The sequence below is a fragment of the Xanthomonas sp. F14 genome (assembly GCF_014199865.1).
The window spans coordinates 170826-283233 of the sequence record NZ_JACHOM010000005.1; the positions used below are offsets into that span (position 1 = coordinate 170826).

General features: G+C 66.4%; 106 protein-coding genes, 2 other RNA genes and 1 pseudogene (2 of these 109 only partly in view). 64 read left to right on the top strand and 45 right to left on the bottom strand.

Annotated elements, in window-relative coordinates:
* Positions 1-347: pseudogene (locus GGR73_RS17400) on the bottom strand (hypothetical protein) (it extends 375 nt beyond the left edge of the window).
* A 457-nt stretch (positions 348-804) separates the two neighbouring features.
* Here GGR73_RS17400 and GGR73_RS17405 point away from each other — a divergent pair.
* Positions 805-1731: an oxygenase MpaB family protein gene (locus GGR73_RS17405; RefSeq protein WP_065032927.1), complete on the top strand. Its 927-nt coding sequence runs from the start codon at positions 805-807 to the stop codon at positions 1729-1731.
* A gap of 50 nt (positions 1732-1781) precedes the next feature.
* Here GGR73_RS17405 and GGR73_RS17410 read toward each other — a convergent pair whose 3' ends face one another.
* The 5 genes from GGR73_RS17410 to GGR73_RS17430 all read right to left on the bottom strand — a co-directional run bounded on the left by GGR73_RS17410 (position 1782) and on the right by GGR73_RS17430 (position 7646).
* Positions 1782-3851 (bottom strand): M13 family metallopeptidase, encoded by a 2070-nt coding sequence (locus GGR73_RS17410; RefSeq protein WP_080931480.1) that lies wholly within the window; start codon positions 3849-3851, stop codon positions 1782-1784.
* Positions 3852-4001: 150 nt separating this feature from the next.
* Positions 4002-4697, bottom strand: coding sequence for a glycosyltransferase (locus tag GGR73_RS17415; protein WP_039510084.1), 696 nt, complete (start codon positions 4695-4697; stop codon positions 4002-4004).
* A 117-nt stretch (positions 4698-4814) separates the two neighbouring features.
* Entirely contained in the window at positions 4815-5810 is a 996-nt protein-coding gene (locus GGR73_RS17420) for an aldo/keto reductase (RefSeq protein WP_024940767.1), read from the bottom strand.
* 277 nt (positions 5811-6087) lie between these two features.
* Entirely contained in the window at positions 6088-6657 is a 570-nt protein-coding gene (locus GGR73_RS17425) for a flavodoxin family protein (protein ID WP_039518741.1), read from the bottom strand.
* A gap of 95 nt (positions 6658-6752) precedes the next feature.
* Positions 6753-7646, bottom strand: a complete 894-nt coding sequence (locus GGR73_RS17430) for a LysR family transcriptional regulator (RefSeq protein ID WP_184458109.1) — start codon at positions 7644-7646, stop codon at positions 6753-6755.
* Between the two features lie 105 nt (positions 7647-7751).
* On the opposite strand from GGR73_RS17430, the gene GGR73_RS17435 reads away from it, so the two are divergent.
* From GGR73_RS17435 to GGR73_RS17450, 4 genes are all read left to right on the top strand, one after another.
* Positions 7752-8162 carry a DoxX family protein gene (locus GGR73_RS17435; RefSeq protein WP_104541716.1) on the top strand — a complete coding sequence of 137 codons (411 nt, stop codon included), beginning with the start codon at positions 7752-7754 and terminating at the stop codon, positions 8160-8162.
* A 31-nt stretch (positions 8163-8193) separates the two neighbouring features.
* Entirely contained in the window at positions 8194-9024 is an 831-nt protein-coding gene (locus GGR73_RS17440) for a DODA-type extradiol aromatic ring-opening family dioxygenase (RefSeq protein ID WP_184458111.1), read from the top strand.
* Positions 9025-9409: 385 nt separating this feature from the next.
* The gene (locus GGR73_RS17445) at positions 9410-10654 is read left to right on the top strand and encodes a putative DNA modification/repair radical SAM protein (RefSeq protein ID WP_184458113.1); all 1245 of its coding nucleotides are present in this window, start codon (positions 9410-9412) and stop codon (positions 10652-10654) included.
* Between the two features lie 219 nt (positions 10655-10873).
* The gene (locus tag GGR73_RS17450; RefSeq protein ID WP_184458115.1) at positions 10874-12313 is read left to right on the top strand and encodes a UdgX family uracil-DNA binding protein; all 1440 of its coding nucleotides are present in this window, start codon (positions 10874-10876) and stop codon (positions 12311-12313) included.
* A 475-nt stretch (positions 12314-12788) separates the two neighbouring features.
* Here GGR73_RS17450 and GGR73_RS17455 read toward each other — a convergent pair whose 3' ends face one another.
* Positions 12789-13346: a fasciclin domain-containing protein gene (locus GGR73_RS17455; RefSeq protein WP_016900899.1), complete on the bottom strand. Its 558-nt coding sequence runs from the start codon at positions 13344-13346 to the stop codon at positions 12789-12791.
* 81 nt (positions 13347-13427) lie between these two features.
* Entirely contained in the window at positions 13428-13622 is a 195-nt protein-coding gene (locus GGR73_RS17460; protein ID WP_115042717.1) for a hypothetical protein, read from the bottom strand.
* A gap of 346 nt (positions 13623-13968) precedes the next feature.
* Between GGR73_RS17460 and GGR73_RS20385 the strand changes: the two genes are divergently transcribed.
* The 4 genes from GGR73_RS20385 (at position 13969) to GGR73_RS17480 (ending at position 18507) form a co-directional block, all read left to right on the top strand.
* Positions 13969-14610, top strand: coding sequence for a hypothetical protein (locus GGR73_RS20385; protein WP_435013154.1), 642 nt, complete (start codon positions 13969-13971; stop codon positions 14608-14610).
* 278 nt (positions 14611-14888) lie between these two features.
* Positions 14889-16526, top strand: a complete 1638-nt coding sequence (locus GGR73_RS17470; protein ID WP_016900897.1) for a Na+/H+ antiporter — start codon at positions 14889-14891, stop codon at positions 16524-16526.
* A 278-nt stretch (positions 16527-16804) separates the two neighbouring features.
* On the top strand, positions 16805-17749 hold the full coding sequence (locus GGR73_RS17475) for an ABC transporter ATP-binding protein (RefSeq protein WP_054593062.1): 945 nt from the start codon (positions 16805-16807) through the stop codon (positions 17747-17749).
* Positions 17746-18507: an ABC transporter permease gene (locus tag GGR73_RS17480; RefSeq protein WP_016900895.1), complete on the top strand. Its 762-nt coding sequence runs from the start codon at positions 17746-17748 to the stop codon at positions 18505-18507. The genes GGR73_RS17475 and GGR73_RS17480 overlap by 4 nt, the downstream gene beginning before the upstream one ends.
* A gap of 421 nt (positions 18508-18928) precedes the next feature.
* Here the strand turns inward: GGR73_RS17480 and GGR73_RS17485 are convergent, their stop codons facing one another.
* Positions 18929-19195, bottom strand: a complete 267-nt coding sequence (locus tag GGR73_RS17485) for a DUF3297 family protein (RefSeq protein WP_016900894.1) — start codon at positions 19193-19195, stop codon at positions 18929-18931.
* Between the two features lie 163 nt (positions 19196-19358).
* Here GGR73_RS17485 and GGR73_RS17490 point away from each other — a divergent pair, with 163 nt between their 5' ends.
* Positions 19359-19910 (top strand): DUF6630 family protein, encoded by a 552-nt coding sequence (locus GGR73_RS17490; RefSeq protein ID WP_024940705.1) that lies wholly within the window; start codon positions 19359-19361, stop codon positions 19908-19910.
* 647 nt (positions 19911-20557) lie between these two features.
* Here GGR73_RS17490 and GGR73_RS17495 read toward each other — a convergent pair.
* Together GGR73_RS17495 and GGR73_RS17500 are read right to left on the bottom strand one after the other, a co-directional pair.
* Complete coding sequence (locus tag GGR73_RS17495; RefSeq protein WP_024940290.1) at positions 20558-20842, bottom strand: DUF4031 domain-containing protein; 285 nt, start codon at positions 20840-20842, stop codon at positions 20558-20560.
* Between the two features lie 9 nt (positions 20843-20851).
* Positions 20852-21433, bottom strand: coding sequence for a hypothetical protein (locus GGR73_RS17500; RefSeq protein WP_184458117.1), 582 nt, complete (start codon positions 21431-21433; stop codon positions 20852-20854).
* Positions 21434-21714: 281 nt separating this feature from the next.
* Between GGR73_RS17500 and GGR73_RS17505 the strand changes: the two genes are divergently transcribed.
* Entirely contained in the window at positions 21715-21939 is a 225-nt protein-coding gene (locus tag GGR73_RS17505) for a hypothetical protein (RefSeq protein WP_184458119.1), read from the top strand.
* Here GGR73_RS17505 and motB read toward each other — a convergent pair.
* The 3 genes from motB to msrB form a co-directional block, all read right to left on the bottom strand.
* Positions 21914-23110 carry a flagellar motor protein MotB gene (gene motB, locus GGR73_RS17510; RefSeq protein ID WP_184458121.1) on the bottom strand — a complete coding sequence of 399 codons (1197 nt, stop codon included), beginning with the start codon at positions 23108-23110 and terminating at the stop codon, positions 21914-21916. The genes GGR73_RS17505 and motB overlap by 26 nt on opposite strands.
* 10 nt (positions 23111-23120) lie before the next feature.
* Positions 23121-23975: a flagellar motor stator protein MotA gene (motA, locus tag GGR73_RS17515; protein ID WP_024940287.1), complete on the bottom strand. Its 855-nt coding sequence runs from the start codon at positions 23973-23975 to the stop codon at positions 23121-23123.
* Between the two features lie 403 nt (positions 23976-24378).
* On the bottom strand, positions 24379-24843 hold the full coding sequence (msrB, locus tag GGR73_RS17520; RefSeq protein ID WP_039525207.1) for a peptide-methionine (R)-S-oxide reductase MsrB: 465 nt from the start codon (positions 24841-24843) through the stop codon (positions 24379-24381).
* Positions 24844-25265: 422 nt separating this feature from the next.
* Here msrB and GGR73_RS17525 point away from each other — a divergent pair, with 422 nt between their 5' ends.
* Positions 25266-25697, top strand: coding sequence for a hypothetical protein (locus tag GGR73_RS17525; RefSeq protein WP_102580606.1), 432 nt, complete (start codon positions 25266-25268; stop codon positions 25695-25697).
* Between the two features lie 39 nt (positions 25698-25736).
* Here the strand turns inward: GGR73_RS17525 and GGR73_RS17530 are convergent, their stop codons facing one another.
* The gene (locus GGR73_RS17530; protein ID WP_024940284.1) at positions 25737-26216 is read right to left on the bottom strand and encodes an Lrp/AsnC ligand binding domain-containing protein; all 480 of its coding nucleotides are present in this window, start codon (positions 26214-26216) and stop codon (positions 25737-25739) included.
* Positions 26217-26364: 148 nt separating this feature from the next.
* Here GGR73_RS17530 and GGR73_RS17535 point away from each other — a divergent pair, with 148 nt between their 5' ends.
* Both GGR73_RS17535 and alr read left to right on the top strand, forming a co-directional pair.
* Positions 26365-27654 carry a D-amino acid dehydrogenase gene (locus tag GGR73_RS17535; RefSeq protein WP_184458123.1) on the top strand — a complete coding sequence of 430 codons (1290 nt, stop codon included), beginning with the start codon at positions 26365-26367 and terminating at the stop codon, positions 27652-27654.
* Positions 27654-28754 (top strand): alanine racemase, encoded by a 1101-nt coding sequence (gene alr, locus GGR73_RS17540; protein ID WP_184458125.1) that lies wholly within the window; start codon positions 27654-27656, stop codon positions 28752-28754. The genes GGR73_RS17535 and alr overlap by 1 nt, the downstream gene beginning before the upstream one ends.
* Positions 28755-28902: 148 nt before the next feature.
* On the opposite strand, the gene GGR73_RS17545 is transcribed toward alr, so the two are convergent.
* On the bottom strand, positions 28903-29478 hold the full coding sequence (locus GGR73_RS17545) for a DUF3016 domain-containing protein (protein WP_024940281.1): 576 nt from the start codon (positions 29476-29478) through the stop codon (positions 28903-28905).
* 249 nt (positions 29479-29727) lie between these two features.
* On the opposite strand from GGR73_RS17545, the gene GGR73_RS17550 reads away from it, so the two are divergent.
* The 5 genes from GGR73_RS17550 (at position 29728) to GGR73_RS17570 (ending at position 34448) form a co-directional block, all read left to right on the top strand.
* Positions 29728-30174, top strand: coding sequence for a hypothetical protein (locus tag GGR73_RS17550; RefSeq protein WP_180970435.1), 447 nt, complete (start codon positions 29728-29730; stop codon positions 30172-30174).
* Positions 30161-30451, top strand: a complete 291-nt coding sequence (locus tag GGR73_RS17555; protein ID WP_016903448.1) for a hypothetical protein — start codon at positions 30161-30163, stop codon at positions 30449-30451. Before GGR73_RS17550 ends, GGR73_RS17555 begins: the two co-directional genes overlap by 14 nt.
* A gap of 107 nt (positions 30452-30558) precedes the next feature.
* Positions 30559-32592 (top strand): hybrid sensor histidine kinase/response regulator, encoded by a 2034-nt coding sequence (locus GGR73_RS17560; protein WP_104568920.1) that lies wholly within the window; start codon positions 30559-30561, stop codon positions 32590-32592.
* Between the two features lie 125 nt (positions 32593-32717).
* Positions 32718-33026, top strand: coding sequence for a DUF3247 family protein (locus GGR73_RS17565; RefSeq protein WP_016903450.1), 309 nt, complete (start codon positions 32718-32720; stop codon positions 33024-33026).
* An 87-nt stretch (positions 33027-33113) separates the two neighbouring features.
* Entirely contained in the window at positions 33114-34448 is a 1335-nt protein-coding gene (locus GGR73_RS17570) for a PQQ-dependent sugar dehydrogenase (protein ID WP_024940276.1), read from the top strand.
* Positions 34449-34557: 109 nt separating this feature from the next.
* Here the strand turns inward: GGR73_RS17570 and GGR73_RS17575 are convergent, their stop codons facing one another.
* A complete protein-coding gene (locus GGR73_RS17575; protein ID WP_087962350.1) occupies positions 34558-34818 on the bottom strand; it encodes a hypothetical protein in 261 nt (86 codons plus the stop codon).
* Between the two features lie 192 nt (positions 34819-35010).
* On the opposite strand from GGR73_RS17575, the gene GGR73_RS17580 reads away from it, so the two are divergent.
* Positions 35011-36078 carry a class I SAM-dependent methyltransferase gene (locus GGR73_RS17580; protein ID WP_184458127.1) on the top strand — a complete coding sequence of 356 codons (1068 nt, stop codon included), beginning with the start codon at positions 35011-35013 and terminating at the stop codon, positions 36076-36078.
* On the top strand, positions 36075-36788 hold the full coding sequence (locus GGR73_RS17585) for a pseudouridine synthase (RefSeq protein WP_184458129.1): 714 nt from the start codon (positions 36075-36077) through the stop codon (positions 36786-36788). The genes GGR73_RS17580 and GGR73_RS17585 overlap by 4 nt, the downstream gene beginning before the upstream one ends.
* A 76-nt stretch (positions 36789-36864) precedes the next feature.
* On the opposite strand, the gene GGR73_RS17590 is transcribed toward GGR73_RS17585, so the two are convergent.
* The 6 genes from GGR73_RS17590 to GGR73_RS17615 all read right to left on the bottom strand — a co-directional run bounded on the left by GGR73_RS17590 (position 36865) and on the right by GGR73_RS17615 (position 42184).
* On the bottom strand, positions 36865-37671 hold the full coding sequence (locus GGR73_RS17590; protein WP_184458131.1) for an SDR family oxidoreductase: 807 nt from the start codon (positions 37669-37671) through the stop codon (positions 36865-36867).
* A 187-nt stretch (positions 37672-37858) separates the two neighbouring features.
* Entirely contained in the window at positions 37859-38419 is a 561-nt protein-coding gene (locus GGR73_RS17595; protein ID WP_184458132.1) for a DUF1415 domain-containing protein, read from the bottom strand.
* 135 nt (positions 38420-38554) lie between these two features.
* Entirely contained in the window at positions 38555-39382 is an 828-nt protein-coding gene (locus GGR73_RS17600) for an alpha/beta fold hydrolase (RefSeq protein ID WP_184458134.1), read from the bottom strand.
* Positions 39369-41108, bottom strand: coding sequence for an ATP-binding protein (locus GGR73_RS17605; RefSeq protein ID WP_184458136.1), 1740 nt, complete (start codon positions 41106-41108; stop codon positions 39369-39371). Before GGR73_RS17605 ends, GGR73_RS17600 begins: the two co-directional genes overlap by 14 nt.
* Positions 41101-41565, bottom strand: coding sequence for a hypothetical protein (locus GGR73_RS17610; protein ID WP_184458138.1), 465 nt, complete (start codon positions 41563-41565; stop codon positions 41101-41103). The genes GGR73_RS17605 and GGR73_RS17610 overlap by 8 nt, the downstream gene beginning before the upstream one ends.
* 133 nt (positions 41566-41698) lie before the next feature.
* Positions 41699-42184: a YajQ family cyclic di-GMP-binding protein gene (locus tag GGR73_RS17615; protein ID WP_016903460.1), complete on the bottom strand. Its 486-nt coding sequence runs from the start codon at positions 42182-42184 to the stop codon at positions 41699-41701.
* A 106-nt stretch (positions 42185-42290) separates the two neighbouring features.
* Here GGR73_RS17615 and GGR73_RS17620 point away from each other — a divergent pair, with 106 nt between their 5' ends.
* From GGR73_RS17620 to GGR73_RS17645, 6 genes are all read left to right on the top strand, one after another.
* Positions 42291-43187 carry a DMT family transporter gene (locus tag GGR73_RS17620; RefSeq protein ID WP_054592383.1) on the top strand — a complete coding sequence of 299 codons (897 nt, stop codon included), beginning with the start codon at positions 42291-42293 and terminating at the stop codon, positions 43185-43187.
* 161 nt (positions 43188-43348) lie between these two features.
* Positions 43349-44356, top strand: coding sequence for a methionine ABC transporter ATP-binding protein (locus GGR73_RS17625; protein ID WP_154832686.1), 1008 nt, complete (start codon positions 43349-43351; stop codon positions 44354-44356).
* Positions 44353-45045: a methionine ABC transporter permease gene (locus GGR73_RS17630; protein ID WP_024940266.1), complete on the top strand. Its 693-nt coding sequence runs from the start codon at positions 44353-44355 to the stop codon at positions 45043-45045. The genes GGR73_RS17625 and GGR73_RS17630 overlap by 4 nt, the downstream gene beginning before the upstream one ends.
* A 136-nt stretch (positions 45046-45181) precedes the next feature.
* Positions 45182-45985, top strand: a complete 804-nt coding sequence (locus GGR73_RS17635; protein ID WP_054592382.1) for a MetQ/NlpA family ABC transporter substrate-binding protein — start codon at positions 45182-45184, stop codon at positions 45983-45985.
* 62 nt (positions 45986-46047) lie between these two features.
* A non-coding RNA gene (locus GGR73_RS17640) (sX9 sRNA) lies at positions 46048-46123 on the top strand.
* A gap of 25 nt (positions 46124-46148) precedes the next feature.
* Positions 46149-46706, top strand: a complete 558-nt coding sequence (locus GGR73_RS17645) for a DUF1453 family protein (RefSeq protein ID WP_024940264.1) — start codon at positions 46149-46151, stop codon at positions 46704-46706.
* Between the two features lie 84 nt (positions 46707-46790).
* On the opposite strand, the gene GGR73_RS17650 is transcribed toward GGR73_RS17645, so the two are convergent.
* A complete protein-coding gene (locus tag GGR73_RS17650) occupies positions 46791-47462 on the bottom strand; it encodes an OmpW/AlkL family protein (protein WP_016901022.1) in 672 nt (223 codons plus the stop codon).
* Positions 47463-47637: 175 nt separating this feature from the next.
* On the opposite strand from GGR73_RS17650, the gene GGR73_RS17655 reads away from it, so the two are divergent.
* The 5 genes from GGR73_RS17655 to lpdA all read left to right on the top strand — a co-directional run bounded on the left by GGR73_RS17655 (position 47638) and on the right by lpdA (position 53552).
* Positions 47638-48165, top strand: a complete 528-nt coding sequence (locus GGR73_RS17655; protein WP_425511588.1) for a DNA-deoxyinosine glycosylase — start codon at positions 47638-47640, stop codon at positions 48163-48165.
* A gap of 234 nt (positions 48166-48399) precedes the next feature.
* Positions 48400-49158, top strand: a complete 759-nt coding sequence (locus GGR73_RS17660) for a DUF2884 family protein (protein ID WP_184458140.1) — start codon at positions 48400-48402, stop codon at positions 49156-49158.
* A 128-nt stretch (positions 49159-49286) separates the two neighbouring features.
* Complete coding sequence (locus GGR73_RS17665; protein ID WP_126966608.1) at positions 49287-51059, top strand: dihydrolipoyllysine-residue acetyltransferase; 1773 nt, start codon at positions 49287-49289, stop codon at positions 51057-51059.
* Positions 51056-51703: a hypothetical protein gene (locus tag GGR73_RS17670; protein WP_054592378.1), complete on the top strand. Its 648-nt coding sequence runs from the start codon at positions 51056-51058 to the stop codon at positions 51701-51703. Before GGR73_RS17665 ends, GGR73_RS17670 begins: the two co-directional genes overlap by 4 nt.
* A gap of 16 nt (positions 51704-51719) precedes the next feature.
* Positions 51720-53552, top strand: coding sequence for a dihydrolipoyl dehydrogenase (gene lpdA / locus GGR73_RS17675; RefSeq protein ID WP_039518769.1), 1833 nt, complete (start codon positions 51720-51722; stop codon positions 53550-53552).
* Positions 53553-53908: 356 nt separating this feature from the next.
* Here the strand turns inward: lpdA and GGR73_RS20390 are convergent, their stop codons facing one another.
* The gene (locus tag GGR73_RS20390; RefSeq protein WP_456362999.1) at positions 53909-54184 is read right to left on the bottom strand and encodes a hypothetical protein; all 276 of its coding nucleotides are present in this window, start codon (positions 54182-54184) and stop codon (positions 53909-53911) included.
* 71 nt (positions 54185-54255) lie between these two features.
* Here GGR73_RS20390 and GGR73_RS17680 point away from each other — a divergent pair, with 71 nt between their 5' ends.
* Complete coding sequence (locus GGR73_RS17680; protein WP_456363000.1) at positions 54256-55203, top strand: Xaa-Pro dipeptidase; 948 nt, start codon at positions 54256-54258, stop codon at positions 55201-55203.
* 208 nt (positions 55204-55411) lie between these two features.
* Here the strand turns inward: GGR73_RS17680 and GGR73_RS17685 are convergent, their stop codons facing one another.
* Entirely contained in the window at positions 55412-56224 is an 813-nt protein-coding gene (locus GGR73_RS17685; protein ID WP_026064024.1) for a hypothetical protein, read from the bottom strand.
* Between the two features lie 528 nt (positions 56225-56752).
* Here GGR73_RS17685 and GGR73_RS17690 point away from each other — a divergent pair.
* From GGR73_RS17690 to GGR73_RS17735, 10 genes are all read left to right on the top strand, one after another.
* Positions 56753-57118 carry a hypothetical protein gene (locus GGR73_RS17690; protein ID WP_016901016.1) on the top strand — a complete coding sequence of 122 codons (366 nt, stop codon included), beginning with the start codon at positions 56753-56755 and terminating at the stop codon, positions 57116-57118.
* 25 nt (positions 57119-57143) lie between these two features.
* A complete protein-coding gene (gene atpB, locus GGR73_RS17695; protein ID WP_016901015.1) occupies positions 57144-57944 on the top strand; it encodes a F0F1 ATP synthase subunit A in 801 nt (266 codons plus the stop codon).
* A gap of 73 nt (positions 57945-58017) precedes the next feature.
* The gene (gene atpE / locus GGR73_RS17700; protein WP_002814105.1) at positions 58018-58320 is read left to right on the top strand and encodes a F0F1 ATP synthase subunit C; all 303 of its coding nucleotides are present in this window, start codon (positions 58018-58020) and stop codon (positions 58318-58320) included.
* Positions 58321-58433: 113 nt separating this feature from the next.
* Entirely contained in the window at positions 58434-58904 is a 471-nt protein-coding gene (locus tag GGR73_RS17705) for a F0F1 ATP synthase subunit B (RefSeq protein WP_016901014.1), read from the top strand.
* Between the two features lie 3 nt (positions 58905-58907).
* Positions 58908-59435 (top strand): F0F1 ATP synthase subunit delta, encoded by a 528-nt coding sequence (locus tag GGR73_RS17710; protein WP_016901013.1) that lies wholly within the window; start codon positions 58908-58910, stop codon positions 59433-59435.
* Positions 59436-59482: 47 nt separating this feature from the next.
* Positions 59483-61030: a F0F1 ATP synthase subunit alpha gene (atpA, locus tag GGR73_RS17715; RefSeq protein WP_039525261.1), complete on the top strand. Its 1548-nt coding sequence runs from the start codon at positions 59483-59485 to the stop codon at positions 61028-61030.
* A 186-nt stretch (positions 61031-61216) separates the two neighbouring features.
* Positions 61217-62080, top strand: a complete 864-nt coding sequence (atpG, locus tag GGR73_RS17720; RefSeq protein WP_047129381.1) for a F0F1 ATP synthase subunit gamma — start codon at positions 61217-61219, stop codon at positions 62078-62080.
* 144 nt (positions 62081-62224) lie between these two features.
* Positions 62225-63631 (top strand): F0F1 ATP synthase subunit beta, encoded by a 1407-nt coding sequence (atpD, locus tag GGR73_RS17725; protein ID WP_016901010.1) that lies wholly within the window; start codon positions 62225-62227, stop codon positions 63629-63631.
* A 142-nt stretch (positions 63632-63773) separates the two neighbouring features.
* Positions 63774-64196 carry a F0F1 ATP synthase subunit epsilon gene (locus tag GGR73_RS17730; protein WP_024938404.1) on the top strand — a complete coding sequence of 141 codons (423 nt, stop codon included), beginning with the start codon at positions 63774-63776 and terminating at the stop codon, positions 64194-64196.
* A 233-nt stretch (positions 64197-64429) separates the two neighbouring features.
* The gene (locus GGR73_RS17735; protein WP_184458142.1) at positions 64430-64999 is read left to right on the top strand and encodes a chorismate mutase; all 570 of its coding nucleotides are present in this window, start codon (positions 64430-64432) and stop codon (positions 64997-64999) included.
* Positions 65000-65041: 42 nt separating this feature from the next.
* Here GGR73_RS17735 and GGR73_RS17740 read toward each other — a convergent pair whose 3' ends face one another.
* Positions 65042-65425: a GtrA family protein gene (locus GGR73_RS17740; RefSeq protein WP_016901007.1), complete on the bottom strand. Its 384-nt coding sequence runs from the start codon at positions 65423-65425 to the stop codon at positions 65042-65044.
* A gap of 145 nt (positions 65426-65570) precedes the next feature.
* Here GGR73_RS17740 and glmU point away from each other — a divergent pair, with 145 nt between their 5' ends.
* Complete coding sequence (gene glmU, locus GGR73_RS17745) at positions 65571-66935, top strand: bifunctional UDP-N-acetylglucosamine diphosphorylase/glucosamine-1-phosphate N-acetyltransferase GlmU (protein ID WP_184433383.1); 1365 nt, start codon at positions 65571-65573, stop codon at positions 66933-66935.
* A gap of 106 nt (positions 66936-67041) precedes the next feature.
* The gene (locus tag GGR73_RS17750) at positions 67042-68016 is read left to right on the top strand and encodes a right-handed parallel beta-helix repeat-containing protein (RefSeq protein WP_046344463.1); all 975 of its coding nucleotides are present in this window, start codon (positions 67042-67044) and stop codon (positions 68014-68016) included.
* Here GGR73_RS17750 and GGR73_RS17755 read toward each other — a convergent pair.
* From GGR73_RS17755 to GGR73_RS17780, 6 genes are all read right to left on the bottom strand, one after another.
* Positions 68013-69365, bottom strand: coding sequence for a sensor histidine kinase (locus GGR73_RS17755; protein WP_184458145.1), 1353 nt, complete (start codon positions 69363-69365; stop codon positions 68013-68015). The two genes, GGR73_RS17750 and GGR73_RS17755, sit on opposite strands and share 4 nt — an antisense overlap.
* Before the next feature lie 8 nt (positions 69366-69373).
* Positions 69374-70717 (bottom strand): sigma-54-dependent transcriptional regulator, encoded by a 1344-nt coding sequence (locus GGR73_RS17760; protein ID WP_053054038.1) that lies wholly within the window; start codon positions 70715-70717, stop codon positions 69374-69376.
* Positions 70718-71154: 437 nt separating this feature from the next.
* On the bottom strand, positions 71155-72363 hold the full coding sequence (locus GGR73_RS17765) for an FtsX-like permease family protein (RefSeq protein ID WP_184458147.1): 1209 nt from the start codon (positions 72361-72363) through the stop codon (positions 71155-71157).
* Between the two features lie 62 nt (positions 72364-72425).
* A complete protein-coding gene (locus tag GGR73_RS17770; RefSeq protein WP_184379344.1) occupies positions 72426-73718 on the bottom strand; it encodes an ABC transporter permease in 1293 nt (430 codons plus the stop codon).
* An 11-nt stretch (positions 73719-73729) separates the two neighbouring features.
* On the bottom strand, positions 73730-74449 hold the full coding sequence (locus GGR73_RS17775) for an ABC transporter ATP-binding protein (protein ID WP_184458149.1): 720 nt from the start codon (positions 74447-74449) through the stop codon (positions 73730-73732).
* Positions 74450-74550: 101 nt separating this feature from the next.
* Positions 74551-75822 carry an efflux RND transporter periplasmic adaptor subunit gene (locus GGR73_RS17780; protein WP_184458151.1) on the bottom strand — a complete coding sequence of 424 codons (1272 nt, stop codon included), beginning with the start codon at positions 75820-75822 and terminating at the stop codon, positions 74551-74553.
* A 204-nt stretch (positions 75823-76026) separates the two neighbouring features.
* Between GGR73_RS17780 and glmS the strand changes: the two genes are divergently transcribed.
* The 4 genes from glmS (at position 76027) to GGR73_RS17800 (ending at position 80219) form a co-directional block, all read left to right on the top strand.
* Entirely contained in the window at positions 76027-77856 is a 1830-nt protein-coding gene (gene glmS, locus GGR73_RS17785) for a glutamine--fructose-6-phosphate transaminase (isomerizing) (RefSeq protein WP_102580587.1), read from the top strand.
* A gap of 336 nt (positions 77857-78192) precedes the next feature.
* On the top strand, positions 78193-78666 hold the full coding sequence (locus GGR73_RS17790; RefSeq protein ID WP_024938393.1) for a hypothetical protein: 474 nt from the start codon (positions 78193-78195) through the stop codon (positions 78664-78666).
* A gap of 228 nt (positions 78667-78894) precedes the next feature.
* Positions 78895-80043 carry a hypothetical protein gene (locus GGR73_RS17795; RefSeq protein ID WP_184458153.1) on the top strand — a complete coding sequence of 383 codons (1149 nt, stop codon included), beginning with the start codon at positions 78895-78897 and terminating at the stop codon, positions 80041-80043.
* Between the two features lie 99 nt (positions 80044-80142).
* Positions 80143-80219: non-coding RNA, sX9 sRNA (locus GGR73_RS17800), on the top strand.
* Between the two features lie 131 nt (positions 80220-80350).
* Here GGR73_RS17800 and gloA read toward each other — a convergent pair.
* The 4 genes from gloA to GGR73_RS17820 all read right to left on the bottom strand — a co-directional run bounded on the left by gloA (position 80351) and on the right by GGR73_RS17820 (position 84719).
* Complete coding sequence (gloA, locus tag GGR73_RS17805; protein ID WP_104595032.1) at positions 80351-80875, bottom strand: lactoylglutathione lyase; 525 nt, start codon at positions 80873-80875, stop codon at positions 80351-80353.
* A gap of 220 nt (positions 80876-81095) precedes the next feature.
* Complete coding sequence (locus tag GGR73_RS17810) at positions 81096-82166, bottom strand: copper resistance protein B (protein ID WP_456363001.1); 1071 nt, start codon at positions 82164-82166, stop codon at positions 81096-81098.
* Between the two features lie 233 nt (positions 82167-82399).
* Positions 82400-84235, bottom strand: coding sequence for a copper resistance system multicopper oxidase (locus tag GGR73_RS17815; RefSeq protein WP_184458244.1), 1836 nt, complete (start codon positions 84233-84235; stop codon positions 82400-82402).
* Positions 84236-84317: 82 nt separating this feature from the next.
* Positions 84318-84719: a CopL family metal-binding regulatory protein gene (locus GGR73_RS17820; RefSeq protein ID WP_184458155.1), complete on the bottom strand. Its 402-nt coding sequence runs from the start codon at positions 84717-84719 to the stop codon at positions 84318-84320.
* A gap of 133 nt (positions 84720-84852) precedes the next feature.
* Here GGR73_RS17820 and GGR73_RS17825 point away from each other — a divergent pair, with 133 nt between their 5' ends.
* Both GGR73_RS17825 and GGR73_RS17830 read left to right on the top strand, forming a co-directional pair.
* The gene (locus GGR73_RS17825; protein ID WP_104595036.1) at positions 84853-85956 is read left to right on the top strand and encodes a PLP-dependent cysteine synthase family protein; all 1104 of its coding nucleotides are present in this window, start codon (positions 84853-84855) and stop codon (positions 85954-85956) included.
* 99 nt (positions 85957-86055) lie between these two features.
* Positions 86056-88080, top strand: a complete 2025-nt coding sequence (locus GGR73_RS17830) for a M3 family metallopeptidase (RefSeq protein ID WP_184458157.1) — start codon at positions 86056-86058, stop codon at positions 88078-88080.
* Positions 88081-88176: 96 nt separating this feature from the next.
* Here the strand turns inward: GGR73_RS17830 and fabB are convergent, their stop codons facing one another.
* Both fabB and fabA read right to left on the bottom strand, forming a co-directional pair.
* Positions 88177-89385, bottom strand: a complete 1209-nt coding sequence (gene fabB / locus GGR73_RS17835) for a beta-ketoacyl-ACP synthase I (protein WP_054592362.1) — start codon at positions 89383-89385, stop codon at positions 88177-88179.
* Positions 89385-89900, bottom strand: a complete 516-nt coding sequence (gene fabA / locus GGR73_RS17840) for a 3-hydroxyacyl-[acyl-carrier-protein] dehydratase FabA (protein WP_039522501.1) — start codon at positions 89898-89900, stop codon at positions 89385-89387. The genes fabB and fabA overlap by 1 nt, the downstream gene beginning before the upstream one ends.
* Before the next feature lie 340 nt (positions 89901-90240).
* Between fabA and dinB the strand changes: the two genes are divergently transcribed.
* From dinB to GGR73_RS17860, 4 genes are all read left to right on the top strand, one after another.
* Entirely contained in the window at positions 90241-91320 is a 1080-nt protein-coding gene (gene dinB, locus GGR73_RS17845) for a DNA polymerase IV (RefSeq protein ID WP_039525307.1), read from the top strand.
* Between the two features lie 173 nt (positions 91321-91493).
* A complete protein-coding gene (gene gph, locus GGR73_RS17850; protein WP_184458159.1) occupies positions 91494-92144 on the top strand; it encodes a phosphoglycolate phosphatase in 651 nt (216 codons plus the stop codon).
* 407 nt (positions 92145-92551) lie between these two features.
* A complete protein-coding gene (locus GGR73_RS17855; RefSeq protein ID WP_184458160.1) occupies positions 92552-94792 on the top strand; it encodes a TonB-dependent siderophore receptor in 2241 nt (746 codons plus the stop codon).
* Positions 94793-94887: 95 nt separating this feature from the next.
* Positions 94888-95799: an alpha/beta hydrolase-fold protein gene (locus tag GGR73_RS17860; protein WP_184458246.1), complete on the top strand. Its 912-nt coding sequence runs from the start codon at positions 94888-94890 to the stop codon at positions 95797-95799.
* 107 nt (positions 95800-95906) lie between these two features.
* On the opposite strand, the gene GGR73_RS17865 is transcribed toward GGR73_RS17860, so the two are convergent.
* Together GGR73_RS17865 and GGR73_RS17870 are read right to left on the bottom strand one after the other, a co-directional pair.
* Complete coding sequence (locus GGR73_RS17865; RefSeq protein WP_024938378.1) at positions 95907-96299, bottom strand: TfoX/Sxy family protein; 393 nt, start codon at positions 96297-96299, stop codon at positions 95907-95909.
* On the bottom strand, positions 96296-96778 hold the full coding sequence (locus tag GGR73_RS17870; RefSeq protein WP_104593589.1) for a GAF domain-containing protein: 483 nt from the start codon (positions 96776-96778) through the stop codon (positions 96296-96298). Before GGR73_RS17870 ends, GGR73_RS17865 begins: the two co-directional genes overlap by 4 nt.
* A gap of 118 nt (positions 96779-96896) precedes the next feature.
* On the opposite strand from GGR73_RS17870, the gene bioD reads away from it, so the two are divergent.
* Positions 96897-97571, top strand: coding sequence for a dethiobiotin synthase (gene bioD / locus GGR73_RS17875; protein WP_184458162.1), 675 nt, complete (start codon positions 96897-96899; stop codon positions 97569-97571).
* Positions 97572-97829: 258 nt separating this feature from the next.
* On the opposite strand, the gene GGR73_RS17880 is transcribed toward bioD, so the two are convergent.
* The gene (locus GGR73_RS17880; RefSeq protein ID WP_039518815.1) at positions 97830-98192 is read right to left on the bottom strand and encodes a phasin family protein; all 363 of its coding nucleotides are present in this window, start codon (positions 98190-98192) and stop codon (positions 97830-97832) included.
* Between the two features lie 192 nt (positions 98193-98384).
* Entirely contained in the window at positions 98385-98738 is a 354-nt protein-coding gene (queD, locus tag GGR73_RS17885; protein ID WP_054592396.1) for a 6-carboxytetrahydropterin synthase QueD, read from the bottom strand.
* Between the two features lie 282 nt (positions 98739-99020).
* Here queD and GGR73_RS17890 point away from each other — a divergent pair, with 282 nt between their 5' ends.
* Together GGR73_RS17890 and GGR73_RS17895 are read left to right on the top strand one after the other, a co-directional pair.
* Entirely contained in the window at positions 99021-101642 is a 2622-nt protein-coding gene (locus GGR73_RS17890) for a TonB-dependent receptor (RefSeq protein ID WP_184458164.1), read from the top strand.
* 108 nt (positions 101643-101750) lie between these two features.
* Positions 101751-104036 carry a transferrin receptor-like dimerization domain-containing protein gene (locus GGR73_RS17895; RefSeq protein WP_184458166.1) on the top strand — a complete coding sequence of 762 codons (2286 nt, stop codon included), beginning with the start codon at positions 101751-101753 and terminating at the stop codon, positions 104034-104036.
* A gap of 224 nt (positions 104037-104260) precedes the next feature.
* On the opposite strand, the gene GGR73_RS17900 is transcribed toward GGR73_RS17895, so the two are convergent.
* Entirely contained in the window at positions 104261-105649 is a 1389-nt protein-coding gene (locus tag GGR73_RS17900; protein WP_039525325.1) for a DEAD/DEAH box helicase, read from the bottom strand.
* 308 nt (positions 105650-105957) lie between these two features.
* Between GGR73_RS17900 and GGR73_RS17905 the strand changes: the two genes are divergently transcribed.
* Positions 105958-107016 (top strand): fumarylacetoacetate hydrolase family protein, encoded by a 1059-nt coding sequence (locus tag GGR73_RS17905; RefSeq protein WP_184458248.1) that lies wholly within the window; start codon positions 105958-105960, stop codon positions 107014-107016.
* 43 nt (positions 107017-107059) lie between these two features.
* Positions 107060-107725, top strand: coding sequence for a maleylacetoacetate isomerase (gene maiA / locus GGR73_RS17910; protein WP_184458168.1), 666 nt, complete (start codon positions 107060-107062; stop codon positions 107723-107725).
* A 257-nt stretch (positions 107726-107982) separates the two neighbouring features.
* Here maiA and GGR73_RS17915 read toward each other — a convergent pair whose 3' ends face one another.
* Positions 107983-109116 carry a PilT/PilU family type 4a pilus ATPase gene (locus tag GGR73_RS17915; protein ID WP_016900968.1) on the bottom strand — a complete coding sequence of 378 codons (1134 nt, stop codon included), beginning with the start codon at positions 109114-109116 and terminating at the stop codon, positions 107983-107985.
* Positions 109117-109214: 98 nt separating this feature from the next.
* Between GGR73_RS17915 and GGR73_RS17920 the strand changes: the two genes are divergently transcribed.
* From GGR73_RS17920 to GGR73_RS17935, 4 genes are all read left to right on the top strand, one after another.
* The gene (locus GGR73_RS17920) at positions 109215-109598 is read left to right on the top strand and encodes a DUF4398 domain-containing protein (protein ID WP_039525328.1); all 384 of its coding nucleotides are present in this window, start codon (positions 109215-109217) and stop codon (positions 109596-109598) included.
* Positions 109595-110485: a hypothetical protein gene (locus tag GGR73_RS17925; RefSeq protein WP_184458170.1), complete on the top strand. Its 891-nt coding sequence runs from the start codon at positions 109595-109597 to the stop codon at positions 110483-110485. Before GGR73_RS17920 ends, GGR73_RS17925 begins: the two co-directional genes overlap by 4 nt.
* 345 nt (positions 110486-110830) lie before the next feature.
* Positions 110831-111049 (top strand): YdcH family protein, encoded by a 219-nt coding sequence (locus GGR73_RS17930; RefSeq protein WP_002814034.1) that lies wholly within the window; start codon positions 110831-110833, stop codon positions 111047-111049.
* Between the two features lie 262 nt (positions 111050-111311).
* Positions 111312-112408: the 5' portion of a pyridoxal-phosphate dependent enzyme gene (locus GGR73_RS17935; RefSeq protein WP_046344410.1), read on the top strand. It continues 274 nt past the right edge of the window; 1097 of the gene's 1371 nt are visible here — the first part of the coding sequence; its start codon is at positions 111312-111314; its stop codon lies off the right edge, out of view.

Genomic DNA, 112408 nt, shown 5'->3' on the forward strand with positions numbered 1-112408 from the left:
CACGCGGCTGAAGGTCAGGTGGTAGTCGTTCTGCCAGAGCTGGTGGGTGATCACGCCCAGCAGTACCAGCGAGATCGCCTGCCAGCCGATGATCGAGGCGATCACCCACTGTTTCTTGGCCACCTTGAGCAGATTGAGCTCCTGGTCGAGCTGTTCGTCGGTCTTTTCGCGCCAGTGCGCGACCTGCTCGTCGAAGGAGAGCCGATGGAGTGCGTTGTCCTGCAATAGCAGGCCCAAACCCTGGAACAAAGCGATCATGACAAGCTCCTGACGGATGGCTGGTACGAACGACTTGCTGCACCCGGCAACGCGCCGGTGCCCTGGAGCGACCGGGCAGCGGCTGGCAGTGATGCTGGCCGGTACACGGACGGCCCTAGTTCTAGCACTTTCGCCGTGCTTGGCAATGCCTGCTGCGCGCCGAAGGCCAGCCAATCCTGCGTACCGGCGCACAAATCGCGGTATTCAGGCGATTTGCAGCGTTTGCCGGGCGATCGCAGCTGCGGTGCGCCGTGATTCTTGTTGCACTGCACACTCCCACCTGCGTGATTGCATCCGCAGCGGTTGCGACCGGCGCGACCCAGTCCGGCGTACAGATCGCGTGAGCGCCGCGCAAGCATGCATGCCGCGCAAGGTCCCACGGGCGGGCAAGCACCCGCCGAGAATGTCGGCACGCATGGAGACGAGCAGCGCACACGCCGCCGCCTTTCACCAATCCCGAATCCCCAATCCCCAATCCCCAATCCCCAATCCCAGCCCCTCAGCACCACGACGCGGTCTTGCAACCGCCTAGGTATCCTTGCGCGCATGTCAGCCGTCCTGCGTACCCTCACTGCTCCCGCCGCCAGGCAGATCCATCGCTGGGTGCTGGGCGCGTTTCCGCGTGGCCAGAGCACCATCGATTACGACCAGCCACTCGGGGATCCCGGCATCTTCGGGCCCGACAGCGTCACCTGGCGCGTGCATTCCGAATTCCCCGGCATGTTGTCCGGCGGACTGTGCGCATTGATGCTGCAGCTGCTGCACCCACGCGCGCTGGCCGGGGTCTACGACCATTCCAACTTCCGCGCCGACCTGATCGGGCGGTTGCGGCGCACCACCAACTTCGTCGCCGGCACCACCTATGCCCCGCGCGCCGAGGCCGAGCAACTGATCGCCCGCGTGCGCAGCATCCATTCGCATATCCACGGCCACACCGCCGACGGCGTGCCGTACGACGCCAACGACCCGCAGTTGCTGACCTGGGTGCACGTCACCGAAGCCTACGGTTTTCTGCAGGGCTGCCGACGTTATTGCCGCGACGTGCCGGCGCACATTGCCGATCGTTACTACGACGAAGCGCGCCGCGTTGCCGAAGCGCTGGGCGCCGCCGATGTGCCCGCCAGCGAAGCGCAGGTCGATGCGTATTTCGCCACCGTGCGCGGGCAGTTGCGCATGGACACGCGCTCGCGCGAGGTGCTCGACATCCTCACCAGCATCCAGTTGCCGGTGCCGGCGGCCGGTCTGTCGCGCGGGGTATTCCTCGGTGCCGGTACCGCCCTGTTGCCGGGCTGGGCCAGCGACATGCTCGGCCGCACCACCACGCAGCGTGCACAGGCACACGCGTCGGCGCGGCTGTTGCGCAGCCTGTCGCCCCTGTTCCGCACCGCGCTACGCGACGGGCTGTCCGCACGCGCCTGCCGCCGCATGCAGCTGCCGCAGACGATGTTGCTGGAGTGGCCCGGGGCGCAGTGAGTGCGGGTGCTTGCCTGGTATGCAGGGCGGTGGTGTGACGCGGGGGCTGGCTACCAGATCCGCACCCGCTGCTCGGGCGGCAGGTACAACTGCTCGCCCTGCTGCACATTGAACGCCGGATACCAGGCATCGAGGTTGCGCACGGTCTGCGCGCGGAAACGTCCGGGTGCGTGCACGTCGGTGAGCACGGCATTGCGTAGCGCCGCGTCGCGGTACTTGCCGCGCCAGGCCTGGGCAAAGCCCAGGAAAAAGCGCTGGTCCGGGCTGAAACCGTCGATGGTCTGCGGCTGCTTGCCCTGCAGCGACAGCTGATAGGCGTCGTAGGCAGTGGCCAGGCCGGCGACATCGGCGATGTTCTCGCCCAGCGTCAGCTTGCCGTTGACGCTCAGGTCGTCGAACGGCTTGTACGCGCTGAACTGCGCGGCGAGCGCATTGCCGGCGGCCTCGAATTTTTTCAGATCCTGCGGCGTCCACCAGTTGTGCAGCTCGCCATGTTCGTCGAACTGCGCGCCCATGTTGTCGAAGCTGTGGCTGATCTCGTGGCCGATCACCGCGCCGATGGCGCCGTAGTTCACCGCGTCGTCGGCGGCCGGGTCGAAGAACGGCGGCTGCAGGATCGCGGCCGGAAACAGCAGGCGGTTTTCCAGCGGTACGTTCAGCGCGTTGACCTCCTGCGGCAGCATGTACCACTCGCGGTGATCCACGGCCTTGCCCAGCTTGGCCAGATTGCGCCGGTACTCGAACAGCTCGGCGCGCTGCACATTTCCCAGCGCGTCGTCGCGGCGCACATCCAGCGCGCTGTAGTCGCGCCAGGTGTCCGGATAGCCCACCGCCACCGTCAGCCCGGAAATCTTGGCCTTGGCATGCTGCTTGGTCTGCGGGCTCATCCACTCCAGCGCGTCGATGCGTTTGCCGAAGGCGGTGACGATGTTCCTGACCATCTCCTCGGCACGCGTCTTGGTCTGGGCGCTGACGTACTTCTGCACATAGCGCTCGCCCACCGCTTCGCCCAGGGCCGCGTTGGTGGCGTCGATACCGCGCTTCCAGCGCTGCCGTTGTTGCGGTGTGCCTTCCAGCGTGGTGCCGTAGAACGCAAAGCGCTCATCGGCAAAGGCCTTGGACAGATACGGCGAGGCGCGGTCCAGGGCGCGAAAGCTCAGGTAATCCTTCCAGGTCTGCAGCGACTCGGAGCGCACCAGCGCCGACAACCCGGTCACCGCGCCGGGCTGCCAGACGATGAAGTCCTGCTGCGCCTTCAGGCCGGCCGCTTCGAAGAACGGCGCCCAGTCCAGGCCGGGCGCGTTACGCGCAAAATCGGCCTGTTTCCAGGGGTTGGCGCCGGCCTGCACGTTGTTGGTCTGTTCGGCGGTGGCGTGCACGCGCGCCATCGCGGTTTCCAGGGCCAGGATCCGCTCGGCCCTGGCCGCCGCGTCATCGATGCCGGCCAGTTCCAGCAGCTTGACGATGTGCGCGCGGTAGGCGTCGCGCATCTGCGTCATGCGCCCGTCGTCCAGATAGAAGCTACGGTCCGGCATGCCCAGGCCGCCCTGCACCAGATACGGCACGTAGCGGCCCGGGTGATGCAGATCCTGCGAGATCCACAGACCGAACAGCCGGTCGGTGTGGAAGTTGGTGGAGTTGAGCAGATCCACATCGGCGCGCAGCTGGCCGCCCAGGGTGCGCGCCAGCGCCTGCTTGTCATCCAGCTGCGCAATCGCGTCCAGTTCCGGTTGCACCGGGCGCACGCCCTTGGCCTCGATGCCGGCTTCGTCCATGTAGGCCGCGTAGTAATCGCCAATCTGCTTGTCTTCGCCGGTGACACGGTCGTTGGCGGCGGCGCCCTCGATGATGTCGCGGCTGTGCTGCTCGGTCTCGATCGCGATGCTGACGAAGCTGTTGAAGCTGGAGCGGTCGTCCGGGATCTGGGTGGTCCTGACCCAGTTGCCGCTGGCGTAGCTGAAGAAGTCGTCGCCTGGTGCCACGCTGCGGTCCATGCCTGCCGCATCGAAACCGAAATCGCCCAGCTTGGGCGTGGTGGGCGCGGGCTTGGCGTGCGCCGTCGTTGCCGGTGAAGTGCCATCCCGGTGGCACGCGGCGGTGCTCAGCAGGGCAGCCGACAGCGCAGCGATCAGGACGGGGCGGTGCAGAAGAGCCATGCGAGTGCAACTCGGAAACGAAAAACAGACATACCAGTGTAAATTGCCGCCGTCGCCACGTCCCGACGCGATGGCAGCGCGCGGCCGGCATGGCGGCCTGCGGACACGCGCGGTTCAGCGCCGGCGCTGGTACCAGAAACCCAGCGCATCGCGGGTCTGCAGCATGCCGCGCCCGCGCCATAGAAAGCGCAGCAGCAGGCTCAGGTGCTCGCGCTTGGAAAAGCTGCGCAGCTTGCGGTCGGAGGTGTGCACGGTCTGGCGCAGGATCACGAACCGCCCGCAGCGTGCCAGCGCGCGGCTCAATGCCACGTCTTCGCCGGCGTAATAACGCGTATCGAAGCCGCCGGCGCTGACGAATGCCGCGCGCGTGCAGAACAGGAAGCAGCCCGGGGCAATGCCGCTGAGACGGAACAGCCAGCCGAACGTCGCCTGCGCCATGCGTTCGAACCACGCGCGCCTGCCCTGCAGATGTACCTGCGCGCCACCGCCGACCGCGCCGGCATCCAGCGCCGCCAGCGCCGCGCCGACCACCTGCGGATTGATCAGCGTATCGGCGTCCAGAAACAGCAGGCGATCGCCCTGCGCCTGCTGCACGCCGGCATTGCGGGTGGCGGCGATATGGCGCAATTGCACCTCCAGCACCTGCGCACCGGCCGCGCGCGCGATGGCGGCGGTGTCGTCCTCGCAGGCATCGGCCACCACGATGACCTCGTAGTCCAGCTGCATGGCCTGCGCACAGGCGTGCAGGCATTGCAGCGTCTGGCCGATCAATACGGCCTCGTCATGGGCGGGGATCACGAAGGACAGCATGGCGGGACGTGGCACTCGGACGGTGGTGATGCCAAGTGTGCGAGCCATACCGGTGCGATGGCGTGAGCGCATGCAATCGCCGCACAGCTGCGACTGCGTGCACTCACGTGAGCACGCTCAGCGGCTGAGCGCGCCCATCATCGCTTCCGGATACCGCGTACCGGACGCGGCCTGCAACGGGAAGATCGCATCGATGCGTGCGAGCTCGTCCGGCATCAGCGCTACATCGAGCGCGCCGAGGTTTTCTTCCAGGTAGGCCAGCCGCTTGGTGCCCGGGATCGGCACCAGGTCCTGGCCCTGCGCCAGCACCCAGGCCAGCGCCAGCTGACCCGGCGTGATGCCCTTGTCGGCGGCGATCGCCTTGACCTGTTCCACCAGTTGCAGGTTGCGGGTGAAGTTCTCGCCCTGGAAACGCGGCGAATGGCGACGGTAATCGTCGGCCTCGAAGTCGTCCGGCGAGGCGAATGCGCCGGTCAGGAACCCGCGGCCCAGCGGCGAATACGGAACGAAGCCGATCCCGAGCTCGCGCACGGTGGCAAAGACGCCGTTGTCCTCGGGCTCGCGCGACCACAGCGAGTATTCGGTCTGCACCGCGGTGATGGGATGCACCGCATGCGCACGGCGGATGGTGGCTGCAGCGGCCTCCGACAGCCCCAGGAAGCGCACCTTGCCCTGTTCGACCAGACGCGACATTGCACCAACGGTGTCTTCGATCGGCACGTTGGGGTCCACACGGTGCTGGTAGTACAAGTCGATGTGCTCCACGCCCAGGCGGCGCAGGCTGGCTTCGCAGGCCGCCTGCACATAGTCCGGGCTGCCGTCGATGCCGCGCACCGACGGGTCGTTGGGGTCGAGCTTGATGCCGAACTTGGTGGCCAGAAACACCTCGTGCCGGCGCGCGGCAATGGCCTTGCCGACGAGGATTTCATTGGTGTGCGGGCCGTACATGTCGGCGGTGTCGAGCAGGCTGACGCCGTGGTCGAGGGCGCGATGGATCACCGCGATCGAGCCGGCCTCGTCGCTGCGATCGCCGTAGAACGCGCTCATGCCCATACAGCCGAGGCCGAGCGCAGAGACGGTGGGGCCGGAACGGCCAAGCGTGCGGGTTTGCATGGTGGAGGAAACTCCGTGCGGCGAACAAGTCAGGGGAGGATGCGGCGGCGCGCGTTAGCACGATGTGGCCCGTGCGATGACGGCGCTGTGGGCGGCTGGCGGGCTGCCGTGGCGTCCGCTGGGCGCACAGGCAAACGGTGCACAGCCAAGCAGTCGGCAGCACAGTGCAAAAAATCCGGGCGCTCGACGCGACTCCACGCAAAACCCGCGCATGGCGGCAGGCCAGGGCCCACCGCCATACGCGGGTGTTCTTACGTAGGCGCTACCACTGGCCGCTTCAGCCCTTGAGCTTGCCGGCGAATTCGGCCACGCGCTTGCCGAGCAGCTTGGCGGTTTCCAGATCGCCGCTGCGCGGCGCCTCTTCCGGCGAGGCATCGGAGGGCGAGATCGCCAGCGCGCCTGCCGAGCCGGCGGTCCAGTTGATGTCCTGCGGACCGTGCGCCTTGGTGTTGGACGGCAGCAGGCCGGTACCCACCCAGACCTGGCCGTGCTGCTGCGACAGCGTCCAGAAATACTGGATGGTGGCGTACTTGTCGCCGTTCACCGAGGCCGAGTTGGTGAAGCCGGCGGCGATCTTGTCCTTCCAGGCCTGCGCAAACCACGGCTTGGAGCTGGCGTCGGCAAACTTCTTGAACTGCCACGCCGGCCCGCCCATGTAGGTGGGGCTGCCGTAGATGATGGCGTCGGCTGCGCCGATCGCCTCCCAGGCGTCATCGGGCAGGTTGCCGTCCTGATCGATGCGGTACAGCGTGGCCTCGCCGACGCTGGCAGCGCCGGCATGCACGGCTTCGGCCAGTTTGACGGTGTGGCCGTAGCCGCTGAAGTAGATGATGGCGATCTTGCTCATGCGCAATCCTGTTGATCCGGGTGGGGGCCCGATTGTGACCACACATGCCGTGTCAGGTTAATGACCATCGACGGGACGTACTGTTGCCGGGCTCATCAGCGCCCGGGATCGCCCATGCTGTTGACCAGGTAGTCGATGAAGCTGCGCACCTTCGGGGCCAGGTGGCTGCGGCTGGTATAGACGGCAAAGATGCCGATCTCCCCCAGTGCGTACTGCGGAAGGATGCGCACCAGCCGGCCGGCGGCCAGATGCTCGTCGGCCAGGAAGTCCGGCTGCATCGCGATGCCCAGGCCGGCCACCGCCGCTGCGCTCAGCACATGCCCGTTGTTGGCGCGCAGGCTGCCGTGGATGCGCACATCGCTATCGCCATCGGGCCCATGGAAGCGCACCTCGTCGCCGTTGGGCGAGTAGTGGTACAGCAGGCATTCGTGGCCGGCCAGGTCGGACGGATGCATCGGGGTGCCGGCACGGGCCAGGTAGGCCGGCGCCGCGCACGGCACCAGGCGGACCGTGCCCAGGCGCCGGGCGATCAGCGTCGGCGCCGGCTGCCGGGTAATACGGATGGCGACATCGAAACCTTCTTCGACCATGTCCACCAGCCGGTCCGACAGCGACAGGTCCAGTTCCACCTGCGGGTAGCGCGCGCAAAAGCCCGGCAGCAGCGCGGCCAGGCGCTCGATGCCATAGCTCACCGGCGCATTGACCCGCAGCACCCCGGCCGGCTCCAGCGCCTGCGCGCCGACCGTGGCCTCCAGATCGTCCAGGTCGGCCAGCAGTTGCAGGCAGCGCTGGTAATACGCGGTGCCGGCGCTGGTCAGGCTGACCCGCCGGGTGGTGCGATTGAGCAGGCGGGTGCCCAGCCGTTGCTCGAGCGCGGCGACCTGCCTGGTCACGCTGGCGGTAGAGCGGTCCAGCGCATCGGCGGCCGCACTGAAGCCGCTGCGTTCGGCCACTGCCGCGAACACGCGCATCGCATCGAGGGTATCCATGGGTGTCCGATTGTTGCTTTGATCGCAATAAATTATCCGAACTAAAACTATTTATCAGAAATTTGTAAGCAATAGGCTGTGCAGGTCCTCACCGAAGTCCGTCCAATGTCCACCTCGCTTGCTTCCCCGCGTACCGCTGCCTACGGCGCCGCCTTGTTGCGCATCAGCCTGGGCGCGCTGTTCCTGGTCCACGGCCTGACCAAGCTGCTGGTGTTCACCCCGGCCGGCACCGTGGCCTATTTCCACTCGCTGGGCCTGCCGGGCGCGCTGGCCTATCTCACCATTGCGCTGGAACTGGGTCTGGGCCTGTCCCTGCTGCTGGGCATCTATGCGCGCTGGATCGGGTTGCTGGGCGTGCCGCTGCTGCTGGGCACCATCGTCAGCGTGCACGGCGGCAACGGCTTCGGTTTCTCCAATCCGGGCGGCGGCTGGGAATACCCGGCGCTGTGGGCGGTCTTGCTGATCGTGCAAGCCCTGCTCGGCGAAGGCGCGTGGGCGCTGAAGCCGGCGCGTTGAGGCTGCCTGTCGTTCTTCCGAGGAGTACGCCATGACCCGTTTGCCTTCCCTGTACATCTCGCACGGATCGCCGATGACTGCGCTGCAGCCAGGGCAGGTCGGCGAGCGCCTGGCCGAGCTCGCGCAGACCTTGCCGCGGCCGCGCGCGATCGTGGTGGCATCCGCGCACTGGCTGGGCCGTCGCCCGCTGGTCAGCGGCGCGGCGCGGCCGCCCACCATCCATGACTTCGGCGGCTTTCCGGCGCCGCTGTACGAGCTGGAATATCCCGCGCCCGGCGAGCCGGCGCTGGCGCAGCAGATCCTGCGCCGGCTGGAACAGGCCGGCCTGCATCCGCACCTGGATCCGCAGCGCGGCTTCGATCATGGCGTGTGGGTGCCGCTGCGCCTGCTGTATCCGGCCGCCGACATCCCGGTGGTGTCGGTGTCGATCCAGCCCGAGCTGGGCCCGGCGCACCAGTTTGCGGTCGGCCGCGCGCTGGCGCCGCTGCGCGAAGACGGGGTGCTGGTGATCGGCTCGGGCAGCATCACCCATAACCTGCACGACTTCCGCCATGGCTACAGTGCCGAGCGCGAGGTGCCGTATGTGCGGCCCTTCATCGAGTGGACCGAGCGCAAACTGGTGGAGGACGACATCGCCGCGTTGCTGGACTATCGCCGGCAGGCACCGCATGCGGCACGGGCGCATCCCACCGACGAGCACCTGTTGCCGCTGTACGTGGCGATGGGCGCCGCCGGCGCCGACCGGCTCGGCGCACAGCGCATCGATGCCGGCATCGACGCGGGGTTTCTGGCGATGGATATCTACCGGTTCGACGGCGATCCCGGTAATGATCGCGCGCTTGCGGGCCCGGTCGCCGCCTGAGTCCAGGCGACCGCAGCACGCCTGCACCGTCGCTATCGACGGGGCAGGCAGCATGTCGGCCCCGCAATCCCGAGGCACCACCCAGCCGCATGCAAGCCATGGCATGTGGCCAATTAGTGCCGCTGCAAGCAGGTGTGGTGCGGTAGCTATAGCCCGCAAGACCCATGGCGATACGGCTTGGTACCTACGGCACACCGGCCCGCAGCGACAAGGCATGCTGCCGACAAGCGCCGGCAGCGCAGCCAAGGCATGCTGCCCACAAGTGCCGGCAGCGCAGCCACAAGGCATGCTGCGACAAGTGCCGGCAGCGCAGCGCTCTGAAGCATTCACGATGAAATGCGGTGCAGTCTCATAGGCTGAGACGCCTTCACGACATGCTGCTTGCGTGAAAATCCTCGACAAACTCGCAGTGCTGGCCGATGCGGCCAAATACGACGCGTCCTGCGCCTCCAGTGGCGCGAACAAGCGCAATTCGCTCGGCACCGGCGGGATCGGCAGCACCGAGGGCATGGGCATCTGCCACTCGTACACGCCCGACGGCCGCTGCGTGTCGCTGTTGAAGATCCTGCTCACCAATTTCTGCGTGTTCGATTGCGCGTATTGCGTCAACCGCGTGTCCAGCAATGTGCGCCGTGCGCGCTTCACGCCGGAAGAAGTGGTCACGCTGACGCTGGACTTCTACAAGCGCAATTACATCGAAGGCCTGTTCCTGTCCAGCGGCATCATCCGCAACTCCGATTACACGATGGAGCAGCTGGTGGAAGTGGCGCGGCAGCTGCGCGAGGTGCATCACTTCGCCGGCTACATCCACCTCAAGACCATCCCCGATGCCACGCCGGAATTGCTGGCCGCCGCCGGCCGCTATGCCGACCGCCTGAGCATCAACGTGGAGCTGCCGACCGAGCAGGGATTGACGCTGCTGGCGCCGGAAAAAAGCGTTGGCGGCATTCGCTCGGCAATGGGCGAACTGCGTTGGCGCATCGAAGAAAACCAGCTGGAGCGTAAGGCCGAAAAGCTGCGCCGCGCCAAGCCGCCGCGCTTTGCACCGGCCGGGCAGAGCACGCAGATGATCGTCGGCGCCGACGATGCCAACGATCGCAGCATCCTGGACACCAGCCACAATCTCTACGGCAATTACCGGATGCGCCGGGTGTATTACTCGGCCTTCAGCCCGATCCCGGATGCCTCGTCCAAATTGCCGCTGCAGGCACCGCCGTTGCAGCGCGAGCACCGGCTGTATCAGGCCGACTGGTTGCTGCGCTTCTACGAGTTCAGCGTGGAGGAGATCGCACCGGCGCAGTCCAGCGGCATGCTCGATCTGGACGTGGATCCGAAGCTGGCCTGGGCGCTACGCAATCCGGAGCGGTTTCCGGTGGATCTGAACGCGGCGCCGCGCGAGATGCTGCTACGGGTGCCGGGCCTGGGCACCCGCAATGTGGAGCGCCTGTTGTTGTCGCGCCGGCATGCGCGCCTGCGGGTGGGCGACCTGGCGCGGTTGCGGGTGCCGATGAAGAAGCTGCTGCCGTTTGTGAGCGTGCTGGACCATCATCCGCGCCAGCGCCTGGACGACCCGATGCGCTTGCGCGCGCAACTGGCGCCGGCACCCCGGCAGGCGAGTCTGTTCGATTGAAACCGCAGCTGGCCGCCGCCATCCGGCGCACCGCCGCGTCCGCTGGCGTCTGCCGTGTAGCCGGGCAAGCTGCCCGAAAGGCGGAGAAGGATGGCATCAAGTGCAAAGACCGCCGAAAGCGCAAAGGCCACCGAACGCCAGTGCTGACACAGGAACGCGACGCTTTGCGAATCCCCAATCCCAAATCCCCAATCCCACCTCTCCATCCTGACCACCGCGATGTTCAACGCTGACGTCGAGCCGGGCTGGAGCCTTGCAGCATGGCGTGCGCTGGCGCGGGCAGGGTGGTGCGCGCAGGTGGAGCCCGACTCCATCGCATGGAATGGCGGAGCGCAGGGCGGCTTGTTGATGGGGCAGGGGCTGCTGGATTTGCCGGCCGTGGCTGCGGCGCCGCGGGTGTCGGCGGAGTTCCTGCAGATGGCCGGAGCGGTGTTGTGTCACCGCGATCCGCAGCGCTATGCGGTGCTGTACCGGCTGTTGTGGCGGGTGGCCTGCGGCGAGCGCGCGCTGCTGGAGCGGGCCACCGATGTCGATGTGCATCGGGTGACGCAGTGGCAAAAGGCGGTGCAGCGCGATACGCACAAGATGAAGGCGTTCGTGCGCTTTCGGCGTTTGCCGGTGGAAGAAGAAGACTTCGTGGCGTGGTTCGAGCCCGAACATTGGATCGTGGATCGGGTGGCGCCGTTTTTCGCGCGCCGCTTCGCCGGCATGCGCTGGGCGATCCTCACCCCGTATCGCAGCGTGCGCTGGGACGGTGAGGCGTTGACGTTCGGCGAGGGCGCCGTGCGCACCCAGGTGCCGGCCGACGATGCGCAGGAGACGCTCTGGCGCACCTATTACGCGCATATCTTCAATCCGGCGCGTCTCAATCCGACCATGATGCGGCAGGAAATGCCGCAGAAATACTGGAAGAACCTGCCCGAGGCGAGCCTGTTGCCGGAGCTGATCCGCGAGGCCGGGGTGCGCGTGCGCGAGATGGCCGAGCGTGCGCCCGAGCCGGTGCGGCGGCGAGTGCCGGCGGCGCCGGCGCCGACGCCGGAAGTGGCCACGCAAAGCCTGGCGCAGTTGCGTGTGGCCGCGCGCGATTGCCGGCGTTGCGCGTTATGGCAGCCGGCAACGCAGACGGTGTTCGGCGAAGGGCCGAGCGATGCGTCGGTGATGGTGATCGGTGAGCAGCCCGGCGACGAAGAGGATCTGAGCGGGCGTCCGTTCGTCGGGCCGGCCGGGCGTTTGTTCAACATGGCGCTGGGCGAAATCGGCATCGACCGCGCCACGGTCTACGTGACCAATGCGGTCAAGCATTTCCGCTTCGAGCAACGCGGCAAGCGGCGGCTGCATCGCAACCCGGAACGGTCGCATGTGCAGGCCTGCAGCGGCTGGTTGCATGCCGAACGCGCGCAGCTGCGTCCGGCGCAGATCGTCTGCCTGGGCGCGACCGCGGCACAGGCGGTGTTGGGAAGCAGCTTTCGCTTGATGCAGCAGCGCGGCCAGTGGCAGCGGCTGGACGACGGCACGCCGGTGCTGACCACCGTGCATCCCTCCTGGGTATTGCGGCAGGGCTCGGAGGCCGCGCGCGAGGAAGGCTACCGCGGGTTTGTCGAGGACTTGCGCCAGTTGCTGGATGCACCGGTTGCTGCAGAGCACATGGCGAAGACATAAAAAATGCGCGTGCAAATGCACGCGCACGGTGTCGGAGAACGAGACACCAAGTGGAACCACTGGCGAGCCAGTGGCTCCCTCACCGCCGCTTTGCGGTGTGGTGGCGCTGCCTGGAGCTTGTTTCCAGGCATGCGCGGATACAACGATTCAGCAGTGTCTACACCTAAGTCATGTGCAGCTGATGCACTGGCGTTGCCGTGCAACGCCAGTGCAACCAATCACTTGAGGCAGCTGCCGACACGACTGCTGCATGTTGGTCAGACAGGCGCGGTCGGTGTTCGACATCGGCATGCACCACCGTACCTGCCGGTGTCGAGCGCAGCGTCCACGCCTACCCGAGTGCTTGCGGCAATGCAGCTGCTCTGAACGTTGCTGGCGTGCGCAGTTCGTCGTCGACCCATCGACGGAACCTGGCTGCGTTCCGCCGATGCAGGTCATACGCCTGCGACTGCCTGCGTCAGGCAGCGAGCTGCCGTTACGGCATCAACACCTTGTCGACCACGTGAATCACGCCATTGCTCTGCATGACATCGGCAATGGTGACGTTGGCGGTGTTGCCCTTGGCATCGGTGATGGTGACCTTCTTGCCGTTGAGCTTTGCGGTCAACGCCTCGCCCTGCACGGTGGTCAGCGAGGCGCTGCCACCGCCGGCCTTGATCTTGGCGATCAGCGATGCGGCGTCGACCTTGCCCGGTACCACGTGATAGGTCAGCACCTTGGTCAGCGTGGGCTTGGATTCGGGCTTGAGCAGCGTTTCCACCGTGCCGGCCGGCAGGGCGGCGAATGCGGCGTTGGTCGGGGCAAACACGGTGAACGGGCCCGGCCCCTTCAGCGTGTCGACCAGGCCGGCGGCCTTGACCGCGGCGACCAGGGTAGTGTGGTCCTTGGAGTTGACGGCGTTGTCGACGATGTCCTTGGTCACCAGCATCGGCGCACCGCCCACGGTCGGGTTCGATGCGGCGTAAGCGGGGGCCATGGCGCTGGTCAGGGCAATGGCGGTGGCAATGGCAAGCGACTGGAATGAGGTCTTCATGAGGCATCGATCCTTTGGGTAAGCGACTGCCTGGATGGCAATCGTAGTGCTGGATACGCGGGTAGATGCAGCGCGGATGCATCACGCGGTTTTTACACGGGCGTACCTGGCACCGCGTTGCTCGAGATCGTCATAACGCAGACGTCGACACAGCCTGTTGCGCTCGCTGGGCTCGGGCGGCAGCTGCAACCCAGGCATGTGCCGGTGGTCGAAACCGAAGCGATGCAGGTCGAGGTGCCATTGCAGACAGGACGCGATCGACTTGCCGCCGTCCATGCGATGCGCAGCCAGTGCAGGCAAGGTTCAATGCGTTGCTGACGACAGTTACCAGCAAGCGCAAGTAGGGCGGGCAGGATTATCTTTGGTCCTGCAACCTGATTATCGAATACGTGAATATCAGGTGGTTTTTGCTACATAAGTTCGTGAGTGAAGCCGGACTAAATAACCACGGCTGTAGCATGATGACGGTAGTGATCTGCTGCTTGTGTCATGTAACCTCGCGCCACCGGCTGCACTTATCTCAGCTAGCGTGGAGTGCAGATAATGACGCTGAACCTTGCAGGCTGGCTCCGCATTTGCGGCCAACGCAATTCACCGAATCACGCAGAAAGGTTGTAGCTAGATGACGCAGAAAAAAACCCAATGCACGCGGCTGGCACTGGCAGCATGCCTGGCTGCAAGCGTGATGGTGTGCGGCATCACGCAGGTCTCGGCCGCAGCGCCGGCTTCGACGCCAACGCCGGCAAAGGCCGTTGCTCCGTCCAGTGAAGCCTATCGGCCACGGCAGCAATGGATTGTTCCGGGCGAATGGCAGTTCACCGTCGATGCCGTGCGCCAGGTCAAGGTGAACATCCATGACGATGGCGGTGGATCCTGGCGTCCCACGCAGGTGCTGCTGGTGAGTTACAGCTACAGGAACATCGGGTTCGATGACAGCGCCAACGACAAGGATGGCGGGCCGTCGACGCTGGCGTTTTCAAAAGCCCATATCGATGTGGTCGATGCCAACGATGCGGACAATGGCGGTGCAGGCAATTACCCGGTGCACCTCAACCTCGTGGAAGACGCCAACGGCCAGAAGATCGGCCAGCAGATGGTCGGCGCGCAGTGGCCGTATGCCTTCCGGAAAAAGCCCAAGGTAGTCAAGGTGGTGGTGAGTCACTACGACTCCAGGCTGCAACTACAGCAAGCGACCTTCATCGTCCCGGTCGAGACCACGCGGCAATCGTCCCCGCATGCGAAGCGGCACGTTCGCCATAGCTGATTGCAGTCTGTCGGTGAACTGCCTGGCAGGGCGCTCCCGCAACAGAGCGCGCGCGTCCATTCGCTGGCGTATCCAACGGCGCCGCGCCGACCCGAGTCGGCAACGGTGTGACATTGACGGGCCCCTATGGCAGATCTGCCGCAACGAACGGCAAGCCGGGCGAGGTGGCGCAAAGGTTTCATCGCCGGATGCAAACCGGTATGTTTCCGTAGGCGCGTGATGGTGCGTTGCACTATGCGATGCCGCACGCGCGCACCGTTTCTTCTTCCGGGTTTTCCATGCATTCGATCGATGTCGTCCTCGCCATGTTGCTGGCGGTCGCGGCCAGCGGTTATCTGATCCGCATCCTGCCGTTCTCGTTGCCCTTGCCGTTGGTCCAGATTGCGCTTGGCGCGGTGGTTTCGGGTGTGTTCGATGCCGGGCACGAGCTGGAACCGGAGTTGTTCTTCCTGTTGTTCCTGCCGCCGCTGCTGTTCCTGGATGGCTGGCGCATTCCCAAACAAGGCCTGTTCCGCGACAAGGCGGCCATCCTCGAGCTGGCGCTGGGGCTGGTGGTGTTCACCGTGATCGGTGCGGGCCTGCTGATCCATTGGCTGATCCCGGCGATGCCGCTGGCGGTGGCCTTCGCGCTGGCGGCGATCATCTCGCCGACCGATCCGGTGGCGGTGTCCTCGATCGCCTCCAAGGTGTCGATCCCCAAGCGGCTGATGCACATCCTGGAAGGCGAGTCCCTGCTCAACGATGCTTCCGGGCTGGTGTGCTTCCAGTTCGCGGTGGCCGCGGTGCTGACCGGCAGCTTCTCGCTCGCCACCGCCTCGCTGACCTTCCTGTGGGTGGCATTGGCCGGCTTGGCGCTGGGCGTGGCCACCACGTTTGGCCTGAGCCGCATCCAGGCCTGGATCTGGCGCCACTTCGGCGAGGAGCCGGGTTCGGCGATCCTGGTCAATCTGCTGACCCCGTTCGCGGCCTATTTGCTGGCCGAAGCCTTCCATGCCTCCGGCATCCTGGCCGCAGTAGCCGCCGGCGTCACCATGAGTTACGTGGAGATGGCCGGCAACGCGCCGGGCAATATGCGGCTGCAGCGCTCGGCGGTGTGGGACACGGTGCAGTTCACCTTCAACGGCATCATCTTCGTGCTGCTGGGCGAACAGTTGCCGGGCATCCTGGACGGGGCGGTGCGCAGCGTGCAGGAGGCCGGGCACCTCAATCCGTGGTGGCTGGCGGTGTACGTGGCCACCATCAGCGCCAGCCTGATGGCGTTGCGCTTCGTGTGGGTGTTCCTGTCGCTGCGCTGGAACATCTTCAAGGCGCAGTGGCGCGGCGAGCAGCATGTCAGCCCGCCGTGGCGCATCGTGGTGGCGGTCTCGCTGGCCGGCGTGCGCGGTGCGATCACCCTGGCCGGCGTGCTCACGCTGCCGTTGATGCTGGAAGACGGCTCGCCGTTTCCGGCCCGCCAGTTGGCGATCTTCCTGGCCGCCTCGGTGATCCTGGTGTCGCTGCTGGTGGCCAGCGTGGCCTTGCCGCGGCTGCTGCGCGGGCTGGAATTGCCCGAAGAGGAAGACGAGCAGCTCAAGGAAGACTTGGCGGTGAAGGCGGCCTCGCAGGCGGCGCTGGAAGCGGTGGAAAAACTGCGTCAGCGGCTGGTGGACGGCAGCAAGCATGCCGAGCGCTACAACGCCGCCGCCAACCAGGTCAGCCAGCGCTATCAACGCAAGCTCGGCGCGGTGGACATGGCCGAGACCGATCCGGAAGAGGCCGGCGCCTACGAACAGGCGCTGCGCCAGTTCCGCCATGCCGCGTTGGTGGCCGAGCGCAACGAGCTGTTCAAGCTGGCCAGGCGCCGCGAGATTTCCGACGACCTGTCGCGCCGGCTGGTGCGCAATCTGGACCTGATCGAGTCGCGCAAGCGCGCGTGAGCGCGCGGGAATCGGGAGTGGGGAATCGCAGGAGCAGCAGCGGTTGCCGTGTTCGGGTAGGAGCGCACCTGGGCGCGATGGGGCGTTGGCGGGAAAGCCCCATCGCGCTCAGGCGCGCTCCTACGGAGATGCGCCGACTAACGGACGCAGCAGGCGTGCGCGGTCCAGTTCGCTGAGGCTTCCCGGCGCGCGCCGGAAGACACCATTCCATCCGCACTTCTCCCATCTTCATGGCGCACGGCCTACCCTGTGCGGCTGATCGCTCCAGTGCAGAAGACATGACTCCAATCGTTTCCATCCAGGGATTGAGCAAGACCTACGCTGGCGGTTTTCAGGCGCTCAAGCAGGTGGACCTTCAGATCCGGCGCGGCGAGATCTTCGCGCTGCTCGGTCCCAACGGCGCCGGCAAGACCACGCTGATCAGCATCATTTGCGGGCTGATCAACCCCAGCACCGGCACCGTGCTGGCCGATGGCCACGACATCGTGCGCGACTACCGCGCCGCGCGTGCCAGCATCGGCCTGGTGCCGCAGGAGCTGGCCACCGACGCGTTCGAAACCGTCTGGGCCACCGTGCGCTTCAGTCGCGGGCTGTTCGGCAAGCCGGCCAATGCGGCGTATCTGGAAACAGTGCTGCGCGAGCTCTCGCTGTGGGACAAGCGCCACAACAAGATTTCCACGCTGTCCGGCGGCATGAAGCGGCGCGTGCTGATCGCCAAGGCGCTGGCGCACGAGCCGCGCATCCTGTTTCTGGACGAACCCACCGCAGGCGTGGACGTGGAGCTGCGTCACGACATGTGGCAGATGGTGCGCAGGCTGCGCGAGCAGGGCACCACGGTGATCCTGACCACCCATTACATCGAGGAAGCCGAAGACATGGCCGACCGGGTCGGGGTGATCAATCGCGGCGAGCTGGTGCTGGTGGAAGACAAGCACACGCTGATGCGCAAGCTCGGCAAGAAGCAGCTCACGCTGAGCCTGCAGGCGCCGCTGCAGGCCATCCCGGCCGCGCTGGCCGATCTGCCGCTGGAGCTGTCGGCCGACGGCAACAGCCTGGTCTACACCTTCGACACCCAGGCCGAGCAGACCGGTATCGGTGCGTTGCTGCGGCGGCTCAACGAGCAGGGCATCGACTTCAAGGACCTGCATTCCAGCGAGAGTTCGCTGGAGGAGATCTTCGTCAACCTGGTGCATGGCGCCCGCAACGTGGAGGTGCGCGCATGAACCGGCATGCGATCGCGGCGATCTACCGCTTCGAAATGGCGCGCGCCTTCCGCACGCTGACCCAGTCGATCGCCTCGCCGGTGTTGTCGACCTCGCTGTATTTCGTGGTGTTCGGCGCGGCGATCGGCTCGCGCATGGGCGACATCGACGGCATCAGCTACGGCGCCTTCATCATTCCCGGGCTGGTGATGCTGTCCCTGCTCAACGAGAGCATTTCCAACGCCTCGTTCGGCATCTACATGCCGCGCTGGGCCGGCACCATCTACGAGGTGCTGTCGGCGCCGGTGGCCTGGTGGGAGATCGTGATCGGCTATGTGGGCGCGGCGGCCACCAAGTCGGTGTTGCTGGGCTTGCTGATCCTGCTCACCGCGCGGCTGTTCGTGCCTTACGAGATCGCGCATCCGCTGTGGATGCTGGGCTTTCTGGTGCTCACCGCGCTGACCTTCAGCCTGTTCGGTTTCATCATCGGCATCTGGGCCGACGGCTTCGAAAAACTGCAGGTGATCCCGCTGATGGTGGTGACGCCGCTGACCTTCCTGGGCGGCAGTTTCTACTCGATCAACATGCTGCCGCCGCTATGGCAGAAGGTCACCCTGTTCAATCCGGTGGTGTACCTGATCAGCGGGTTCCGCTGGAGTTTCTACGGCAAGGCCGACGTGCACATCGCGGTGAGCACCGGCATGACTTTCCTGTTCCTGCTGGTGTGCCTGGGCGTGGTGGCGGCAATCTTCCGCAGCGGTTACCGGCTCAAGGCGTGAGTGGTGACGGCAGTGGTTTGGTCGGCCGCACCCTGGTGGATGCCGTCGGCAGTCCGGGTCAACGTTGACTGGGGCGAGTGCGCGGCGCCCTTGCCGCTCGCGGGACGCGCCGTGAACCCGGCCCTGGGGACTCGGTAGCCGCATCCATGCCGTCCCACGGTCTCGCAATCGGCGAGGGCGCCACGCCAGAGAGTTTGCCGGCTGCTTTATTGAAAGCTCTGCGCAACGAAACGACCACCTCCGATGGTCCTCGCCCTCTCGCAGTCGCCAGCGCTGATGCGGCATGGATGCCGCGCCAGCGCTTATGCAAGGACGTACTTGCAGCGTGCCCGGCGAGGGTGGGCGGGCCAGGGCCCTGCAGCCACGGCACAGGGCAGCCGGCCTGCAGTAGCCCGGCGTGACGTGGTGGTGTCAGCCGCTCTTATTCGGCAGCCGGCTTGGCGTCGCTCTTGGTGTCCAGGAAGTAGGCCACCACCTCACCCTTGATCTTCATCGTCATCGGGTTGCCGCGACGGTCGCGGGCCTTGCCGACCTGCACCTTGATCCAGCCTTCGCTGACCGAATACTCCTCCACGTTGTCGCGTTCGACACCGTTGAAGCGCACGCCGACGCCGCGGCTGAGCGCATCGGCATTGTGGAACGGGCTGCGTGCATCGATGGCCAGATGATCGGGAGGGGTATCGCTCATGGGAAAGGCGTCATGGCGGCCGGGATGGCCGTCTTCGGCCGCACAGGATACGGGCCCGCGCCGCGAAGATCAGCCCCGGCGCTGCCGGCGCACGCGCCGGGCGGTTTGCTTGCGCCCCGTCAGGCCTCACACTTCACGCCTGCACTCCTGGAACCAGACCGCCATGCCCGATAACAGCGCCGATTACGAAGACGACGAAGGCCTGCAGCCCGAAGGCGACGAAGACGATGTCGACGACCACCCGGCGCGGGTGTGGAATCTGCTGGTGCTGATCAATCCCGGCGACGAAGACACCGCCCTGGGCCAGTTCGATACCTGGCGCGAGGCACAGGCCGACCTGGACGACGACGAGGGCGACGATGCCTGGTTGTGGGCCTTGAAGGATGCGATCGACTGGCGCTCGGGCTTTTTCGTGGACTGGAAGGACACCGACGCGTTCATTGCCGCCATCGACGAACTCAGCGCGCGCTGGAACCTGCGCATCGACTGGGGCGGCGACCTGGATGACGAGGAGTTTTCCAGCGATCTGAGTGTGCCCGACCTGATGGCGGTGGCCTTTGATCGTCTGCGCGAGCACGGCTACTCGCTGTGGAACTGGAACACCGGCGGCGACGCCTATGCCGGCTGGATCGCGCTCAGCCGCGACGACGACGCCATGCTGGCGCTGACCTCGCTGTTGGGGGTGGAAGTGCGGCTGGGGAACGAAGCGTTCTGAGGCGGGGCCGGGATTGGGGAATCGGGATTGGGGGATTCCGGATTCGGGATTCGCAGGAACGATGTGTGGGTGTGGTTGTGTCGAGCCGCGGTGGTGCGTGCTGCCGCAGCAGCATGCCAAGCGCCTGGTGGCCACTAAGGTCTGCCGCGCAGGCATGGTCCACAGCCCGGCGATTGCCACGTAGGAGCGTGCCTGCGCGCGACGGGCGTTACCGGGACAGCTCCTCGCGCTCGGGCGCGCTCCTACAACAGCGTGCCGTCATGTGCAGAGGGATGCCGTCATCATGGGTACTGGAAGTTGCAGGCCTCCAGGCCAGGACGCATGAACGGGCCAGCGCTTGCCACGTAGGAGCGTGCCCGCGCGCGATCGGGCATTACCGCGACAGCTCCTCGCGCTCAGGCGCGCTCCTACAACGGCGTGCCGTCATGTGCAGAGGGATGCCGTCATCATGGGTGCTGGAAGTTGCAGGCCTCCAGGCCAGGACGCATGAACGGGCCAGCGCTTGCCACGTAGGAGCGTGCCTGCGCGCGACGGGCGTTACCGGGACGGGTCCTCGCGCTCGGGCGCGCTCCTACAACGGCGCGCCGCCAATCAGGTTGTGGCGATCGCCGTTACGACTCCCCAATCCCGACTCCCCAATCCCCGCCTCAAGGCGCCTCGCCGCGCGCCTGTGCACGCGCGTTGGCGATCAAGGCCTTGAGCAGGGCGCGGTCGGTGTGACGGGAGATCGCAATGGCACCGAGCGCGATCGCTTCGGCGCGTAGCGTTGCGGACACGTCGTAGTGCGCGCCGCTGAGTTTGTTCTGGAAGGCGCGGCGGGGAATGCCCAGCCGCGCCGCCATCGCATGCAGCTCGTCCAGCGTATCGCCGAGCAGGTGCGCCCAGCGCTGCTCGCGCCACGGATGCACCGCATCGTCGACGTAGACGGCCACGGGCAGGCCTTAGGCCTTCTTGCCCTTCTTCTTGCCGTCGTCGGTTGCGTCGTCGGCGTCGTCCTGCGACGCGTCGCCTGCGGTGTCGGCAGCGGCGTCTTCGGCGCTGGCATCAGCATCGGCATCGGTGTCCGCATCGGCATCTGCCGGGGCATCGCCTGCCTCGGCGTCTGCGTCTTCGGCTTCGCCGTCGTCGCCTTCAGCGTCGCTGTTCTCGAACTCGGACACCAGCGTGGTCAGGTATTCCTCGGCGGTCTTGCCGTCTTCGGCGGCCAGGTCGTCGATCATCTGCTGCAGCTGGGTGGAGTATTCCAGCGAGATGGTCTTGCCTTCCTTCTCCTGCAGATTGGCCAGGTGCTTGAGCATGGCCAGCATCGGCACCGGGTTGTCGGCGCTGCCCATGGTCTGGCCGCCGATCGACAGCAGCCATTCGCTGCCGTTCTGCAAGCCGATCGCAGCGACCACGCGGCCGTCGGCATCCTGCAGCACGGCATGGTTGGCGATCTGCGGCGCCTGGCCCAGACGGACGATCGGGCGCTTGGGTTGGGACTTCTTGCGCTTGTCGCGCTTGGCCTTGGAATTGCGGGACACGGTGTTCTCGACGCTGGGAATGGCCGACCATTCTAGGCGCTTGCGCGTGACCCGGCTCGGGTACCTCCGCCAGGCCGATGAACGCCGGCCGCGCCGGGGGATGCTGCTGTCGGCGCTTCCGGCGCTCCGAAGGCCGCTGACGCCGATATGTCGGACAGGCTGCAGCGGCTGGCACCGCGGGTCTGTCGGAGCGCCAACGCGCGATTGCCGGTCAGGATCGGCATTCAGGACGACAAGCCCTACAAGCCCGACAAGCAGCCCGCAGGGCGACCAGATCCGGGATGCAAATCAAGTTCGGGATGCACATCGGATTCGACATGCACGATAACGTCTGCCGTCTGCCGTCTGCCGTCTGCCGTCTGCCGTCTGCCGCCGCCCGCTGCCCGCTGCCCGCAACCGCCAAGAACGCCAAGAACGCCAAGAACGCCAAGAACGCCAAAAACCGCCAGGCAACCTCAGGCCAAGTTCCCGCAGACGCCGTCAGCGCCGCGCGGGTACTTCGCTGACCGCAGTGCGCGGTGCGGCCACGGCGGCTTCGGCAGCCTTGGCCAGTGCGGTGGCCGAAGCCACCTGGCTGCGCGTGGAGACGCGCGGTGCCGCCGGCGCGGCGCTGGTGGCCGGGGGCGCTGCAGCGGGCGATGTGGCGCTGGCCGCAGCCGCAGGTCCGCCCGTCGGCGCAGCAGCGCTGGGTCCTGCCGCAGGCAGCGCGGCCGGGGTCCCCACCGCGGTGGTGGCGGTTGCTGCGGCACTCAGATCCGGCACATGGGTGTCGGCATCGTGGGTCGGCTTGCCCAGCGCAATGCCCTGGCCGGCGCCGGCCAGCGCGGCCTGTTCGGCATCCTGGGTCATCACCACGATGCTGATGCGGCGGTTGATCGGGTTCTGCGGGTCGGTCTTGTCGAACAGCACCGACGAGGACAGCCCCACCACGCGGGTGACCTTGGCATCGTCCATGCCGCCGCCCACCAGCGCACGGCGCGCGGCGTTGGCGCGGTCGGCGCTGAGTTCCCAGTTGGTGTAACCGGTATCGCTGCTGTAGGCGGTGGTGTCGGTGTGGCCGGTGATGCTGATGTGGTTGGGCACCTGGTTGATGAAGCTGGACAGCTCGCGCAGGATCGCCACGGTGTACGGCTTGAGCTGGTCGCGGCCCATGTCGAACATCGGCCGGTTCTGCTTGTCCACGATCTGGATGCGCAGGCCGTCCGGGGTGAGGTCGAGCAGCAACTGGTCCTTGAACGGCTCCAGCGCCTGGCTCTTGTCGATGGCCTCTTTCAGGTCCTGCATCAGCGCTTCCAGGCGCTTCTTGTCCCTGGCGCGGCTGTCTTCGTTGGTGTCGGCAGCGTTGTCGCGCTTGCGGCCCATCTCGTCCTTCTGCCCCTTGGCCATGTCGGCGGTGCCGCCGAGCTTGATCATCGAGGTGCTGGCGCCACCAGGGCCGTTCATGCCCGGGGAGGGGGCCGGCGACTTGCCCGACAACGGGCTGGGATTGCGGAAGTATTCCGAGATCGCCGCGCGCTGCTCCTTGGTGGTGGCGGCCATCAGCCACAGCACCAGGAAGAACGCCATCATCGCGGTCACGAAGTCGGCAAACGCCACCTTCCAGGCGCCGCCATGATGGCCGCCGCCCTGCACCTTCTTGACCCGTCGGATGACGACGGTGGATTTGCCCTCGGCCATGACCGCGGTCCTACTTGATCGTCTTCAGGTGCGTTTCGAAATCCGCAAAGCTCGGACGCACGTTGGAGGGCAGCGTCTTGCGCGCGAATTCCAGCGCAATCTTCGGGTTGTAGCCACGCAGGCAGGCCAGCAGCGCGGTCTTGACCGCCTCGTACATGCGCCCGTCCTGCTCGGCGCGCGCTTCCATCGCCGCGGCCAGCGGTGCGACGAAGCCATAGGCCAGCAAAATGCCCAGGAAGGTGCCGACCAGGGCGGCGCCGACGTGGTGGCCGATCTCCTCGATCGGCCCGCCGATCGAGCCCATGGTGATCACGATGCCGAGCACGGCCGCCACGATGCCGAAGCCGGGCAGGCCGTCGGACACCTTGCTCAGCGCATGCGAGGGCGCCAGCGCTTCGTGGTGATGTTTTTCCAGCTCCAGCTCGAGCAACGGCTCCAGCTCGTGTGGCTCGATGTTGCTGCCGATCATCAGACGCAGGCAGTCGGTGATGAAGTCCAGCAGGTGATGGTCGGCGACCACCTTGGGGTAGTTGCCGAAGATGGTGCTGTCCTGCGGTTTTTCGACGTGATCTTCCAGCGCCATGAAGCCATCGCGGCGCGCCTTGTTGAGCAGCTCGTAGATCAGGCTCAGCGTGTCCTTGTAATCGTCGGACTTGTACTGCGGGCCCTTGAACACGCCCAGGATGCTGCTGAAGGTCTCCTTGACGATCTTGCCGGGCGTGCTGACCAGAAACGCACCGAACGCCGCGCCACCGATGATCATCAGCTCGTACGGCTGCCAGAGCGCGCCCAGCTTGCCATGCGACAGCACATAGCCGCCGAGGACACTGACGATGACGACGATGAAGCCGATGATGATGAGCATGGCGCAGCCAAAAGCAAACAGGGTTGCTGTTGTTTCGGCTTGCGCGGCGGATTCTTGAAGCGCACGGCGTGAAGGTGTGCGGTGTAACTGAACGATCGCTCGGTGCATCGCATCTTCACGCGGCAGGTTGCGGCGCTGTCGTTGCTAGCGCCAGGTGCGCTCAGGCCGTTCCAGCCCTTGATTGAATGGCTTTGCGGCGCGGCTGCCTACTGCAAGCAATCCCTGCAACGCTCATCGTGACCTAGCCTTGCTCAGGTGAATCGCGCCTGGCTACAGCGGTGGTTCGACGCCTTGTCGGGGTCGCTACATTGCGTCGGCGACGCGGCAGCGCCTGCCAGTGGGCGCAGGTGTTGCAGGCATGCATCCGGCACGGAATCCCTCCGGGCCGGATGCATGCGTCGGCTCAGGCCGGTTGCGCTTCGGCGCCTGCGCGCTGCAAGGGGTTGGGCAGGGCCTGGCCATTTTCGGTAAAGCCCAGCGAGACCGAGTTCAGGCAGTGGCGTTCGCCGGTCGGCGGCGGGCCGTCGGGGAACACGTGGCCCAGGTGGCTGTCGCAGCGCGCGCAGACGATCTCGGTGCGGATCATGCCGTAGCTGGTGTCGCGGATTTCGCGCACATGGGCGGTGTCGTACGGGGCGAAGAAGCTCGGCCAGCCGGTGCCGGATTCGAACTTGGCGCTGGAGCGGAACAGCGGCAACCCGCACAGGCGGCAGGTGTAGACGCCGTCGAGCTTGTTGTCCAGGAACACCCCGCAGAACGGCGCTTCGGTGCCATGGTGCAGCAGCACGCGCTGTTCCTCGTCGCTGAGCCCGGCGATCAGGGCGTCGCGTTGGGCGGGGGAGGGAGGGGTCAGATCGAACTGGCTCATGGGGTTCTCGCATGCGCGCGCTGGCAGGGTGCCGCGCCTGCACCCGTGATGTGGGCGCTGTCGGCGTGGTTCAAGCGTGCCGGGACAAAGCCCCTCTCCCGCCGGGGCGCCACGGCACAGCTTGCGCGCCACTGGCGCGCGTGCCTTGGTGCGCCTGCGCCGCTGGCGCAGGGCGGGGCGGGGCGCGGAGCGGGGGTTGGGGCGAGGGTAAGGTGGCGAAGCCATGACGCAGTACTGATTGCCAGGCTTCACGCACCCTCATCCGGCGCTGCGCGCCACATCGTCCCGATGAAAAAAGGAGGTGTTTTTCGCGCCGTGATCATCTGGCGAACGCGTTCATCCCGCAGCCGATCCCGCGTATTGCCGCAACACGCCGGCGCCCCCATCCAGTGAGTACTCCTCGATCAAGCACGGTGTCCGTCATGGCGATCCTTTCTTCAACGCGCGGCCTGCTGCTGTGCGGCCTGCTGGCTGCCGCTGGCGCTGCGGCAGCGCAATCGGCCACCAGCACACGCTCGTCCAATACCCTGCAGCCGATCACCAGCCCGACGCCCGCCCAGCCCACGCTGACCGCGCCGCGCGCAGTGCAGCCCGCGCCGGCCACGGCTCCGGTGCCATCGCAGCTCGGCCAGCGCCCGTCCGCGCCCACCATCCCGACCCGTGGCCCGGCCCAAACGCCGGTGGCGCCGGCCGGCAGCCAGGTTGCGCCGGCCAGCGCGCCGATGGTCTACGACCGCAATGGCCGCTTGCTGCAGGGCATGCAGCCGGCCGGCGCCAACCGGGTGCTGGATACCAAGACCGGGCGCTATTACGACGCGGTCCCGGCCGGCGACGGCATGCGCGTGGTGCGCTGACCCGCGCTGTTACCAATCCCCAATTCCGACTCCCAAATCTCAGCCCTCGATCGGCAACGCCAGGGTCTCCTTGACCTCTTCCATCACGATGTAGCTCTTGGACTCGCGCACATGCGGCATGGTCAGCAAGGTGCTGCCGAGCAGCTTGCGATAGGAGGCCATCTCGCTGATGCGCGCCTTGAGCAGGTAGTCGAAATCGCCCGAGACCAGATGGCATTCCAGCACGTTGGGCAGCTTGAGCGCGGCGCGCCGGAACTCCTCGAAAATGTCGCCGGACTTGTAGGCCAGGCTGATCTCCACAAACACCAGCAGGCTGGCCTTGAGATAGTGCGGGTCCAGCCGCGCGTAGTAGCCGGTGATGGCGCCATCGCGCTCCAGCCGGCGCACGCGCTCGGTGCAGGGCGTGGTCGACAGGCCCACCCGCTCGCCCAGTTCGGTAAAGGAAATCCGCCCCTCCTGCTGCAGGATGCGCAGGATCTTGCGGTCGATCTTGTCCAGCTCGCGGGTGCGGGTCGTCATCGGGTCTGCTTCCACAGGGTTTGACAGGAGGATTCACTGCCAAGGCAGGCTGATTCCAGAAATGGCACTGCCTGGCTCGCAATATACTGCGTCTAACTGTCCCCCTCGGCGCCTGGTTGTGGGGGAATACCCTTTCCAGGAGAACGACATGCGGGTGCTCATTCTCGGTAGTGGCGTTATCGGCACCACCATGGCCTGGTATCTGGCACAGGCCGGTTGCGAGGTCACCGTGGTCGACCGCCAGCCGGCGGCGGCGCTGGAAACCAGCTACGCCAATGCCGGCCAGCTGTCGTTCGGCTACACCTCGCCGTGGGCCGCGCCCGGTGTGCCCGGCAAGGCGGTGAAGTGGCTGTTCGAGCAGCATGCACCGCTGTCGATCCGGCCCACCCGCGACCTGCGTCAGCTGGCCTGGCTCAGCCAGATGCTGCGCAACTGCACTGCCGAGCGCTATGCGGTGAACAAGGCGCGCATGGTGCGCATGTCCGACTACAGCCGCGATTGCCTGAACGCATTGCGTGCCAGCACCGGCATCGAGTTCGAAGGCCGCCAGCTCGGTACCACCCAGCTGTTTCGCACCCAGCAGCAACTGGATGCCGCCGCGCAGGACATTGAGGTGCTGGCCCAGTACGGCGTGCCCTACGAGCTGCTGACCCCGGCGCAGATCGCCCAGTTCGAACCGGGCCTGGCCGGCGGTGGCGCGCAGATGGCCGGCGCCCTGCGCCTGCCCGAGGACCAGACCGGCGACTGCCGGCTGTTCACCCAGCGCCTGGCCGAACTGGCCGCGCAGGCGGGGGTGGAGTTCCGCTACGGGCAGCAGGTCGAGCATCTGCAGCACGCAGGCGGGCGCGTCACCGGCGTGCAGATCGATGGCCGCATCGAGACCGCCGACCGCTACGTGCTGGCGCTGGGCAGTTATTCGGCCGACCTGCTGCTCTCGCTCGGCCTGCACCTGCCGGTGTATCCGCTTAAGGGCTATTCGCTGACCATCCCGATCGTGGATGCCGCGCGCGCGCCGACCTCCACGGTGCTGGACGAGAGCTACAAGATCGCGCTGACCCGCTTCGACGACCGTATCCGCGTCGGCGGCATGGCCGAGGTGGCCGGCTTCGACCTGTCGTTGAATCCGCGCCGCCGCGCCACGCTGGAGATGGTGGTCAACGACCTGTTCCCCGGTGCCGGCGATCTGGCCCGGGCCGAGTTCTGGACCGGCCTGCGCCCGGCCACGCCGGACGGTACGCCGGTGGTCGGCGCCACGCCGTATGCCAACCTGTTCCTCAATACCGGCCACGGCACCCTGGGCTGGACCATGGCCTGCGGCTCGGGCCGCTATCTGGCCGACCTGATGCAGGGCCGTACGCCCGATATCGATAGCGAAGGCCTGGACATCTTCCGTTACCTGTCGCCACGCAGCGCCCGCGCGCAGCAGGAGGCCGCGTAGTGCGTCCTGCGCAAGCGTTGATCGACCTGGACGCATTGCGTCACAACTACCGCCTGGCCAAGCGCCTGGGCGGCAGCAAGGCCCTGGCGGTGGTCAAGGCCGATGCCTACGGCCACGGCGCGGTGCGCTGCGCGCAGGCGTTGGACGGCGAGGCCGACGGCTTTGCGGTGGCCTGCATCGAAGAAGCGCTGGAGCTGCGTCAGGCCGGCATCCGTGCGCCGATCCTGCTGCTGGAAGGGTTCTTCGAACACGACGAACTGCGCCTGATTGCCGAGCATGATCTGTGGACGGTGGTGGCCACGCCGCAGCAGGTGCGCGCGCTGGCCGAGTTCCAGAGCCCGCGTCCGTTGCGGGTTTGGCTGAAGCTGGACAGCGGCATGCATCGCCTGGGCCTGTCACCGGAAGACTTTCGTGCGGCGTGGTTGCGGCTGCGCGGGCTGCCGCAGATCGCCTCGCTGGTGCTGATGACCCACTTGGCGCGCGCCGACGAGCTGGAGTGCAGCCGCACCGACGAGCAGGCGGTGGCGTTCGCGCTCACCGCAGGCGGCATGCAGGCCGAAACCAGCCTGCGCAATTCGCCCGGCCTGCTCGGCTGGCCGGCGCTGCGTAACGATTGGTCGCGTCCGGGGCTGATGCTGTACGGCGCAAACCCGTTCCCGCAGGACACCGACACCACCGCGCAACTACGCCCGGTGATGACGCTGCGCTCGCGCATCATCTCCGTGCGCGAGCTGCCGGCCGGCGAGCCGGTGGGGTACGGCGCCCGCTTCGTCGCCGAGCGTCCGACTCGCGTCGGCGTGGTGGCGATCGGCTATGCCGACGGCTATCCGCAGTTCGCCCCCAACGGCACCCCGGTGCTGGTGGATGGACAGGTCTGCCCGCTGATCGGGCGCGTGTCGATGGACATGCTGACCGTGGATCTCACCGAGCACCCGCAGGCCGACATCGGTGCGTCAGTGCAGCTGTGGGGCGATGCGCCGCGGGTCTCCCCGTTGGCGACACAGTGCAATGTCAGCGCGTATCAACTGCTGTGTGGACTCAAGCGCGTGCCGCGGACGTATGTGGGTGAGGCGGCAGTGGGCGAGGGAGTCACGCGGTGAGATGTCCCTTCTCCCATCGGGAGAAGGTGCCCCGAAGGGGCGGATGAGGGGACGTGCGAAGCCACATGCACTTGGAACAACGCGTGGGCTTCGCTCCGTGCCTCACCCCAACCCCTCTGCCGACCGGAGAGGGGCTTGAAGCGGCAGCTCACAGCCCGGCAGTACTCCGGTCGCCGCGGAACTGCTTGCGCACCCAGTCGTCGATCATCGCCTTTTCGAAGCGCAGCGGGTCGCTGTCGGTCAGGCGCGGGCCGCTCATCAGAAACGCCGAATCCACCAGCTTGCGTTCGCCCTGGTCGATCACCTGGCCATCGGCGCCGGTCAGCGTGTAGTTGAAGCTCAGGCGCGGCGGGTAGATGTCCTTGACGATGCGCACGTCCTGCATGCGCGGCCCGTGCCAGGGCTCGTACTGGCCGGCGCGGCGGATGTCGGTGATGGTCACGCTCAGGCGCTGGCCGTCGGGCAGCTTGCGCGCGGCGCTCTGCTGGAAATAAGTCGCCAGCTGGGTCACCCAGTCGCCACGCTGCGCTTCCCAGCGGTTGCCGCTGAAGCGCACTTCGGAAAACTGCGCCGGGTCGGTCCAGCGCACATCGACCTTGCCATCGCCGGTCAGCGCGCGTGGCGCCTGCGGGTCGGTGACGTTGCGTACACGTGCCTGCGCGCCGGTTGCCGCGAGCAGTCCTGCCAGCAACAGGCTGGCGCCGCAAAGGCTGGAACGTTTCATGGAAAGTCTCCAAGCGGAAGGTACGTGGACGTACCGGGCGTCCTTGCAGTGTGGGGGCGCGTCTGCGTGCCGGCAACGCTTGCCACGCAAGGGCTGGCCGGCCATTGCCACGCGGTTAATCCGCAGCGCTGGCGCCATGACGGCGGGTTCACCGCGCCTGCGCCTGCGCTTCACGGCGCAGCCCGGAAGATCGCCAGCATGGACACCCACTCTTTCCGCACAAAGTCAGCCTCTTCGGCGCCGGCACACCTGCCGTCGGACGTGCGCCTGCAGTTCATCGACTGGGCGAAACAACACGGCCATAACCCCGCCACCGGGGCCGCCGCCTTCGTCGCCCTGCAAAGCGATGTGGATCTGGACCTGGCGACCCGCGCGCTGCGGATGGAACCGGGAGCCTCGCCGCGCGATGCCTTGCGCGAACACCTGGCCGCGCTGGCGCGCCAGGGCGATGTGGCGGTGCAGTTCCCGCCGGTCTACGCCTACACCGCCGCCAACGGGCTGGAATACCGCTACTCGCTGATGCTGGTGATCGCCGAGGATTGCGTCGAGTGGACCGGGCGGGTCTGGCAGGACCTGGATTACCAGGGAATGCTCACCGGCCGCGGCCAGGGTCCACGCGCCAACTACACCCAACTGGCGCGGATGGCGCTGGAACACGAGCTTGATCAGGAGCGCCCCCGTTATGTCCAGGCATGAACTCGAACTGCAGTTGCCGCTGGGCGCACAGGTCGCCACCGGCGAGGATGGTTTCAGCGAGCGCTGCCGCAGCGAATGCGCCAAACTTGGCCTGTCGCGGGTGCGGTTGCTGTTGCTGGACGCCGAGTACGCGCGTTCCACCGCCTGGCGCGAAGAAGCGCAGCGCTGGATGGACGAGCAGTTGCGCCGCGAAGGCGAGTGGGTGTTTCGCGGCGTGATCGCCGGGATCGTGGTGCTGGCGGCATGCATCGCGCTGTGCGCGGCGCTGCTGTGGTGATCCCTGGGGAGCCGGCGGCACGCGCGTGAACCGGGTCGGCCGGCTGTGCACCCGCTGACGACACCGGGCGTGGTTTCATCTGCCCGTCATCCGCCCTGGCACCACCCCTGGATCCCGATTTGAGCACCTCGACCACCAGCCCCGATCTGGCCACCAGCCACCCGGCAGCCCTCGCCGAGCCCTTCCTCGACCCGGGGATGTACCACGAGATCTTCCATAATCTGGATGCGGGGTTTTGCGTCATCGATATGGTGTTCGATGGCGACAAGGCCGTCGATTACGTGATCCGCATGACCAATGGCGCGTTCGAGCGCTACACCGGCCTGTCCAATGTATTGAACGTGTCCATTCGCGGCATGCTGGTCGATCACGAACAGGAATGGTTCGACCGCTACGGCCATGTCGCCCGCACGGGTAACCGCATCCACTTCGAAATGCAGGCCAAGGCATTGCGCCGCTGGTACTCGGTGGATGCGTTCCGGGTCGGGCAGCCGGAGCAGGCGCGGGTGGCGGTGTTGTTCATGGACATCACCGAGCGCAAGCGGGTGGAGCGCGAGCTGGCCGAGAGCGAGGCACGTTTCAGCGCCCTGGCCGACGGCCTGCCGATGCCGGTCTGGGTACTGGACGCGCAAGGCGTGGTGCGCTTCGTCAACAGTGCCTATGGCGAATTTTTCGGCATCGACATTTCCAGCGGCACGGTGTCGGCCTGGAGCGAGTTGCTGCATCCGGACGACCTGTCGATCTTCCAGTTCGAACTGGCCACCGCATTGGAAGAACAGCGCGGCCTGCATGCACTGGTGCGCGCGCGCCGCCACGACGGGCAGTGGCGCTGGATCGAAATGACCGCCACGCCGCGCTATTCGGCCGACGGGCGCTTCATCGGCCTGGCCGGCAGCAGCCCGGACGTGACCGAACAACGCGAGATCGAACTGGCACGCGAGCAGCTGCTCGAATCCGAGCGCAGCGCACGCAACGAAGCCGAGAGCATGGCGCGGCTGAAGGACGAGTTCCTGGCCACCTTGTCGCACGAGTTGCGCACGCCGCTGACCACCATCCTGGGCTGGAGCGAGCTGCTGCTGCAGCGGGTCGAGGAAGGTCATCCCAATTACAAGGGCCTGTCGGTGATCGCCAGCAGTGCCCGTGCGCAGAAACGCCTGATCTCGGACATGCTCGACCTCAGCAGCATGCTGCTGGGCAAGGTGCAGTTGGAGGTCGAGTCGCTGGATCTGGTCGAACAGGTGCGCGAGGCCCTGAACACCCAAGAGCTGGCTGCCGAAGGCAAGGACCAGGTGCTGGAGGTGCATGCTCCGTCCACGCCGTGCCTGGTGCTGGGCGATGCCACGCGGCTGCAGCAGGTGCTGTGGAATCTGCTGTCCAATGCGATCAAGTTCACCCCGGCACATGGCCGTATCGATGTCACCATCGAACGCGACGACGGCCACCTGCTGGTCGCGATACGCGATTCGGGCGACGGCATCGCAGCGGAGTTCCTGCCGCATCTGTTCGGCCGCTTCCGTCAGGCCGATGGCACCACCACGCGCCAGCATGGTGGGCTGGGCCTGGGCCTGGCGATCGTGCAGCAGCTGGTGGAAATGCATGGCGGCCAGGTCAGCGCCACCAGCGGCGGTCGCGGCAAGGGCGCCACCTTCACGGTGCGCCTGCCGGAGCATATTCCCGATCAGGCCAGGCGTCCGCGGCGCGAACTGCGCCGGCGCTTGATGTCCGAACAGATCATCGAAGCGCGCGCGCTCAATGGCTTGCGCCTGCTGGCGGTGGAAGACCAGCCGGACATGCTCGATTACCTGCGCCGCCTGCTGGAAGAGCAGGGCGCCGAAGTGGTCACCGCCGGCAGCGCCACCGATGCGCTGGCATTGATCGATCACCGCGGCCATGCACGCTTCGACCTGATGCTGACCGACATCGGCATGCCGGGCATGGACGGCTACGGGCTGATCCGCACCGTGCGCGAGAACATGGGGCTGGACGCGGCGGCACTGCCGGCCGTGGCAGTGACCGCCCTGGCACGCGACGACGATCGCAAGCGCGCGCTGGACTCCGGTTTCCAGGAGCATCTGGCCAAGCCCTACAGCGTCGCCCAACTGGTCACCGCGGTGCGCGCCGCGCGCGAATCGGTGGAGTGAGACGGCAGGCGCCGCCGACGTGGCGCCGCCGCTCCGGCTGACAAGCACAGGTGAAAGAGGCTGTTTACTGCCTCTTTCACGGCCGATGGCCTAGCGTGGTGCATTCCTTCGATGGAGATGACGCCATGTCCAGATACGCCCCGCATGTCTATTCGGAACAAGTACAGATCGCCACGCTCGAACACTGGGTGTCGCTGCTCGGTGGCCAGGAGCGCGTGCGCGTCGAGCTCGACGACGGCAGCATGATCAGCGGCACCGTCGCCGTGCGCCCGAGCATCCAGACCTATCTGGACGACCAGCAGCGCGAAGGCCTCAACGGCCAGTTGCGTATCGACCAACTGGATGCCGCGCAGGAGCCGCACTGGATCTGGATGGACCGCATCGTGGCAGTGCACCCCTTGCCGCTGGGCAGCGATCCGCAAGCGGCTCCCTGAGTCACGCATTGACGATGTGTTTACTTCTCGTCGTGGCGTTGACGGCATGATGGCCGATTGTCGTAACTGTTCAGGATCGATCGCGCAATGAATGCTCCCGCGTTGAAGCTCGCCCGCTGGCCGCTGTCGTTAATGACCGTCGCCCTCCTCGCCGCCTGCGGCGATACCGCCACGCTTGCCATCGAACAAGGGACCGGGCCGAACCCGCAATTGCCCGAGCCGGTCAAACGCCTGATCCCCACTGTCAAGGTGGCGCCGGTCAAGCGCTGGACCGAGAACGCCAAGCCGATCGCCGCCGACGACCTGCAGGTTGCCGCGTTTGCGCGCGACCTGGATCACCCGCGCTGGGTCTATGTGCTGCCGAACGGCGACGTGCTGGTGGCCGAGACCGCCGAGCCGCCCAAGCCGGAAGACGCCGAAGGCGGCGGCATCCGCAAGAAGGTGCAGGGCGCGATGATGAGCAAGGCCGGCGCCGTGGTGCCCAGTGCCAACCGCATCACCTTGCTGCGCGATGCCGATGGCGACGGCGTGGCCGAAGTGCGCACCCAGTTCATCAGCGGGCTGTTTTCCCCGTTCGGCATGGCCCTGATCGGCGATCGTTTCTACGTGGCCAATGCCGATGCGCTGGTGAGCTTTCCGTACAAGCCCGGCGAGACGCATATCACCGCCAAGCCGACCTTCGTGGCCAACCTGCCCGGCGGCCTGAATCACCATTGGACCAAGTCGCTGCTGGCCAGCGCCGACGGCAGCAAGCTGTATGTCGGCGTTGGCTCCAACAGCAACGTGGCCGAAAACGGCATGGAGGCCGAACTCAACCGCGCCGCGATCCTGGAGATCGACCCGGCCACCGGCAGCAGCCGCGTGTTCGCCAGCGGCCTGCGCAATCCGGTCGGCACCGCCTGGGAGCCGCAGAGCAAGTCGCTATGGGTGGTGGTCAACGAGCGCGATGAGATCGGCAGCGATCTGGTGCCGGATTACCTGACCTCGGTGCGCGACGGCGGCTTCTATGGCTGGCCCTACAGCTATTACGGCCAGCATGTGGACGAGCGGGTCAAACCGCAGAACCCCGAGCTGGTGGCCAAGGCGATCAAGCCCGACTACGCGCTGGGCCCGCATACCGCCTCGCTGGGTCTGAGCTTTGCCAGCGGAAGCCTGCTGCCGGAGCGCTTCCGCCAGGGCGCCTTCATCGGCCAGCACGGCTCGTGGAATCGCGACCCGCCCAGTGGCTACAAGGTGCTGTTCGTGCCGTTCGTCGACGGCAAGCCCAGCGGCACGCCGATCACGGTGCTGGATGGTTTTCTGGATGCCGAAGGCAATGCGCAGGGGCGACCGGTGGGCGTGAGCCCGGACAATACCGGAGCGCTGCTGGTGGCCGACGATGTCGGCAATGTGATCTGGCGGGTGACACCCAAGGCGCGCTGATCCAGACAACCCGCTGGCTCAGGCGTTCAAACGAAAAAACCGGGCCCAGGCCCGGTTTTTCCATGCGTGTGCCGCGATCGTGCGCGGTGCCAAGCCAATGCGCCCACGCTCAGCGCGGCGGTTCGGGCGAAGCACTGAAGCGGCGCGCATAGCCACGTTCTTCGGTGATCCGGCTGATGTCGTCATCGGCCATTTCCGGGGCGCCATACACCGCATATGCCACGCTGCCATCGTCGCGCTCGCCGACCTGGTGCAGGCGATAACGCGGCCGGCCCGCACCGGTGTTTTCGGGGTAGTGCATCGGTGGCGGGGTGTCATCCAGATCCATTTCGCTGTTGTCGACCACTCCACCTACGAACAGGGCTCGCATCGCGTCTCTCCGGTATTGGTGTGATTCCAGCCTAGGCGGGCGGATGTTGCGTGCGCATCAATAGACCGTATAGACATTGGAAGGGCCGCCGTCTGCAGATCACGCAATCGAATGCCCGCCCAAGCGGGCGCCAGGGCGGGCAGCACGCAGCGCTCCCTTACAATGGCGGCCTGTTCCCGACCCGATGATCCGATGGCTGGCCCGCACGATGCCCCGCTTCAAGCTCTGTTTCTGCCCTTCGCCCAGGGCGTGCTGCCATGGCCCAGCGGCCCGGTGCTGTTCCTGCGCGCGCGCGACGGGTTCCCGCTGCGCGAGCATGCGGCTGCCGATGCGCTGACCTGCGAGCAGAGCTTTCGTCCCTTCGCCGAAGCGCTGGAGCGCAACGGCTGGAACGTGCGCGAAGAGAGCGAGATCGAGGCCGACAGCACCCGTTATGCCCTGGTGCTGGTGTTGCCGCCGCGGCAACGCGAGGAAGCGCGTGCCCTGTTCGCGCGCGCGGTGGCGCTGGCCGCCCCGGGCGGCCGCGTGGTGGCCTGCCAGTCCAACAACGAGGGCGCGCGCTCGGGCGAGGCGGATCTGCGTCAGCTCACTGGCCTGGCCGGCAGCCTGACCAAGCACCATTGCCGCACCTACTGGAGCGCGCCGCTGCCTGCCGACACCGATGCGGTGCTGCAGGCGCGCTGGGCCGCGCTGGATGCGCCGCGCCCCATTCTGGACGGGCGCTTCGTCAGTCGCCCCGGTGTGTTCGCCTGGGACCGCATCGACCCTGCCTCGGCGCTGCTGGTCGAGCATCTGCCGAGCACCCTGGCCGGACACGGCGCCGATCTGGGCGCGGGCTTTGGCTATCTGTCGGCCGAGGTGCTGGCGCGCTGCCCCAAGGTCACCGGGCTGGATCTGTACGAGGCCGAGGCGCGCGCGCTGACCCTGGCGCGGCGCAATCTGCAGGCCATCGCGCATCCGGCGCAGCTGCAGTACCACTGGCGCGACGTCACCGCCGGCCTGGGGGCGCAGTACGATTTCATCGTCAGCAACCCGCCGTTCCACACGCCTTCGCGTGCCGATCGCCCGGATATCGGCCAGCGCTTCATCGCCGTGGCCGCGCAGGCGTTGCGCCCGGGTGGGCAGCTGCTGCTGGTCGCCAACCGGCATCTGCCCTACGAGTACGTGCTCAACGAAAGCTTCGGGCAGGTGCGCGTGGCCGCCGAACGCGACGGTTTCAAGCTGATTTCCGCCATCCGTGGCCGCGGAGCGCGCGCATGAAGCTGGTCAAGCACATCGCCAACCTCGGCTACGGCAGCCGCAAGCAGGTGACCCAGTTGTTTCGCCAGGGCGCGGTCACCGACGCCGCCGGCGAGGTGCTGTATGCCGACGACCAGGTGGAGCACGATGTGATCCGCATCGATGGCGAACCGCTGGATCCGCCAGCGGGCTTCAGCCTGCTGTTGCACAAGCCCGGCGGCTACACCTGCTCGACCAAGGACACCGGCCGGCTGATCTACGAACTGCTGCCGCCGCGCTTCCGTTCGCGCGCACCGGTGCTGGCGCCGGTGGGGCGGCTGGATCGCGAGACCAGCGGCATGTTGCTGATGACCGACGACGGCGCGCTGCTGCACCGGATCATTTCGCCCAAGTCGGCGCTGGACAAGGTTTACGACGTCACCCTGGCCGAGGACCTGCGTGGCGACGAGGCGGCGCTGTTTGCCAGCGGCACGCTGTTGCTGGAAGGCGAAACCAAGCCGCTGCTGCCGGCCGAACTGGACGTGCTCGGCCCACGCGAGGCACGCCTGACCCTGCACGAAGGCCGCTACCACCAGGTGCGGCGCATGTTCGCCGCCGCCGGCAATCACGTGGTGGCCTTGCACCGCAGCCGCATCGGTGGCTTGGCGCTGGACGGTCTGCCGTCCGGGCAATGGCGCGCGCTGGAGGCCGGAGATCTTGCGGTGTTGTTCGGCCGCAACGAGCAGGCCTGAGCCGCGCCGCTAGTGATTGCGCCTGCGGCGCTCCGGGCCTGCGCGGTCTACTGCAGGCCGCGTGCGCGGCAATGCCTCAGACGTACTGCATCTTGCGCGACATGCCGCCATCGACGATGAAGTCCTGCCCGGTCACAAAGCCGGACAGCTGCGGCGACAGCAGATAGACCGCCAGTTGCGCGATGTCTTCCGGTGTGCCGACCCGTCCGGCCGGATGCTGGGCATGGTCGCGCCGCGACAACTTGGGTGTGCGCCGGCGCGCCGGTGCGCGCCAGGCGTCGGTGCTGATCCAGCCCGGGCTGATGCTGTTGACGCGCACCTGCGGGCCTTCGCTCAGCGCCAAGGCGTGGGTGAAGGCCACCAGCCCGCCCTTGGCGGCGGCATAGGCTTCGCTATGCGGCTCGGATTGCCAGGCGCGGGTGGAGGCGATGTTGACGATCGCACCGCCGCCCTGGGCCTGCGCCAATGCGGGCAAGGCCTGCTTGCTGCACAGGAAGGCGCCATGCAGGCTGGCCAGCCTGCGATTCCACTCGTCCCAGTCCAATTGCGGCAATGGCGGCACATGCGGATCGGCCACGCCGGCGTTGTTGACCAGGCCATCGAGTCGCCCGAAGCGGGTGAGCGCGGTGGCGATCAGGCGCGTTGCCTGGGCCGGGCGCGCGGCATCGCACCGCACGAAGGCACTGCGTCGCGGCAATGCCCACTCCTGCAGGCAGGCCTTGCCGGCATCGGCATCCAGGTCGCCGATCACCACGCTGCCACCGGCGCCCAGCACCGCCTGCGCGATGCCACGGCCGATGCCTTGGGCGCCGCCGGTGATCACCACCACGCGGTCCTGCAACGGGGAGGGATTCCATGCGGAGACGGCGGGGGTCAGGGGCATCGGGCGCACCAGGGGAGTGAGGTCGCGCGCACTGTAACGCGGGCGCCGTGGTGGCCGTAGCAACGCGATCGCCGCGCGCGAGGCATGCAGATTGGTGGCTTGCCCGCCGTTATCGCGTCATGCCGTGCCGCTGCGCGCCGGCATCGCTGCGCGTTTCAGGCACGCGCCGCCGCACGCGATGCGGCGGTCAGTGCTGCGATGCGCTCAACAACCGCTCCCAGCCGTCCTGGCCCAGGCGTTCCAGCGTCTGGATATTGCGTTCGACGATCACGTACGGATCCGGAAACGCGGCCACCGCACGCTCCACGCTGTCTTCGCGCAGCAGGTGCAGGGTGGGGTAGGGCGAGCGGTTGGTGAAGTTGGCCACGTCATCCACCGCCGCGCCTGCGAACTGATAGTCCGGATGGAAGCTGGCCACCTGCAACACGCCACCCAGATCCAGCGCTTCCACCGCCGCATCGGCGTTGTCGAGGAAGTCGTTGTAGTCCAGGAAATCGGTGAGCACGTCCGGATGCACGATCAAGGTGGTGTCGATCTGCTCGGCCGGCGTGTCGCGCAGCAACACCAGCTCCTCGGCCAGTTGTTCGAGCAACGCTTCGGGCGTGCTGGCATCGCTGAGCACCAGCCTCACCTGCTCCTTGACGTAGACCGCCTTGGCGAACGGGCACAGATTCAGGCCGATCACCGCGCGCTCGATCCACTGGCGGGTGGCGGTCAACGGGTCGAGCGTGGCAGGCGTGGTCGTCATCGTGGCGGCGGCGTGATGGTGGGCCAGTGTATGCGATCGCTGCCGGCGCGGCCGCCTGTGCCGGTGCAGCGCAGCGCGGAGCCGGCGCTTGGCGGAATGCGGGGAGAACTGCAGCAGTTGCTGCGCTGACGCAGCCTAGGTGGCATCCGCATGCGTGTTTGCGCCGACATGCGCACGCAGGAACGCACTCGATGCCTGCGCAACTTTATCGGCGTGCGGGGTCTTGTGCGGCGAGCCGATCGCGTGCGCGCCGGTGTCGAAGGCCATCGCGCAGGTGTGCTCCGGCGCGCTGCCGAGCGCAGCGAACATCGCCAGCATCGCCGGCACCGAGGCGGTGGGATCCTCCTCGCCGTTGGCAGCGCGGTAATAGCCCAGAAACACCGGGCATTGCACGCGTGGCCACGGTGGATCGGCGGCAACCGCGTCGAACAGGCTGCGCAGCGCGCGGAATCCATCCGGGTGGATGGTGCCGGACCAGAACGCCAGCGACGCGGCGGTGCGCGGGCGTGGGTCGGTCAAGGGCGTCTGCGCGGCGCAGACCTGATCCAGCAGCGCCGGGTCGGCCGGCCGGATGCCCGGTGACCAGGCGACCACCGCAGCCACCGCGTCGGGGCGCTGCGCCGCAAGCCACAAGCCCAGCGTGGCACCCATGGACGAGCCGACGATCGCCACGCGTGTGCCCATGCGCTGTGCCTGCGCCAGTGCATCCAGGGCCGAGGCCTGTAACGCTGCCGGCGTCAGCCCCTGCATCGCGTCGGCGGCGCTGCGGCCATGCCCGGGCCAACGGTGCACGTACAGGTTGGCAGCCAGCGCATCGGCGATCTGCTCGGGCAGTTCGCCGGCTTCTCCCGGGCTGGCGGCGAACCCATGCAGGTACAGCAGCGCCAGCGGCGTGCGTCTGCGCGCGGCGGTGTGCCAGTGCCGGCGTGCCGCGTTGCCCGGTTTCAGGTCAGCCGGTTGCATGGCGGGCATGCGCGGCGAGGATGGCCAGCAATTGGTGCGCGTTGATCGGTTTGGACAGATAGCCGGCCACGCCGGCCGCGGTGGCCTCGCGCATCGAATCGGTGCGGGTGTCGGCGGTCAGCACGATGATCGGCGGCAGCGCGGCGATCGCCGTGCGCGCCTCCCCCAGCGCGTCCCAGCCCGAGGTGCCGGGCATGTGCAGGTCGAGGAACACCAGGTCCGGCGCCGCCTCGCGGATGCGCTGTACCGCGTTGCTGCCATCGCTGTGAAAGCTCACCCGGTGCCCGGCGCGGGTGAGCAGATTGCCGATCACCAGCCGATTGGTGTCCATGTCCTCGAACACCAGGCAATGCAGCGGCGGCACCGTCGCGGCATGCTGTTGCAGGGCCTCGCGCAGCGCCGGCGGGCGGCAGCCTTGCGCCGCGGCGGCGGCCAATTCGAAGGTCCAGCGAAATACGCTGCCGCCGCCGGGGTTGTCGCGCACGCTCAGGCTGCCGCCCATCGCCTCGGACACCGACAGCGCAATGAACAGGCCCAGCCCGACCCCGCCCTCGGCACGGCTGAAACCGGTGCTGAGCTGGCTGAAGGGCGTGAAGATATAGGCCTTCTGGGCGTCGGGGATGCCGATGCCGGTATCGGTCACGGTCACCGCGATCGCCCAGCGCTGCTGCACCTGCGTGGCGGCGATCAGCACGTCGACCGCGCCACCGGCCGGGGTGAACTTGATCGCATTGATGACCAGGTTGGTGCTGACCTGTTCGATACGCCCTTCGTCGCCGATGAGGTCAGGCGTCTGCGCCACATCGCTGCGCAGCGCCAGCGCCACGCCCTTGGTCGACGCTGCACTCGCGCACACCGCTTTGACCGTGGCCAGCACGTCGAGCAGGCTCAGCGGCTTGCTGTGCAGCTGCAGCCGGCCACCGTCGATGCTGGCCACGTCGATCACTTCGTTCACCCGATGCCGCAGCGCGATCGCATTGACCGTCACCGCCTGCATCAGTTCGCGCTGTTGCGCCGACAAGGTGTCGCTGTCGATCAGCTGCGCGCAGTTGATGACCGCGTTCAACGGCGTGCGCAGTTCGTGGTTCATGGTGCTGATGAAGCGGCTCTGCGCATCGCGCGCGGCCAGCGCCTGCAGGGCGATCTCCTGCATTGCGCTGACGATGCGCGCCACCAGCAGCGGCAGCACCACGCTCAGCGCCACTGCATACACAAAGTAGGCCGGCCGCGACAGCCAGTAGCCGGCCGGCGCGGTCAGCAGCATCAGCACGAAGGTGCTGAGCAGCACCGGCAGCGTCGCCTTCTGCCCATAGCGCGCCACCGCGGCGATGGTGATGAAGGGCAGGAAGGCGTTCAGCGACATCAGCAGGATGAAGGCCAGATAGGTCTGGATGCCGATGAATAGCAGGTTCATCGCAAACCCGACCGCGTCCAGCCACTCGCCCGGCGGGATGATCCTGCGTCGCACCAGCACCATCCAGATCACCGCCACCATCCACAGCGTCGCTGCGGTGGGGAAGACCGCCTGTGCATCCCTGACCAGCACCGGCTGCGGCCCGTACAGCCAGCCGAAGCACCACAGCGCCACGATGGTCTGCACGATCACCCGGCCGACGCAGGCGCGATATTCCAGGAACGATTCGAACAGCCGCACCAGCCTGTCGTTGCGCAGCTGCCGGGCGGCCAGAATCAGGCCGGGCGCTGCACGGTTGGATCCACTACGCATGGGGGGCGGTGTCGTCGTTGGGAAGGGTGCGCCGGTAATTCTCGACCAGCAGGCCGGCCGCGGTCGCAATCGCGGTGTAGCGCTGCGCGAGCGCGGCCCCCGGTTCGCCGCCGTCGACATCGCCGCGCAACCGGTCGCAGGCGTTCAGCAGTTCGCAAGAGCCGGTCAGCGAGAGCGTGTTCTTGAGCGCATGGATCTGCTCCAGTGCCTGCGCCTGGGTGGTGCTGGCCTGGCCGAGCGTGCAGCTGGCGATGGCGCGCTGCACTTCCACCGCAAACGCATCGGCAAACGCTGCGGCCGCCAGCGGGTCCAGCCCGGCCAACGTGTGCAGCGTCGAGCCGGCTTCGATGCGTGGCTGTGCGTGCGTCACGGCGCACGCCGTCCCGGCAGCGGGCGGCGCCTGCGGCACCGTGGCCGGGTGCGCGCGTTGCAACAGGCTGGAGAGCAGGCCGCGCATGCTTGCATCAGATCCGTAACGCGCCGGTGCGCGCGCGTCCGATGCCCGGGCAGCGGACGGCCGGTACGCCGCGCTGTGCGGCCCGCCTGCACAGCGCGGCACGACAAGGCGCCGTGTCAGCCATCACGCGTGCTCAGTCGCGGAAGTTGTCGAACTGCAGCGGCAGCTCGAAGTCGGCCTTCTTCAGCAGTGCCATCGCATCCTGCAGATCGTCGCGCTTCTTGCCGCTCACGCGCAGCTTGTCGCCATTGATCTGCGCCTCGACCTTGAGCTTGGCTTCCTTCAGCTTGGCCACCAGCTGCTTGGCCTGCTTCTGTTCGATGCCCTGCTTGACGGTGACCTTCTGGCGCGCACCGGCCAGGTTGGTTTCCATGTCGCCGAACTCCAGGCAACGCACGTCGATGCCACGCGCCAGCAGGCGCGCGCGCAGGATGTCGGTCATCTGCTTGACCTGGAAATCGCTGGGCGCGGACTGGTTGATCGCCTTGCCGTCTTCCAGCTCGAACCTGGCCTCGACCCCCTTGAAATCGAAGCGCGTATCCAGCTCGCGGTTGGCCTGGTCCACCGCATTGGTCAGTTCGTGCTTGTCGACTTCGGACACCACGTCGAAGGAAGGCATGCAAAGCTCCTGCTGTCTGTAAACAGCCGCCATTCTAGGGCATCGCGTCATCGCCCCTGTCGACACAGGGTTGCCAGGCTGCGCGCACGCGCAGCGATAATGGTCCATGCCCACCACCCGCTCTCCGCTTCCCGCCATCGCCTGGATGGTGGCCGCCGTGGCCTGTTTCTCGCTGATGGATGCGGGAATGAAGCTGCTGTCGGCGCATTACCCGCCGCTGCAGGTCACCCTGCTGCGCGGCGCCGCCTCGCTGCCGTTCGTGCTGGTGTGGGTATTCGCCACCGCCGGACCGCGCTCGATCGTGCCGGTGCGCTGGGGCCTGCACCTGCTGCGCGGGGTACTGGGCATGGTGATGATCGGCTGCTTCGTCTACGGCCTGAAGCGCATGCCGCTGTCGACCGCCTACACGCTGTATTTCGTCGCCCCGCTACTGGTGGCGGCGCTGTCGGTGCCATTGCTGGGCGAGCGGGTCGGGCCACGCCGCTGGACGGCGATCGGCATCGGCCTGGTCGGGGTGATCGTGGTATTGCGCCCAGGCGTGGACGGGCTGATCTCGCTGCCCGGGCTGATGGTGCTGCTGGCGGCCACCGCCTATGCCATCGCCGCCATCACCGTCAGTCTGCTGACCCGCACCGACACCCCGCAGGCGATGGTGGTGTGGTTCCTGCTGTTCATGGCGGTCGGCGCCGGCCTGCTGGCCATTCCCGACTGGGTGCCGTTGCGGGGCGAGCACGCCTGGCTGATCGCCGGCATGGGCTTGGCCGGCGCACTGGGGCAGATTGCGCTGACCCAGGCCTTCCTGCGCGGCGAGGCCTCGATGATCGCGCCGCTGGAATACACCGGCCTGGTCTGGGTGATCGGCTGGGACTGGCTACTGTGGCAGACCCTGCCCGACAGCTGGACCTGGACCGGCGCCGGTATCATCGTCGCCAGCGGGCTGTATCTGCTGCGCCGGGAGCGGATTCGGAAGGCGGATCGGCCGATGTCGTTGGATAAGCCGTGATTGGGGATTCGGGATTTGGGATTCGCAAGAGCAACGGCAAGGCGCTTTGGCTGTTACGAATCCCCAATCCCGATTCCCCAATCCCCAACTTAGAACTCATTGGAATATCGTCCGCAAACATTGACTGGTAGGCTTCACGGCCCCCCAATCGGCCACGCGCGGTGATCCAGTTTCAGCGCCTGCACAAGTCTTATTCCGTTGACGGTCGCCAGATCGTGGCGCTGCATCCACTCGATCTGCGGATCGGCCCCGGCGAGGTGTTCGGCATCATCGGCCATTCCGGTGCCGGCAAGTCGACCCTGATCCGGCTGATCAACCGGCTGGAAGAACCCAGCGGCGGGCGGCTGCTGATCGGCGACGAGGACGTCACCGCGCTGGACCGCCAGGGCCTGCGCGCGCTGCGTCGGCGTGTCGGGATGATCTTCCAGCACTTCAACCTGCTGTCCTCGCGCACCGTGGCCGGCAATGTGGCGTTTCCGCTGGAACTGGCCGGCACCCCGCGCGCCGAGGTCGATGCGCGCGTGGCCGAGCTGCTGGCACGGGTCGGGCTGGAGCAGCATGCCAGCAAGTATCCGGCGCAGCTGTCCGGCGGGCAGAAGCAGCGCGTGGGCATTGCGCGCGCGCTGGCCACCCGGCCGCAGATCCTGCTGTGCGACGAGGCCACCAGTGCGCTGGACCCGCAGACCACCGCCTCGGTGCTGCAGCTGCTGGCGCAGATCAACCGCGAGCTGGGCCTGACCATCGTGCTGATCACCCACGAGATGGACGTGATCCGCCGGGTCTGCGACCGCGTCGCGGTGCTGGATGCCGGCAAGCTGGTGGAAACCGGCCCGGTGACCGAGGTGTTCCTGCATCCGCAGCACGCCACCACCCGGCGCTTCGTGTCCGAGGCCGAGCATGTGGACGAAGCCGAGCTGCATCGCGACTTCGCCGCGGTGGGCGGGCGCATCGTGCGGCTGACCTTCCTGGGCAACGGCACCTACGAACCGGTGCTGGGCCGCATCGCCCGCGAGACCGGGGTGGACTACAACATCCTGTCCGGGCGCGTGGACCGCATCAAGGACACCCCGTACGGCCAGCTCATCGTCGCGCTGACTGGCGGCGACCATAACGCGGCACGCGCCGGCTTCGTCGCCGCCGGCGTGCACGTGGAGGATCTGCGCGTATGACTCTGATCGCCACGACAAGCGGGTTTTTCCGCAATCTCGATGCCGCCAAGTGGGGCGATATCGGCCAGGCCACGCTCGATACCTTGCTGATGCTGGCCGGCGCGCTGCCGCTGACGCTGCTGATCGGCCTGCCGCTGGGCGTTGCGCTGTTCCTGTGCGGTGCCCCGCAGCTGCGCCGCCGCCCGGTGCTGTACGGGGTGCTCGCGGCACTGATCAACCTGCTGCGCTCGGTGCCCTTCATCATCCTGATGATCGCGATGATTCCGCTCACGCTGATGCTGATGGGGACCTCGCTGGGCGTGCGCGGCGCGATCCTGCCGCTGGTGGTCGGCGCCGCACCGTTCTATGCACGGCTGGTGGAAACCGCCTTGCGCGAAGTGGACCGCGGGATCATCGAAGCCAGCCAGGCGATGGGCGCCACCACCCGCCAGCTGGTGCTGCGCGTGCTGCTGCCCGAAGCGCGCCCGGGCCTGATCGCCGGCGCCACCGTGACCACCATCGCGCTGATCGGTTTCACCGCGATGGGCGGTGCGATCGGCTCCGGCGGGCTGGGCGATGTCGCGTACCGCGAGGGCTATCTGCGCTCGCATTCGGATGTCGCGCTGATCACCGTGATCGCCCTGCTGGTGCTGGTGCAGCTGCTGCAGATGCTGGGCGACTGGCTGGTGGCGCGCTACAGCCGGCGCTGAGCTTGACCGCGATCGCGTGTTGTCGGCGCGCGCAGGGCCCAGCAAGCACACGGGCCCGCCGATCGCGGCTCCACCTGCGGTCTGCTAGGTTTAGCGCTTGCGGCAGTGCCGCATTCCTCCTCCCACGGACCCCCACATGAACACATTCGCGTTTCGTTCCCTCCTGGCTGCGGCCACGCTGGCCCTGGCTTCCTGTGGCGGTAGCGGTGGCAGCAGCGGCGGCGACACACTGACGGTGGCCGCCACCGCGGTGCCGCATGCCGAGATCCTGGAGGTGGTCGAACCGCTGCTGGCCAAGCAGGGCGTCAAGCTGGACGTGCGCGTGTTCAACGACTACGTGCAGCCCAACGACCAGGTCGTGCAGAAGCAGATCGACGTTAACTACTTCCAGACCGAGCCGTACCTGGATGCCTACAACCGCGACCGCAAGAGCCAGCTGGTGACGGTGGTCGGCGTGCATATCGAGCCGTTCGGCGCGTATTCGCGCCGGTTCAAGACGCTGGCCGAGCTGCCTACCGGCGCAGATGTGGTGATTCCCAACGACCCGAGCAACAACAGCCGCGCGCTGATCCTGCTCGACAAGGCGGGCGTGATCAAACTCAAGGACCCGAGCAATGCCCTGTCCAGCCAGCGCGACATCGTCGAGAACCCCAAGCAGCTGAAGTTCCGCGAGCTCGACTCGGCGATGCTGCCGCGCGTGCTCGACCAGGTCGACCTGGCGCTGATCAACACCAACTACGCGCTCGACGCCGGCCTCAATCCGACCCGCGACGCGCTGGCGATCGAGAGCAAGGACTCGCCGTACGTGAACTTCCTGGTCTCGCGCCCGGACAACAAGGACGACCCGCGCGTGCAGAAGCTGGCCAAGGCCTTGACCAGCCCGGAAGTGAAGGCGTTTATCGAGCAGAAGTACAAAGGCGCGGTATTGCCGGCGTTCTAAGAGCGGCGGTCCAACCGACCGCGCTCACCGCCAGGCGGGTGCGGCCGGTGCTCCGCATCGGCATGCACCCCGCGAACACGCCGGTTGCTGCGCGCCGTCCATGTTCACGTGGCGTCCGCGCGTTACGGGTTGCCAACCACTCTTCACCGCCACCGAGCATGTGATGCCACTTCTTCTCGCCATACCGCTGGCCGTGATCATCGCCCTGGCGGTGTTCGCGGTGCTGTTGCCGTTGTCGCTGGTGCAGCGCTTTCGTGTCGGCACCGCGCGGCGGCAGGCACGCGGCTGGCTGTTGATGATCAATCTGGTCTCGGCCGGCCTCTCCACGGTGTTGTTCGTGATCTTCGTGTTGATCGCCGCCGCGTTCTGGCCCGGCGCGATCAGCCATGCCGCCTTCGGCTGGGCCTGCGGGCTGGCGCTGGGGCTGCTGGCATTGCGTCTGACCCGCTTCGAGCGCACCCAGCAGGGGCTGTTCTACCGGCCCAACCTGTGGCTGGTGCTGGCCCTGACCGCGCTGGTGGTGGTACGTGTGATCGCCGGCATGGTGCAGGGGTGGCGCAGCACCTGGCAGGGTGCTGCCTGGCCCACGGAAGGGTGGCTCAGTCACGCCAGCCTGTTGGGCGCGGCCGGCGTACTGCTCGGCTATGCGCTCGCCTATGCCACCTTGTTGTGGTGGCGCTGGCGCAGCGCGCGCCTGCGCGGCAGCGTCTACTGGCGCTGAGCGGGCGGCGCCACGATTTCAAAGCATAAAAAACGGGCCTTGCGGCCCGTTCTTGTTCAACTGAAACGTTGCTTGCCCGCGTGCTTAGAAGCGCGCGCCGACGCCGAAGCCGACGGTCCACGGATCCAGTTCCAGCTCGCTGCCGGTGCCCTGGCCGCCCACGCGCAGTTCCGGACGCGAACGCATGTAGCGGGCGTCGGCACGTGCGAACCAGGTGGAGTTGATGTTCATGTCCACGCCGACGGTGCCGATGACACCCTTGGCGGTGTCCAGGCCCACGTGCTGGCCGGTGGCCGACGCCGCGTCGATCTTCTCGTTGCTGAAGTTCGACTCGTAGTAGCCCACGCCCACGAACGGACGGAACACGTTATCGGCCTGGCCGAAGTGGTACTGGCCGCTGATGGCGATCGGCTGCTGCTCTACGGTACCGATCTTGCCCACGCCATCGGCGTTGACACGGTGGTTGAACTTGTCAGCGGCGCCCCACAGCTCAACGGCCCAGTTGTCGTTGATGTAGTAGCTGGCGCTCAGCGTCGGTGCCGGGCCGCCATCGACGTCCAGGCCGGGAGCCGGATCGTTCTTCGGCTTGATCAGAGCAACACCGCCGACCACTGCCCAATGCTTTCCGGAAGCGCTATCGGCGCTGGTGGAAGCCGAGGAGGTGTCGCCGGTGTAGGTGGTGTCTTGTGCAAATGCCGACGGCGCAAACGCAAGTGCGGATACGGCAGCCAGGCTCAGGATGGAAATGGCACGCATTGGGGGTCTCCTCAGTGTTCTTGTTAGGCCCGTGGAGTGGGCCGCGCCAAAGCTATTCCTGAAAATCTGAATCCACGCCCACCCGTGGCTCGCTAAAATTTCGTTTGTTCAGCAAGTTTCCGGAGAAGGCCGTGGCTGCAACAGGCAAGCTGAAAAAGACATTCACGCAGATGCGATCGCCGTGACGAAAACCGACCTGTTGCAGGGCCTTCCAGCGCACATTCCTAACGATTGCCGTGTCCTGGTGCTCGGCTCGATGCCGGGCAACGCCTCGTTGCACGCGGCGATGTACTACGCCCATCCGCGCAACCGTTTCTGGCCGCTGATGCAGGAACTGCTGGGCATCGATGCCGGGTTGGCGTATCCGGCGCGCCTGCAGGCACTGGCCGATTGCAAGGTCGGCCTGTGGGATGTGATCGGCCAATGCGAGCGGCGCGGCAGCCTGGACACTGCCATCGTCGCCAGCAGCATCGTGGTCAACCCGCTGGCGGCGCGGCTGGCGACGCTGCCGCAGCTGCGCGCGGTCGCCTGCAACGGGGCGGCCGCCGCGCAGGCATGGCGCCGCCATGTGCAGCCGCTGCTGCCGGTTGCCCTGCATACGGTGCCGGTATGGGCCTTGCCGTCCACCAGCCCGGCCAATGCGGCATGGTCGCTGCCACGGCTGTGCGCGGCCTGGCAGCCGCTGCGCGACGCACTGGATTAGCGACGTCGGATCGCCGCGCAACCAATCCATGAGCGAAGACATCAGCGAGCGGATGGCGCCGTGCGAGCCATGTGCCTGCGTCGTGGCGGGTTGGCCGACACCTGTCACCACCGCAACGCCGGCCATGTTGGTCAGCGCGTAGCCACCGGCCGGAAGTCATGCCAGCGTCCGGCACGGGCAAGTGCCGCTCCCGTGCACGCATGCTGCAGCCAACACATCAACGGAAGCGACCAGATGGCGATCAAGCACGCACTACAGATGGCAGCGGGCCTGCTGCTGGGCCTGCTGGTCGCCGTACCGGCTGCCAGCGCCGACGATCTGCACTGCAACGTCAGCAGCGACTACGACCTCACGCTCAACCCGCGCAGCCTGATCCTGATCCGCGCGTCGGGCACGCCGCAGCGGCTGGTGATGCGCCAGGGCGCGTTATTCGTCGACGACCGCTGGGTCGCGGTGAGCGCGGACGATCGCACGCGTTTGATCAACTTCGAGCGGCAGACCCGCGACGTGGTGCCGCTGGCGCAGGAGGTCGGGCGTGAAGCGGCCGACATCGCCGTCACTGCGCTGGGCGAGGTGGCGGCCGGCTTCAGCCGCAGCCCCGAGGCCACACGCGTGCAGCTGGCGGCCGTGCGCGAAAAGATCGACACCCGCCTGAAGCAGAGTTTCGGCAAGAGCCAGCTCACCTCGATCGATATCGATGACGACATCGGCGCGATGGTGGCCGAGCTGCTGCCGCAGCTGATCGGCGATGTCGTCGCCGGTGCGGTGCAGTCGGCACTGACCGGAAACGATCTGCAGCTGCGGTCGCTGGAAGGGGTGGAAACGCGCATCGAGCGCCTGATCGAACCGCAGGCGCGTGCGTTGCGGCCACGCGCGCAGCAACTGTGTACGCGGGTCGAGGCGCTCGACGGCTTGGACAATGCGCTGGCGTATCGTTTGCCCTCGGGCGAGCCACTGCAACTGTTGCGGGTCGATCGGCGCGCATCGAAATGATCCGGCGCATGCGCCGGCGAACGCTGCATCCCGTCCGGTGCGCGACTTTTTCCACGGCAATGGTTGGCGCTGCGGCCCGCAGCCGGCCACAATAGGGGTTTCCCCATTCTGTTGCCGGAGTTCCCCGTATGGCCGAAATCAAGGAAGCACTTGTCCCCGATATCGGTGACTACAGCGATGTCCCGGTAATCGAGGTGCTGGTGTCGGTCGGCGATACGGTCAGCAAGGACCAGAGCCTGGTCACGCTGGAATCGGACAAGGCCACGATGGAAGTGCCCTCGTCGGTGGCCGGCGTGGTCAAGGAGATCAAGGTCAAGGTCGGCGATTCGCTGTCGCAGGGCGCGCTGGTCGCGCTGATCGAAGTGGCCGACGCTGGCGCCGAAACCGCCGCCGCCCCGGCCGCCGCTCCTGCCGGCCCCGCCAAGGCTGCGCCCGCTGCCGCGCCGGCGCCTGCCGCCAAGGCCGAGCCGGCTGCGCCTGCCGCGTCCTCGGACGGCGGCCTGGTCGAGGCCCGCGTGCCCGATATCGGCGATTACACCGACATCCCGGTGATCGAGGTGCTGGTCGCCGTTGGCGATACCGTCGCCAAGGACCAGAGCCTGGTCACGCTGGAATCGGACAAGGCCACGATGGAAGTGCCGTCCTCGGCCGCCGGTGTGGTCAAGGAACTCAAGGTCAAGGTCGGCGACACGCTCTCGCAGGGCAATGTGGTGGCGATCATCGCTGCCAGCGATGGCGGCGCCGGAGCGGCGCAGTCCCCGGCCAAGCCCAGCACCGACACCGCCGAAACCGCCGGCAAGGTCGAGCCGGTCGCCGTGTCTGCGGTGCCGGACAAGCTGGCCCAGCGCGAGATCGCGCAGGTGCAGGGCGCCCGGTCCAGCGAGGCCGCGCAGCCTGCGCAGGGCGGTCAGCCGTCGGCCGGGCAGCCGTCCAGCCCGCCGGTGACCTTCGACGCCGACAGCGTGCTGCCGTCCAAGGTGGCCTACGCCAGCCCAGTGGTGCGCGTGTTCGCACGCGAGCTCGGCGTGGATCTGAACCAGCTCAAGGGCAGCGAAAAGGGCGGCCGCATCACCCGTGAGGACGTGCAGCGCTTCGTCAAGGCCGCACTCAGCGGCGGCGCGCCTGCCGCAGCCGGGGCCGCACCGGCCGGTGGTGGCAACGGTCTGAACCTGCTGGCCTGGCCGAAGGTGGACTTCAGCAAGTTCGGCGAGACCGAGACCCAGCCGCTGTCGCGCATCAAGAAGATTTCCGGTGCCAACCTGGCACGCAACTGGGCGATGATTCCGCACGTCACCCAGTTCGAATCGGCCGACATCACCGACCTGGAAGCCCTGCGCGTGGCGTTGAACAAGGAAAACGAGAAGGCTGGCATCAAGCTGACCATGCTCGCCTTCCTGGTCAAGGCCAGCGCCGCGGCGTTGAAGAAGTTCCCCGAATTCAACGCCTCGCTGGATGCGGCCGGCGAGAACCTCACGCTGAAGAAGTACATCAACATCGGCTTCGCCGCCGACACGCCGAACGGCCTGGTCGTGCCGGTGATCCGCGACGTCGACAAGAAGGGCGTGCTGCAGATCGCACAGGAAAGCGGCGAGCTGGCCAAGAAGGCGCGCGACGGCAAGCTCGGCCCGGCCGACATGAGCGGCGGCTGCTTCTCGATCAGCTCGCTGGGCGGCATCGGTGGTACGGCATTCACGCCGATCATCAATGCGCCGGAGGTGGCGATCCTGGGCGTGTCCAAGTCGGCGATGCAGCCGGTGTGGAACGGCAAGGAGTTCGCCCCCAAGCTGATGCTGCCGCTGTCGTTGAGCTACGACCACCGCGTCATCGACGGCGCGCTGGCCGCACGCTTCACCACCTACCTCAGCCAGGTGCTGGCCGACATGCGCCGCGTCCTGCTGTGAGAGCAGCGTTGCTGACCTTCGCCCTGCTGGGCGTGCTGCCGTGGACATCCGCGGCGGCACGCGAGTGCGAGAGCACGCTCGGGCGCGGCTGGCCGCCGGCGGTGGGCAACTACGGCACCGCGGTGACCACGTTGCTCGACGCCGGCACCCGGCCGAGCCTGTCGTTGCTGACGCTGCCTACCCGTGGCGTGGAAAGCGGCGTATCGCTGGTGCCGGGCAAGGACGGTGCCGACTGGACCCTGCGGCACAGCCGCGCCGACGAGCGCGTCTACAGCTGGGTCAGCCAGAGCGATCGCGGCAGCGTGCAGTTCCGCACCGCGCAGACCCCGGAAACGGTCGAGATCCCGATTCCGGCGGCGTTGGCAAGGCGCCTGGTCAGCAACTGGACCGGCGCACTGACGCAACTGGCGCCGAGCGGTCGCAGCGCCCCGGTGAGCGAGGGCGAGGTGCTGTCGTTCCAGGTCGATGGCGTGCGTTACAGCGGCACCCGCCCGAGCTGCGGCGCCGGCGAGTTGCTGCTGCAGCAGGCCGCGTTGCTGATCGAAGCCAGCGAAGGCAAGGAAAAGAAGCGCGACAAGCGCTGGACCCAAATCGAATCGTCGCTGGATGAACTCCAGCAGACGCTTGCCGGCACGGCCGGTTGAGCCACAGGAGAAGCAAATGGCGGTCATTGAAATCAAGGTTCCCGACATCGGCGATTACAGCGATGTCCCCGTCATCGAAGTGCTGGTCGCCGTCGGCGACAGCGTGGTCAAGGATCAGGGCCTGGTGACGCTGGAGTCGGATAAGGCCACGCTGGAAGTGCCGTCCTCGGCCGCCGGTGTGGTCAAGGAGCTCAAGGTCAAGGTGGGTGACAGCCTGTCCGAAGGTGCGCTGGTGCTGCTGCTGGAAGCCGAAGGCGAGGCCGCCGCACCGGCTGCGCCCGCCAAGGCTGACAGCAAGCCCGCACCGGCGGCTGCGGCGCCTGCCGCCGCGCCCGGCAGCAAGCCGCCGGTAACGCCGTCGCATCGCGCGCCGGCCGAACCGGCGCCGTCCAAGCCGGCGCTGGCCAGCGGCAAGCCGGCCGATATCGAATGCAAGATGGTGGTGCTCGGCGCCGGCCCTGGCGGCTACACCGCCGCATTCCGCGCCGCCGACCTGGGCCTGGATACGGTGCTGATCGAGCGCTACGCCAGCCTGGGCGGGGTCTGCCTCAATGTCGGCTGCATCCCGTCCAAGGCGCTGCTGCATGCCGCCGCGGTGATCGACGAAGTGGCGCACGCCGGCGATTTCGGCGTGGACTTCGGCCAGCCCAGGATCACCCTGGACAAGCTGCGCGAGTACAAGGAAAAGGTGGTCGGCAAGCTCACCGGCGGCCTGGCCAGCATGGCCAAGCAGCGCAAGGTGCGCACCGTCACCGGCGTGGCATCGTTCGTGTCGCCCAACGAGCTGGAGATCGTCGGCGACGACGGCAAGACCCAGCTGCTGCGCTTCGAGCACTGCATCATCGCCGCCGGTTCGCAGGCGGTGAAGCTGCCGAACTTCCCGTGGGACGACAAGCGCGTGATGGACTCCACCGACGCGCTGGAACTGCACGACATTCCCAAGACCCTGCTGGTGGTTGGCGGCGGCATCATCGGCCTGGAAATGGCCACGGTGTACAGCGCGCTCGGCAGCAAGGTCACCGTGGTCGAGTTCATGGACCAGCTGATGCCGGGCGCCGACAAGGACCTGGTCAAGCCGCTGGCCGATCGCCTGAAGAAGCAGGGCGTGGAAGTCCATCTCAAGACCAAGGCCACCGACGTCAAGGCCGACGCCAGCGGCATCACGGTGTCGTTCGAAGCGGCCACCGAGGGCGAGAAGCCGGGTCTGCAGGCCACCGCCTACGACCGCGTGCTGGTGGCGGTTGGCCGCACGCCCAACGGCAAGAAGATCGGTGCCGACAAGGCCGGCGTCACCATCACCGAGCGCGGCTTCATTCCGGTCGATCGGCAGATGCGCACCAACGTGCCGCACATCTTCGCCATCGGCGACATCGTCGGTAACCCGATGCTGGCGCACAAGGCCACCCACGAGGGCAAGCTGGCCGCCGAAGTGGCTGCCGGCGAGAAGAAGGAATGGGTGGCGCGGGTGATTCCGTCGGTCGCCTACACCAACCCGGAAATCGCCTGGGTCGGCGTGACCGAGACCGAGGCCAAGGCCAAGGGCCTGAAGGTCGGCGTGGCCAAGTTCCCGTGGGCCGCCAGTGGCCGCGCGATCGGCATCGGCCGCACCGAAGGCTTCACCAAGCTGATCTTCGACGAAGAAACCCATCGCGTGATCGGTGGTGCCATCGTCGGCGTGCATGCCGGTGATCTGCTGGCCGAGATCGGCCTGGCGATCGAGATGGGCGCCGAGGCCGAAGACATCGGCCACACCATCCACGCGCATCCGACCCTGAGCGAATCGGTCGGTATGGCCGCCGAGGTCTACGACGGCACCATCACCGACCTGTACATCCCGAAGAAGAAGTAAGCGCACGTCAGCACTTGCTAGCGACAACGCCCCGCCCCGCGCGGGGCGTTGTCGTTTCGGGCACCACTGTGCGCGAGCGCTGCTGTGAGCGGGCTATGGCAGGCATACGAGCGACTGCCGCGCGTCGTTCGCATCTGTCTGGTGATGACTTGCTTCGGTCGCATAGCCGCTTCAAGACGCTGCACGTAACCGGCAACGCACTGGGCGAAACGCGCTGCTGCATGCAGCGTGCGGTAAAGGGGCTGGTGAGGCCATGCGTGGCAGCACGCTGGTTTGAACGGCAGCGCTGCGCCGCCGCCGCTTGCGCAGCCCCCACCACGCTTGCACCATCGGTGAGCGGACATGCCGTTCGCGACTCAGGGATGACCACGATGTTGAAGATGCGTTTGCCGGTGCTGCTTGCCGCTGCTGGCTGCCTGTGCGCGTCGCTGGGCGCGCACGCACAGACCACCGTCATCACTGCTGCGCGCTTGCTGGATGTGCAGGCCGGTCGCTATCTGGAGCGGCCGCAGATCGAGGTGGTCGCTGGCCGTGTCACCCGCGTCGGCCGGCAAGGCGACCCGCTGCCGGCACAGGCGCAGCGCATCGAGTTGGGCGAGCGCACCTTGCTGCCGGGCTTGATCGACATGCATGTGCATCTCACCGTGGATCCCACGCTGGGGGGGGCTACAAGGGCCTGGAGTACACCGATAACTTCTGGACCGTGGTCGGGGTGGCCAATGCGGCCAGGACGCTGCGCGCAGGCTTTACCACGGTGCGCAATGTCGGCTCGCTCAATTACGACGACGTCGCGCTCAAGCAGGCGATCGAGCACGGCACCGTGCCCGGCCCGCGCATCGTACCGGCCACTTACGGCATCGGCGCGACCGGCGGTCATTGCGATGCCACCGAATTTCCGCCGTCGGTACGCGTCAGCGGCCCCGGCGTTGCCGATGGTCCGGACGCGATCCGCGCCGCGGTGCGCACGCTGCGCAAGTACGGCGCAGAGGTGATCAAGTTCTGCGGCACCGGCGGCGTGCTGTCCAAGACCGACAGCGTCGGCGGGCAGCAGTACAGCCTGGAAGAAATGCGCGCGCTGGTCGACGAAGCGCATCGGCTGGGATTGAAGGTCGCCGTGCATGCGCACGGCACCTCCGGCATCAACGATGCGATCCGTGCCGGTGCCGACACCATCGAGCACGCCAGCCTGGCCGACGCCGAATCCTTCAAGCTGGCCAAGGCACACGGCACCTGGTTTTCGATGGACATCTACAACGACGACTACATCCTGGCCGAAGGCGAAAAGAACGGCCTGTTCGCCGAGTCGCTGGAAAAGGAACGCCAGATCGGGCGCAAGCAGCGCGAAACCTTTCGCGCCGCGCACGCGGCCGGGGTCAAGTTGGTGTTCGGCAGCGATGGCGGTGTCTATCCCAACGGCGACAACGCACGCCAGTTCGCCAAGATGGTGGAGTGGGGCATGACTCCGCTGGAAGCGATCCGTGCCGCGACGACCGAAGCGGCCGAGGCCCTGGGGCGCACTGCCGATGTCGGTGCGATCGCCCCAGGCCGCTATGCGGATCTGATCGCGGTGAACGGCGACCCGCTGCAGGACGTCAACGTGTTGATGCAGGTGGACAGTGTGATCAAGGGCGGCGAGCGCGTGCTCGATTGAGGCGGCGCGCAGCTGCGTTGAACGACGCATCGCGACCTCGCGTAACCGGCCTGCGCAGCAGCTTATGCAGCCGATCCACCGTGCGCGCCTGCAGTCATGCGCGTGCTGCCGCAGATAGCGCGCGTACGCTCAAGCCGTATTTTTACGGCCAAAACGACAACGCCCCGCACGAGGCGGGGCGTCATCAATCACAAGGCTGCGAAGCAGATCAGAACGCGAACGTCACGCCCGCAACCGGGCCCTTGAACTCCTGCTTCAGGCCGATCAGGCCATCGCTGCCGCGCTGGTCGACGTCGAGCTTGAACCAGTCATAGCCGGCGAAGATGCCGAAGTTCTTGGTGAAGCGGTATTCGGCAATCGCGTTGGCGCGGCTCAGGTCGCCGTCGTAATCGCCAAAGTCGCCCCAGCTGGTGTTGAGGTACTGGCCCTGCACGTTGAACAGCCAATGCTCGCTCGGGCGCGCGGTGAAGCGGATGCCGACCACCGGCGCAACGCCGTCTTCGCTCTCGTCCAGCACATCGCCGCTGAAGACGCTGCCCAGGTCGGCGTACGCGTTGGCTTCGACCTTGGCGTATTCGGCGCCGATCTGCAGGCCCAGGCTGAATTCCGGCGAGTCGATCACCGAGTAGTCATACACCAGGGTGGCAACCTGATACTTCAGCTCGCCCTTGATGAAGCTGCCGGTCGGCACGGTGACGCCACCGCCGCTGATGTCCTGGGTCAGGGTCTCGCGGCGATCCTTGTCGTACTTGAAGTAATCGAAGATCAGGCGCTGGCGGGTGCTGATGCGGAACACGCCGTCGACGCGCGGCTCCCATTCCTTGCCGCCGAGCTTGAAGTCTTCGTTGACCGACACATTGTTGCCTGCCACCAGCGTGTTGCCACGGATGGTGTTGTCGTTGTCGACGTTCATCGCACCCAGACGGAGCTGGAAGCGGTCATCGGTATCTTCGGCGTGCGCCGGCGCGGCGTAGGCGGCAGCCAATACGCACGGGATGGCCAGTGCGAGAAGGTGTTTCATGGGGAGCTCCGAATTCTTGGAATGGTCAGGCGTTTCGGCCTGTGCGGCGCATCTTCGATAAGACGGCGTCTTTCATAAGTGAAGGAGCTGTCGCATTGCCGTGAAGGCCGAGATAGCAATCGGACAAAACGGTCCGCTGCTGCAGGGGTCAGACTTTAGTCGTACGTTGCGCAATCCGGGCGCCAGGCGCGAAGCGCCGCGGCATGGGTCAAGCCGCCATGGCACCGATTGGACCGTCAACGGGAAGGTCGCAGGGTGCGACAAAATGCGTAAAAAGCAGGAGCCCCGATGCTCCGGGGCTCCCATACGCGACCTGCGGCGGGACCTTTCGACGAGGATGTGCAGGCCTCGCGGGTTATGACCGCCGGTTTGTGGCAAAGTTCCCACCCGCCGCGGCAACCCTGTATGGTGCGACGCAGCAACGGATGACCTCTGCCGGTTGTCTCGCAATTTGTCCCATTGCTATACTTTCGCGGCTCGACGAGGCGCATCTGCGCTTCCCACTCATTCACACGTAAGGTAACCGTAGTGCTGAACTCCGTTGACGCGGGTCGGCGGTTGATGCTGCGCGCTGCGGTATATCCGCTTGCCGCTGTAGCTATAACCAGTCTGGGGTTGCTGTTGGTCGGTCCCCGTTACTCTGCCGGTCTGGCATTGACCGGGTTTGCGACGGTGCTGGGCGGTTGGGTGGCAGCACGTACCGCGCTAGGTGGCGGTATCCAGGCAGCCGGCATTGCCATGGTCCGGCTGATCCTGGCGATGGTGTTGAAGTGGGTGTTGGTTTTCGTGGCGCTGGCGCTTGGCTTCGGCCTGTGGCGGCTGCCTCCTCTGGCCTTGCTGGCGGGTATCGCCATCGGGCTGATTTTTCAGGTTCTGGCTCTGGCCAGGCGTTGATTCGAACTTAAAGGGCTCCGGACACATGGCGGGCGAGGCAGCAACACCTACCTCCTATATCCAGCATCACTTGCAGAACCTGATCTATCCGGTTCGCGAGGGTGGCGGCACGTTTTGGACCATCCACGTCGACACCCTGGTCATGGCGGTGCTGATGGGCCTGGTGATGGTCTTCGCGTTCTGGACGGCGACCCGCAATGCCACTGCCGGCGTGCCAGGCAAGTGGCAGGCGTTTGTCGAAATCTGCCTGGAGTTTGTCGACCGCCAGGCCAAGGACACCTATCACGGCAGCAGCAAGCTGGTGACGCCGATCGCGATCACCATCTTCTTCTGGATCCTGTTGATGAACCTCATCAAGATGATCCCGGCCGATTTCATCGCCATCCCGCTTGGCTGGGCCGGCATCCACGCCTGGAAGCCGGTGCCCACCGCTGACGTCAATGCCACCCTGGGCATGTCGATCAGCGTGTTCTTCCTGATGATCGTGTTCTCGCTGCGCTCCAAGGGCGTGGGCGGCATGACCAAGGAATTCCTGACGGCGCCGTTCGGCAAGTGGATGATGCCGTTCAACCTGCTTTTGAACATCGTCGAGTGGCTGAGCAAGCCGATTTCGCTGGCGATGCGACTGTTCGGCAACATGTTCGGCGGCGAGATCGTCTTCCTGCTGATCTGGGTGCTGGGCGGTGCGGGCATCGCCGGCATGGTCGCTGGCGGCGTATTCGGCCTCGGCTGGATGCTGTTCCACCTGTTGGTGATTCCGCTGCAGGCCTTCATTTTCATGATGCTGTCGATCGTGTATCTGAGCCTTGCCGAAGACAGTCACTGAGTTTCGCTGCACCCTTCATACGCTTCATCCCGATTCATCCATCACCCTTAGAAACTTTCGTTCGGAGATCACCATGTACCTCGCCGTCCTGACCAACCTCGCTCAAGTCCAGAGCTCCACCGTCCTCGCCGTCGGCATCATGATCGGCCTGGCCGCGCTGGGTGCCGGCCTCGGTCTGGCCATCATGGCTGGCAAGTTCCTGGAATCGGCTGCGCGCCAGCCGGAGCTGATCCCGGTGCTGCAGGTCCGCATGTTCATCACCGCCGGCCTGATCGACGCCGCGTTCATCATCAGCGTCGCCGTCGGCCTGCTGTTCGCCTTCGCCAACCCGCTGGCCCAGGTGTTCATCGAGCGTCTGTCGCAGGCTGCCGGCTGATCCAGCGGTAGCAGGATGTGGAGGCAACCGCTCGCGGTTGCGTCCGCGGATGAAGGTCGGAAAGCGTCGCCATGCGGTGGCGCTTTCACCCCTAAACAGCGATTGAGCGACCCATGGATATCACCCTTACCATCTTTGCCCAGGCGCTTGCCTTCGCCGGTCTGATCTGGATCGTCGCGACCAAGATCTGGCCGCCGCTGCTGCAGGCGATCGAAGAGCGTCAGCAAAAGATCGCTGAAGGTCTGGCTGCGGCCGATCGCAGTCAGAAGGATCTGGCGCAGGCGCAGGAAAAGGTCAACGAAGCACTGAAGGACGCACGCACCAAGGCCAACGAGATCATCGATCAGGCCCATGCGCGCGCCAACCAGATCATCGAAGCGGCCAAGCACGAGGCAATTGCCGAAGCCAACCGTCAGAAGGATCTGGCGCAGACCGAGATCGACGCGTCCGCCACGCGTGCCCGCGAGGAACTGCGCAAGCAGGTGTCCGTGCTGGCCGTCAGCGGTGCCGAAAAGCTGCTCAAGCGCGAAATCGATGCCAACGCCCACAAGGCGCTGCTCGACGAGCTGGCGGCGGAGATTTAATCGATGAGTCAGGCCCTCACACTTGCCCGTCCGTACGGCCGCGCCGCGTTTGCGATCGCGCGTGAGGGCGGCAACTTCGCGCCCTGGTCCGATGCGCTGGCGTTTTCGGCGCAGGTGGCCGGCGACCCGCGCGTGGCCGCGCTGCTGCTCAACCCGGCCCTGGGCCAGGATCAGGCAGTGACGTTGCTGGCGCCGCCGCAGGCGAGCGAAGACTATCTGCGTTTCCTCGGCCTGCTGGCCGACGCGCAGCGGCTGTCGCTGTTGCCGGAAGTGGCAGGACTGTACGAACAACTGCGGGCCGAAGCCGAACACGTCGTCAAGGCGACGGTGACCTCGGCGGCTGCAATGAGCCAGGCGGAACTGGACACGATCGCTGCTGCGCTGAAGAAGCGTTTCGGCCGCGAGGTGGACATCACCACCGCGGTGGATGCTTCGTTGATCGGCGGCGCGGTGATCGACACCGGCGACGTGGTCATCGACGGCTCGCTGAAGGGCAAGCTTGCGCGTCTGCAAAGCTCGCTCGCCCACTGAATTCACATAAACGCATGGCCCTCGCGGCCGGCACCTAGGACTGAACGATGGCAACCACGCTCAACCCCTCCGAAATCAGCGACCTGATCAAGACCCGCATCGAGGCGGTCAAGCTGTCCGCAGAGTCGCGCAACGAAGGCTCCGTGACCAGCGTGTCCGACGGCATCGTGCGCATCTTCGGCCTGGCCGACGTGATGCAGGGCGAAATGATCGAACTGCCGAACAACACCTTCGCGCTCGCACTGAACCTGGAGCGCGATTCGGTCGGCGCCGTGGTGCTGGGCGATTACGAGAACCTGCGCGAAGGCGACGTGGCCAAGACCACCGGCCGCATCCTGGAAGTGCCGGTCGGTCCGGAACTGCTCGGTCGCGTGGTCAACGCGCTGGGCGAGCCGATCGACGGCAAGGGCCCGCTGGGCGCCACCCAGACCGCACCGGTGGAGCGCGTTGCGCCCGGCGTGATCTGGCGCAAGTCGGTCGACCAGCCGGTGCAGACCGGCTACAAGTCGGTCGATGCGATGATCCCGATCGGCCGCGGCCAGCGCGAGCTGGTCATCGGTGACCGCCAGACCGGCAAGACCGCGCTGGCGATCGATGCGGTGATCAACCAGAAGGGCACCGGCATCAAGTGCGTGTACGTGGCGATCGGCCAGAAGGCCTCGACCGTTGCCAACATCGTGCGCAAGCTCGAAGAGAACGGCGCGCTGGCGCACACCGTGGTGGTGGCTGCGACCGCGTCCGAATCGGCCGCGATGCAGTACATCAGCCCGTATGCCGGCTGCACCATGGGCGAGTACTTCATGGACCGCGGCGAAGACGCGCTGATCGTGTACGACGATCTGTCCAAGCAGGCCGTGGCCTACCGCCAGATCTCGCTGCTGCTCAAGCGCCCGCCGGGCCGCGAAGCCTATCCGGGCGACGTGTTCTATCTGCACTCCCGCCTGCTCGAGCGCGCTGCGCGCGTGTCCGAGGAATACGTGGAGAAGTTCACCAACGGTGCGGTGACCGGCAAGACCGGTTCGCTGACCGCGCTGCCGATCATCGAAACGCAGGCCGGCGACGTGTCCGCGTTCGTGCCGACCAACGTGATCTCGATCACCGACGGCCAGATCTTCCTGGAAACCGACCTGTTCAACGCCGGCATCCGCCCGGCCGTGAACGCCGGTATCTCGGTGTCGCGCGTCGGTGGTGCGGCCCAGACCAAGATCATCAAGAAGCTGTCCGGCGGCATCCGTATCTCGCTGGCGCAGTACCGTGAGCTGGCCGCGTTCGCGCAGTTCGCCTCGGACCTGGACGAAGCCACCCGCAAGCAGCTCGAGCGCGGTCAGCGCGTCACCGAGCTGATGAAGCAGAAGCAGTACGCGCCGATGTCCATCGCCAACCAGGCGCTGTCGATCTATGCCGTCAACGAGGGCTACCTCGACGAAGTGCCGGTCAACAAGCTGCTGGCGTTCGAAGAAGGCCTGCACGCGCACTTCGCCAACACCCAGGGTGAGCTGGTCTCCAAGATCAACAGCACCGGCGGCTGGGACAACGACATCGAAGCTGCCTTCAAGAAAGGCATCGAAGAGTTCAAGACCACGGGCAGCTGGTAACAGCGCCGGGAGTCGGGATTGGGCATTCGGGATTCGTAGGAGCGGTGATCTGAGGGCTTGAACGCCCAGGATCACCAGTTCGGATCTCCAGATTCAGGTACTCGGGGTTTGTGGGTGAGGTGACGTCGGCGGCTTTGGCCAATCCCGAATCACCCATCTCGAATCCCACCATCGAAGCGAGCGAGTATGGCAGGCGGACGCGAAATCAAAACCAAGATCAAGAGCGTGCAGAACACCCGCAAGGTGACGCGCGCGCTCGAAATGGTCTCGGCCTCCAAGATCCGCAAGGCGCAGGACCGTATGAAGACCTCGCGTCCGTACGCGCAGGCGATGAAGCAGGTGATCGGGCATCTGGCACAGGCCAGCACCGATTACCAGCATCCGTTCCTGGTCGAGCGCGAGCAGGTCAAGCGGGTCGGTTACATCGTGATCTCTTCCGACCGCGGCCTGGCCGGCGGCCTGAACAACAACCTGTTCCGCAGGATGCTGGGCGAAGTGCGCCCGTGGCAGGACAAGGGTGCCGAGATCGACGTGGTGACCATCGGCCAGAAGGCTTCGGCGTTCTTCCGTCGCATCAAGGTCAACATGGTCGGCAGCGTCACCCATCTGGGCGACAGTCCGCAGATCGAGCAGTTGATCGGTGTGATCAAGGTGATGCTGGATGCCTTCGTCGAGGGCAGGGTGGACCGCGTGTATCTGGTCTACAACCGCTTCGTGAACACGATGACGCAGAAGGCCAGCTTCGATCAGCTGCTGCCGCTGCCGGCCGCAGAGCACAAGGTGGCGCACCACGATTGGGATTACCTGTACGAACCCGATGCTGCGACCGTGCTGGAGCACGTGATGACGCGTTACATCGAGTCGCTGGTGTACCAGGCCGTGCTGGAAAACGTGGCCTCCGAACATGCTGCGCGCATGGTGGCGATGAAGGCCGCCAGCGACAACGCCAACAAGATGATCGGCACCTTGCAACTGGTCTACAACAAGGCGCGTCAGGCGGCGATCACCCAGGAAATTTCGGAAATCGTCAGCGGCGCGGCCGCGGTATAAGCACGGCCGGGATTGGGGATTCGGGATTGGTAGGAGCGCAGCGAACTGTGCCTTTGCGAATCCCCAATCACGAATCCCAAATCACAAAATTCCACGAGATGGCATTTGCCACTCGGACAGAACAAAGCTAACCGGAGCAGCAAAATGAGTCAGGGCAAGATCGTTCAGATCATCGGCGCGGTCGTCGACGTCGAATTCCAGCGCAATGAAGTGCCGAAGGTCTATCACGCGTTGAAGGTCGAAGGCACCGAAATCACCCTGGAAGTGCAGCAGCAGCTCGGCGATGGCGTGGTGCGCACGATTGCGCTCGGCTCCACCGACGGCCTGAAGCGCAACCTGCTGGCCACCAACACCGAGCGCGCGATTTCGGTGCCGGTCGGTGCCGGGACGCTGGGCCGCATCATGGACGTGTTGGGTCGTCCGATCGACGAGGCCGGCGACGTGCAGGCTTCGGACCATTGGGAAATCCATCGCGCTGCGCCGTCGTATGAAGACCAGTCCTCCAGCACCGAGCTGCTGGAAACCGGCATCAAGGTCATCGACCTGATGTGCCCGTTCGCCAAGGGCGGCAAGGTTGGCCTGTTCGGCGGCGCCGGCGTCGGCAAGACCGTCAACATGATGGAACTGATCAACAACATCGCCAAGGCGCACTCGGGTCTGTCCGTGTTTGCCGGCGTGGGCGAGCGTACCCGTGAGGGCAACGACTTCTACCACGAGATGAAAGACTCCAACGTGCTGGACAAGGTCGCGATGGTGTACGGCCAGATGAACGAGCCGCCGGGCAACCGTCTGCGCGTTGCGCTGACCGGCCTGACCATGGCCGAGTACTTCCGCGACGAAAAGGACGAGAACGGCAAGGGCAAGGACGTGCTGCTGTTCGTGGACAACATCTACCGCTACACGCTGGCCGGTACCGAAGTGTCCGCGCTGCTCGGCCGCATGCCGTCGGCAGTGGGCTACCAGCCGACCCTGGCCGAGGAAATGGGCGTGTTGCAGGAGCGCATCACCTCGACCAAGAGTGGTTCGATCACCTCGATCCAGGCCGTGTACGTGCCTGCGGACGACCTGACCGATCCGTCGCCGGCGACCACCTTCGCCCACCTGGACTCCACCGTCACGCTGAGCCGTAACATCGCTTCGCTGGGTATCTACCCGGCGGTGGATCCGCTGGATTCCACCAGCCGCCAGATGGACCCGCTGGTGATCGGCACCGAGCATTACGACACCGCCCAGCGCGTCCAGCAGACCTTGCAGAAGTACAAGGAACTGAAGGACATCATCGCGATCCTGGGCATGGACGAGCTGAGCGAAGAAGACAAGCAGTCGGTGTCGCGCGCACGCAAGATCGAGCGCTTCTTCAGCCAGCCCTTCCACGTGGCCGAAGTGTTCACCGGCTCGCCGGGCAAGTACGTCTCGCTGAAGGACACCATCCGCGGCTTCAAGGCGATCTGCGACGGCGAGTACGACCACCTGCCGGAGCAGGCGTTCTACATGGTCGGCAGCATCGAAGAAGCCGTCGAGAAAGCCAACAAGATGAGCGCCAAGGCGTAAGAGCCGGGATTTGGCATTCGGGATTCGGGATTTGGTACGGCGGTAATTGGGACGGTGGATGAGGATGGGAACGACGGTGAACGCCGCTGTTGCCAATCCCCAATCCCCAATCCCCAATCCCCGCCTCACAACGCGAGGCACCATGAGCACTATCCGTTGCGACATCGTCAGCGCCGAGAAGGAAATCTTCCACGGTGAGGCGACGCTGGTCGTGGCCACCGGCGAGTTGGGTGAGCTGGGCATCGCGCCCAAGCACGCACCGCTGATCACGCGCCTGAAGCCGGGCAAGGTGGTAGTCACCACCGCCAGCGGCGAACAGCTGGACTTCGCCATTTCCGGTGGCATCCTGGAAGTGCAGCCGCAGGTGGTGACCGTGCTGGTCGATACCGCGGTGCGCGCGCAGGACATCGACGAAGCTGCCGTGCGCAAGGTCAAGGAAGAGGCCGAGCGTTTGCTGGCCAACCGTGGCGACACGGTGGATGTGGCCGATGCGCAGCGTCGGCTGGCCGAGGCGACCGTGCAGCTGCAGGCACTGGAACGCCTGCGTCGCAACCTCAAGCACTAAGCACGCGGGCGTGCGCGCATTTGCTAGCGCACGCAAACGTGATACCCGATGCAGCGCCGCACGCCGGTGTGGACTGGAAACGCCGACCTCAGGGTCGGCGTTTTCGTTTCTGGAGCTGCGCGTGCGTGGCGCCGCCTCCATGCCTGGGCACAGCAGGCACACTGCCTGCCTTGTGCTGTGCCGCCGGTTGCAGGCGGCGCGGCCTCTCACTCACGCACGTCGAGGAACACCCGATGACCCGCACGATCGATGGCTTTCGTAGTTATGCGCTGAGCGGCCTGTTGGCCGTGGCGATGCTGGGGTGCGCGCTGCCGGCCCGCAGCCAGCCGCCGCTGGATCCGCTGCTGGATCGCATCGTGCAACGCAATGCCATCGGCGATGCGGTGGCGCTGAGCAAGTGGGACAGCGGCAAGCCGGTGCTGGACCAGACCCGCGAGGCGGCGGTGCTGCAGAGCGTACGCGAGCAGGCGCCTGCGCATGGGCTGGAGGCCGACGATGCGGCGCGCTTCTTCGCTGCGCAGATCGAGGCCAACAAGGCGGTGCAATACGCGTTGTTGCACCACTGGCGCGAACGCGGACGCGCGCCGGACACGGTGCGTCCGGACCTGGCGAGCCTGCGCACGCGTCTGGATCAACTGCAAGGTCAATTGCTCGACGCACTGGCCGAGGTCGCGCCGGCACGTGCAGCGCCGCAATGCGCGACCAACACCGCGCGTGCCGCCGCCCATTACGCCGCGCAATGGCAGCTGGACGCGCTGCATCGTGCGGCGCTGGTACGCAGCCTTGGCGATTTCTGCCACTGATACGCGCCGGGTCCGACGCTGCCCGGGCTCAGGGACGCGCGCTCAGCGATACACCACGTGCCGGCCCAGGAAAAACGACACGATCGCCAGGCCGCCTTCCACCAGCGGTTTGGCCAGCCAGGCCTGGCGCAGGCCAACCAGATCCACCGTTGCCGACAACAGCCAGGTGCTGATGAGTGTCAGCGCCAGCCACATCAGCGCAAAGCGGCGAAAACGCGGCCAGCCCAGACGTGCGCCACCTTCCTGGGCAAAGGTGTAGCGGCCGTTGAGCCAGAAGCCCAGCACCGCGCCGCTGATCCGCCCGAGCAGATTGGCAGGCACGGCGGGCATGCCGGCTGCGGTGGCGGCGATGAAGATGCCGCAATCCACCGCCAGCTGCAGGGCACCAATGATCATGAATTGGCTGCCTTGGCGGAACAGACTCATGCAGGCCGTGTCATCGTGGAAGGGCGCTCATGCTAACGGCAGCGGCGCTTGAAAAGTGTCAGCGTCGCGCATGCTGCAGGCAGGACACGACGCACTGCCGGGACAGCGACTAGAATTTGGTTCTCCCATGTTCTGGAACGCTTCGATGACTCTGCCCCTGCACGTCGTGATCCTGGCCGCGGGCGAGGGCAAGCGCATGCGCTCGTCCCTGCCCAAGGTGCTGCAGCCGCTGGCGGGCCAGCCGATGCTGGCACATGTGATCGCCACGGCGCGGCAGCTGCAGCCGGCAGCGATCCATGTGGTGCACGGGCACGGCGGCGAGCAGGTGCAGGCGGCGTTTGCCGCGCAGAGCGATCTGCACTGGGCCGAGCAACGGCAGCAACTGGGCACCGGGCATGCAGTGCAGCAGGCGATGGATGCGATTCCGGATGCGGCCACGGTGCTGGTGCTGTACGGCGATGTGCCGCTGATCCAGTCCCAGGACCTGCTGCAGCTGCTGCACGCACCCGGGCGCATGGCGGTGCTGGTGGCCGATGTGCCCAATCCCACCGGTTATGGCCGCATCCTGCGCGATGCCGAGGGCAAGGTCGCCGCGATCGTCGAGCAGAAGGATGCCAACGACGAGCAGCGCCGCATCCGCACCATCAACACCGGCATCCTCACCGCCGAGTCCACGGCGCTGCGCCGCTGGCTGGCCGGCCTGTCCAACGAGAATGCGCAGGGCGAGTTCTACCTCACCGACGTGTTTGCCAGCGCCGCCGCCGATTTCACCCCGGCCGACATGGTGCATGTGGCCGACGTGCAGGATGTGGAAGGCGCCAACGACCCCTGGCAACTGGCGCAGCTGGAACGCGCCTGGCAGCTGCGTGCCGCCCGTGCGCTCTGCCTGCAGGGCGTGCGCATGGCCGACCCGGCGCGCGTGGAGCAGCGCGGCACGGTGACTGTGGGCAGCGACGTGCAGCTGGATATCGACGTGATCCTGGAAGGCGATGTGACGCTGGGCGATGGCGTGGTGGTCGGTCCGTTCGTGCGCCTGCGCGATGTGACGCTCGGCGCCGGTACGCAGGTACGCGCACATTGCGATCTGGAAGGCGTGGTGACGGAAGGGGCGGTGCAGATCGGTCCGTTCGCGCGGCTGCGTCCTGGCACCGTGCTGGCCGATGGCGTGCATATCGGCAACTTTGTCGAGACCAAGAAGGTCACGATGGGCGTGGGCAGCAAGGCCAACCATCTGACCTACCTGGGCGATGCGGTGATCGGCAGCAAGGTCAACATCGGTGCCGGCACCATCACCTGCAACTACGATGGAGTGAACAAGTCGCAGACCAGCATCGGCGATGGCGCCTTTGTCGGTTCCAACAGCGCACTGGTGGCACCGATCGAGATCGGCGCCATGGCCACCATTGGCGCAGGCTCGGTGATCACCCGCGATGCGCCTGCCGGGCAGCTCAGCGTCACGCGTGCGCGTCAGACCGTGGTCGAAGGCTGGCAACGCCCGACCAAGAAGTAGCCTGCCTGCAGGCCTGCGGCCTGGCTGCATGTCGCTGCAGCGCGCACAGCTGCTGTAAAGCGATGCCATGCATAGGCTATGCCCGTCACGATGGCTCAGGAGGTGCATGGTGCGAACGCCGCGTTGCGTGTTGCTGGTGACATGGCTGCTGCTATTGGCGGCAATGCTGCCAGTTGCGGCCCATGCGCAGACCTACCGGCTGTATCTGGCGCCGGACGGCAACGATGCGGCGGCAGGCACCAGCGCAACGACCGCGTTGCGGAGTCTGGCGGCCGCCCAGCAGCGGCTGTTGGAGCAGCGGCCCAGCGGTGCGGTGGACGTGGTGATCGCTGCAGGCACGTATCTGCGGCAGTCGGTGCAATGGACGTTCACCAACGGGGCGCCCATTCGCTTTATCGCCGCGTCCGACGCTGCCGCGCCACCGTGGTTCGACGGGCGCGGTGGCGCGACCTGGTTCACGCTGAAGGGCGGCGGCGATGCAGCCACCCGGCTGACCTTCACCGGGTTGAAGGTCAGCAATTACTGGATGGCGATGGACCTGGGCAGCAGCAAGCGCAGCGCGGACGGCAACAGCGGCAACATCATCCGCAACATGACCTTCGAGCGGATCGGTGGTGTCCATGGCAGCAGCAGTGAGGCCGCCTATTCGTTCGCGGCGATCCGCCTGCAGAACTCGCGCGACAACCGCATCGAACGCAATCGCTTCGTGTCGATCGAAAACGACACCCGGACCTCGGGTTTCGTGCACGCGGTCTACCTGGCGCGCCACTCGTCCGGCAACCGCATCGAAGGCAATACCTTCACCGACGTCAACGGCGATGCCGTGCGTACCCGCGATGCCTCCGACAACACCTACGTGGCGTCCAACCGTTTCGTCCGGGCCGGCAAGTACGCGGCGTTTTCGGACTGGATCAAGCCCGATGGCGAATGTCCGTCGCAAGGCGGGCAGTTTGTCGACAACACCGTGGGAGCCGGCTATTACGGCGCGATCGCCGCCACCCGCACCAGCGGTGCCGACGATGCCTGTGGTGCGTTGAAACAACCGCGGATCCAAGAGCGCGGAACGATGCGCGGCAACTAGCCGGCTGCCGCAGCCGGCAGCAGCAAAGTGACGCACAACCCGCCGTGTTCGCGGTTATGCAGCGAGATGCGCCCGCCGTGTGCTTCGGCGATCTCGCGGGTGAGCGCAAGCCCGAGCCCGGTGCCATTGCGCTTGGTCGAGTAGAACGGCATCAGCGCGTTATGCAGCACGGCCTCGTTCATGCCGTTGCCGCGATCCAGCACTTCGATCCGCAGCCATTGCGGCACACGCGTGACGCGCACGGCGACATCGCTGTTGGGCGGCTGTGCTTCGCTGCAGGCTTCGTGCGCGTTCTTGAGCAGGTTGAGCAGCGCCTGCTCGATCTGCGCGGCATCGATGCGGCTGGAGACGTCGCTCAGTGCGCCCTGCAGCTGAAACGGAATCTGCTGCCGCAAACGCTCCAGGAACGGTGCCCATTCGATGGTCTGCAACTGTGGCTGCGGCAACTTGGCAAAGCGGGCGTAGCCGCGGATGAAGCCTTCCAGATGACGTGCGCGTTCTTCGATGGTCTCGAACACCGTGCCGAGCCGGTCGGTGCGTTCGCGGCGCAGCAACTCGGCACCGGAATGCGCCAGCGAGGCGATCGGTGCGAGCGAATTGTTCAATTCATGGCTGATCACGCGGATGACCTTCTTCCAGGTCTGCACTTCCTGGCGCCGCAGTTCGGTGGTCAGGGTGCGGATCAGCAGCAGCTCGTGACCGCGTCCGTTGAGATGGAAACTGCGGTGTGACAGGTGATAGATCTGCTCGTCGTCTTCGTCATCGCCGTCCTCGCGGACCGCAAACAGGCAATCGCCGCCGCGGGCCAGCGCATCGCGCAGTTCGCCGGGCATGCGCGCCAGTACGTCGTCCAGGTGCTGGCCTTCGAGCTTGCGGCCATCGTGCAGCAGCTTGCGTGCGGCGTTGTTGGAAAAGCCGATGCGGCGCACGCCATCGCCACCGGCCACCACCAGCAGCATCGCCACCGGGGTGTTCTGCAGCATGGTGTCGAGCATCAGTTCGCGCTGCACCAGGTTGCGCCGTTGCGCGCGCAGCACCTCGCCCAGTTCCGCGTGCGCCTGCACCAGCTGCGCAAGCTCGTCGTTGCCGCGCCAGTACACGCCGAAGTTGTATTCGCCATCGCGGTAGCTGCTGGTGGTGCCGGCCAGGGCACGGAACAGCGAGCGCATTGGCGCAGTGGCGCGGCTGAGGCTGAACCACATCGCCGACAGCAGCACGACCACCGACACCGCGGCCACTTGCCAGCCACGGTCCATCCAGTACGCCATGAACCAGGGCAGCGCGGCGGCCAGCGCCAGCACCGGCAACAGCCGCAGGAACAGAGAGAACGTGAAGGAACGTTGCCACATGTCGGGAATCACTCCGAAGTGATGCCGTAGCGGTCCATGCGCCGGTACAGCGCCTGCCGGCTCAGCCCCAGCTCGGCAGCGGCCTGGGCGATGACGCCCTGCGCGCGCGCCAGTGCCTGCTCGATACGGGCGCGATCCGGCTCGCCGGTTGCCGGCGCGGCCGGGCGCGACGCGGCTGCGCGCGGCAGGTTCAGATCGCCGGCCTCGATGCGCACGCCTTGCGCAAGCAGCGACGCGCGTTGCAGCACATTGCGCAGCTCGCGCACGTTGCCTGGCCAGGCGTGCCGCTGCAAGGCATCACGCGCCTGCGTGGACAAGGGTTTTTCGCCGGCCAGGAAGTGCTCGGCCAACGGCCCGATATCGCCGGGGCGTTCGGCCAGGGCGGGCAGCGCGATTTCCACCGTGTTGAGGCGGTAGTACAGGTCTTCGCGGAAGCTGCCATCGCGAATCATGGCCTGCAGGTCGGCATTGGTGGCGCTGATCACGCGCACCTTGGCGTGGCGTTCGCGGTTGGAGCCCAGGCGCTCGTAGCGGCCGGTTTCCAGCACGCGCAGCAACTTCATCTGCCCGGCCAGCGGCAGGTTGCCGATTTCGTCCAGAAACAGCGTGCCGCCATCGGCGGCTTCGAACTTGCCTTCGCGCGCCTTGTTGGCGCCGGTATACGCGCCGGCTTCGGCGCCGAACAGTTCGGCTTCGATCAGTTCGCCCGGCAATGCGCCGCAATTGAGCGCAATGAAGGGGCCGTGTTTGGCGGGAGAGTTGGCCTGGATGATCTCGGCGATCTTCTCCTTGCCGCTGCCGTTGGGGCCGGTGATCAGCACCGGCAGATCCGAGCGTGCGACCTGGCAGGCGAGCGCGATCGCGCGTTCGCTGGCGGGGTCGGCGAACACCGCGCCACGCAGGTCGTAACGTTGGGTCAGCTGCTCGCGACCGCGCCGCTCGCGCTCGCGCCGACGTTCCAGCTCGCGGCGCGCTTCGGACAGCTCCAGCAGGTTGTTGACCGTGGTCAGCAGCTTGGTGTCGTCCCAGGGCTTGGCGATGTAGTCGGCCGCACCGGCCTTGACCAGGCCCACCGCGCTGCCCAGGTGGGTCCAGGCGGTGAGCAGGATCACCGGCAAGTCCGGGTGGCGCTGACGGATCTGGGTGAACAAGGCTTCGCCTTCCTCGCCGGAGGTGGTGTCGGCGGTGAAGTTCATGTCCTGGATCACCAGATCGAATCCCTGCTCGTCCAGCAGCGCCAAGCCGGCCTGCGGCGAGTGCGCATGCCGCGCCTCGATATCGTGCAGCGAGAACAGCACCTCCAGCGCAGTGGCCACAGCGGTGTTGTCGTCGATGATCAGGATCTGCGGCATCGCGGTGCTCGGTGAAAGGCGCGGGAGGGAAGGGCTATCAGAACAGGATTCGGCGCGTGGCGGAACTGTGCGAGCAATAGGGAGGGCGTGCGGCTGACAGGCCTTTGCCAGACGGAGCTGATTCCGGCAATGCAGTGATGGTCTGATCGGTGCGACGAGGTTGGCAGCGGGCGTGCGTCGATGCCGAGCTCAAGCGAAGGTCCCGGCGTAACGCTGGATATCAGCACGGGGCAGGCGCCTGCGACACAGGCGCCTTGGTAGACAGGCGGTGGTGACGGAATCGGCATTGCCCAGGCCGCCGACGGCAAAGTCGCTTGTAGCGATGCTGCCATCGCGCAGGATCTGCGCAACATGGCCGTGTGCCGTGTGCCGTGTGCCGTGTGCCGCGTACCGCGTGTCAGCGGGTCGACAGCGACCGCTGACGCGCAGCGTGCGCATTACGCGCTGCGCGTGGCCACCGCCGGCGGCACCATCGCGGCGCGCCGTGCGGGCCCGTACACGGCGATCTGACCCAGCGCCCAGAGCAATAGTGCGCCGATGGGCAGATACAGCACCGGCAGGCGCGGCAATTCGTAGCGGGCCATCAGCCAGACATTGATCGAGTACGCCAGCAACATGCCGAGCACGATGCCGACTGAGGCCAGCAGAAAATTCTCGATCTGGAAGTAACGCAGGATCTGGCCGCGTGTGGCACCCAGTGCACGGCGGATGCCGATCTGCTTGGTGCGCTGCTGCACCCAGAAGCTGGCCAGGCCGACGATGCCCAGCGCGGTGACGATCAGCAGCGCGATGCTCATGGTGATCAGCAGCCAGGCCATGGAGCGATCCTGTCGATAGAAATTGCGCCGCATCTGCTCGAACACCTTCGGCTTTTCGATGATGCGGCTTGCGCTGTTCTTTTCCAGCGCTGCCACTGCCTGACGCAGCACCTCGTCACGACGCGCCGGATCGGTGCGTAGCAGATAGCGGCCGCCGTCCTTGTAGGTCATCTTGATCGGGGTCAGCATCGAATCGTCGTAAACAGCTGCGCCGCCATAGTCGTTGACGCGCGCCAGATGCTCCACGATGCCGACGATCTTCATGGGCGTGTCGCCGCGATAGATCGACTTCCCCAGGGCTGACTGGCCGGGGAACAGCTTGTCGGCTGCACTTCTGGTCAGGATGGCACTTGGGACGTTGGCCGTCTTGTCATCGGACCAGGTGAATTCGCCTTCCGTGAAACGGCGCCCCTGTACCAGCGTCAGGCCCATCGTATCCAGGGTCTGACTGTCCCCGGTGTAGTCGTTGACGTTGATCGTGGAGTTCTTCTGGTCAGCCGTCAGTTTCAGGCCGCTGACCCACATATTGTCGCCATAAGGAATCTGGCTGACGCTGGAGGCATATTTGACGCCGGGAATGCTACGAAGTGCAGCCAGGTCTGTCTCAGTGAGTGCGCGTGCGTCTTCATCGCGCCCGATACCGCTGATGCTGAGCGTCACCAGTTCGTTCTCTGCCAGACCGCTGGGGCGTTGTGTGCGCTCCAGGCGATCGCCGATCAGGAACAAGGCATTGGAGATGATGGCGCAACTGAGTGCCACCTCGAGCACGATCAGGGCAGCCGCCGTTTTGTGGCGCCGCAGGGTGGACAGAATGGGACGGATTTCCATGGGCGATTCCTTGAGAGGGGCTGGCGAAACGCTGCGAGAGGGCGCGCGGTTCGGAGGTCAGCTCACTGCGCTTTGAGTTGGATGGCCGGTGGCACGGTGCATGCGCGCCATGCGGGCAGCAGCCCGGCCACGATGCTGGCCACCAGCGCGAGGGCAAACGTGGCCAGCAACATTGCCGGATCCAGCCTTGCCAGGTCGGCATATTGAGCGGGTTGTTGACGCACCCCCCACAGCCCCAACGCGGCAAGACCGAGCCCCAGGATGCCGCCGACCAGACCGATGGTTCCTGCCTCGACCAGGGACTGCGCGAAGATGCTGCGCTTGGTTGCGCCCAGTGCCCGGCGCACGCCGATCTCTCCACTGCGTCGCATGAACTTGGCCAGCAACAGGCCGACGGTATTGACCAGGCACACCAGCAGGAACCCGAACGCCAGCCAGGTCTGCAGGCGCACATCGCTGGGAACGACCTTCTTGAAGTCCAGCCACTCCATCACGCTGCGCAGCTGGACGTTCGTGGGTTGCTCGAAGCGCCCGGCCCGTCGCTGTTGATCCGAATAGTTCTCCAGGTACTGACGGTACGCAGTGACCTTCTGTGGCGTATCCAGTTGCACCCAGTACTGGACCCAGGAACAGGCTGCGTTGATATCTTCCGGCGAACTGCTTTCGCCCCAGCACGAACGCTGTCCACTGTTTGAGAGTTTCAGTTCCATTGCGGTACTGAACGGCAGGAAGACCTGCTCGGACTTGTCGTAGGCCTGGCCACCCAGGTTGTAGAACGCTGGGGTCAACCGCCATTCGCGAACAACACCCACAACCCGCATGATGTTGCGATTGACGTTCACCGTGCGGCCGACGCTGTCCTCACCATGGAAGAGCTTCTTGTTCAGTGCTTCGGAGATCACCACCACCCGTGCACGGCTGCCATCATCATTCACCGTCCAAGGGCCGCCATAAAGGAAGGGCACATTGAACATGGGGAAGAAATCAACGGACGTGTAACGCGCGTCCAGCATCATTGGCCGCAACGTGGTGTTGTCCGGCTCCAGCGGAACGGTGCCTGCGGTCATCATGACCTGACGGTCTCCACGCTTTTCCCGTAGCAGCGCCTCGGCATCGAAGCGGGTCAACTGATCCAGTGCATCGTCTTCTTGGTAGCCCAACGAACGCGCATCGAGCTGCGGATGAAACAGCGTGCCGCTTTTCCCCGGCAACGGATCGCCAGACAGGATGTAGAACACCGTCAGGGTGGTCATGCTGGCGCCGATGCCGAGCGCGATGGCCAGCACCATCAGCGCGGTGAGCACCTTGTTGCGGCGGAAGCTGCGTAAGGCAAGATTGAAGTAGTAGCCGAACATGGATGTGCCTCTTACTCGGCCGGGGCGGCGGCGCTGTCGCGCGCGCGCATCAGGGTGGGGTTGCGTTCCAGGTCGGTGGCCTGGCCGTCGACGATATGCACGTTGCGCTGCGCGCGTGCGGCCAGTTCCGGGTCGTGGGTGACCATGACGATGGTGGTGCCCTGGCTGTTGATCTCTTCCAGCAGTTCCATCACCCCGCGTGCCATCTGCGAGTCCAGGTTGCCGGTGGGTTCGTCGGCCAGCAACAGGCGCGGGCTGCCGGCCAGCGCACGCGCGATGGCGGCACGCTGCTGCTGGCCACCGGACAGCTCGGTGGGGTAGTGCTTCAAGCGCGAGCCCAGGCCGACCTTGGTCAAGGCTTCTTCGATGCGCTGCTTGCGCTCGGCCGCGGCCATGCCGCGATAGCGCAGCGGCACATCGACGTTGTCGAACAGGTTGAGATCGGGAATCAGATTGAAGCCCTGGAAGATGAAACCGATCTTGCGGTTGCGCAAGCGCGAACGCGCGTCGTCGGACAGGTGGCTGACGTCTTCGCCGTCGAGCAGGTACTGCCCGCTGGTGAAGGTCTCCAGCAGCCCGGCCAGGTTGAGGAAGGTGGTCTTGCCCGAGCCGGAGGGGCCGGTGACCGCAACGAATTCGCCTTCGCGCACATGCAGGTCCAGCGAGCGCAGCGCGTGCGTTTCCACCTGTTCGGTGCGGAAGACCTTGGAGACCGATTGCATCTTGAGCATTGCCGATTCCTTTACGAATGAGGTGTGTGCGAAAGAGATTGAGAGTGGCTGACACACCGTGGCGAGCAGCCTGACGGCTGCGCGGCAGGTGCTGGCCGCCTTTAGTGAACGGTGACGCGCGGTGCATCCCCGAAGTTGTCTGCACCGGAGACCACCACGCGGTCGCCGACCTGCAGCCCGGACAGCACCTGCACCTCGCCCAGGCTGCTGACACCCATGCGCACCGGACGGCGCACCGCGGTGTTGCCATCCATCACATAGGCGTAGCTGCCGCCGGATTGTTCGACGAACGGGCCGCGCTCGACCTTGAGCACGTTGCGGCGCGTGTCCATCACCACGCGTGCGCTCATGCGCTGGCTCTGGCGCAGGCCCGGCGGCTGCTTGTCGGCAAAGCGGATGCGCGCGGTGACTTCGCCATTGACCACTTCCGGCGACACCGCCGAGATCGCGCCCGGGAACGGCTCGCCATTGCCGCTGGTGAGCTGCGCCGGCATGCCGATTGCCAGATCGCGCGCAAAACTTTCCGGCACCTTGATCTCCACTTCGAACTTGGACAGGTCCACCACGCCCAGGATCGGCGCGTTCGCCGCGACCTGGGTGTGCTGCACCGCCTGCACCTGGCCGACCTGGCCATCGAACGGCGACAGCAGCGTGAGCGCATCGACCTGGCGCTTCACCTCGGCCACCACCGCGCGCTGGCGGTCGGCGAGCAGGCGCTTGTTGCGCGAATCCAGGTCCGCGCCCTGGCTCTTCAGCGACGCATCCCGCTGGGCGTGCTGCAGGTCGATGTCGGTCTTCTTCAAGGTGTCCTGCGCCTTGGCCAGCTCCACCTGCGGCACCGCGCCGCCATCGTAGCCGCGCTGGTAGCGCTCCAGGTCGCGCGTGGCGGCCTGCTTGTCGATCTTGGCCTGGTCAGTGAGCTTGCTGGCCGTGGCGCGGGCCAGGGTGGCATCCAGGGCGGCGCGGCTGGACTCGGCTTCCAGCCCGGCCAGGGTGGCCTGCTCCTGCGCCAGCTTGCTGCGCAGCTCCGGGCTGTCGATACGGGCCAGCTCCTGGCCCTGCTTGACCACGTCGCCGGCCACCACGCTCAGCGTCACCGTGCCGGCCGAGATGGCGTACAGCACCGGGCTGTTGGCGGCGATGACGCGCCCGTCGGCGGCGATGTCGCGCACCAGGTCGCCCTGGCTGACCGTGGCGATCCGCACCCGGCTGGCATCGAACGAGCGGCTGCCGGCGCTCCACGCGGTGACTGCCCAGCCGATGCCGGCCAATACCGCGACCACCGCGATGCCGGGCCATAGCCAGCGGCGCCAGGGCGCGCTCTGGGCGGGTGTACGGAGAACCTGGTCCTGGGCGGAGGTATCGCGAATCATGGTCGGCTGGCTCGGTGGCGTGACGGTGATAAAGCAGGGTCTGTGCCAACCTCCAAGTCGTTGAATGCAATCGCTTTTAGATGTTTGCGGCCAGTGTCCGCAGTGTCCGCGGACACTGGTGCGGACACGCTGTCCGGGCATGGTCATGCAGCGGACAAGAGCGGACACGCTAAAATGCCCGGCTTCGTCCTCAAGGGTTGTCCTATGTGCGGCATTGTCGGAGCGATCGCCGGGCGCGATGTGGTCCCGGTCCTGATCGAAGGACTCAAGCGCCTTGAGTACCGCGGCTACGATTCCTCCGGCATCGCCGTGCTCGATGGCGCGCAGGTACGCCGCGTGCGCCGCACCGGGCGCGTGGCGGAGATGGCGCAGGCCGCGCAGGCCGAGCAGTTCGGCGCGACGCTGGGCATCGGCCACACCCGCTGGGCCACCCATGGCGGCGTCACCGAGGCCAATGCGCACCCGCACATCAGTGACGGCGTGGCACTGGTGCACAACGGCATCATCGAGAACCACGAACAGCAACGCGAGAAGCTGCGCGCGCTGGGCTACACCTTCGAGTCGCAGACCGATACCGAAGTGATCGCGCACCTGATCCATCACCATCTGGGCAGCGCGGGCGACCTGTTGACCGCGCTGCAGCGCACCGTCAAGGAGCTCACCGGTGCCTACGCGCTGGCGGTGATGAGCCAGGCCGAACCGGAGCGCTTCGTCTGCGCGCGCATGGGCTGCCCGCTGCTGATCGGCGTGGGCGAGGGCGAGAACTTCGTCGCCTCCGATGTCTCGGCCATCGTGCAGGCCACCCGCCAGGTGATCTTCCTGGAAGAGGGCGACACCGCCGACCTGCGCCGCGATGGTGTGCGCATCTTCGATGGCAACGACGCCCCGGTCGAACGCCCGCTGCATCTGTCGGACGTGTCGCTGGCATCGCTGGAACTGGGCCCGTTCCGCCATTTCATGCAGAAGGAAATCCACGAGCAGCCGCGTGCGTTGGCCGATACCATCGAGGCGGCGATCGATGCCAAGGGCTTCCCTGCGTCATTGTTCGGCGCCAATGCCGAAGCGGTGTTGCGCGACATCGACGGCGTGCAGATCCTGGCCTGCGGCACCAGCTACTACGCCGGCATGACTGCGCGCTACTGGATCGAAGCCATCGCCGGGCTGCCGTGCAGCGTGGAGATCGCTAGCGAATACCGCTACCGTGCCGCCTATGCCAATCCCAGGCACCTGATCGTCACCATCTCCCAGTCCGGCGAAACGCTGGACACGATGGAGGCGTTGAAATACGCCAAATCGCTGGGGCACCTGCACACCTTGTCGATCTGCAACGTGCCCGAAAGCGCGATTCCGCGCGCCAGCGAACTGGTCTGCTACACACGTGCCGGCGCCGAGATCGGCGTGGCCTCGACCAAGGCGTTCACCACCCAGCTGGCGGTGTTGTTCCAGCTCACCATGGTGCTGGGCAAGTTGCAGGGGCGCATCAGCGAGGCCGAGGAAGCGGAGTATCTGGAGCAGCTGCGCTTCCTGCCGGGCAGCGTGCAGCACGCGCTGAATCTGGAGCCGCAGATCATGGCCTGGGCCGAGCGTTTTTCGGCCAAGGAAAACGCATTGTTTCTCGGCCGCGGCCTGCATTACCCGATCGCGCTGGAAGGCGCGCTCAAGCTCAAGGAAATCTCCTATATCCACGCCGAGGCGTATCCGGCCGGCGAGTTGAAGCACGGCCCGCTGGCCCTGGTGGACGCGGCGATGCCGGTGGTGGTGATCGCGCCGAACGATCGCCTACTGGAAAAGGTCAAATCCAACATGCAGGAAGTGCGCGCCCGTGGCGGCGAGCTGTTCGTGTTCGCCGATCAGGACAGCCACTTCAGCGAGTCCGAAGGCGTGCACGTGATCCGCACCCCGCGCCACGCCGGCGTGCTGTCGCCGGTGATCCACACCATCCCGGTGCAGTTGCTGGCCTACCACACCGCACTGGCGCGCGGCACGGACGTGGACAAGCCGCGTAACCTGGCCAAATCGGTGACGGTGGAGTAGCGCGGCCGATCGAGGGGGCTGCGCTCGCCGCGATCAGCGTCGCGGCCGCCGGGTGCGGCATCTCCCTGCATGCGCTGTGGCTCGGTGCGCATGCCCAACGACTGCCCGCCCTGTTTCTTTGTCGCGATTGCCTGCAGCCTGCGGACATCGGTGGCGTTGCTGGGGCCCCGCGTCGGTATCGCCCAGTGTCCGCGTGGAGGCGTGTTTCGCAACGTGCCCGGGTCGCTGCCGGTGCCGCAGCAACCCAAGCTTGGCAGACTGCTGCTCCGGCTGCCAACGCGATGGCCCAGGTTATGCATACGCTTCCTGCGAGGGTCCCATCACGCAGGAGGACGTATGCACGAGTCTTTCAAACAGGGCGCGCCGGCGGAATTGTGGCAGGCGTTGGTACGTGAGGCGGGGCAGCGGATTGCACAGCCGCTGGACGAATCGCGCGAGCATTATCTGGTTTTCGTGTTGCTGCGCCTGCAGCGCGATGCGCAGCTGTTTTCGCGCACGCAGGCCCTGGCCTGGTTGCACGCGCACGACCAGATCGGCAGTCTGCGGGCCGATGCATTGCGCGACATCGGAGATCAATGCCTGCTGATTGCAGGCCTGTTTCCCGGGATTGCGCAGCGCCGGCGGCTCAGCGTCGATTACTTCATCGCGTTGGGCCGCGGCGCGTATTTCGAAGTAGCCGACACGCGTTACAGCGATGCGGGTCTGTTCGCGCAGTTGGCCGCCACCTATCGCGAGTTGGTCCGCACGCTTGCGGCGCTGCGCCCGCCGCGCGAGTGGCAGCGCAGTCACGGCGGGCTGCTGCATGCGTAGATAAGCATCACTTCCGGGGCCGTCCCTACAGCTGTGGGGACCGCCCCGACTGCCAATTGCGCATGATGCGCTCACACTAAGTTCGCAACTGAGCGTTCTAGCCGACTGCGGACCGTTGTCTGATGGACCAAAGCACTGTGCCGTTGATCGCTGTCCGCGCGATCTGACAGTGTCATGTCGCATTGCGTGGGGGACACGCAATGCGACGCTCTCCAGGGGAAGGAATCCATGAAAGCATTAATTGCAGTGGCGATCTCGGTGCTAAGCGGCGCCGCAATGGCCAGCGATGTTCCGCCCGGTTATGCGGGCGTGGGCGGCATGACCTTGCAGGACATCGACCCGGCCATCTATGCCTATCACTACGACCATGGCTTCGTTGGCGAAGACGCGATGGGGTGGGATCCGGCGCTGCAGTTCGCCTGGTCGCGCATCGCTGCGGCCAAGGTCTGCGGCCAGCAGCCTGTCGAGCAGGACGCCATCGTTGCCAGGCTGGTTGCGCAGTACGGCCAGGATGCGGCCGTGCATCAAGTCAACGGCATCGCATTTCATGAAGTGCAGATGCGTGCCTCCAGCGCGTTCTGTACCGCCACCCGTGGTGCCGAGGCGGTGGCAGTGGTGCCCGCATTTGCCAACGGCGATTTTTCGACGGCAACGACCTATGCCGCGGCTGCAGTTGCCGGCACGCTGTCGGTCGCCGAGACACAGCAACAGCCCTCCGCACAGACGCAGGGCGATGCCGACGCAGCCATTGCACCATCGGCGGATTGGGCGTTGCAGCTGCCGTTGCATGCCAGCATGCGCGTGGGGTCCAACGGCCTGCCCAACGGCGACGAAATGTTGCGCGTGGTGCGGCGCGGGCACACCGGGGCAGTGGTGGGCCTGCAGATCGCCACCAGCCTGTTCACACGTGGCGTCGCAGTGTCGGCCTTCGGCAAGGGGCAGCTGAAAGGCGAAAAGATGGAGGGCGTGGGCAATCCCGGCTATCAACTGCAGCGCGATGCGGTCAATGCGCGCCTGAAGAGCTACTTCACTGGGCATCCGGCAGCACTGCCGGCGGAGCCTTTCCCGCTGCAGGTCCTGATGTCCGATTGGCTGCTCGTCTACCAGAGCCTGGCCGATACCAAGTCGCCCTACGAGTTGCGCTACGCGGTGACGATCGGCGGCGAACGCTCCGGACTGTTGAAGCGCAAGGCGAGTCCGGTCAATCTGGACTGCGCGCCTACACCGCGCACCGCATCGCTTGAGGAGTGGGAGGCAAACGACTACGCGCTGGTCAAGCAGACCGCGCAGGCCTACAGCGAGGAATGCGCCGCAAAATTTGCCGAGCAGTTACCGCAGTGGTTCCCGGATAGAGAGGCAGTTGCCACCTCCAATTGAGGCAACGCGTGATGCTGCAGGATGGCGCCTGCATCTAGGAGTGGCTACCAAAACTACTGCGCCGCGGTCAGGCGGGCGCGGCCGGTGCTCGGAATCGGTATGTGCCACTCGTACGTTCCGGTTCTGAGCGCGCCGTCCGCGCCCACCTGATGACCGCGCGCTAGGTTGCGTTAGCCGCTGGAAGTGCGCTGCGCGCATCCAACCGGGTGGGCGTTCTCTGCCGACATACCCTGCTCGAAAGCGAAATACCGACAGTGCATGTGCCTGAAACAAGAATGCCCGGGAACCCCGGGCATTTTGTTATGGGTTACGCCAGCGGCGTATTGGAAATGATCTCCACCCAGTAGCCGTCCGGGTCCTTGATGAAGGCCAGGTGCTTCATGCGGCCGTCTTCCAGGCGTTTCTGGTACGGCACGTTGAGGCTGTCGAAACGTGCGCAAGCGGCGTGGATGTCGGGCACCGAGATGCAGATGTGGCCGAAGCCGCGCGGGTCGCTGTTGCCGTCGTGGTAGACCGGGCCGTCCTGGGTTTCGGTGCCGTGGTTGTGGGTGAGTTCGAGCACGCCGGGGATGCCGGCCATCCACAGCCGACGCGCTGCATCGTCGTCGGGGATGGCGGTGCCGTCGGGCAGCAGGGCCAGGAAGTACAGGCTGAACTGCGCATCCGGAAAATCACGTGCGTCCAGCAGGCGGAAGCCCAGCACGCGCGTGTAGAAATCCAGCGAACGCTGCGCATCCTTGACGCGCAGCATGGTGTGGTTGAACACGAAACCGGCAGTGTCGGCAGGTGCGGCGCTGGCGCCGGGGACGTGTTGCAGGTCGGTCAAAGGCATTGCGGTCTCCTCGATGGAATGCGGGGGCAGGTCAGGCTGCACTGGAGGTGGATGTTAGCGGGGCAATGGTTGTCGGCATGTCTGCACCGTGTGCGTCGGCGGTCTGGCCGCGCCGCTATCTGATTGATCGCGCGCGGCGGCACGAACTGTGCTGTTCAAGGCCGTGGCATGGGCCTGCATCCGAATACGAACGGTCAGGCCCATGCGCACAGCGGTTGTCTCAGAACCAGATGCGCAGGCCGGCAACAAACCGGCTGTCGCGTGCAGGCTCATCGTCGATCACGGTGCGGTGGGCGGTGTCGCCGAAACTGCGGCTGTGCACCCAGCCGATATAGGGCGCGAAGCGGCGGGTGATTTCGTAGCGCAGCCGCAGGCCCACCTCGACCTGCTCCAACCCGCTGCCGACGTCGCGCCGGTCATCGTCGGTGAGGGCAATAGTGGCTTCCACGCGCGGCTGCAGGATCAGCCGATTGGTGAGCAGCACCTCGTATTCGCCCTCCAGTCGCAGCGCGGCACGGCTGCCGCTGCCGACATAGAGCGTGGCTTCGGTCTCGAACTTGTAGGGCGCCAGGCCCTGCACGCCGAAGGCGGCCCAACTGCGCTGCTCACCCGCTCCGATGTCCTGACGTGCGCCGACCAGCAGGTCCCACCACGGCGAGATGGCGTGGCCATAGAACGCCTCCACCGATGCGGCCTGCGTGCGCCCGTCCTGCCGCTCGCCTTCGCTGCGCAACCAGAGCCGGTCGATATCGCCGCCGATCCAGGCGCGCGCTTCCCAGTCCTGGCCACTGCCGCGCGTGGTGTCGAAGGCTTCCAGTCGATCCAGCAACACGTAGTGATTGATGCCTGGCGCGTGCATCGCATGGTGTTGCAAGGGGGCGAATGCCGCCGCGATCTCCTCGGCAGTGGGCTCGGGGATCGGCGTACGTGGCAGTGCGTCGGTGCCGGGCGATGCCGGTGTTTGCGTCACCGCTTCGGCATGCGGCGCGTGCTCCATGTCGGAGTGATCCATCGCCCCATGCTGTTGCCCGTGCTGCATCGACGCATGATCCATCGATGCGTGCTCCATTGCATCGTGGTCGCTGTCTGCCTGTGATTGCCGGGCGTGGTCCAGTTGTGGATTTGCAGAGGTCTGGTGTGCGGCGTGCTGGACATCGGCGTGCTGCATGCCTGCGTGGTGCATCGATGTCGGCGCTGCCGAAACGTCGGCCTGCACCGGGCGTTGCGCAGGCGTGCTGTCAGCAGCGTTTGCCGATGCCGATGCAGTGCTGGAGTGCTGCGCGTGCTGCATCTGCGCATGCTCCATTTGCATCGCCTCTGCGCTCTGCTGCGCGGATGGCGGCGATGCCTCCGTTGCGATGGATGTCTGCGGCTGGGCCGCCGTTGCCTGGTCGGCTATCTGCATTGCATGTGCGCCGTCGGCATGCGCGGATGATTCCATCGCTGCATGCTGATGCTCCTGTGCAGTGGCCGATGCGCTCAGTAGCAGTGCGAGTAGCGTCCTGTATTGCGTCCGTGGCGTACTCATGCCTCCACCCGCACTTCGCGCATCATGCCCGCTTCCATGTGGTACAGCAGATGGCAGTGGTAGGCCCAGCGGCCCAGCGCATCGGCGCGGACGCGATAGCTGCGGCGTGTGCCGGGCGGCATGTCGATGGTGTGCTTGCGCAACTGGAAGTTACCATCGGCGTCTTCCAGATCGCTCCACATGCCGTGCAGGTGGATGGGGTGCTGCATCATGGTGTCGTTGACCAGCACGATGCGCAGCCGCTCGCCGTACTGCAGTCGCAAGGGCTCTGCCGAGGCGAAGGCGATGCCGTCGAACGACCAGGCAAATTTTTCCATATGCCCGGTCAGATGCAGTTCGATCTCGCGCCCGGGCTCGCGTCCATCCGGATCCTCGAACAGGCTGTGCAGGTCGGCGTAGCGCAGCACCCGGCGGCCGTTGTCGCGCAGGCCAACCCCGGGATCGTCCAGGCGCGGTGAAGTGGCATTGCCGCGCATGTCGATCAGCGGGTTGCCGTCTTCGCTGGCAGGGTGGTGCGGTGTCTTGCGCTGCGCATCGCCGCTTGCATGCCCGTGCGTCTGTGCGGCTGGCATCGGCATGGCCATCGCGTGTGCCGCATGCGGGTCGCTGTGCGGCGTGTCGGCGCCGTGCATGGCGTGACCTGCATGCGCCATGCCATCGCCGTGCCCCATGTCCTGCATGGTGAGGATCGCGCGTGGATCCAGCGCGGGAATCGGTGCCTGCAGCCCATGCCGCACCGCCAGCGTGCCGCAGGCGAATCCGGTGCGGCCCATGTCCTGCGCGAACACGGTAAACGCGTCCTGGCCGATGGGCTCGACAAGCACGTCGAAGGTCTCGGCCGCCGCAATGCGCAGCTCGTCCACGCTGACCGGATGCACGTACTGGCCGTCGGCGGCCACCACGGTCATGCGCAGGCCGGGGATACGGATGTCGAAGTAGGTCATCGACGAGCCGTTGATGAAACGCAGCAGTACCTTCTCGCCAGGCTTGAACAGGCCGGTCCAGTTGCCGGCCGGGGCGACGCCGTTGAGCAGGTAGGTGTAGGTGTTGGCGTTGACGTCGGACAGGTCGGTCGGGGTCATGCGCATGCGCCCCCACATGCCGCGGTCGGCCAGCGTTGCGCGCAGGCCGTCGTCGCGCGCATCGCGCAGGAAATCGCCCACCGTGCGCTGCGCGTAATTGTCGTGGCTGGGCATCTGCTTGAGCCGCCGGAACAGCGCGGCCGGGTCCAGGTCGGTCCAGTCCGAGAGCAGCACCACATGCTCGCGATCGTGCCGATACGGCGGCGGTGTCAGCGGGTCGATGACGATCGCGCCGTACAGGCCGGCCTGTTCCTGAAACATCGAATGGCTGTGATACCAGTAGGTGCCGGACTGGCGCAGCGCGAAGCGGTAGTGGTACTCCTGGCCCGGCGCGATGCCGTCGAAACTCATCCCCGGCACGCCGTCCATGTTGGCCGGCAGCAACAGGCCGTGCCAGTGCACCGAGGTGGGTTGGTCGGCCAGCGCGTTGCGCACGCGCACGCTGACCGTGTCGCCTTCGCGCCAGCGCAGCGTGGGGGCCGGCAGGCTCTGGTTGACGGTGATGGCGGGGCGGCGGCGCCCGGTGAGATTGACCGGCATGCGGTCGATCTGCAGCGACTGGCTGCTGCCGCGCAGGACCGGCGTGCTCACCGGGTTGGACGCACGCGCATCGCTGCGCCACAGGCCGGTGGTGGCGGCGACACCGCCCAGGGCCATGCCCTGAACGAAGCGGCGTCGGCTCAGGCCGCCGTTGGAGGGTGGATCGAAACAATTGGAATCGAAAGACATGACATCTCCGCTGCGGCCCACCGATGAAGGCGGACGCATCGCATCGCTTAGAAACCCCGCGCAGCAAGCGCGCGGGCCCGATGACGGCCAAGGCCGTCAGCGCTCAGGCGATGGGAGGTCGAACCGGTTGCTCGGGCACTGGACTGCCGCGCCCTTCGGCCAGGGTGGCAGGCAGGGTGGCGCGGCCAGGCAGGCCGGCGGGTACCGCAGGCAGGGTCAGCAAGGCGAGGCTGCAGTGCTGCAGGCAGTCGCAGCTGCCCAGCTTGCAGCAGTCGGCCGCGTGCGCGTGCCGGGTTTTATCGGGGGGATGCGCCGCAGCGGGCGGCGGCATGTCGGCATGGCACGGCATCGCGGCCGACATGGGCGCGTGCGCCATCGACGCGGTCGCAACCGTCCCGGCCGACGCCATCTCCGGCATCGCCATGCCCACCGACGCCCACGCGCCGGTGGCCGTATTGGCAACCAGGCACAGGCACAGCAGCAGGCGGAGCAGGCAACGCAGCACGGGCAGTCAGGGCGGGCAGTCAGGTGCGACGAGCATAGCACCGGCTTCCAGCTGTCCGCCCGATGACCCGCCCGCCGTGGCCGCGCGCCCGGTAGCGGTAGAATTGGCGCTTCCTTCGCCGCACAGTCCTGCCATGTCGCAGCGCCAGTGGGTGGCCGCCGCCATCCAGAAGATCGAGGCCGATTTCAACCGTTCGGCCGACACCCATCTGATTCCGATGGACCTGCCGGGTTTTCCGGGCATCGACCTGTATTTCAAGGACGAGTCCAGCCACCCGACCGGCAGCCTCAAGCACCGGCTGGCGCGCTCGCTGTTCCTGTACGCGCTGACCAACGGCTGGCTGCGGGCCGGGCGGCCGGTGATCGAGGCCTCCAGTGGCTCGACCGCCATCTCCGAGGCCTACTTCGCGCGGCTGCTGGGGGTGCCCTTCATCGCGGTGATGCCGGCCTCGACCTCGCCGGAAAAGATCGCCGCGATTCAATTCCAGGGCGGCCGCTGCCACCTGGTCGAGCGTGCCTGCGATCTGGACAGTGCCTCGCACCAGCTGGCGCGCGAGACCGGCGGCCACTTCATGGACCAGTTCACCTACGCCGAGCGCGCCACCGACTGGCGCGCCAACAACAACATCGCCGAATCGATCTTCAAGCAGCTGGCCGAGGAGCCGCATCCGATTCCCGACTGGATCGTCTGCAGCCCCGGCACCGGCGGCACCAGCGCCACGCTCGGCCGCTATGTGCGCTACCGGCGCCACGCCACCCGCATCCTCTGCGCCGACCCGGAAGTGTCGGTGTTTTTCGACGGCTATTGCCGCGCGGTGGACGGGCAGTGCCCCAAGGAGCTGGCCATCACCGGCGGCTCGCGCATCGAAGGCATCGGCCGCCCGCGGGTGGAGTCCAGCTTCATCGCCAGCTGCGTGGACGTGATGATCAAGGTGCCCGACGCCCTGAGCCTGGCCGCCATGCGCCATGTCAGTGCCACGCTCGGCCGCCGCGTCGGTGGCTCCACCGGCACCAACTTCGTCGGCGTGCTGCAGGCCGCCCAGCGCATGCGCCAGGCCGGCCGCAGCGGCTCCATCGTCACCATCCTGTGCGATGCCGGCGAGCGCTATGCGCACAGCTATTACGACCCGGCCTGGTACGTGGCGCGCGACATCGACGTCATCGACAGCGATGCGGCCATTGCCATCGCCGTCAACGGCGGCGACCTGCCTGCGCTGCCTTGTGCGGCGCTGGAATGACCGCCATATCCGATCAGCTGCTGGCAAAACCGCCGCGTCTGGCAACGTCTGCCAGCCCCTCGCCCTGATTCCTGATCCAGTCCACCGCCGGAGCGCCCCATGACCAACCCGCTGCTCGACCTGTCCGGACTGCCGTCCTTCGATGCGATCCGCCCCGAACACGTGGGCCCGGCAATCGACCAATTGCTGGCCGACGCCGAGGCCGCGGTGAAAGCGGCCGAGCAGGTCAGCCCGGTCAGCTGGGACAGCTTCGTGGTGCCGCTGGACGATGCCACCGAACGGCTGTGGCGTGCCTGGGGCCAGGTCGGCCATCTGCAGGCGGTGGTCAACACGCCGGAACTGCGCGAGGCCTACAACAGCAATCTGCCCAAACTCAGCCGCTTCGGCAGCGCGCTGGCGCAGAACCTGGCGCTGTATGCGCAATACAAGGCGCTGGCCGAAGCGCCGGAAGCGGCGCACTACGACGCCGCGCGGCGCAAGGTGCTGGAAAACGCGCTGCGCGATTTCCGCCTCGGCGGTGCCGAGCTGGATGACGCGTCCAAGGCGCGGTTTGCGCAGGTCCAGGAAGAACTGTCCGCACTGGCCGCCAAGTTTTCGCAGAACGTGCTCGATGCCACCGATGCATGGTCGTACGTGAGCGAAGACGCAACCGAGCTGTCTGGCCTGCCGGCCGAGGTGGTCGCCGCTGCACGTGCGGCCGCGGAAAAGGACGGCGTGCCGGGCTGGAAGCTGACCTTGCAGATGCCGTGCTATCTGCCGGTGCAGACCGACGCGGACAATCGCGAGCTGCGCGCGCGGCTGTATCGCGCCAACGCCGAGCGCGCCTCCGAGTTCGGCGATGCCGCGCTGGACAACAGCGCCAATATCGATCGTATCCTGGCCCTGCGCGCCGAACTGGCGCAGCTGCTCGGCTTTGCCAGTTACGCGGAGTATTCGGTCGCCACCAAGATGGCGCAAAGCCCGGATGAAGTGATGGGCTTCCTGCGCGATCTGGCAGTGCGCGCCAGGCCGTATGCGCGACGCGACCGTGCCGAGCTCGAAGCCTTCGCCCGCGACGAACTTGGCCTGGACGAACTGCAGGCCTGGGATCTGGCCTACGCCTCCGAGAAACTCAAGCAGGCGCGCTACAGCTTCTCCGAGCAGGAGGTGAAGCAGTACTTCACCGAGCCCAAGGTGCTGGCCGGTCTGTTCGATGTGATCCACAGCCTGTATGGCCTGACCGTCAAGCCCGATCGCGCGCCGGTCTGGCATGCGGATGTGCGCTTCTATCGTCTGGAAGACGCGCAGGGCGAGCTGGTCGGCCAGTTCTATCTGGACCTGTACGCGCGCGAAGGCAAGCGTGGCGGTGCGTGGATGGACGATTGCCGCAACCGCCGCGACACCGCCAACGGCGTGCAGACGCCGCTGGTGTATCTGGTGTGCAACTTCGGCCGTGGCAGTGGCGATATGCCGGCCACGTTCCGGCATGGCGAAGTCACCACGCTGTTCCATGAAATGGGCCACGGCCTGCATCAGTTGCTGACCCGCATCGGCGAGTTGGGCGTGGCCGGCATCAACGGCGTGGAATGGGACGCGGTGGAACTGCCGAGCCAGTTCATGGAGAACTTCTGCTGGGAATGGGAGCGCGTGCAGGCGATGACCGCGCACGTGCAGACCGGCGAGCCGCTGCCGCGCAACCTGTTCGACCGGATGCTGGCCGCACGCAATTTCCAGAGCGGCATGTTCACCGTGCGCCAGCTGGAATTTGCGTTGTTCGACATGCAGCTGCACAGCAGCTTCGACCCGACCCAGGACAACGTGCTGCAGCTGATCGAGCGCGTGCGCGACGAGGTGGCGGTCAACCGCCCGCCGGCATGGAATCGCTTCCCGCACCAGTTCAGCCATATCTTCGCCGGCGGTTATGCAGCCGGTTACTACAGCTACAAGTGGGCCGAAGTACTCAGTGCCGATGCCTACGCCGCCTTTGAAGAAGCGCCCGAACAGGTCGCTGACACCGGCGCACGTTTTCGTCATGAAGTGTTGTCGCGTGGCGGCAGCCGCAGCGCGGCCGACAACTTCCGCGCCTTCCGGGGGCGCGCGCCGAGCATCGACGCATTGCTGCGGCACAACGGCATGGCCGGCTGAACCGGGAGTGGGGAATCGGGATTGGGGAGTGGCAAGAGCGATCTCTCGACACAAATCCCCAATTCCCAATTCCGCGCGGCGCCCGGCGGCGCGCCGTCACACCCGGCCGAATACCAGTGCTGCGTTGGTGCCGCCGAAGCCGAAGCTGTTGGACATCACCGTGTTCAACGTGGCGTCCTGGGTCTGTCGCAGGATCGGGAAGCCTTCGGCGCGCGGGTCGAGTTCGTCGATATGCGCCGAGCCGGCCATGAAGCCGTCGCGCAGCATCAGCAGGCTGTAGATCGCCTCGTGTACGCTGGCCGCGCCCAAGGAATGGCCGGACAGCGCCTTGGTCGAGGACAGCGGCGGGATGTTGTCGCCGAACACCTCGCGTACCGCGCCCAGCTCGGTCACATCGCCCAGCGGCGTGGAGGTGCCGTGCGTGTTGAGGTAGTCGATCGGCTGCGTCAGGCCCTGCATGGCCATGTGCATGCAGCGCACCGCACCTTCGCCGCTGGGCGCCACCATGTCGGCGCCATCGGAGGTCACGCCATAGCCGAGCAGTTCGGCATGGATGCGTGCGCCGCGCGCGATGGCGTGGTCATAGTCTTCCAGCACCAGCATGCCGCCGCCGCTGCCGATGACAAAGCCGTCGCGCTGCGCATCGTAGGGCCGCGAGGCCACGGCGGGGCGATCGTTGAAGCCGGTGGACAGCGCGCCCATTGCATCGAACATCACGCTCATGGTCCAGTGCAGTTCTTCGCCGCCGCCGGCGAACATCACATCCTGCGCGCCGTGCCGGATCAGGTCCGCGGCCGCGCCGATGCAATGCGCCGAGGTCGCACACGCGGCCGACAGCGAATAGCTCAGGCCACGGATCTTGAACGCGGTCGCCAACGAAGCGGAGACCGACGAACACATCGTGCGCGGCACCATGTACGGGCCGACCTTGCGCACGCCACGGTTGCGCAGCAGATCGGCGGTTTCCACCTGCCACTGGCTGGATCCGCCACCGGAGCCGGCAATCAGGCCGGTGCGCAGGTCGCTGACCTGCTCGGCATCCAGTCCGGCATCGGCGATCGCATCGCGCATGGCCAGGTAGGCATAGGCCGAGGCATCGCCCATGAAGCGTTTGAGCTTGCGGTCGATCAGGCTGTCCAGATCCAGCGCCACCGCACCGCCGACCTGGCTGCGCAGGCCGGCGTCGGCATGATCGGGCAATGCGGTGATGCCCGAGCGGCTCTCGCGCAAGGCGCTGGAGACGGTGTCCAGATCATTGCCCAGGCAGGAAGTGATGCCCATTCCGGTGACGACGACGCGACGCATCAGAAATTCTCCGTTGAAGTGAACATGCCCACGCGCAGATCGTTGGCCGTATAGATTTCGCGCCCGTCCACCAGCATGCGTGCATCGGACTGGGCCATCACCAGCTTGCGGTTGATCACGCGGCTGATATCGATTTCGTAACTGACCAATTTCGCGCTCGGCAACACCTGGCCGGTGAACTTGACCTCGCCGCAGCCCAGCGCGCGGCCGCGGCCCGCTGCGCCGATCCAGGTGAGGAAGAAGCCGGTCAGCTGCCACATCGCGTCCAGGCCCAGGCAGCCGGGCATCACCGGGTCGTCGATGAAGTGGCAGCCGAAGAACCACAGGTCCGGGCGCACGTCGAGTTCTGCGCGGATCAGGCCCTTGCCATGCGCGCCGCCGCTGTCGTTGATCTCGGTGATGCGGTCGAACATCAGCATCGGGTCGTTGGGCAGGCGGGCACTGTCGGGTCCGAACAATTCCCCGCGCGCGCTGGCCAGCAATTGGTCGCGCGAGTACGCACTTTGACGAGTCATGACGAACGTTTCCTGCAAGAAGCGAAAGGCGAGGCCGGCAAGGGTGCATGAGGGCGCGCGGTTCAATCAAACGTTTTATCCGTACGCATGCGTGCTGTTTTCAGCCGGTTGCGCAGTGCGGCAAGCATGTGTGGCAGACAGGATCCAACGCGGATCACGGCATTCAGCGGAACGCGTCAGGCATGCCTGCTCGGCGTGGATCGGCACCCGGACAGACGCAGCAGAGCGTCCCGCCAGCGCTTGCGTCCGTTCGCGCCCAGGCTTGCGCGATGGCGCGGCGCAAAGCGTGAGACGCGGCTGATTTATCATGGTCCGACGTTTTCGGAGAGATGCCAGCTTGATGCGCAAGATCGTGCACGTGGACATGGATGCGTTCTACGCGTCCGTGGAGCAACGTGACGATCCATCGCTGCGCGGCAAGCCGGTGGTGGTGGCCTGGCGCGGTGCGCGCTCGGTGGTGTGCGCGGCCTCGTACGAAGCGCGCACCTATGGCATCCGTTCGGCCATGCCGGCGCTGCGTGCCGAGCGCCTGTGTCCGGATGCGGTATTCGTGCCGCCGGATTTTGCGCGCTACAAGGCGGTGTCGCGGCAGGTGCGCGAGATCTTCCATCGCCACACCGATCTGGTCGAGCCGCTGTCCCTGGACGAGGCCTATCTGGATGTCACGCAAGCCAAGACCGGCATGCAGCTGGCCACCGAAATCGCGCAACTGATCCGCAGCCAGATCCGCGAGGAAACCCAGCTCACCGCATCGGCCGGCATCGCACCGAACAAGTTCCTGGCCAAGATCGCCTCGGACTGGCGCAAGCCCGACGGGCAGTTCGTCATCGCGCCCAGTCGTGTCGATGCGTTCCTGCTGCCGCTGCCGGTCAACCGCATTCCCGGCGTGGGCAAGGTGATGGATGGCAAGTTGGCCGCGTTGGGGATCGTCACCGTCAGCGATCTGCGACTGCGTCCCCTGGAAGAGCTGCAAGCGCATTTCGGCAGCTTCGGGCAGAGCCTGTACCGCCGCGCACGCGGCATCGACGAGCGCCCGGTCGAGCCGGATCAGGAGGTGCAATCGGTATCCTCTGAAGATACCTTCAGCGAGGACATCGCGCTGGAGGCACTGGATCCGCACATCCTGCGCCTGGCCGAAAAGACCTGGCTGGCCACGCGGCGTACCGAGCGCATCGGGCGCACCGTGGTCCTCAAGTTGAAGACCTCCAACTTCCGCATCCTGACCCGCTCGTACACGCCAGATCAGCCACCGGCTTCGCTGGAGGCATTGGCGGAGATCGCGCTGGCGCTGACCCGGCGCGTGGAGTTGCCCGACGACACGCGCTATCGCCTGGTCGGGGTGGGATTGAGCGGTTTTAGCGACGCGGAAGAGGGCGCGGTGCAGGGCGAGTTATTTGGCGACATGCCGCCGGCGCAGTGAGCGCGTGGCGGCATGGCTGCTGCACCGCGGCCGCAGCGTGCGGTGCATGCAGCGATGACTGCAGCCACGCAGGCATCGACGCTGGCATCGGCCGTTCGCATCGCGCCACGGTGACGCGCCCTGAATCCCGCAGCTCGTACACTGCAGGCCGCTCCCCCAACGAGACTGTGCGCATGTTTCCGTATCCGCTGGTGATCTTCGACCTGGATGGCACGCTGGTGGACAGCGCACCCAATATCGCCGAAGCGCTCAATGCCACCTTGCGGGAACTCGGGCTGCAGCAGTTCAGCGAGGCGACGATCCGCAGCTGGATCGGCGAAGGCGTGCAGGTGCTGCTCGCCACCGCCTTGCGCGAAGCCGGCGGCACCCACGATGCCGATACCGAGATGCCGCTGATGATGCGCCACTACCAGGCCAGCCTGCTGCACAACCCGCAGCTGTATCCCGGTGTTGCCGAGGCATTGGCCGGCCTGCGCGAGGCCGGTGCCACGCTGGCGCTATGCACCAACAAGCCCGCGCGTTTCATCGCACCGCTGCTCGAACACCTGGGCATCGCTGCGCATTTCAGTAGCGTGCTCGGCGGCGATTCGTTGCCGCAGCGCAAACCCGATGCAGCGCCGCTGCTGCACCTTGCCAGGCAGTTCGGGCACCCACCGCAGCAATGCCTGATGGTCGGCGATTCGGCCACCGACGCGGCGGCTGCAAACGCCGCGGCAATGCCGCTGGCGATGGTGCGTTACGGCTATCTGCGCGGCTTCGATGTGCAGAGCGCCGGTGCCGTGGCCATCATCGATGACATGCGGCAATTGCTGACGTTGAAGTAAGACGCGCAGTGTTGCCAGCGCGGATGCAGGCATCGTCCACACCGCGGCGCGGTAACCAATACCACCATCGGCTGGCTGCGTTTGTCGCCTTGAATGACGGTCTTTCGCACGCTGGCCGCATCGTCGGCCAGCTAGTGCGCACAGTTCTCCACCGGTGTGCGTCATTGGTGACGTCTGCGCTGCCGGAAGCGGCAATGCCTGCGTGCGACCATGCCAGCGCAGCGTTCCGATTTGAGAATGAATCGCATCTGTGTAGAATGCGCGGACAAGTTTGACTGCGTCAGCGCCGCGCATGCACGTCGTGCGCGGCGCTGCATGCATCACCCCCATCGTGTCACCTCAAGCCGTCGCCAGAGGTCCATCTCCTGTCGAGAGGTTTGAGAATGTCCGCATCACGCCGGTCATGGATGTCTGCGCCTGCACGTTGTCCCGTCTTGTCCCACCGTCAGCTGGTGCTGGCCATTTCTCTCGGTTGCGGCAGCTGCATCTGCAGCGCGTCGGCCGAAGACGCGGCCGAGCCGCAGTCGCTGGACACCGTGCACGTCACCGCCGCGCAGATCGCACGCCAGGCCTTGGGGTCATCGGTGATCACCGCCGAAGACATCGAACGGCGCCCACCGGTCAACGATCTGTCGCAGTTGCTGCGCACCATGCCGGGCGTCAACCTCACCGGCAACAGCGCCTCCGGCCAGTACGGCAACAACCGCCAGATCGATCTGCGCGGCATGGGCCCGGAAAACACGCTGATCCTGGTCGACGGCAAGCCGGTGGGATCGCGCGATGCGGTGCGCATGGGCCGCAGCGGCGAGCGCAATACGCGCGGCGACACCAACTGGGTACCGGCCGAAGCGGTGGAGCGTATCGAAGTGCTGCGCGGCCCGGCCGCGGCACGTTACGGATCCGGTGCCTCCGGCGGTGTGGTCAACATCATCACCAAGAAGCCGACCGGCGACCTGACCGGTTCGATGACGGTGTTCGGCCTGGTGCCACAGCACAGTGCCGAAGGCGGTGGCCAGCGTGCCGGCTTCCAGCTCAGCGGGCCGCTGAGCGACACGTTCTCGTTCCGCCTGTATGGAAACCTCAACAAGACCGATCCGGATTCACTGGAGCTCAATCGCCGCTTTGCCAGCAGTGCCGCCGCGGTGCCGCCGGCCGGGCGCGAGGGCGTGCGCAACAAGGACATCAACGGCCTGCTGCGCTGGGATCCGATGGAAGGCCAGGTGATCGAACTCGATGCCGGCTTCAGCCGCCAGGGCAATCTGTACGCCGGTGATCGTGCGGTCAGCGCCGATGGCCTGGCCGGTGCCGATCTGGGCGCACTGTTCGGCAGCGAAACCAACACCATGATCCGCCGCACCGCCTCGCTGACCCATCGCGGCACCTGGGCGCTCGGTACCTCGCGCCTCACCGCCGCCTATGAAGGCACCGACAATACCCGCCTCAACGAAGGCTTGGCCGGCGGCCCCGAAGGCTCCATTGCCGCCAGCCTGCTCAATTCCACCGCCACGCTCGACAATCTCAACATCGACGGCGAGTTCAACATGCCGTTGCAGGCCTGGGCCGAGCAGGTACTGACGCTGGGTTTCGAGCGCCGCCAGAGTCGCCTCAGCGATGCGTATTCGATGTCGCAGACGGTGAGCGCCGGCGGCGGCTTTCCCGGTCTTGCCAATGGCACGCGCAGCCCACGCAGCGAGGCCACGCTCAGCGCGGTGTATCTGGAAGACAACATCTACGCCAGCGAGCGGCTGACGCTGACGCCCGGTCTGCGGCTGGATCACCACAGCCAGTTTGGCAACAACCTCAGCCCCAGCCTCAACGTGCAGTACAAACTCAGCGACGACTGGTTGCTCAAGGGCGGCATCGCGCGCGCCTTCAAGGCGCCCAACCTGTACCAGTCCAACGCCAATTATCTGTATTACACACGCGGCAATGGCTGCCCGGTGCTGTTCCCCAATCTTGGTTCGGGCTGCTATATCCAGGGCAACGACAACCTCGATCCGGAGACCAGCATCAACAAGGAGATCGGCATCGAGTGGGCACCGCAAACCGGTCACCACGCCTCGCTGACGTACTTCCACAACGCCTACGACAACAAGATCGTCGCCGGCATGACGCCGGTCGGTATCACCGTCGACCGGCGCGGGCAGGTGTTCCAGTGGACCAACGCATCGGAAGCGATCGTGCAGGGCGTGGAAGGCAATCTCACGTTGCCGCTGCTGGGCGAGCAGGGCCGCGAGCTGAAGTGGAACACCAATGTCACCTACATGATCGAGAACAAGAACACCGCGACCGATCAACCGCTGTCGGTGATCCCGGAATACACCGTCAACACCACGCTGGATTGGCAGCCGACCCAGGCCCTGTCGCTGCTGCTCACCGGGACCTTCTACGGCAAGCAGGAGTCGGCCACGCAATCGAGCACCAGCGGCGGCGCCATCGCCCCCGACACGCGCGACCCCTATGACCTGTGGAGCGTCAGTGCGCGTTACCGGATCACCCGCAAGGTCAGCGTGGGCGTCGGTGTGGACAATCTGTTCGACACCCGTCTATTCCGCGAAGGCACCAATAACACCGGCGGCGCGGCGGGTGCAGCCACCTACAACGAACCCGGTCGCGCGTTTTGGGCGAGCCTGAGTTTCGGTTTCTGACAGCGATGCGGCGCCGCGCGCGAACGTGCGCGCCGCAACAGGAGAGTGCAATGACCCGACAGCATCGTTGGCGGCTTGCGTGTGCCGCTGCGCTGATGTGGATCGCCGGCGCTGTGCCGGCGTTCGCACAGCCGGACCTGAGCCGCACGATCGGCAGCACCGTCGCCGATCGTCCCAGTGCCTCGTATGTGTTCAGCGCGTTGCGCCTGGATTCGGCCGATGGCCAGCGCCATTACCGCGTGCGCATCGCCACCCCCAAAGCTGCGCCGCCGGCTGCGGGGTATCCGGTGGTGTATCTGCTGGATGGCAATGCCGCGCTGATGGAGCTGGATGAGCGCTTGCTAGACAGCCTGACCACCCACGGCGATGCGCCGGTGCTGGTGTTCATTGCCGACGACAGCGCATTGCGCATCGATGCGGTGGGGCGCAGCCTGGACTACACGCCTGCGCGCTATAGCGACGGGCGGGTGGAAACCGATCCACTCGATCCGCAGCGCAGAACCGGCGGTGCGGCGGCGTTCGCGCAGCTGATCGCAACAAGCATCCGCCCGCAGGTGGAAGCGCGCGTGGCGGTGGACCGTCAGCGGCAGACGCTGTGGGGCCATTCGTATGGCGGATTGTTCGTGCTGCAGGTGTTGCTGACGCAGCCGCAGCTGTTCCAGCACTACGTCGCGGTCGACCCGTCGCTGTGGTGGGGCGATGGATTTATTGTCCAGCAGGCGCAGCGTGTGGTCGACCATGCACGGGAGGGTTTGGCAGGCACGCAGCCATCCAGGCGTCGGCTGACGCTGATGGCAGGCGAGGGCGCACCACCAGCGAACAAGGCAAAACCGGATCGCCCGGGGCGGCCGCGCGCGGATCCACAGGCCGCCCGACGCCTCGTCGTGCTGCTGTCGTTGTTACCCGGCCTCACCGCCGACTATCAACCGCTGCCAGGCCTCAGCCATGGCCAGACGTTGGGCGCATCGCTTGCGCCAACGTTGCGGGATGCAGCGACGCGTCGATGACGTCCCATCAAGCAGGCGTTTGAGGAGAACCCGCTCGACAAGCACGCTGCTGCGGATCGCAGTGTTGATGCCGCACGCATGCAGCGGTGACACCTCGGCGCAGGCACTCAATCGTCGCGCGTGTCGCTCTGGTCCGCAGTCTCGTCGTCTGCTTCGCCTATCTCACCGTGCGTATCGTCGTTGTCGGCGCGTGCGTAGTGCACGGTTTCCACCGGTCCACCGACCGCGCGCCCGCGCACCGGCAGCAGCGCACTGGCTGCCTCGTATTCGGCCAGCAAGGCATGCCGGCGCGCTTCCGGCACGTCCTGCCAATGGCAGTCGGTCAACGCGCCTTCCAGCGAATACAGCAGGTTGAGGCTGGGCTTGAAGCCGGCGCGGCGCACTTTGACGAATGCGCCCACCGCGCCCACCGCCTGCAGATCCTGCTGCGTGCGCAGGCCGACCTGGCGCAGCCACGCCGCACTTTTCGGGCCGATGTTGCGCAGCCGTTCGGTGGTCACGTCAGCGCGCCGACAAAGATCTGGGCAATGGCTTCCAGGCCGCGCTGATCGTCGGCGTCGAAGCGATCCAGCTCCGGGCTGTCCAGATCCAGCACGCCGATCAGCGCATCGCCCCTGACCAGCGGAATCACCAGCTCCGAGCGCGAGGCCGAATCGCAGGCGATGTGCCCGGGGAAGGCATCCACGTCGGCAATGCGCTGACTCTGCCGGGTGCTGGCAGCCGCGCCGCACACGCCCTTGTCCAGCGGAATGCGCACGCAGGCCGGCAAGCCCTGGAACGGCCCCACCACCAGCTCGCGGCCGTCGTAGAAATAGAAGCCGGCCCAGTTGAGCGACGGCAACGCATTGAAGATCAGCGCGGCCAGGTTGGCGGCATTGGCGATCCGGTCCGGCTCGCCATGCACCAGGGCCTGGGCCTGGGCGGTGAGCTGGGCGTATTGTTCCGGCTTGCTGCCGGTCAGCGAAGAGGTTGCGAACATGGGCGAAGTTTAGCAGCGGCCATCCGCAGCGGCATTGCGACTCAGCCGCGCGTTCGGATCCGCACGCTATGCTGCGCGCCCCCCACGGCAACCGCGGCGCGGCCGCAGGAACACACGCATGCAGCTTCCGGCGTTGTATGTCACCGGCACCGACACCGGCATCGGCAAGACCATGGCCAGCACCGCGCTGCTGCACGCACTGCGCAGACAGGGCCACACGGCGGTCGGCATGAAGCCGGTGGCCAGCGGTTGCGAGCACACGCCGCAGGGCTGGCGCAACGAGGACGCGCTGGCGCTGCAGGCCGCCAGCGCCCCGCAACCCGATTACGCCACCCTCAATCCCTATGCCTTGCCGGCACCGCTGGCGCCGGAACTGGCCGCCGCCGATGTCGGCGTGACTCTGTCGCTGGAGCCGATCGCCCTGGCCTTCGCGCAATTGCGCGCGCAGGCCGAGGTGGTGGTGGTGGAAGGTGTCGGCGGCTGGGCTGCGCCCTTGAGCGCCGATCTGGACCAGGCCGATCTGGTACGTGCGCTCAAGCTGCCCGTGGTGCTGGTGGTCGGCATCCGGCTGGGCTGCATCAATCACGCGCGCCTGAGCGCTGCGGCGATCGCTGCCGACGGGCTGGACTGCATCGGCTGGATCGCCAACGAGGTCGACCCGCAGATGGAGCGCATCGAGGAGAACATCGGCATGCTGCGCCAGCGCCTAGCGATGCCGTGCTGGGGCCGGATCGGCTGGCGGCCGGGCGCCGATGCCGCGGCGCAGTCGCTGGGGCTGCACGTGCCGGCCTGAGTGACGTTGGCTATCTGGCGACCGCGTCACTGCGACGCGGATCGCCAGATGCCGTCCCAGCCTTGCGCGCCGCCGGGGACTCGCCCTGCGTCCCGGCGTTTCCAGTGCACCCTGCGCCGTGCCGCGATACCGCTTGGTCGGATCGGCAGCACGCGCAATGCGCAGACAATAAAAAAGCCCGACAGAGGGAGGGATCTGTCGGGCCGGATTGCATGGGGGGAGGGACCCATGCAAAGACGCTGAATTTTTTGTCGGCGCTTACGTGCGCCGGGTCTTGCCTTTGGCGGCCTGCTCGCTGTTGGCCTCGAACTGCTGCTTGGCCAATTGGCCGAGCGCATCGGATGCCTTCAATCCCAGTCCAACCACTTCCTGATTCACCGAAGCCAGCCGTTCCAGGTTGTCGCGGGCCAGTTGCAGCCCCTTCGGCCAGAGCGTCTGGTAGGCGCCAAGGTCGCGGGCCTGGGCAAACTCACCGAAGAAGCTGGTGGTCGCACTGACGTTGCGTTCGAGCGTCTTCAGCTGCAGGCCAAACGCGTTTTCCGCGTGTTCCATCGCCAACTGGTTGGCGCGTGCCGCTGCAGAGGCAAAGCTGTTGAAGCCGTTTTCGAACTGCGCCGACATTGCGAACCCCTTGGGGAAGGCTGTGACCGTTGTTGCGTTGCAGCATACGCAGATATTGCTGCGATGCAACACGTTTGCTGAAAATTTCCGAAACCGTCTCAAAAGCCTTTTGAAATCAATTCATTACTCGCCCCGTAGAAACGGCAAGGCCGCCCTGGAGGCGGCCTTGCGTCACACGACTGCGCTGCGCGATCAGCCGCGATAGCGGCAGCCGGAGGTGCACGTTTCATGCACCACGATCTCGCTCAGCTGCGGCAGCGCCGGCTTGAGCTGGTCCCAGATCCAGATCGCCAGCCGCTCGCTGGTCGGGTTTTCCAGCCCCTGGATGTCGTTGAGGTAGTGGTGGTCCAGGCGGTCGTAGATCGGCTGGAAGGCGGCCTTGATGTCGCCGAAATCCATGATCCAGCCGGTCTCGGCACCGGGTTCGCCGCTGACATGCAGCTCGACCCGGAACGAATGCCCGTGCAGGCGGGCGCACTTGTGGCCGGGGGGCACATTGGGAAGCCGGTGCGCGGCTTCGAGCGTAAAGACTTTGAAGATATCCATGCGCGCCATTGTAAGTGCGCCGGTGCCTGCCGGGCTGACCCGATCGCGGCGACACAGCGTCTCTGCGCCCTCGCGTGGCACCCGCAACACGGGGTGGTCGCGTTGCGCCGGAGCGCCGCACCCGTTCGCCCACACAAAGTCCGACGCGCGTCTTACTGCGTCCGGCCAGCGACATGTGTCACCGCGCGTCATATCTCTATGCAGATCTGTAATTTTTGTTAATCGATTGCGCATGGCCCACTGCAAAACCCCCATTCATGGATGCCGTGCGTGAAGCGCCCGATGCCTTATCTGCTGTCTGCTGCCGTTCTGTCGGCGCTGATTCCCCTTGCCCATGCCGACGACGCGACACCCGACACGGGCAAGACCCTGGCCACCGTCAGCGTCACCGGCTCCAATATCAAGCGCACCGACAGCGAAGGCCCGAACCCGGTGCAGGTGATCGACCGCCAGCAGCTGGAACAGTCCGGCAAGGTCACCGTGGCCGACGCGCTGCGCTCGATCTCGGCCAACACCGGCAACGCCACCAACGAAACCACCAACAACGGCTGGGCGTCCGGCTCGGCGGGCATCGGCCTGCGCGGGCTGTCGCAGAAGAACACCCTGGTGCTGCTCAACGGACGCCGCCTGGCCAACTACGGCTTTCCCGCCAATGGCCTGGGCGACACCTTCGTCAACCTCAACGCATTGCCGCTGGTGGCAGTGGAGCGCATCGAAGTGCTCAAGGACGGCGCCTCTGCCGTGTACGGCTCCGATGCGGTGGCCGGGGTGGTCAACATCATCACCCGCCAGGATTTCCAGGGCGCCGAGCTGGGCTTGAGCGGCGGCACCTCCGATCAGGGCGGCATGGATACCCAGCGTGCCAAGTTCATCGGCGGCATCGGCGACCTGGACCGCGACGGCTACAACATCCTTTTCAGTTTCGACGCCTACAACCGCGACCGGCTGGATCAGGATCAGCGCGCGCTGACCCGCTCGGGCATCTACACCGACCTGCCTGGCGGGCGCTGGAACGGCTGGTCGGCCAAGGGCGCGCGCTACCTGGTCGGCGGCCGCTCGGTGCCGATGCTGGACGCACAAGGCAACTGCCCCGCCGGCACCGTGCTGACCGCCAGCGCGCCGATCGACGGCCTGGCCGGCGACACCTGCGGCTTCAACCAGGCCCCGTTCACCACGCTGATTCCCTCGACCAAGCGCTATCAGGCCTACACCAATGCCACCTTCCGGCTCAGCGACAATGTCGAGGCGTTCGGCGAGGCGCTCTACAGCGAGGTCAAGGGCGTGTCGATCTTCGGCTCCAGCCCGTACTTCACCCTGGAGGGCGGCCGCTTCGCCTTGAACGCCAGCAGCGGGCTGGCCGAGCCGGTGTCCAACCTGCTGCCGGCCTCCAGCCCGTACAACCCGTACGGCACCGCGGTGCCGATCGAATACACCTTCTTCGACCTGGGCCAGACGGTCAAAACCAATCGCTCGCAGTCCTACCGCTTTCTCGGTGGTGTGCGCGGCAAGACCGAACGCTGGGATTGGGAGGCGGCTGCGTTCGCCGCACGCAGCAGCGAGCACGAAACCGTATCCGGTGGCTTCGCCAACCGCTTCACGCTGGCGCAGGCGCTGGCCGACGGCAGCTACAACCTGCTCGACCCGTCCGCCACGCCGCAGTCGGTGATCGACGGCATCAACCTCAGCACGCTGCGCCCGGCGCGATCGACGCTGCGCGGCGTCGATGCCAAGGTGTCCGGCAACCTGTTCGAGCTGCCGGCCGGCAGCGTCGGGTTCGCTGCCGGTGCCGAGTGGCGGCAGGAGGAACTGGTCTCGCGCAATCCCTGGCAGATCGACCAGGGCCTGCAGATCCGCCCCGCGATTGCCGCGGTGGATGGCGAGCGCAGGGTGTCGGCGCTGTATGCCGAGGTCAACCTGCCGCTGCTGCGATCGCTGGAACTGCAACTGGCCGGGCGCGGCGATCACTACAGCGATTTCGGCGAGGCGTTTTCGCCCAAGGCTAGCCTGCGCTGGCAGCCGCTGGACGCCGTGCTGGTGCGCGCGGCCGCCTCGCGCGGCTTTCGCGCACCGTCGTTGTCGGAGAATGCGGCCAGCACCAACATCTCTTACGGCTCGGTGGTCGACCCGTTCGATCCGGACGTGCCGGGCTCGCGCCAGAACCCGACCTTCTTCACCGTCGGCAACACCGCGCTCGAACCCGAGCGCACGCGCAGCTACAACTTGGGCGTGGTGCTGTCGCCGTGGGCCGACACCAGCCTGAGCGTGGACTGGTACAAGATCGAACTGGAGAATCTGGTTGGCACCGGCAACAACGCCACCATCGTGCAGAACAACGACCCGGCCGACGTGATCCGCAACGAGCGCGGCACCCTGGTGGCGGTGTACAACCGCTACCAGAACCTCAGCGAGCTGACGACCTCGGGAGTCGATGTCGAACTGCGTCAGCGCTGGCGCACCGAGGCAGCCGGCAACTTCGGCCTCAATACCGCCTATACCCATGTGCGCGATTACCGCCGCCCCACCGTGGTCGGTGGCCCGTTGCAGGATTACGCCGGCAGCAATCTCGGCCCGTCGCTGCCACGCAACAAGGCCACCACCACGCTGGACTGGAACCTGGGCACCGTCAGCGCCGCACTGACCTGGTACTACACCGGCGGCTACGACCAGAAGGCCAGCGCCGCGGCCAGTGCCGTGCAGTCGCGCGTGGGCGACTACAACCAGTTCGACCTGTATCTGGGTTACACCGGCATCGACAAGCTGACCCTGTACGCCAAGATCGAGAACCTGGCCGACAAGCAGCCGCCGGACGACGCCTCGTTCCCGGGCATTCGTGCGCCTTACGACTTCACCCAGTACGACCTGCGCGGGCGTTACTTCACCGTGGGCCTGGACTATCGATTTTGATCGGAATACGCACCGCCCATGCACGCCCGTGCGATGGTGCGTGCGTGCTCCAGCGTGCTGTCTCAACCCAATCGCCGTTCGCCCCCGGACACTTTCCAAGGAACTCCGATGACGTCTTCGCCGCATGCCTGGCTGCTCGCCCTGGCCTTTGTCGCACCTTCCCTCGCTGCCCAACCTGCGGCCCAACCCGTCGCGCTGCCGGGTTATGACGCCGCTGCCGCACAGGCGCAGCGCGCGCTGGAAGCGCGTTTCGATAGTGGCCTGAAGGACGCCGATTATCGCGGCTGGTTGAAGCAATGGTCGTCGGCGCCCAATCACGTTGGCGCGCCGCATAACCTGGAGAACGCCCGCGATCTGCAAAACCGCCTGCGCGGCTACGGGTGGGATGCGCGCATCGAAACCTTCCAGGTGCTGTGGCCCTCGCCCAGGAGCTCGCAGCTGGAATTGCTCGGGGCCAAGCCGTATGTCGCGCGTCTGAAGGAGCCGCCGCTGCCGGGCGACAGCACCTCCACCCAGACCGAGAACGTGCTGCCGCCGTATGTGATCTACGGCGGCAACGGCGATGTCACCGGCGATCTGGTCTACGTCAATTACGGCATCGCCGAAGACTACGAAGCGCTGGCGCGCAACGGCGTGGATGTGCGCGGCAAGATCGTCATCGCCCGCTACGGCAAGGGTTGGCGCGGGCTCAAGCCGCGGCTGGCGCAGGAGCATGGCGCAATCGGCGCGATCATCTATTCCGATCCGCGCGACGACGGTTATTTCCAGGATCGGGCGTATCCGGATGGCCCGGCGCGCAACCAGTGGAGCGTGCAACGCGGCTCGGTCGCCAATTTCGCGATCTATCCCGGCGATCCGCTGACCCCGGGCGTCGGCGCCAGCAAGGGCGCCAAACGCCTGAAGATCGACCAGGCCGGCAGCGTGTTGAAGATCCCGACCCTGCCGATCAGTTGGGGCGACGCGCAGCCCTTGCTGGCCGCGCTGGGCGGGCCGGTGGCACCGGAGGACTGGCGCGGCGCGCTGCCGATCACCTACCGCATCGGCGGCGACGACACCGCGCGCGTGCATCTCAAGGTGGATGCGGAGTGGGGCAGCAAGACCATCTACAACGTCATCGCCACCCTGCGTGGCAGCGAGTATCCGGACCAATGGGTGGTGCGCGGCAATCACCGCGACGGCTGGGTGTTCGGTGCGGCTGATCCGCTCTCGGGTACCACCGCCTTGCTGGCCGAAGCCAAGGCGATCGGCGAGCTGGCCAGGCAGGGGCAGCGTCCCAAGCGCACGCTCGTCTACGCCAGTTGGGACGGCGAGGAGGCCGGCCTGCTCGGCTCCACCGAGTGGGCCGAACAGCACGCCGACGAACTGCGCCGCAAGGCGGTGCTGTACGTCAACACCGACGGCAACGGGCGCGGCTTTCTCACTGCCGGCGGCAGCCATGCGCTGCAACGCCTGGTCAACGGCGTGGCGGCGGATCTGCGCGACCCCGACAGCGGCGTGAGCGTGCTCGAACGGCAACGCGCCCGTGCCCGCATCGACGCGCTGGCCCCCACCGCCAAGCCGGCGCAAAAAGACATTGCCAAGCAACTCGCGGCCGGCGGCGACGTGCCGCTGAAGGCGCTGGGCTCGGGCAGCGACTACAGCCCGTTCCTGCAGCATCTGGGGCTGACCACGCTGGATCTGGGCTATGGCGGGCAGGGCGGCGGCAGCGGTGTCTATCACTCGCTGTACGACTCCTACGATTATTTCGCGCGCTATATCGACCCGGACTTCAGCTATCTGCCGCTGTTGTCGCAGACGGTCGGCCGCACGGTGCTGCGCGTCGCCAACGCGCCGGTGTTGCCGCAACGCTTCGGCGACTTCGCCGACGCGGTGGCCGGCTACGCGCAGGAGCTCAAGCAGCAGGCCGACAGCGACCGCACTGCCGCCCGCACCCAGGCCGAGTTGTTGCAGGCCGGTGCCTATGCCGCCATCGATAACCCGAACCGGCCGCAACGCGCGCCCGAGCCGAAAGCTGCAGTGCCGCAGATCGACTTTGCCGCACTGGATCAGGCCATTACCCGCCTACAAACCAGCGCCAGACACTATGACGATGCACTGGCATCGCGCGGCGGCGGGTTGGATGCACGTGTGCGCGGCACGCTCAATGCCTCGCTGCAGCGCATCGACCAGACCCTGCTGGCCGAAGGCGGTCTGCCGGGGCGGCCGTGGTACCGGAACCTGATCTACGCGCCCGGCCTGGCCACCGGATACGAGGTCAAGACCTTGCCCGGCATCCGCGAAGCGCTGGAAGACCGGCGCTGGGAGGATCTGAGCGCCTACATCGTGCAGACCGCCGCGGTGCTGGATCGGTATCGCGAGGCGATCGATCGCAATACCGCGTTGATCGAAGGCTAGGCGAGCGACGAACGGTGGTTGCTTGCGCAGCCACCCGTCATTCCTAGGGATCGCTGTATAACTGCGGCCTCTTGGGATGGCACGCACGAGGCTCGGGCGCCATCTCCTTCGCGCTGCATCACGCGTATCGCCTGAACTGCGCCCACAAAAAAGCCGCCCCGAAGGGCGGCTTTTTCTTTCAGTTCAACGCAGACCTGGGCGCCGGTCGTACCGGCGCTCCGGCGTCAGCGCGAGCCGCCCGGACGCTGACCGCCACGGCCACCATCGCGACGGCCTGCACCGGCACCGGCGGCAACACCGGCCTGACGCGGACCGCTGCTGCGCTGGCCACCCGGCTTCTTCGGGCCGGCATGCGCATGCGCCTGACGCGGTGCATCGCCATGCGGACGACGGGCGTGGCTCTTGCGCGGGGCGCGATCGCCGCCCGGCTGCTCGGCACGGCCCGGCGCGCTATTGCCCCAACGGATCGGGGTCTGCGGCTCGTAGCCCGGCACGTCGCGGATTTCCACGTCGCGGCCCAGCATGCGCACGATCTGGCGCAGCAGCTTGGCTTCGTCCTGCGCCACCAGCGAGATCGCCTCGCCGGTGGAACCGTTACGGCCGGTGCGGCCGATGCGGTGCACGTAATCCTCGGCCACCATCGGCAGGTCGTAGTTGATGACCTTGGGCAACTGGTCGATGTCGATGCCGCGCGCGGCGATATCGGTGGCCACCAGCACGGTCACGCGGCCGGCCTTGAAGTCGCTCAGCGCGCGCATGCGCTGGCCCTGGCTCTTGTTGCCATGGATCGCCGCGGTCTTGATGCCGGACTTTTCCAGGAACAGCGCCAGCTTGTCGCTGCCGTGCTTGGTGCGGGCGAACACCAGGGTCTGCTCGCGGCTGTCCTGCGCCAGCAGGTGCAGCAGCAGGTCGCGCTTGCGCGCGCCATCGACCGGGTGCACGCGGTGGGTGATGCTCTCGGCCACGGTGTTGCTCGGGGTGACCTGGATCTGCATCGGGTTGCGCATGAACTCCAGCGCCAGCTGCTTGATGTTCTCTTCGAACGTTGCCGAGAACAGCAGGGTCTGACGGTCCTGGCGCGGCAGCTTGGTCAGGATGCGCTTGATCGACGGCAGGAAGCCCATGTCGAGCATGCGATCGGCTTCGTCCAGGATCAGCACTTCGATACCGGACAGATCCACGCTGCGGCGCTCGATATGGTCGATCAGCCGGCCCGGGCAGGCGATCAGCAGGTCCACGCCGCGACGCAGGGTGTCGAGCTGGTTGCCCATGCCCACGCCGCCGTAGATCACCGCGCTCGGGATGCGCAGGTACTTGCTGTAACCGCGCAGGCTGTCGTGCACCTGGGTGGCCAGCTCGCGGGTGGGGGTCAGGATCAGCGCGCGCGGCTTGCGCGGGCCGTTGACCGGCTGCGGCGAGGTGCCCAGGTGCTGCAGCAACGGCAGGCCGAACGCGGCGGTCTTGCCGGTACCGGTCTGTGCGCCGGCCAGCAGGTCATGCCCTGCCAACACCAGCGGGATGGCCTGCTGCTGGATCGCAGTGGGGGTTTCGTAGCCCTGCTCGGCCAACGCGCGCAGCAGGAAGGGCGCCAGGCCCAGGGATTCAAAAGACATCAGGAAGCTCCAAGTAAAGCGTCGCCGCCAGGCCAGGCCCGGAGCGCAAACGCATTGCAGATGCAAAAAAGTGAGGCTCGGAGCGTTCCCGTGAACCGCGCTGCGAGATGGTGGAACAACCCAATCAAGACGCGATGGGTTTGCCGGCACCACGAAAGGCGTCGGGTGGGGCGGGCGAGCGGATCGATCGATCCTGGCCTCGCCGGTTGTCCCTAAGGGAAACGGACGGCCGCATGCAGACCGCGCCAGTGTACGCGCGTTTGGCGCGCTGCACAAAAGGCGAGTTCATCGGTTGGGCTACGGGTCAGTTGTTTCAGTTGCAACCACTGTTGCAACAGGCCGTACAATCGACCGATCAGCCACAGCACAGGACGGTCATGAAGCTAGGTTCCCTGAAGGAGGGCGGCCGCGATGGCTGCCTGATCGTGGTCGCGCGCGACCTGCGCACCGCGGTCCGCGCCACCGGCATCGCGCCCACGCTGCAGCGCGCGCTGGAAGACTGGAGCAATGTCGCGCCGCGCCTGAATGCCTTGTCGGCCTCGCTCAACGAGGGCAGCGCCGATGGCGTGTTCGATTTGGATCTGCAGGCGCTGGCCGCACCGTTGCCGCGCGCCTACGAGTTCGTCGACGGCAGCGCCTACCTGCCGCACGTGGAGCGCGTGCGCCGTGCGCGCAATGCCGAGGTGCCGGAAAGCTTCTACACCGACCCGCTGATGTACCAGGCCACCAGCGCCGGGTTCTACGGCCCGCGCGATGCGATCAAGGTGATCAGCGAAGACCACGGTATCGATCTGGAAGCCGAGCTGGTGGTGGTCACCGACGATGTGCCGATGGGCGCCTCGCCCGAGCAGGCCGCCGCGCATATCCAGCTGGTCGGCCTGGTCAACGACGTATCGCTGCGCAACCTGATCCCGGCCGAGCTCGCCAAAGGCTTCGGCTTCGTGCAATCCAAACCGCGCTCGGCGCTGTCGCCGGTGTTCGTCACCGTGGATGAACTGGACGAGGCATGGCGCGACAACAAGGTGCACCTGCCGCTGGTCACCCACGTCAATGGCGCCTGGTTCGGCGCGCCGGAAGCCGGCAACGACATGCAGTTCGACTTCGCCCAGCTGATCGCCCACGCCGCCAGGACGCGGCCGCTCTCGGCCGGCACCATCGTCGGCTCCGGCACCATCGCCAACCAGGACACCACGCTGGGCGCCTCGTGCTTTGCCGAGCAGCGCGTGGTGGAAACCCTGCGCGACGGCACCCCGAGCACGCCGTTCCTGTCCTTCGGCGACGTGGTGCGGATCGAGATGTTCGCTGCCGATGGCGCCAGCATCTTCGGTGCGATCGAACAGCGGGTCGAACGTCAGCCGCTGCCATGACATCGGCAAGGGCGTCTGCACAACACTGCCTGCGAGGCCGGGCATGAGCGCGCCACTGGAATTGTTCTCGTACTGGCGCTCCAGCGCCGCGTATCGCGTGCGCATCGGCCTGCACCTGAAGGCACTGGCCTACCTCGCGCATCCGGTGCATCTGGTGCGCGACGGCGGCGAGCAGCATGCACCCGCCTACGCGCAGCTCAACCCGCAGGAACTGGTGCCCACGTTGCGGCACGGCGCGGTGGTGATTCCGCAGTCGCTGGCGATCCTGGAGTATCTGGAAGAGGCGTTCCCGGACAGCGCACGGCTGCTGCCCGCAGCGCCGGCCGCGCGCGCCCGCGTGCGCGCCCTGGCGCAGGTGATCGCCTGCGACGTGCATCCGCTCAACAACCTGCGCGTCACCCAGTTTTTCGAGCGCGAATGGCAGCTGGATGCTGCGCAGCGCCAGCAATGGACGCGGCACTGGATGCAGTGCGGTTTTGCGGCGCTAGAAGCGCAGTTGGCCGGTGATCCGCATACCGGCACGTTCTGCCACGGCGACACGCCGGGCCTGGCCGATTGCCTGCTGATCCCGCAGCTCTACAATGCGCGCCGTTTCGAAGTCGATCTGACGGCATATCCGATCCTGCAGCGTATCGAACAGGCCTGCCTGGCATTGCCGGCATTCGCGGCGGCGCGGCCGGAAATGCAGGCCGACGCGGTGCCGGCCTGATCGGCGGCAGGCGTTTGCCTGGTGCGGGGGCACATCCGCGTCGAACTCGCAGCTCTGGCAGGGCAGGTACCGGTAGCGAGCGGTTGTCGGTTGGCCGGGTGGCGCGCAGGCGGCGCGCTGTCTCCGCGCACTGGGCACCGGCCGCGCTCGGCGGCACTCATGGGTTGATCGGAGCTAGCCGCTGCGCTGCCCCAACCGTGCGCACCGCTCGTACGCCGGCAACGGCCCTGCGCAATCCGCCGCGCACCTGCCGATGATCAGATAAAGCCGTGGCTGATCTTCGGCGCTGCTGCCGTTTCGTAATCCGCGTACGGGTCGTGCTCGCCGGAACCGCCCTCGGACAGGCGGAACTTCAGCGCCAGGCCATCGCGCGAGTCGGCCGCGCGCAGCGCTTCCTCCTGCTCGATTTCGCCGGACTTGACCATGCGGAACAGGCATTGGTCGAAGGTCTGCATGCCTTCTTCCAGCGATTCCTCCATCGCCTGCTTGACCTCGTGCACCTGGCCACGGCGCAGCAGGTCGCGGATCATCGGCGTGTTGAGCAGCACTTCGGTCGCCGGCCGGCGGCGTCCGTCCACGCCCTTGACCAGGCGCAGCGACACCACGGCGCGCAGGTTCAGTGCCAGGTTCATCAGCACGTTCTTGTGCGCGCTCTCGGGGAAGAAATTGAGGATGCGCTCGATGGTCTGGTCGGCATTGTTGGAGTGCAGCGTCGCCAGGCACAGGTGGCCGGTCTCGGCGAAGGCGATCGCCGCCTCCATCGTCTCGGCATCCAGGATCTCGCCGATCAGGATCACGTCCGGCGCCTCGCGCATCGCGTTCTTCAGCGCGCTCTGGAAGGCGTGCGTGTCCAGGCCCACCTCGCGCTGGTTCACGATCGACATCTTGTGCTTGTGCAGATATTCGATCGGGTCCTCGATGGTGAGGATGTGCCCGGTGGTGGTGCTGTTGCGGTGGTCGATCATCGAGGCCAGCGAGGTCGACTTGCCCGAGCCGGTCGAGCCGACCACCAGCACCAGCCCGCGCGGGGTCATGATGACGTCCTTGAGCACCTGCGGCAGGTTGAGCTCTTCGATGCTGGGGATCCGGCTGCGGATGGCGCGGATCACCATGCCCACCTCGCCGCGCTGCTTGAACACGTTCACGCGGAAGCGCCCGGCGTCGGACAGGGCGATGGCCATGTTGAGCTCCAGCTCGCGCTCGAACTGCGGTACCTGGCCTTCGTCCATCAATGAATAAGCGATTTTCTTGACCATTCCCGGCGGCAACCCCGTATTGCCGAGCGGGTAGAGCTTGCCTTCGATCTTGATGTACACCGGTGCGCCGGTGGTCAAGAACATGTCCGAGGCATTCTTTTCGGTCATCAGCTTCAGGAAGTAGCCGATATCCATGCGCAATGGTTCCCCAACAAACGGCAGCGTCTCGTTGCAAGTCCGCCGCAGGCTTCCGACAATGGCCGTGCTCGAGACTTCTCGCTACGGCTCCCCTAATGACGGCTAGCTTCGCATACTTGCGGCGATCCCTGTATGGCATCGCCTGTTTCATGGTTCTTTCCTCTCCTGCTGCCGCCCAGGTGGCACCGGAGCTCACCGCCGCCGAACAGGCGGTGCAACGCGCCACCCAGGCCGATGCCGACCAGTACGCACCCGATCTGGTCAATCTGGCCCGCCAGGAACTGATGCAGGCCCAGCAGGCTCAACTGGACAAGCGCCAGCGCAAGCAGGTGCCACAGATCGCCTTGCGCGCAGCGGCCGACGCCGATCTGGCCAAGGCGCGCAGCGAAGAGGCGGTGGTCACCGCCCAGCTGGAACAGCGGCGCAAGGAAGTGGCGCAACTGCAGAACAGCCTCAACACCGGGGAGGCCGGCCGATGAAACTGCGTCCGCTTCTCTATCTGGGCGTACTGAGCCTGGGCACCCTGCCGTCGCTGGCAATGGCGGCCAAGGACGACCCGCAGGCCGACGCGCTCAACCGGCGCCTGGCCGCGCTGCAGAACGACCCGCAGACCAATGAACTGGCCCGCTTCGAGCGGCTGCAGGCGCAGCAGAGCGTGGCGGCGCTGGCCGAGGCCAAGCGGCGCGACCGCGACGAGCTGGTGTTCCTGGCCGATCGTCGGGTCGAAATCGCCGAACTCACCGCGCGCACCGCACTGGCGCGGCGCGAGCTGGATCGGCTGGAAGGCACCCGCAACGACCTGCTGATCGAAGCCAGCCGCCGCGACGCCTCGCGCGCGCGCCAGGAAGCCGAGCGTCTGCGCGTGCAGGCGCAGATCCAGGCCGAAGAGGCCGAGCGCATGCGGCAGGCGGCCGAACAGGAGACCCTGGCCCGTCAGGACGCCGAGCTGGCGCTGACCAGCGTGGCCGGCAAGCAGACCGCCAAGCTCAATGCGGCCCAGCAGAAAGCGGTGCAACTGGCCCATGAAGAAGCCGAGCTGGTGGCCGGGGCCAAGTTGCCGTCCGCCAAGTTCGACAGCCGCGGCGAAGTGTTTTCGCTGGGTAGTGGCGCCTTCGGTGGCAAGGCCGCGCTGTCCGGCGATGCCGCGGGGCAGGCCAAGGCACTGGCCGAGTATCTGAACATCGGCAAGAAAGGCCGGGTCAGCATCGTCGGCTACGACAGCGATGTGGCCACCGCCAAGAAGCGGGCCGAAGCGTTACGCGACGCCTTGGTGGCTGCCGGTGTCGCCAGCGCACGGCTGCAGGTCAATGGCACCAAGGCCGCCGCCAGCAAGACGCGCGCTGCCGAGGTGGTTGTCGCGCCGTAATGCAAGTGGTTGGAAGTTAAGGTCTTTTAACCCGGGCATGACGCCCGGTTGAACCGCGGTCACTGATTGAGGCAGGGAACGGCAAAAGCAGCCGTTCTGGCCTTGAACCCCCTCCGCGACCGGCGTAGGGTCGTACTCCCGGGCAGCACTCCGCTGCCTGGAAGTACGGAGGGCCGGGCCAGTGACGCAAGGGCACGCATCAACGCAATTCGGTGGACAGCTTTTTGGTTCCGCCAGTGCGCTTGCCATTGTGATCCGCGAGTCTTCCATCCCCAAGCAGCGCCCCGTGCCGCCCGCGGCCGGGGCGTTCTTGTTTTAAGTGTTTCAAGTGAAGGAGGTAACGCCATGTTCGAAGGGCAACCGCAGACCGAAATCGACGCATTGGTCAAGTCCGATCCCGAGTTCAAGCAGCTGTACCAACGCCACAAGCTCTTGAACAAGAAATGCATGGATGCCGAACTCGGGGTACTCCCCATCGACGACGTGACCTTGGGCCAGATGAAGCGCGAGAAGTTGCAGGCGAAAGAAAAGCTCACCCGGATGTACGACCAGCTCACCCACTGATCCTTCCCCACCGCTAGAACAAGTTCACCGCCGCGGGCGGTGGCGGCCTCCTCGTCGGCTTGCCACCGTCCGCGTCTTTATTTGCGCAACCCGTGTCACGCGCCTGGCGGCCGCGCACTCATGCCGGTGGTAGTGGCGCAGCGCTGGCTGAGCCCGCCCGTTCATTGGCCGGCGCGATCGGTTCCAGTCTGAATGAGCATTCCCCAGCCGTTCGTCGGATAATGGGCGGCCAAGCCCCGCGCGACGCAGTGACGATATTCCGATGGCGATCCATTCCTCCGTACTCGAACTGATCGGCAACACGCCGATCGTCAAGGCACAGCACCTGGACACCGGCGTCTGCGAGCTGTTCCTCAAGCTGGAGGCGGCCAACCCCGGCGGATCGATCAAGGACCGCATCGGCCTGTCGATGATCGAGGCGGCCGAACAGCGTGGCGACCTCACCCCGGGCGCGACCCTGGTCGAAGGCACCGCCGGCAACACCGGCCTGGGTCTGGCACTGGTCGCCCAGCAGAAGGGCTACCGGTTGATCCTGGTGGTGCCGGACAAGATGAGCCGCGAGAAGATCTTCAACCTCAAGGCCATGGGCGCCCAGGTGGTGCTGACCCGGTCGGACGTGGCCAAGGGCCACCCGGAGTACTACCAGGACCTGGCCGCCAAGATCGCCACCGAGACCCCGGGCGCCTACTTCATCAACCAGTTCGGCAACCCGGACAACCCGGCCGCGCACGAATTCGGCACCGGCCCGGAGATCCTGGCGCAGATGGACAACGATCTGGATGCGATCGTGTTCGGCTGCGGCAGCTCCGGCACCATGACCGGCCTGTCGCGCGCCTTCGCCACCGCCTCGCCGCACACCGAGCTGGTGCTGGCCGACCCGGTCGGCTCGATCCTGACCCAGTACATCGAAGAGGGCACGGTCAGCGAGAAATCCGGCAGCTGGCTGGTCGAAGGCATCGGCGAGGACTTCCTGCCGGACATCTCCGATTTTTCGCGGGTCAAAAAGGCCTATTCGATCACCGACGCGGAAAGCTTCCACACCGCGCGCGAGCTGCTGGCCAAGGAGGGCATCCTCGGCGGCTCGTCCACCGGTACCTTGCTGGCCGCCGCGCTGAAGTATTGCCGCGAGCAGACCACGCCCAAGCGCGTGCTGGTATTCGTCTGCGATACCGGCAACAAGTACCTGTCCAAGATGTACAACGATTACTGGATGCTGGACAACGGCTTCCTGGAGCGCCCGCAGCACGGCGACCTGCGCGACCTGATCCTGCGCCCGTACAACAAGCGCGACACCGTGGTGGTCGGACCGAAGGACCTGCTGACCACCGCCTATCAGCGCATGAAGCTGTACGACGTCTC

Excerpts from the sequence above, each read along its gene's own strand:
- GGR73_RS17405 (WP_065032927.1), top strand. The coding sequence starts at position 805 with ATGTCAGCCGTCCTGCGTACCCTCACTGCTCCCGCCGCCAGGCAGATC.
- GGR73_RS17415 (WP_039510084.1), bottom strand. The coding sequence starts at position 4,697 with ATGCTGTCCTTCGTGATCCCCGCCCATGACGAGGCCGTATTGATCGGC.
- GGR73_RS17420 (WP_024940767.1), bottom strand. The coding sequence starts at position 5,810 with ATGCAAACCCGCACGCTTGGCCGTTCCGGCCCCACCGTCTCTGCGCTC.
- GGR73_RS17425 (WP_039518741.1), bottom strand. The coding sequence starts at position 6,657 with ATGAGCAAGATCGCCATCATCTACTTCAGCGGCTACGGCCACACCGTC.
- GGR73_RS17430 (WP_184458109.1), bottom strand. The coding sequence starts at position 7,646 with ATGGATACCCTCGATGCGATGCGCGTGTTCGCGGCAGTGGCCGAACGC.
- GGR73_RS17435 (WP_104541716.1), top strand. The coding sequence starts at position 7,752 with ATGTCCACCTCGCTTGCTTCCCCGCGTACCGCTGCCTACGGCGCCGCC.
- GGR73_RS17440 (WP_184458111.1), top strand. The coding sequence starts at position 8,194 with ATGACCCGTTTGCCTTCCCTGTACATCTCGCACGGATCGCCGATGACT.
- GGR73_RS17450 (WP_184458115.1), top strand. The coding sequence starts at position 10,874 with ATGTTCAACGCTGACGTCGAGCCGGGCTGGAGCCTTGCAGCATGGCGT.
- GGR73_RS17455 (WP_016900899.1), bottom strand. The coding sequence starts at position 13,346 with ATGAAGACCTCATTCCAGTCGCTTGCCATTGCCACCGCCATTGCCCTG.
- GGR73_RS17460 (WP_115042717.1), bottom strand. The coding sequence starts at position 13,622 with ATGGACGGCGGCAAGTCGATCGCGTCCTGTCTGCAATGGCACCTCGAC.
- GGR73_RS20385 (WP_435013154.1), top strand. The coding sequence starts at position 13,969 with ATGACGCAGAAAAAAACCCAATGCACGCGGCTGGCACTGGCAGCATGC.
- GGR73_RS17470 (WP_016900897.1), top strand. The coding sequence starts at position 14,889 with ATGCATTCGATCGATGTCGTCCTCGCCATGTTGCTGGCGGTCGCGGCC.
- GGR73_RS17475 (WP_054593062.1), top strand. The coding sequence starts at position 16,805 with ATGACTCCAATCGTTTCCATCCAGGGATTGAGCAAGACCTACGCTGGC.
- GGR73_RS17480 (WP_016900895.1), top strand. The coding sequence starts at position 17,746 with ATGAACCGGCATGCGATCGCGGCGATCTACCGCTTCGAAATGGCGCGC.
- GGR73_RS17485 (WP_016900894.1), bottom strand. The coding sequence starts at position 19,195 with ATGAGCGATACCCCTCCCGATCATCTGGCCATCGATGCACGCAGCCCG.
- GGR73_RS17490 (WP_024940705.1), top strand. The coding sequence starts at position 19,359 with ATGCCCGATAACAGCGCCGATTACGAAGACGACGAAGGCCTGCAGCCC.
- GGR73_RS17505 (WP_184458119.1), top strand. The coding sequence starts at position 21,715 with ATGCAAATCAAGTTCGGGATGCACATCGGATTCGACATGCACGATAAC.
- motB (WP_184458121.1), bottom strand. The coding sequence starts at position 23,110 with ATGGCCGAGGGCAAATCCACCGTCGTCATCCGACGGGTCAAGAAGGTG.
- motA (WP_024940287.1), bottom strand. The coding sequence starts at position 23,975 with ATGCTCATCATCATCGGCTTCATCGTCGTCATCGTCAGTGTCCTCGGC.
- msrB (WP_039525207.1), bottom strand. The coding sequence starts at position 24,843 with ATGAGCCAGTTCGATCTGACCCCTCCCTCCCCCGCCCAACGCGACGCC.
- GGR73_RS17525 (WP_102580606.1), top strand. The coding sequence starts at position 25,266 with ATGGCGATCCTTTCTTCAACGCGCGGCCTGCTGCTGTGCGGCCTGCTG.
- GGR73_RS17530 (WP_024940284.1), bottom strand. The coding sequence starts at position 26,216 with ATGACGACCCGCACCCGCGAGCTGGACAAGATCGACCGCAAGATCCTG.
- GGR73_RS17535 (WP_184458123.1), top strand. The coding sequence starts at position 26,365 with ATGCGGGTGCTCATTCTCGGTAGTGGCGTTATCGGCACCACCATGGCC.
- GGR73_RS17545 (WP_024940281.1), bottom strand. The coding sequence starts at position 29,478 with ATGAAACGTTCCAGCCTTTGCGGCGCCAGCCTGTTGCTGGCAGGACTG.
- GGR73_RS17555 (WP_016903448.1), top strand. The coding sequence starts at position 30,161 with ATGTCCAGGCATGAACTCGAACTGCAGTTGCCGCTGGGCGCACAGGTC.
- GGR73_RS17565 (WP_016903450.1), top strand. The coding sequence starts at position 32,718 with ATGTCCAGATACGCCCCGCATGTCTATTCGGAACAAGTACAGATCGCC.
- GGR73_RS17570 (WP_024940276.1), top strand. The coding sequence starts at position 33,114 with ATGAATGCTCCCGCGTTGAAGCTCGCCCGCTGGCCGCTGTCGTTAATG.
- GGR73_RS17575 (WP_087962350.1), bottom strand. The coding sequence starts at position 34,818 with ATGCGAGCCCTGTTCGTAGGTGGAGTGGTCGACAACAGCGAAATGGAT.
- GGR73_RS17580 (WP_184458127.1), top strand. The coding sequence starts at position 35,011 with ATGGCTGGCCCGCACGATGCCCCGCTTCAAGCTCTGTTTCTGCCCTTC.
- GGR73_RS17585 (WP_184458129.1), top strand. The coding sequence starts at position 36,075 with ATGAAGCTGGTCAAGCACATCGCCAACCTCGGCTACGGCAGCCGCAAG.
- GGR73_RS17590 (WP_184458131.1), bottom strand. The coding sequence starts at position 37,671 with ATGCCCCTGACCCCCGCCGTCTCCGCATGGAATCCCTCCCCGTTGCAG.
- GGR73_RS17595 (WP_184458132.1), bottom strand. The coding sequence starts at position 38,419 with ATGACGACCACGCCTGCCACGCTCGACCCGTTGACCGCCACCCGCCAG.
- GGR73_RS17600 (WP_184458134.1), bottom strand. The coding sequence starts at position 39,382 with ATGCAACCGGCTGACCTGAAACCGGGCAACGCGGCACGCCGGCACTGG.
- GGR73_RS17605 (WP_184458136.1), bottom strand. The coding sequence starts at position 41,108 with ATGCGTAGTGGATCCAACCGTGCAGCGCCCGGCCTGATTCTGGCCGCC.
- GGR73_RS17610 (WP_184458138.1), bottom strand. The coding sequence starts at position 41,565 with ATGCGCGGCCTGCTCTCCAGCCTGTTGCAACGCGCGCACCCGGCCACG.
- GGR73_RS17615 (WP_016903460.1), bottom strand. The coding sequence starts at position 42,184 with ATGCCTTCCTTCGACGTGGTGTCCGAAGTCGACAAGCACGAACTGACC.
- GGR73_RS17620 (WP_054592383.1), top strand. The coding sequence starts at position 42,291 with ATGCCCACCACCCGCTCTCCGCTTCCCGCCATCGCCTGGATGGTGGCC.
- GGR73_RS17630 (WP_024940266.1), top strand. The coding sequence starts at position 44,353 with ATGACTCTGATCGCCACGACAAGCGGGTTTTTCCGCAATCTCGATGCC.
- GGR73_RS17635 (WP_054592382.1), top strand. The coding sequence starts at position 45,182 with ATGAACACATTCGCGTTTCGTTCCCTCCTGGCTGCGGCCACGCTGGCC.
- GGR73_RS17645 (WP_024940264.1), top strand. The coding sequence starts at position 46,149 with ATGCCACTTCTTCTCGCCATACCGCTGGCCGTGATCATCGCCCTGGCG.
- GGR73_RS17650 (WP_016901022.1), bottom strand. The coding sequence starts at position 47,462 with ATGCGTGCCATTTCCATCCTGAGCCTGGCTGCCGTATCCGCACTTGCG.
- GGR73_RS17660 (WP_184458140.1), top strand. The coding sequence starts at position 48,400 with ATGGCGATCAAGCACGCACTACAGATGGCAGCGGGCCTGCTGCTGGGC.
- GGR73_RS17665 (WP_126966608.1), top strand. The coding sequence starts at position 49,287 with ATGGCCGAAATCAAGGAAGCACTTGTCCCCGATATCGGTGACTACAGC.
- lpdA (WP_039518769.1), top strand. The coding sequence starts at position 51,720 with ATGGCGGTCATTGAAATCAAGGTTCCCGACATCGGCGATTACAGCGAT.
- GGR73_RS20390 (WP_456362999.1), bottom strand. The coding sequence starts at position 54,184 with ATGCATGTCGATCAAGCCCGGCAGCAAGGTGCGCTCGCCCAACTCGAT.
- GGR73_RS17685 (WP_026064024.1), bottom strand. The coding sequence starts at position 56,224 with ATGAAACACCTTCTCGCACTGGCCATCCCGTGCGTATTGGCTGCCGCC.
- atpB (WP_016901015.1), top strand. The coding sequence starts at position 57,144 with ATGGCGGGCGAGGCAGCAACACCTACCTCCTATATCCAGCATCACTTG.
- atpE (WP_002814105.1), top strand. The coding sequence starts at position 58,018 with ATGTACCTCGCCGTCCTGACCAACCTCGCTCAAGTCCAGAGCTCCACC.
- GGR73_RS17705 (WP_016901014.1), top strand. The coding sequence starts at position 58,434 with ATGGATATCACCCTTACCATCTTTGCCCAGGCGCTTGCCTTCGCCGGT.
- GGR73_RS17710 (WP_016901013.1), top strand. The coding sequence starts at position 58,908 with ATGAGTCAGGCCCTCACACTTGCCCGTCCGTACGGCCGCGCCGCGTTT.
- atpA (WP_039525261.1), top strand. The coding sequence starts at position 59,483 with ATGGCAACCACGCTCAACCCCTCCGAAATCAGCGACCTGATCAAGACC.
- atpG (WP_047129381.1), top strand. The coding sequence starts at position 61,217 with ATGGCAGGCGGACGCGAAATCAAAACCAAGATCAAGAGCGTGCAGAAC.
- atpD (WP_016901010.1), top strand. The coding sequence starts at position 62,225 with ATGAGTCAGGGCAAGATCGTTCAGATCATCGGCGCGGTCGTCGACGTC.
- GGR73_RS17730 (WP_024938404.1), top strand. The coding sequence starts at position 63,774 with ATGAGCACTATCCGTTGCGACATCGTCAGCGCCGAGAAGGAAATCTTC.
- GGR73_RS17735 (WP_184458142.1), top strand. The coding sequence starts at position 64,430 with ATGACCCGCACGATCGATGGCTTTCGTAGTTATGCGCTGAGCGGCCTG.
- GGR73_RS17740 (WP_016901007.1), bottom strand. The coding sequence starts at position 65,425 with ATGAGTCTGTTCCGCCAAGGCAGCCAATTCATGATCATTGGTGCCCTG.
- glmU (WP_184433383.1), top strand. The coding sequence starts at position 65,571 with ATGACTCTGCCCCTGCACGTCGTGATCCTGGCCGCGGGCGAGGGCAAG.
- GGR73_RS17750 (WP_046344463.1), top strand. The coding sequence starts at position 67,042 with ATGGTGCGAACGCCGCGTTGCGTGTTGCTGGTGACATGGCTGCTGCTA.
- GGR73_RS17755 (WP_184458145.1), bottom strand. The coding sequence starts at position 69,365 with ATGTGGCAACGTTCCTTCACGTTCTCTCTGTTCCTGCGGCTGTTGCCG.
- GGR73_RS17760 (WP_053054038.1), bottom strand. The coding sequence starts at position 70,717 with ATGCCGCAGATCCTGATCATCGACGACAACACCGCTGTGGCCACTGCG.
- GGR73_RS17765 (WP_184458147.1), bottom strand. The coding sequence starts at position 72,363 with ATGGAAATCCGTCCCATTCTGTCCACCCTGCGGCGCCACAAAACGGCG.
- GGR73_RS17770 (WP_184379344.1), bottom strand. The coding sequence starts at position 73,718 with ATGTTCGGCTACTACTTCAATCTTGCCTTACGCAGCTTCCGCCGCAAC.
- GGR73_RS17775 (WP_184458149.1), bottom strand. The coding sequence starts at position 74,449 with ATGCTCAAGATGCAATCGGTCTCCAAGGTCTTCCGCACCGAACAGGTG.
- GGR73_RS17780 (WP_184458151.1), bottom strand. The coding sequence starts at position 75,822 with ATGATTCGCGATACCTCCGCCCAGGACCAGGTTCTCCGTACACCCGCC.
- glmS (WP_102580587.1), top strand. The coding sequence starts at position 76,027 with ATGTGCGGCATTGTCGGAGCGATCGCCGGGCGCGATGTGGTCCCGGTC.
- GGR73_RS17790 (WP_024938393.1), top strand. The coding sequence starts at position 78,193 with ATGCACGAGTCTTTCAAACAGGGCGCGCCGGCGGAATTGTGGCAGGCG.
- GGR73_RS17795 (WP_184458153.1), top strand. The coding sequence starts at position 78,895 with ATGAAAGCATTAATTGCAGTGGCGATCTCGGTGCTAAGCGGCGCCGCA.
- gloA (WP_104595032.1), bottom strand. The coding sequence starts at position 80,875 with ATGCCTTTGACCGACCTGCAACACGTCCCCGGCGCCAGCGCCGCACCT.
- GGR73_RS17810 (WP_456363001.1), bottom strand. The coding sequence starts at position 82,166 with ATGCAGCACGCGCAGCACTCCAGCACTGCATCGGCATCGGCAAACGCT.
- GGR73_RS17825 (WP_104595036.1), top strand. The coding sequence starts at position 84,853 with ATGTCGCAGCGCCAGTGGGTGGCCGCCGCCATCCAGAAGATCGAGGCC.
- GGR73_RS17830 (WP_184458157.1), top strand. The coding sequence starts at position 86,056 with ATGACCAACCCGCTGCTCGACCTGTCCGGACTGCCGTCCTTCGATGCG.
- fabB (WP_054592362.1), bottom strand. The coding sequence starts at position 89,385 with ATGCGTCGCGTCGTCGTCACCGGAATGGGCATCACTTCCTGCCTGGGC.
- fabA (WP_039522501.1), bottom strand. The coding sequence starts at position 89,900 with ATGACTCGTCAAAGTGCGTACTCGCGCGACCAATTGCTGGCCAGCGCG.
- dinB (WP_039525307.1), top strand. The coding sequence starts at position 90,241 with ATGCGCAAGATCGTGCACGTGGACATGGATGCGTTCTACGCGTCCGTG.
- gph (WP_184458159.1), top strand. The coding sequence starts at position 91,494 with ATGTTTCCGTATCCGCTGGTGATCTTCGACCTGGATGGCACGCTGGTG.
- GGR73_RS17855 (WP_184458160.1), top strand. The coding sequence starts at position 92,552 with ATGTCTGCGCCTGCACGTTGTCCCGTCTTGTCCCACCGTCAGCTGGTG.
- GGR73_RS17860 (WP_184458246.1), top strand. The coding sequence starts at position 94,888 with ATGTGGATCGCCGGCGCTGTGCCGGCGTTCGCACAGCCGGACCTGAGC.
- GGR73_RS17870 (WP_104593589.1), bottom strand. The coding sequence starts at position 96,778 with ATGTTCGCAACCTCTTCGCTGACCGGCAGCAAGCCGGAACAATACGCC.
- bioD (WP_184458162.1), top strand. The coding sequence starts at position 96,897 with ATGCAGCTTCCGGCGTTGTATGTCACCGGCACCGACACCGGCATCGGC.
- GGR73_RS17880 (WP_039518815.1), bottom strand. The coding sequence starts at position 98,192 with ATGTCGGCGCAGTTCGAAAACGGCTTCAACAGCTTTGCCTCTGCAGCG.
- queD (WP_054592396.1), bottom strand. The coding sequence starts at position 98,738 with ATGGATATCTTCAAAGTCTTTACGCTCGAAGCCGCGCACCGGCTTCCC.
- GGR73_RS17890 (WP_184458164.1), top strand. The coding sequence starts at position 99,021 with ATGCCTTATCTGCTGTCTGCTGCCGTTCTGTCGGCGCTGATTCCCCTT.
- GGR73_RS17895 (WP_184458166.1), top strand. The coding sequence starts at position 101,751 with ATGACGTCTTCGCCGCATGCCTGGCTGCTCGCCCTGGCCTTTGTCGCA.
- GGR73_RS17900 (WP_039525325.1), bottom strand. The coding sequence starts at position 105,649 with ATGTCTTTTGAATCCCTGGGCCTGGCGCCCTTCCTGCTGCGCGCGTTG.
- maiA (WP_184458168.1), top strand. The coding sequence starts at position 107,060 with ATGAGCGCGCCACTGGAATTGTTCTCGTACTGGCGCTCCAGCGCCGCG.
- GGR73_RS17915 (WP_016900968.1), bottom strand. The coding sequence starts at position 109,116 with ATGGATATCGGCTACTTCCTGAAGCTGATGACCGAAAAGAATGCCTCG.
- GGR73_RS17920 (WP_039525328.1), top strand. The coding sequence starts at position 109,215 with ATGACGGCTAGCTTCGCATACTTGCGGCGATCCCTGTATGGCATCGCC.
- GGR73_RS17925 (WP_184458170.1), top strand. The coding sequence starts at position 109,595 with ATGAAACTGCGTCCGCTTCTCTATCTGGGCGTACTGAGCCTGGGCACC.
- GGR73_RS17930 (WP_002814034.1), top strand. The coding sequence starts at position 110,831 with ATGTTCGAAGGGCAACCGCAGACCGAAATCGACGCATTGGTCAAGTCC.